The 115343-nt window shown below is 67.8% G+C and carries 95 protein-coding genes and 1 riboswitch (2 of these 96 running past the window's edge); of the genes, 47 read left to right on the forward strand and 48 right to left on the reverse strand.

The annotated features are described in order from the left end of the window. Both U4012_RS01700 and U4012_RS01705 read left to right on the forward strand, forming a co-directional pair. Positions 1–1019 carry the 3' portion of a catalase gene (locus tag U4012_RS01700; protein WP_415750349.1) on the forward strand. The gene continues 484 nt to the left of window position 1, outside the view, so only the last 1019 of its 1503 coding nucleotides appear in the window; the start codon falls outside the window, past its left edge; its stop codon occupies positions 1017–1019. A 92-nt stretch (positions 1020–1111) separates the two neighbouring features. Continuing rightward, positions 1112–1753 carry an ankyrin repeat domain-containing protein gene (locus tag U4012_RS01705; RefSeq protein WP_321795618.1) on the forward strand — a complete coding sequence of 214 codons (642 nt, stop codon included), beginning with the start codon at positions 1112–1114 and terminating at the stop codon, positions 1751–1753. A gap of 153 nt (positions 1754–1906) precedes the next feature. Here the strand turns inward: U4012_RS01705 and U4012_RS01710 are convergent, their stop codons facing one another. From U4012_RS01710 to U4012_RS01720, 3 genes are all read right to left on the reverse strand, one after another. Next, positions 1907–3823 (reverse strand): serine hydrolase domain-containing protein, encoded by a 1917-nt coding sequence (locus U4012_RS01710; RefSeq protein ID WP_321795620.1) that lies wholly within the window; start codon positions 3821–3823, stop codon positions 1907–1909. Between the two features lie 9 nt (positions 3824–3832). Further along, complete coding sequence (locus tag U4012_RS01715) at positions 3833–4714, reverse strand: sterol desaturase family protein (RefSeq protein ID WP_321795622.1); 882 nt, start codon at positions 4712–4714, stop codon at positions 3833–3835. A gap of 469 nt (positions 4715–5183) precedes the next feature. After that, the gene (locus tag U4012_RS01720; RefSeq protein ID WP_321795624.1) at positions 5184–6953 is read right to left on the reverse strand and encodes a hybrid sensor histidine kinase/response regulator; all 1770 of its coding nucleotides are present in this window, start codon (positions 6951–6953) and stop codon (positions 5184–5186) included. 139 nt (positions 6954–7092) lie between these two features. On the opposite strand from U4012_RS01720, the gene U4012_RS01725 reads away from it, so the two are divergent. Further along, positions 7093–7749 (forward strand): response regulator transcription factor, encoded by a 657-nt coding sequence (locus tag U4012_RS01725; RefSeq protein WP_321795626.1) that lies wholly within the window; start codon positions 7093–7095, stop codon positions 7747–7749. A 119-nt stretch (positions 7750–7868) separates the two neighbouring features. Here the strand turns inward: U4012_RS01725 and U4012_RS01730 are convergent, their stop codons facing one another. After that, positions 7869–20264: an LWXIA domain-containing protein gene (locus tag U4012_RS01730; protein ID WP_321795628.1), complete on the reverse strand. Its 12396-nt coding sequence runs from the start codon at positions 20262–20264 to the stop codon at positions 7869–7871. Between the two features lie 568 nt (positions 20265–20832). Here U4012_RS01730 and U4012_RS01735 point away from each other — a divergent pair. Next, positions 20833–22092, forward strand: coding sequence for a porin (locus tag U4012_RS01735; protein WP_321795630.1), 1260 nt, complete (start codon positions 20833–20835; stop codon positions 22090–22092). Positions 22093–22288: 196 nt separating this feature from the next. Here U4012_RS01735 and U4012_RS01740 read toward each other — a convergent pair whose 3' ends face one another. Both U4012_RS01740 and U4012_RS01745 read right to left on the reverse strand, forming a co-directional pair. Next, entirely contained in the window at positions 22289–23332 is a 1044-nt protein-coding gene (locus tag U4012_RS01740; RefSeq protein WP_321795632.1) for an NAD(P)-dependent alcohol dehydrogenase, read from the reverse strand. A 2-nt stretch (positions 23333–23334) separates the two neighbouring features. After that, entirely contained in the window at positions 23335–24534 is a 1200-nt protein-coding gene (locus U4012_RS01745; RefSeq protein ID WP_321795634.1) for a cytochrome P450, read from the reverse strand. Positions 24535–24734: 200 nt separating this feature from the next. On the opposite strand from U4012_RS01745, the gene U4012_RS01750 reads away from it, so the two are divergent. The 3 genes from U4012_RS01750 to U4012_RS01760 all read left to right on the forward strand — a co-directional run bounded on the left by U4012_RS01750 (position 24735) and on the right by U4012_RS01760 (position 27078). Then, positions 24735–25784, forward strand: a complete 1050-nt coding sequence (locus tag U4012_RS01750; RefSeq protein ID WP_321795636.1) for an AraC family transcriptional regulator — start codon at positions 24735–24737, stop codon at positions 25782–25784. A 335-nt stretch (positions 25785–26119) separates the two neighbouring features. Continuing rightward, positions 26120–26611, forward strand: coding sequence for a peptidoglycan-associated lipoprotein Pal (gene pal / locus U4012_RS01755; protein ID WP_044844571.1), 492 nt, complete (start codon positions 26120–26122; stop codon positions 26609–26611). A gap of 296 nt (positions 26612–26907) precedes the next feature. Beyond that, a complete protein-coding gene (locus U4012_RS01760; RefSeq protein ID WP_321795639.1) occupies positions 26908–27078 on the forward strand; it encodes a hypothetical protein in 171 nt (56 codons plus the stop codon). 95 nt (positions 27079–27173) lie between these two features. On the opposite strand, the gene U4012_RS01765 is transcribed toward U4012_RS01760, so the two are convergent. Genes U4012_RS01765 through U4012_RS01775 form a run of 3 tightly spaced genes read right to left on the reverse strand, consistent with a single transcriptional unit; the run spans position 27174 to position 31995 of the window. Beyond that, positions 27174–28433 carry a cytochrome c gene (locus U4012_RS01765; protein ID WP_321795641.1) on the reverse strand — a complete coding sequence of 420 codons (1260 nt, stop codon included), beginning with the start codon at positions 28431–28433 and terminating at the stop codon, positions 27174–27176. Further along, positions 28430–29122 (reverse strand): (2Fe-2S)-binding protein, encoded by a 693-nt coding sequence (locus U4012_RS01770; RefSeq protein ID WP_321795643.1) that lies wholly within the window; start codon positions 29120–29122, stop codon positions 28430–28432. Before U4012_RS01770 ends, U4012_RS01765 begins: the two co-directional genes overlap by 4 nt. Continuing rightward, positions 29119–31995 carry a xanthine dehydrogenase family protein molybdopterin-binding subunit gene (locus U4012_RS01775; protein WP_321795645.1) on the reverse strand — a complete coding sequence of 959 codons (2877 nt, stop codon included), beginning with the start codon at positions 31993–31995 and terminating at the stop codon, positions 29119–29121. The genes U4012_RS01770 and U4012_RS01775 overlap by 4 nt, the downstream gene beginning before the upstream one ends. A 502-nt stretch (positions 31996–32497) precedes the next feature. Here U4012_RS01775 and U4012_RS01780 point away from each other — a divergent pair. The 11 genes from U4012_RS01780 to U4012_RS01830 all read left to right on the forward strand — a co-directional run bounded on the left by U4012_RS01780 (position 32498) and on the right by U4012_RS01830 (position 43841). Next, positions 32498–34057, forward strand: a complete 1560-nt coding sequence (locus U4012_RS01780) for a diguanylate cyclase domain-containing protein (protein ID WP_321795647.1) — start codon at positions 32498–32500, stop codon at positions 34055–34057. 270 nt (positions 34058–34327) lie between these two features. Continuing rightward, positions 34328–34603, forward strand: a complete 276-nt coding sequence (locus U4012_RS01785; RefSeq protein ID WP_321795649.1) for a hypothetical protein — start codon at positions 34328–34330, stop codon at positions 34601–34603. Positions 34604–34846: 243 nt separating this feature from the next. Continuing rightward, positions 34847–35881, forward strand: coding sequence for a succinylglutamate desuccinylase/aspartoacylase domain-containing protein (locus U4012_RS01790; RefSeq protein WP_321795651.1), 1035 nt, complete (start codon positions 34847–34849; stop codon positions 35879–35881). Between the two features lie 108 nt (positions 35882–35989). Beyond that, positions 35990–36286: a type II toxin-antitoxin system MqsR family toxin gene (locus U4012_RS01795; protein ID WP_321795653.1), complete on the forward strand. Its 297-nt coding sequence runs from the start codon at positions 35990–35992 to the stop codon at positions 36284–36286. A gap of 2 nt (positions 36287–36288) precedes the next feature. Then, positions 36289–36690, forward strand: a complete 402-nt coding sequence (locus U4012_RS01800; RefSeq protein WP_044844637.1) for a type II toxin-antitoxin system MqsA family antitoxin — start codon at positions 36289–36291, stop codon at positions 36688–36690. Positions 36691–36998: 308 nt separating this feature from the next. After that, complete coding sequence (locus U4012_RS01805) at positions 36999–37559, forward strand: GNAT family N-acetyltransferase (RefSeq protein ID WP_321795656.1); 561 nt, start codon at positions 36999–37001, stop codon at positions 37557–37559. Positions 37560–37621: 62 nt separating this feature from the next. After that, positions 37622–38563, forward strand: a complete 942-nt coding sequence (locus U4012_RS01810) for an ABC transporter substrate-binding protein (protein WP_321795658.1) — start codon at positions 37622–37624, stop codon at positions 38561–38563. Between the two features lie 39 nt (positions 38564–38602). Further along, complete coding sequence (locus U4012_RS01815) at positions 38603–39661, forward strand: LLM class flavin-dependent oxidoreductase (RefSeq protein WP_124484742.1); 1059 nt, start codon at positions 38603–38605, stop codon at positions 39659–39661. 7 nt (positions 39662–39668) lie between these two features. After that, positions 39669–41027, forward strand: a complete 1359-nt coding sequence (locus U4012_RS01820; protein WP_124519393.1) for an LLM class flavin-dependent oxidoreductase — start codon at positions 39669–39671, stop codon at positions 41025–41027. Positions 41028–41086: 59 nt separating this feature from the next. Beyond that, positions 41087–42874, forward strand: a complete 1788-nt coding sequence (locus tag U4012_RS01825; protein WP_321795662.1) for an amino acid ABC transporter permease/ATP-binding protein — start codon at positions 41087–41089, stop codon at positions 42872–42874. A gap of 34 nt (positions 42875–42908) precedes the next feature. Next, positions 42909–43841, forward strand: a complete 933-nt coding sequence (locus U4012_RS01830; RefSeq protein WP_321795664.1) for an ABC transporter substrate-binding protein — start codon at positions 42909–42911, stop codon at positions 43839–43841. Between the two features lie 135 nt (positions 43842–43976). Here U4012_RS01830 and U4012_RS01835 read toward each other — a convergent pair whose 3' ends face one another. Both U4012_RS01835 and U4012_RS01840 read right to left on the reverse strand, forming a co-directional pair. After that, positions 43977–45077, reverse strand: coding sequence for an LLM class flavin-dependent oxidoreductase (locus U4012_RS01835; protein WP_321795666.1), 1101 nt, complete (start codon positions 45075–45077; stop codon positions 43977–43979). Between the two features lie 52 nt (positions 45078–45129). Then, a complete protein-coding gene (locus tag U4012_RS01840; RefSeq protein WP_044844585.1) occupies positions 45130–46095 on the reverse strand; it encodes an ABC transporter substrate-binding protein in 966 nt (321 codons plus the stop codon). A 301-nt stretch (positions 46096–46396) separates the two neighbouring features. On the opposite strand from U4012_RS01840, the gene U4012_RS01845 reads away from it, so the two are divergent. From U4012_RS01845 to U4012_RS01855, 3 genes are all read left to right on the forward strand, one after another. Further along, the gene (locus U4012_RS01845) at positions 46397–47314 is read left to right on the forward strand and encodes a serine aminopeptidase domain-containing protein (protein WP_044844586.1); all 918 of its coding nucleotides are present in this window, start codon (positions 46397–46399) and stop codon (positions 47312–47314) included. Beyond that, a complete protein-coding gene (locus tag U4012_RS01850) occupies positions 47311–47742 on the forward strand; it encodes a MarR family winged helix-turn-helix transcriptional regulator (RefSeq protein WP_124484736.1) in 432 nt (143 codons plus the stop codon). The genes U4012_RS01845 and U4012_RS01850 overlap by 4 nt, the downstream gene beginning before the upstream one ends. 472 nt (positions 47743–48214) lie before the next feature. Beyond that, positions 48215–49675 (forward strand): sialidase family protein, encoded by a 1461-nt coding sequence (locus U4012_RS01855; RefSeq protein WP_321795672.1) that lies wholly within the window; start codon positions 48215–48217, stop codon positions 49673–49675. Positions 49676–49738: 63 nt separating this feature from the next. On the opposite strand, the gene adhP is transcribed toward U4012_RS01855, so the two are convergent. Beyond that, complete coding sequence (gene adhP, locus U4012_RS01860) at positions 49739–50767, reverse strand: alcohol dehydrogenase AdhP (protein WP_321795674.1); 1029 nt, start codon at positions 50765–50767, stop codon at positions 49739–49741. A 463-nt stretch (positions 50768–51230) separates the two neighbouring features. Between adhP and U4012_RS01865 the strand changes: the two genes are divergently transcribed. Then, positions 51231–53258: a TonB-dependent receptor gene (locus U4012_RS01865; RefSeq protein ID WP_321795676.1), complete on the forward strand. Its 2028-nt coding sequence runs from the start codon at positions 51231–51233 to the stop codon at positions 53256–53258. 471 nt (positions 53259–53729) lie between these two features. Continuing rightward, positions 53730–55136: an alpha,alpha-trehalose-phosphate synthase (UDP-forming) gene (otsA, locus tag U4012_RS01870; protein WP_044844592.1), complete on the forward strand. Its 1407-nt coding sequence runs from the start codon at positions 53730–53732 to the stop codon at positions 55134–55136. A 22-nt stretch (positions 55137–55158) separates the two neighbouring features. Here the strand turns inward: otsA and U4012_RS01875 are convergent, their stop codons facing one another. Then, the gene (locus tag U4012_RS01875) at positions 55159–55626 is read right to left on the reverse strand and encodes an OsmC family protein (RefSeq protein WP_044844593.1); all 468 of its coding nucleotides are present in this window, start codon (positions 55624–55626) and stop codon (positions 55159–55161) included. Between the two features lie 124 nt (positions 55627–55750). After that, on the reverse strand, positions 55751–57718 hold the full coding sequence (ftsH, locus tag U4012_RS01880; protein ID WP_321795680.1) for an ATP-dependent zinc metalloprotease FtsH: 1968 nt from the start codon (positions 57716–57718) through the stop codon (positions 55751–55753). 417 nt (positions 57719–58135) lie between these two features. Here ftsH and U4012_RS01885 point away from each other — a divergent pair, with 417 nt between their 5' ends. Then, the gene (locus U4012_RS01885; protein WP_321795683.1) at positions 58136–59800 is read left to right on the forward strand and encodes an acid phosphatase; all 1665 of its coding nucleotides are present in this window, start codon (positions 58136–58138) and stop codon (positions 59798–59800) included. 122 nt (positions 59801–59922) lie between these two features. Here the strand turns inward: U4012_RS01885 and U4012_RS01890 are convergent, their stop codons facing one another. Both U4012_RS01890 and U4012_RS01895 read right to left on the reverse strand, forming a co-directional pair. Then, positions 59923–61419 carry an FAD-dependent oxidoreductase gene (locus tag U4012_RS01890; protein ID WP_321795686.1) on the reverse strand — a complete coding sequence of 499 codons (1497 nt, stop codon included), beginning with the start codon at positions 61417–61419 and terminating at the stop codon, positions 59923–59925. A 302-nt stretch (positions 61420–61721) separates the two neighbouring features. Beyond that, positions 61722–61931, reverse strand: a complete 210-nt coding sequence (locus U4012_RS01895) for a hypothetical protein (RefSeq protein WP_044844596.1) — start codon at positions 61929–61931, stop codon at positions 61722–61724. A gap of 459 nt (positions 61932–62390) precedes the next feature. Between U4012_RS01895 and U4012_RS01900 the strand changes: the two genes are divergently transcribed. The 5 genes from U4012_RS01900 (at position 62391) to U4012_RS01920 (ending at position 66328) form a co-directional block, all read left to right on the forward strand. Beyond that, positions 62391–62807 (forward strand): nuclear transport factor 2 family protein, encoded by a 417-nt coding sequence (locus U4012_RS01900; protein ID WP_124570846.1) that lies wholly within the window; start codon positions 62391–62393, stop codon positions 62805–62807. Positions 62808–62810: 3 nt separating this feature from the next. Beyond that, the gene (locus U4012_RS01905; RefSeq protein WP_321795691.1) at positions 62811–63668 is read left to right on the forward strand and encodes an SDR family NAD(P)-dependent oxidoreductase; all 858 of its coding nucleotides are present in this window, start codon (positions 62811–62813) and stop codon (positions 63666–63668) included. Positions 63669–63708: 40 nt separating this feature from the next. After that, complete coding sequence (locus U4012_RS01910) at positions 63709–64467, forward strand: SDR family oxidoreductase (RefSeq protein ID WP_014899307.1); 759 nt, start codon at positions 63709–63711, stop codon at positions 64465–64467. Positions 64468–64507: 40 nt separating this feature from the next. Then, positions 64508–65344: an SDR family NAD(P)-dependent oxidoreductase gene (locus U4012_RS01915; RefSeq protein ID WP_415750345.1), complete on the forward strand. Its 837-nt coding sequence runs from the start codon at positions 64508–64510 to the stop codon at positions 65342–65344. A gap of 78 nt (positions 65345–65422) precedes the next feature. Next, positions 65423–66328: an NAD-dependent epimerase/dehydratase family protein gene (locus U4012_RS01920; protein WP_044844601.1), complete on the forward strand. Its 906-nt coding sequence runs from the start codon at positions 65423–65425 to the stop codon at positions 66326–66328. Positions 66329–66467: 139 nt separating this feature from the next. Here the strand turns inward: U4012_RS01920 and U4012_RS01925 are convergent, their stop codons facing one another. The 5 genes from U4012_RS01925 to U4012_RS01945 form a co-directional block, all read right to left on the reverse strand. Beyond that, positions 66468–68333, reverse strand: a complete 1866-nt coding sequence (locus U4012_RS01925; RefSeq protein WP_321795698.1) for a phosphoenolpyruvate carboxykinase (GTP) — start codon at positions 68331–68333, stop codon at positions 66468–66470. A 524-nt stretch (positions 68334–68857) separates the two neighbouring features. Beyond that, positions 68858–69634, reverse strand: coding sequence for a glucose 1-dehydrogenase (locus U4012_RS01930; RefSeq protein ID WP_124484724.1), 777 nt, complete (start codon positions 69632–69634; stop codon positions 68858–68860). A gap of 131 nt (positions 69635–69765) precedes the next feature. Further along, on the reverse strand, positions 69766–70521 hold the full coding sequence (locus U4012_RS01935) for an SDR family oxidoreductase (protein ID WP_321795700.1): 756 nt from the start codon (positions 70519–70521) through the stop codon (positions 69766–69768). Positions 70522–70530: 9 nt separating this feature from the next. Further along, complete coding sequence (locus tag U4012_RS01940; protein WP_321795702.1) at positions 70531–71397, reverse strand: SDR family NAD(P)-dependent oxidoreductase; 867 nt, start codon at positions 71395–71397, stop codon at positions 70531–70533. A gap of 57 nt (positions 71398–71454) precedes the next feature. After that, a complete protein-coding gene (locus U4012_RS01945; protein ID WP_124484721.1) occupies positions 71455–71955 on the reverse strand; it encodes a nuclear transport factor 2 family protein in 501 nt (166 codons plus the stop codon). Positions 71956–72174: 219 nt separating this feature from the next. Here U4012_RS01945 and U4012_RS01950 point away from each other — a divergent pair, with 219 nt between their 5' ends. Beyond that, positions 72175–72696, forward strand: coding sequence for a nuclear transport factor 2 family protein (locus U4012_RS01950; RefSeq protein ID WP_321795705.1), 522 nt, complete (start codon positions 72175–72177; stop codon positions 72694–72696). Between the two features lie 51 nt (positions 72697–72747). Beyond that, a complete protein-coding gene (locus U4012_RS01955; protein ID WP_321795706.1) occupies positions 72748–73464 on the forward strand; it encodes an EthD domain-containing protein in 717 nt (238 codons plus the stop codon). Between the two features lie 64 nt (positions 73465–73528). Here U4012_RS01955 and U4012_RS01960 read toward each other — a convergent pair whose 3' ends face one another. Beyond that, positions 73529–75115, reverse strand: a complete 1587-nt coding sequence (locus U4012_RS01960) for an isocitrate lyase (RefSeq protein ID WP_044844609.1) — start codon at positions 75113–75115, stop codon at positions 73529–73531. Positions 75116–75528: 413 nt separating this feature from the next. On the opposite strand from U4012_RS01960, the gene U4012_RS01965 reads away from it, so the two are divergent. The 4 genes from U4012_RS01965 (at position 75529) to U4012_RS01980 (ending at position 78107) form a co-directional block, all read left to right on the forward strand. Next, entirely contained in the window at positions 75529–76050 is a 522-nt protein-coding gene (locus tag U4012_RS01965) for a YbaK/prolyl-tRNA synthetase associated domain-containing protein (RefSeq protein ID WP_124522874.1), read from the forward strand. Further along, positions 76047–76685 (forward strand): transcriptional regulator, encoded by a 639-nt coding sequence (locus U4012_RS01970; protein WP_321795711.1) that lies wholly within the window; start codon positions 76047–76049, stop codon positions 76683–76685. The genes U4012_RS01965 and U4012_RS01970 overlap by 4 nt, the downstream gene beginning before the upstream one ends. Before the next feature lie 58 nt (positions 76686–76743). Further along, on the forward strand, positions 76744–77718 hold the full coding sequence (locus U4012_RS01975; protein WP_044844612.1) for a threo-3-hydroxy-L-aspartate ammonia-lyase: 975 nt from the start codon (positions 76744–76746) through the stop codon (positions 77716–77718). A gap of 131 nt (positions 77719–77849) precedes the next feature. Continuing rightward, positions 77850–78107: a hypothetical protein gene (locus U4012_RS01980; protein ID WP_321795713.1), complete on the forward strand. Its 258-nt coding sequence runs from the start codon at positions 77850–77852 to the stop codon at positions 78105–78107. 55 nt (positions 78108–78162) lie between these two features. On the opposite strand, the gene U4012_RS01985 is transcribed toward U4012_RS01980, so the two are convergent. The 5 genes from U4012_RS01985 to U4012_RS02005 are packed head-to-tail and all read right to left on the reverse strand — an operon-like array spanning position 78163 to position 81923. Next, positions 78163–78987 carry an SDR family NAD(P)-dependent oxidoreductase gene (locus tag U4012_RS01985; protein ID WP_321795715.1) on the reverse strand — a complete coding sequence of 275 codons (825 nt, stop codon included), beginning with the start codon at positions 78985–78987 and terminating at the stop codon, positions 78163–78165. Between the two features lies 1 nt (position 78988). Further along, the gene (locus U4012_RS01990) at positions 78989–79864 is read right to left on the reverse strand and encodes an SDR family NAD(P)-dependent oxidoreductase (protein ID WP_321795718.1); all 876 of its coding nucleotides are present in this window, start codon (positions 79862–79864) and stop codon (positions 78989–78991) included. Between the two features lie 43 nt (positions 79865–79907). Then, on the reverse strand, positions 79908–80900 hold the full coding sequence (locus U4012_RS01995; protein ID WP_321795720.1) for an NADP-dependent oxidoreductase: 993 nt from the start codon (positions 80898–80900) through the stop codon (positions 79908–79910). Positions 80901–80956: 56 nt separating this feature from the next. Continuing rightward, positions 80957–81589, reverse strand: coding sequence for a Dabb family protein (locus tag U4012_RS02000; protein WP_321795722.1), 633 nt, complete (start codon positions 81587–81589; stop codon positions 80957–80959). Next, positions 81579–81923: a hypothetical protein gene (locus tag U4012_RS02005; RefSeq protein ID WP_321795724.1), complete on the reverse strand. Its 345-nt coding sequence runs from the start codon at positions 81921–81923 to the stop codon at positions 81579–81581. Before U4012_RS02005 ends, U4012_RS02000 begins: the two co-directional genes overlap by 11 nt. Before the next feature lie 169 nt (positions 81924–82092). On the opposite strand from U4012_RS02005, the gene U4012_RS02010 reads away from it, so the two are divergent. Together U4012_RS02010 and U4012_RS02015 are read left to right on the forward strand one after the other, a co-directional pair. Then, a complete protein-coding gene (locus tag U4012_RS02010) occupies positions 82093–83139 on the forward strand; it encodes a helix-turn-helix transcriptional regulator (RefSeq protein ID WP_321795726.1) in 1047 nt (348 codons plus the stop codon). A 110-nt stretch (positions 83140–83249) separates the two neighbouring features. After that, a riboswitch (cobalamin riboswitch) is annotated at positions 83250–83443 on the forward strand. A gap of 327 nt (positions 83444–83770) precedes the next feature. Beyond that, entirely contained in the window at positions 83771–85699 is a 1929-nt protein-coding gene (locus U4012_RS02015; protein WP_321795728.1) for a TonB-dependent receptor domain-containing protein, read from the forward strand. A 118-nt stretch (positions 85700–85817) separates the two neighbouring features. On the opposite strand, the gene U4012_RS02020 is transcribed toward U4012_RS02015, so the two are convergent. Further along, positions 85818–86465 (reverse strand): LysE/ArgO family amino acid transporter, encoded by a 648-nt coding sequence (locus U4012_RS02020; RefSeq protein ID WP_321795730.1) that lies wholly within the window; start codon positions 86463–86465, stop codon positions 85818–85820. A gap of 115 nt (positions 86466–86580) precedes the next feature. Here U4012_RS02020 and U4012_RS02025 point away from each other — a divergent pair, with 115 nt between their 5' ends. Continuing rightward, entirely contained in the window at positions 86581–87042 is a 462-nt protein-coding gene (locus tag U4012_RS02025) for an Lrp/AsnC family transcriptional regulator (RefSeq protein ID WP_044844621.1), read from the forward strand. Between the two features lie 63 nt (positions 87043–87105). Continuing rightward, positions 87106–87516, forward strand: coding sequence for a VOC family protein (locus tag U4012_RS02030; RefSeq protein WP_044844622.1), 411 nt, complete (start codon positions 87106–87108; stop codon positions 87514–87516). 53 nt (positions 87517–87569) lie between these two features. On the opposite strand, the gene U4012_RS02035 is transcribed toward U4012_RS02030, so the two are convergent. Genes U4012_RS02035 through U4012_RS02045 form a run of 3 tightly spaced genes read right to left on the reverse strand, consistent with a single transcriptional unit; the run spans position 87570 to position 89400 of the window. After that, positions 87570–87923, reverse strand: a complete 354-nt coding sequence (locus tag U4012_RS02035) for a copper-binding protein (RefSeq protein WP_321795733.1) — start codon at positions 87921–87923, stop codon at positions 87570–87572. Positions 87924–87967: 44 nt separating this feature from the next. Further along, positions 87968–88759: a DUF2182 domain-containing protein gene (locus tag U4012_RS02040; RefSeq protein WP_321795735.1), complete on the reverse strand. Its 792-nt coding sequence runs from the start codon at positions 88757–88759 to the stop codon at positions 87968–87970. Continuing rightward, positions 88756–89400, reverse strand: coding sequence for a DUF1326 domain-containing protein (locus U4012_RS02045; RefSeq protein ID WP_321795737.1), 645 nt, complete (start codon positions 89398–89400; stop codon positions 88756–88758). The genes U4012_RS02040 and U4012_RS02045 overlap by 4 nt, the downstream gene beginning before the upstream one ends. Before the next feature lie 343 nt (positions 89401–89743). Between U4012_RS02045 and U4012_RS02050 the strand changes: the two genes are divergently transcribed. After that, positions 89744–90907, forward strand: coding sequence for an MFS transporter (locus tag U4012_RS02050; RefSeq protein WP_321795739.1), 1164 nt, complete (start codon positions 89744–89746; stop codon positions 90905–90907). Between the two features lie 36 nt (positions 90908–90943). On the opposite strand, the gene U4012_RS02055 is transcribed toward U4012_RS02050, so the two are convergent. Then, positions 90944–91996, reverse strand: coding sequence for an alpha/beta hydrolase (locus U4012_RS02055; protein ID WP_321796008.1), 1053 nt, complete (start codon positions 91994–91996; stop codon positions 90944–90946). Positions 91997–92252: 256 nt separating this feature from the next. Here U4012_RS02055 and U4012_RS02060 point away from each other — a divergent pair, with 256 nt between their 5' ends. Continuing rightward, positions 92253–92423: a hypothetical protein gene (locus U4012_RS02060; RefSeq protein WP_321795740.1), complete on the forward strand. Its 171-nt coding sequence runs from the start codon at positions 92253–92255 to the stop codon at positions 92421–92423. Positions 92424–92483: 60 nt separating this feature from the next. Here U4012_RS02060 and U4012_RS02065 read toward each other — a convergent pair whose 3' ends face one another. The 6 genes from U4012_RS02065 to U4012_RS02090 all read right to left on the reverse strand — a co-directional run bounded on the left by U4012_RS02065 (position 92484) and on the right by U4012_RS02090 (position 96978). After that, positions 92484–92732: a hypothetical protein gene (locus U4012_RS02065; protein WP_124485054.1), complete on the reverse strand. Its 249-nt coding sequence runs from the start codon at positions 92730–92732 to the stop codon at positions 92484–92486. A gap of 257 nt (positions 92733–92989) precedes the next feature. Then, positions 92990–93520, reverse strand: coding sequence for a transferase hexapeptide repeat family protein (locus tag U4012_RS02070; protein ID WP_321795742.1), 531 nt, complete (start codon positions 93518–93520; stop codon positions 92990–92992). Positions 93521–93523: 3 nt separating this feature from the next. Next, the gene (locus U4012_RS02075; RefSeq protein ID WP_321795744.1) at positions 93524–94486 is read right to left on the reverse strand and encodes an electron transfer flavoprotein subunit alpha/FixB family protein; all 963 of its coding nucleotides are present in this window, start codon (positions 94484–94486) and stop codon (positions 93524–93526) included. 16 nt (positions 94487–94502) lie between these two features. Then, the gene (locus U4012_RS02080; protein WP_321795746.1) at positions 94503–95252 is read right to left on the reverse strand and encodes an electron transfer flavoprotein subunit beta/FixA family protein; all 750 of its coding nucleotides are present in this window, start codon (positions 95250–95252) and stop codon (positions 94503–94505) included. Between the two features lie 38 nt (positions 95253–95290). Next, entirely contained in the window at positions 95291–96079 is a 789-nt protein-coding gene (locus tag U4012_RS02085; RefSeq protein WP_044844631.1) for an SDR family NAD(P)-dependent oxidoreductase, read from the reverse strand. A gap of 62 nt (positions 96080–96141) precedes the next feature. Further along, a complete protein-coding gene (locus tag U4012_RS02090; RefSeq protein WP_321795748.1) occupies positions 96142–96978 on the reverse strand; it encodes an alpha/beta fold hydrolase in 837 nt (278 codons plus the stop codon). A 139-nt stretch (positions 96979–97117) separates the two neighbouring features. On the opposite strand from U4012_RS02090, the gene U4012_RS02095 reads away from it, so the two are divergent. The 6 genes from U4012_RS02095 (at position 97118) to dmpG (ending at position 103871) form a co-directional block, all read left to right on the forward strand. Continuing rightward, positions 97118–97897: an SDR family oxidoreductase gene (locus tag U4012_RS02095; RefSeq protein WP_321795750.1), complete on the forward strand. Its 780-nt coding sequence runs from the start codon at positions 97118–97120 to the stop codon at positions 97895–97897. A gap of 151 nt (positions 97898–98048) precedes the next feature. Further along, a complete protein-coding gene (locus U4012_RS02100; protein WP_321795752.1) occupies positions 98049–99614 on the forward strand; it encodes a DUF1302 domain-containing protein in 1566 nt (521 codons plus the stop codon). 41 nt (positions 99615–99655) lie between these two features. Further along, positions 99656–101038, forward strand: a complete 1383-nt coding sequence (locus U4012_RS02105) for a DUF1329 domain-containing protein (RefSeq protein WP_321795754.1) — start codon at positions 99656–99658, stop codon at positions 101036–101038. A gap of 83 nt (positions 101039–101121) precedes the next feature. Continuing rightward, on the forward strand, positions 101122–101904 hold the full coding sequence (gene dmpE / locus U4012_RS02110; RefSeq protein ID WP_044845650.1) for a 2-oxopent-4-enoate hydratase: 783 nt from the start codon (positions 101122–101124) through the stop codon (positions 101902–101904). Between the two features lie 19 nt (positions 101905–101923). Continuing rightward, the gene (locus U4012_RS02115; protein WP_044845651.1) at positions 101924–102823 is read left to right on the forward strand and encodes an acetaldehyde dehydrogenase (acetylating); all 900 of its coding nucleotides are present in this window, start codon (positions 101924–101926) and stop codon (positions 102821–102823) included. A gap of 16 nt (positions 102824–102839) precedes the next feature. Further along, positions 102840–103871: a 4-hydroxy-2-oxovalerate aldolase gene (gene dmpG, locus U4012_RS02120; protein WP_321795756.1), complete on the forward strand. Its 1032-nt coding sequence runs from the start codon at positions 102840–102842 to the stop codon at positions 103869–103871. A 101-nt stretch (positions 103872–103972) separates the two neighbouring features. On the opposite strand, the gene U4012_RS02125 is transcribed toward dmpG, so the two are convergent. The 10 genes from U4012_RS02125 to U4012_RS02170 all read right to left on the reverse strand — a co-directional run. Beyond that, positions 103973–105442 carry an efflux transporter outer membrane subunit gene (locus tag U4012_RS02125; RefSeq protein WP_321795757.1) on the reverse strand — a complete coding sequence of 490 codons (1470 nt, stop codon included), beginning with the start codon at positions 105440–105442 and terminating at the stop codon, positions 103973–103975. A 6-nt stretch (positions 105443–105448) separates the two neighbouring features. Beyond that, positions 105449–106579, reverse strand: coding sequence for an ABC transporter permease (locus U4012_RS02130; protein WP_321795758.1), 1131 nt, complete (start codon positions 106577–106579; stop codon positions 105449–105451). A gap of 1 nt (position 106580) precedes the next feature. Further along, complete coding sequence (locus U4012_RS02135; protein ID WP_321795759.1) at positions 106581–107507, reverse strand: ABC transporter ATP-binding protein; 927 nt, start codon at positions 107505–107507, stop codon at positions 106581–106583. Further along, positions 107504–108418, reverse strand: coding sequence for an HlyD family secretion protein (locus U4012_RS02140; protein WP_321795761.1), 915 nt, complete (start codon positions 108416–108418; stop codon positions 107504–107506). The genes U4012_RS02135 and U4012_RS02140 overlap by 4 nt, the downstream gene beginning before the upstream one ends. Before the next feature lie 93 nt (positions 108419–108511). Continuing rightward, positions 108512–109726: an alpha/beta hydrolase family protein gene (locus U4012_RS02145; RefSeq protein ID WP_321795763.1), complete on the reverse strand. Its 1215-nt coding sequence runs from the start codon at positions 109724–109726 to the stop codon at positions 108512–108514. Further along, entirely contained in the window at positions 109719–110861 is a 1143-nt protein-coding gene (locus tag U4012_RS02150; protein WP_321795765.1) for a phosphoadenosine phosphosulfate reductase family protein, read from the reverse strand. Before U4012_RS02150 ends, U4012_RS02145 begins: the two co-directional genes overlap by 8 nt. A 62-nt stretch (positions 110862–110923) precedes the next feature. Further along, positions 110924–112177: a hypothetical protein gene (locus U4012_RS02155; RefSeq protein WP_321795767.1), complete on the reverse strand. Its 1254-nt coding sequence runs from the start codon at positions 112175–112177 to the stop codon at positions 110924–110926. 640 nt (positions 112178–112817) lie between these two features. Further along, complete coding sequence (locus U4012_RS02160; protein WP_321795769.1) at positions 112818–113624, reverse strand: SDR family NAD(P)-dependent oxidoreductase; 807 nt, start codon at positions 113622–113624, stop codon at positions 112818–112820. 58 nt (positions 113625–113682) lie between these two features. After that, positions 113683–115227 carry a FadD3 family acyl-CoA ligase gene (locus tag U4012_RS02165; protein WP_415750350.1) on the reverse strand — a complete coding sequence of 515 codons (1545 nt, stop codon included), beginning with the start codon at positions 115225–115227 and terminating at the stop codon, positions 113683–113685. A 35-nt stretch (positions 115228–115262) separates the two neighbouring features. Continuing rightward, on the reverse strand, positions 115263–115343 hold the final stretch of the coding sequence (locus U4012_RS02170) for an alkene reductase (protein ID WP_321795772.1). 1026 nt of this gene lie beyond the right edge of the window; 81 of the gene's 1107 nt are visible here — the last part of the coding sequence; its start codon lies off the right edge, out of view; the stop codon is at positions 115263–115265.

A 115343-nucleotide genomic window follows, 5' to 3' on the forward strand; every position in this document is an offset into this window, starting at 1 on the left:
CCGTCACCGGCGTGCAGGACGCGAACCTCGCGTTCGATTTCTTCGCGCACGCGCCGGAGGCGACCAGCATGCTGACGCGGCTGTACTCGATCGAAGGCATGCCCGATTCGTACCGGCACATGGACGGCTATGGCGTGCACGCATTCAAGTTCGTCAACGCCGACGGCAAGTTCACGTACGTGAAGTTCCACTGGAAGAGCGAGCAAGGGATGCACGGGCTGCGTCCGAAGGACATTCCGGGTTCGATCGGCGCCGACTGGAACCTGATGACGAACGATCTGTATGGCGCACTGAAGGCCGGCGACGCGCCGAAGTGGGACCTCTACATTCAGGTGCTGAAGCCGTCCGAGCTCGACGCGTTCGACTTCAACCCGCTCGACGATACGAAGGTGTGGGCCGGCGTTGCGGAGCGCAAGATCGGCACGCTGACGCTGAGCCGCGTACCGGACAACTACTTCGAGTCGACCGAAGAGTCCGCCTTTGCACCGTCACGGATGGTGCCGGGCATCGAGCCGTCGGAAGACCGGATGCTGCAGGGCCGGATGTTCTCGTACGCCGATACGCAGATGTACCGCCTCGGCGCGAACTTCAACCAGTTGCCGATCAACCGTCCGCGCGTGGCCGTCACGAACAACAACCAGGACGGCGCGATGAACTTCGGCGATCGCAAGGGCGAAGTGAACTACGAGCCGTCGACGCTGAACGAACTCGCGCAGAACCCGCGTTACAAGTCGGTCCAGACGCCGCTTGCCGGCACGACGCAGCAGGCCGCGATCCGCAAGACGCTGAACTTCCGGCAAGCGGGCGAGTATTACCGCATGCTGCCCGCGCAGGAGCGGCAGGACCTCGTGACCGCGCTGTCGGGCGACCTGAACCACGTGACGAACGACGCGAACAAGTACGCGATGCTGTCGTACTTCTACAAGGCCGATGCGGACTACGGTAGCCGCCTTGCACGTGCCACGCACGCCGACCTGTCGCGCGTGAAATCGCTCGCCGACAAGCTCGTCGAGAACTGATCGGGCAATCGCGCGAAGGCTGCTCGTGCGGCCTTCGCGTCCCGACCAATCGTCCGATTGCGCCGCGCGGCCACGCGCGGCGCGCAATGCCGATGAAGAACCGACTCCGAACCGCCCTCTTCCGCACCCTCGCGATCGCGGGTGCCGTTGCGCTCGCGGCCTGCGCGCAGATTGCGCCGCCCGCGACCGTTCCCCACCCCGACGCACACGCCGACCTGCGCCGCTACGACGATGCATGGTTTGCTGCCGCCCGCCTCGGCCGCATCGACATCCTGCAGGCGCTCGTCGACGCGCATTATCCGATCGACGCAACGACGCGCGAAGGCTACACGGCGGTCATCCTCGCCGCCTATCGCGACCAGCCCGCGACGCTCGACTATCTGCTGCGCAACGGCGCGGACCCGTGTCTCGGCGACCGTCACGGCAACACGGCGCTGATGGGCGCGCTGTTCAAGGGCGAGACTGCGATCGCGAAGCGGCTCGCCGATACGCACTGCCCGATCGACCAGACCAATCACGCCGGCGAAACGGCGCTGTCGTTCGCCGCGCTGTTCGGCCGCCTCGACATGCTGCCGGTGCTCGTCGCCCGTGGCGCGAACCCGGATCACGTCGATGCGCTCGGCCGCACCGCACTGCAGAACGCCATCCTGCAAGGCAACGACGCCGCGGTTGCGGCGCTCGAAAAGGTGGGCGCGACGCCGAATGCCGATGTGACGTTGCGAGCGAGGCCGTGACCGCTCGAGCTTGCCGTCGAGGTTGACTGCCTGTCGATCGTCATGCGGCACAAGGTCACGAAGGCACGCGCTCCCAGCCTCGACACCGGAGGCGGCTTGCGGCGCGTCGGTCATGCCGCCGATCGTCGCGCCTCGCGCCCTTCCCGCCGGCCCTCACGCGCGCTGGCACAGCCATCCGGAAGCCGCCATCGTCTCGACATTGCTCACGTTCGTCATGCTGATTTCGAACAGATCGCGGCCAGGCATCACCGGTATCTGCACGGTCATCCCGCAGCGGTCGTCGGCCAGCGGCTTCAACAACTGGTAGTTGAAGTGGGCGCCGCCGCTGGTGCTGTAGGCGAACAGGACATAGCCCGGCAACGCGTCGAGGCTGCCGAGCGACACCCTCAGCTTGCCGCCCGAGAACACCGACTGCGCCGATTCGTTGATCACGTTCCACGACGTGTTCACACGTGCCTGCCAGGCGGCGTCGAGCCGCGGCAGCACGGGCAGTTGCTGCGCATACGGCGTGACGCGGAACACATAGCCCGAGCCGTCGACGACACGCTTGGTCAGATACCGGTTGCTCACCGCGTTGCCCGCGTCGTCCGTGCCCGGCAGGATATCGAACCGGTACGACACGGTATCGCCGTCGCTCCACCACCAGCCGTCGCTGCGATACACGTACGGCGCGCCGCTCGGGCCGGTGTCCATCCACGCCGTGCCGTTCCATTGCGTCAACGCCAGGCTGCCGTCCGCGTTCACGGCGACCTGCATCGGCGCCGATTCGTTGCCGTAGACGCCGCCGACCGCGGAAACGTCCGGCGACGCAGCCGCCGGCGGTGCAGCGACATTCACCTTCGCGGGCGCACCGGCGATGCTGCCGTCTTCCTGCAACGCCTGCAGCAGGATCGCGGGCGCGATGCCGGCCGCGTCATAGCCGGTGCTGCCGGTGATCATCAGCGCCATTTGCGCCGCCGGCAGCACGTAGAAATGGCTTGAAAAGAACTGCGTGCCGCCGCTCTTGTACGCGCCGGCGGCGCCGGCCGCGCGCAGGACCGGATCGTCGACGTCGTCCCAGCCGAGACCATAGGCATACGAGTAACCGAGCCGGGTCGACTTGATCTGCCACCGGTCGGTCTGGTCCGTCAGCATGTCGGCGATTCCGGCCGCCGACGCGATGCGCCGCCCCTGGAACACGCCGTTGCCGATGAACAGTTGCGCGAGGTTCATCATGTCGAGCGGCGTCGTCGACAGGCCGCCGGTGGCGTACGGATTCGCGAATTCCTGCCCGTACTGGATGCCGTTCGCGTACGCCAGCGCGAACTGGCCGCTCGTCGGCACACTGGTCAGGAAGCCGGAATTCGTCATGTTCAGCGGCGCGAGAATGTCGCGCTGAACGAAATCGGCGAAGCTCAGCCCGGTAACGGCCGCGACCACCAGCTCGAAGATCGTGAAGCCGTCGTTGCAGTACACCGCGAACTGGCCCGGCGGATGATTCAGGTGTTCGTTGGCGAGCACCTTTTGCGCGGTCGCCGCATAGCCCGGAATCGGCGCATACGAGAACATGTCGTCGACGTTCTGGCCGGGCAGGCCGGACGAATGCGACAGCAGATGACGCGACGTGATCTGCGTATACTGCGGCGACAGCATGGTGAACGACGGCACGTACCGGACGATCGGCGCGTCGAGGTCGATCAGCCCGCGATCCTGCAGGATCACGCCGGCCAGCGCCGCGATCACTTTGGATACCGAACCGATGTTGTAGCGCGTCGTCGGCGTGGCGGCGACCGCCGGGTTGATCGACGCATTCCCGAACGCCTGCGCCCACACGACCTGATTGCCCTTGAGCAACGCGACCGAGATGCCCGCGAGGTTCCGCGGATGGGCATCGAGCGCGGCCTGGATCGTTTGCCGCCCCGCCGCGATGGTCGCGTCGTAGGTCGACCGCTGAATCGTGTCCGCGCCGCCGCACCCGGGCAGCATCGCGGACAACAACCCCGCGCCCGCGTATTCGAGGAATTGCCGGCGGCCGGCGCTGGATGGCGCCGCATCGTGGCGCCGGTCGTGTGGATCGCGTGTGTGAGCCATATCGCCTTCTCAGGAAACCTGCTGTGCGGCACGCCGCGCATCGCGCGTCGTCAGGGAACTGCCGTCGGGACTCCAGCCGGGCGGCCGGATCAGATACTGGATCGCGGTGTGCAGGCTGTCGGCTTTCGCGAGGTCGCGCGCGATATTGCGCCACTCGTAGAACGCGATCCTGAACGGATTGTCGGTGCCGATGCTCGACGTCAGCCCGTAGTGCGGCGTGAATCGCTCGGGCGTGTACGAGCGGAACAGCCGATCCCAGATCATCGTGGTGCCGGCGTAGTTGGTATCCAGATAGTCGAAATCGCTGCCGTGATGGACGCGATGCTGCGACGGCGTGTTCAGCACCGCCTCGAACCAGCGCGGCATCTTGCCGATCGCTTCGGTGTGGATCCAGAACTGGTAGATCAGGCTCACCGACTGCATGAACAGGATCATCTTCGGATGGAACCCGACCCACGGCATCCACGCCCAGAACAGGAACGATCCGGTGATCGTGCCCGTCCACGTCTGGCGCAGCGATACCGACAGGTTGTATTGTTCCGACGAATGGTGGACCGAATGCGATGCCCAGAACCAGCGCATCTCGTGACTCAGGCGGTGGAACCAGTAGTAGCTGAAATCGTCCGCGAAGAAGCACAGCACCCACGCCCACCAGACGTTCGTCGGGATCGTGAAGAGCCGGTGCGCGTACACCCAGCTCAGCACCGCGAGCACCAGCCCGCCGGTCAGCACGCTGGCGACGAATGCGCCGGCAGCGAGCGCGAGGTTCGCCAGCGTGTCGCGGGTCCGGTACAGCGACCGGCCGAGCACCGCCGCGAGTGCGATTTCCACGGCGATCAGCACCGCGAAGGCCGGGAACGCGGCCACCATGATATTGGGCAGATTGTCCATCACCGTTGCGCTCCAGGCAGGCGGGCGGCGAGGCCGCGCCATGACCGTTCAAGGATTCGACCGCGAGAGGCCGGTCGGCTCATGCGCAAGGCGAGCGCGATTCAGGGTGCAGGCACGGCACCCTGTCGCGTTGCTTTCAGAAAGGACGACGCCTGGAACAGGATCGGCCGCACTGCGACCGATCCTGTTCCGCGGCATCAGGCCGTGCCGGCGCCGTGCCGATTCGATCGGACGTGCGGCCCGAACCGTGGGTTGGTCTCCCCGGCTGTCCTGCCTTCTTCGCTACCCCGCGCGACTGTTTTTTACGATTGCCAGCAGGTGCGAAGGTACTGCACCCGTTTCGTTTGGGAAATACCGCAGATGCAGTAGTGCCGTCGCCGTTGCACCGGCCGCGCCGGCTGCCGTCGCGAACGCGTCGCATTCGCGTGCGGGTGCCGAGCGGGCGCGGTGCGATGACATCGCAGCGCCGTCACGCCGACGCGTCGATCAAGGTCTGCATTTCCTGCGGGTCGAGCGGCTTGTGCATCACGCTGAAGCCGCTCGACGAAGCGGCATGGATGCCCTCGGGCGACGTATCGCCGGTAATGATGATGGCCGGAATCTCGCGTTCGATGACGCGGAACACCCGGTGGACGACGTCGGCGCCGGTCACGTGCCCCGCCAGCCTGAAGTCCGTCACGATCATGTCCAGTTCGGCGCGCCGCGGCGCGGCAAGCTCGATCGCACGCTCCAGCGATGGCGCGGCGATCACGGTATGCCCCCAGGTCTGGAGCAGCGTCTGCATGCCGGCCAGCACGTCGCGATCGTCGTCGACGACGAGGATGGTCTTGCGCGCCTGCCCGCGCCCGGGGTCCGCACGCTCGCCCGACGGGTGCGCGCCGGTGGCGCGCGACGGGGCATGGTCGGCCATGGCCAGCCGCACCGAGAACAGCGAGCCGCGGCCCGCGGTCGAACGCACCTGCACGCTCGCATTGATCAGCGCCGCCGTGCGCTGCACGATGGCAAGCCCGAGGCCCAGCCCCTGCTCGCGGTCGCGCGCCGCGTTGCCGATCTGGTAGAACTCCCGAAAGATGTGCGGCAGTTGATCGCCCGCGATGCCGATGCCGGTATCGAAGACCTGGATCTCGACGTCGGTGCCGCGACGCCGGCACGCCAGCAGGATGCCGCCGCGCTGCGTATAGCGCACGGCATTCGACAGCAGGTTCGACAGGATCGTGTGCAGCAGCACCGCATCGGTTTCCAGCCAGATCGCGGTCGGCCGGATCCTGAGCGTCACCCCCTTGGCCAGCGCGGCCTGACGAAACTGGCTGTCCAGCGCGTCGAGCGCCTGCTGCAGCGCGAAGCGGCGCGGCTCGACATCGATCACGCCCGCGTCGAGCCGGGAAATGTCCAGCAACACGTTCAGCAATTGCGACATGCCTTTCAACGCGGTGCGGAGCCGTTCGGCGATGTCGTCGAGCGCGGTTCCGTCGACGCTCGGCGCGCGCGCCATCGCCCGCAGCGTCGCGATGTAGAGGCCGAGCGCATGCGTCGGCTGACGCAGGTCGTGGCTGGCGGCGGCCAGGAATTGCGATTTGCTTCGATTGGCGAGTTCGGCGCGCTCCTTCTCCTGCGTCAGTTGCCGGATCAGGTCGACGTTCTCGAAGCGCAGCGACACGGCATCGCGCACGGTACGCTGCAGCGTCCGGCTGAAGGCGAGATTGACCGCGAGCAGGAACAGCGACAGGAAGCCCAGCACCGAAAACAGCGCGCTGCCGTACGCGAACGACCGGATCGCGAACGGCAGCACCGTGGGCAACGCATAAGCCACGTAGGTCGGCCACCACGACGAGAGCGACGCCACCGAGCCGCCGGTCATGCCGGCCAGCACGATGCAGATCAGCGCGGTCACGATCGTGTTGTCCGGCGAAAAGAACAGCACGCCCATGGCGCCCCACAGGCAGCCGGACACGCCCGCGAACACCATGTATTTCCGCGCGCGGCGCGTGGCCGTCCCGGCAGGATGTTCGCCCGCGCGGCGATCGCGCCAGACCATGACGGTACGGATCGCGGTCAGCACGCAGATCGCCGCGGCCCACGCGAGCAGCGCATGCCGCGACACCTCGTGCCACAACAGAAAGGTGGTCAGGCTGACGACGGCGATGTTGCCGAACAGGATCGGCGGAGACTGTCGGTACAGCGTATTGACCAGTTCCAGCTGCACGTCGGCACGGTATTCTTGCGCTATCCTGTTTGCCATTTCAAAATCGCGTAGCGGGTCCGGCGTTGAACGGGGCGGGCGTCGATCTCGCCCGCCGCGTGACACGTCGCAACGGGGTTGCATCGTATTGTCGCAAAGGAACGAGCTTCCGGGTGCCCCGGGAGAAGGCGAAAGAAAAATGAAAAAAATCGTGCTTGCCGAAGATCACGCCATCATTCGCGACGGGCTGAAGTTGCTGCTGAAGACGCGAGCGAACTGGACCGTCGTGGGGGAGACCGGCGAAGGCCGGATGGTCGGTCGGCTGGTGTGCGATACGCAGGCCGATTTGCTGTTGCTCGATCTCGATCTACCCGGCTTCCCCGGCATCGAACTGGCGAAGCAAGTCAAGGCGCAATCGCCGCAGACCAGGATCCTGGTCGTCACGGGCAATCAGAACCCGGCCACGGTCCGGGCGGCCGTGGCGATCGGCGTCGACGGCTACATGCTCAAGCACGAAGACGGCGACGAGCTGCTGCGTGCCGTCGCGCTGGTGCTGTCGGGCATCCGCTACGTCAGCGACTCGCTCGCCCATGTCCTCGAGCACACCGCCGCCGCCGTGCCGCCGGTGACGGCCCGGGAGAAGGAAATCCTCGTGCTGATCGCCAACGGGCACTCGAGCAAGGACATCGCCATCAGGCTGAATCTCAGCGTGCTCACGGTACGCAAGCATCGACAGAACCTGATGTCGAAACTGGCGCTGCACAACGTCGCCGAAGTGATCGCGTATGCGCTGCGCGACGGCCTGACCGTACTGCCGCGGTCCGACGATGTCGGCGCGGAGGCAATACTGCGCTGACGCGCGGGCCGGCGACGACGACGCATGCATGCGCGTCGTGGCGCGCCCGCCCGTCGGTCGTCGTCACGCGCGACGCGTCGCTTGCATCCGCCCCGCACACGTTCCGCGCGCCGCCCTCGTCACCCGACCACGACCAGCTGCCCCGGATCGATCTCGCCCGGCTTGCTCGCCAGGTTCGGGTTCAGTTGCAGGATCTCGTTGAGCGCGACGTCGATCCGCTGACCGTCCGACATCCGCTGCTGCTGGTCGGCCGGCACGTGTGCCGCGGCAAGCAACGATCCTTCGTGACTTTGCGCGATCGTCCACAACGAATCGCCGGCCGCAACGGTCACCGTCAGCGGCGTGGGAGCGGGGCTCGGTGAACCCGTCGAAGGCTGCGCCGGTTGCGATGGCGTACCCGACGGCTGCGCGCTCGCCGACGCCGATGCCGTCGCCGATCCCGACGGTGTTGCCGACGCATTCGGCTGCACCGGTGCGCTCGTCGTGCCGGGCGACGGCGCAAACGACGCACTCGGCGTCGGCGCCCCGGCACTCGAACCCGACGGTTTCGGCGACGAACCCGGCGCCTTGTGCTGATCGTCCGACGCGGTTGCCGACGTGTACAGGCTGATCCCCTGCATGATCCCGAAGATCGCCACCGGCGCCAGCGCGATGCCGGTCGGCAAGCGCTCCATCCACGGCGTCGCGTTCGGGAAATGCGAATGCAGCCGCCCGGCGCCGAGCAGCGCGCCGGACATCGCGGTCAGCGTGCCGGTCACCGGATCCACCGTCAGCGCGGTATGCACGCCGGTTGCGATGCCGACCGCCGAGGTCAGGTAGTCGCCGGTCGCGCTCGCGATCCGCGCCAGCTGGCTGCGGTTCTCGGCATTCACGCCGCGCAGGCTGCCCTTGTAAACGATGCCGGTGTAGACGGCGCTGAACGCGCCGCCGATCGCCTGTCCGCCGGCCAGCAGGTCGCCGTGCGTGATCGCCCTGAACGCATTCATCGTGATCGAGCCGCCGTAGCCGCCGAGCGCCAGCACGCGGCCGACGCGGCCGACCGAATGGCGCGGGCTGCCGTGATGCAGCAGCTTCAGCGACGTCCCGCCGACCACGCCCTGCATCTGCGCGAGCATGTCGGCGGCGATCGCCTTCGTGTGCGCGACGGTATCGTCGAACGACAGCATCCCGTCGTCGTTCAGCGCGCGCAGCTGGGCGGCCATCGCCTTGCCCTCGTGCGCGATCTGCTCCAACTGCGCGCCGCGTGCGTCCACGTCGAAGCCGTTCGCCTTCAGTTGTGCCTGCAGCCCGCGCACGAGCCGGTCGACGACGCGATCGAACACGCGCGGATCGCCGTTCTTCAGGCTGGCGACCGCGCCGTGATGCAGCGCCTGGAACACGCGCCCGACCCGCAGGCCCGCATACAGCGAGTTCGTCGCGGTGCGCACCGACTCCCGGCCGACCGCGACGAGCACGCCCGCGCCGGCACCGCCGGTCACGGTGGCCGCCGCGATGTCGCCGGCGATCCGCCTGGACGACGGCGGCGGCGTGTTCTCGCCGATCGGTTCGTCGTGCACCCGCAGCGCATGCAGTTCCGCCTGCGCGCGCTTCGCGTCGGGAATGTCGACCTTCGCGAGCTGCGCCGCTTCCCGGCGGCTCGTGCCGATCGGCTTGGTGCCGTCGTTGATCAGCGCCGGATCGTGCACGACCGCGCGCCAGTGGTCGAGCGGGTCGGCGGCGGCCGGCCGCTTGCCGGTGGTCACGCGGTCGGGCACGCCGGCGCCGTAGTCGGTCAGCCAGCGGCCGCCGAACTTGCGTGCGCCCTCGTCCGTCCCGGTGCGCGGCGGGTTGCCGTCGGCATCCCACAGCGGCATCGCATGCTCGATCGTCGCCTTGCGCGCCTGGTTCAGCCAGACGGTCGTGTTGCCTTCGTAGAGCTTCTGGCGCAGCGCGGCGATGTCCGCGGGCGTCATGCCGTCCGCGGCGCCGAGCCGCTCGACTTCCGCGAACAGCAGCTGATGCTGGTTCGCCAGCGTCTGCCGGTCGACCCGCTCGAACACGCGCGTGAGCGCATCGGCGCCATGCAAGCGGTCGATGATCCCGGGCCGGTTGCGGTTCTCCACGATCAGCTTCGCGAGCGCGCCGGTGAGATCCTGGTTGCCGATGAAGTCCGCGCCGTGGGTGCCATACGACAGCCCCATGTGCACCCATTCGAGCCCCTTGCGCTCGAGCACCGCGCGCAGCAGCTTCTCGTGTCCGCCGCCCGGCACCGATTCCGGCACCGCGTCCCAGCCGTGGAACGTGACCATCACGTTCGGCGCCTTCGTGTCGGGATGCGCGTTCGACCAGCGTTCGAGGGCGGTCATCACACGCACGTAATCGTGATACGTGTCGTTGGTGCCCGACTGGAACCGGTAGTCGGCGCCGGACACGAGCGCGCGCGACGGCGCCGTCTCGAGCCGGATCGCGAAACCGGTGCGCGCGGCCTCGTCGAGCCAGCGATGCAGATGCGCGAGATCGTCGAGCGCGAGCGCCTTCCCGTCGGAGCCCGGCGCCGGATGGATCATCCCGTTCTCGCCGTCGAACACGGCGTGCTTCTGGTCGCCGAGCGCGCGTACCGCGCGCAGGAAATCCGGATCGTGCGCCTTGCCGAGCACCGCCGCGAGCGAATGCGGATCGATCACGAGCGTGACGACCGGCATCACGCCGCCATACCGCTCGACCAGCGCGCCCATCAACGCCGGATCGTCACTCAGCGAGAACGAGCGCGCCATCGGCACCATGCGATCCTGCAACGCTTCGCTCGAGCGCGTGAAGATCTGCCGGATCCGCTTGTCGGCGACGGTCGCCGCGCCCAGGTTGCGCGTCCGGGCGCGCAGCTTGCCCGGCACCGGCAGGAACCGCGATGCGGACGTCGACACGTCGCGCGCGACGTACAGCTTGTTGAGCAGCGTGCGCCACATGCCGACGTCGACCATCACGGCCTGCGGCTCGCCCTTCAGCACGAGGTTCACGTCGCCGGGCCGCTGCGCCTGCTTGTTGTATGCCTCGATCTGCTGGTGCGTCGCGAAATACTGCTCGGGCTTCGCCGCGCCGTGGCGCAGGCTGAACTCGACGGAGGTCGCCGACGACAGCCCCGGCTGGTACGGCTCGATCGACAGCGGCTCGGGCGCGGTGCCCTTGCTCCCCAGACGCCGCAAGTCGGCGAGCACCTCGTTGTAGCCGTGCCGCGTGCGCGCCGCGAGCGCGCGGAACGGCGCCGAGTGCAGGCCGCGCGCTTCCGCCGCCTTCCATTGATCGTGCAGCGCCTTCGCGCGCGCTTCGAGCGCGGCGACGCGCGTCGGCCGCGCGCTGTTCAGGAAATCGCGCGGCGACAGTTGCGTGAGCAGGAAATGCACGTCCGTGCCGAAGCGATCGTTGCCGATCGGCATGGCGTCGAGCGGCACGCCCGGATGGTTCTTGTTGCTGACCTGCGGGATCTTGTCGAACCAGCGCATCTCGCCATCGCGCTCGGCGATCACGCCGAGTGGATCGCCGAGCGCCTCGGCCACCGCGCCGTCCGTCCTGAACACGTAGATCACATGGCGGCCGCCGTCCAGCGCGCCGTTGCGGATCGCGGTCAGCAGGTGCGACACGCTGTTGCCGCTGAAGTCGACCGCGTTGAGCGCGGACTTGTCCGACGGCAACAGATGCGGATCGACCGGCGCCAGCGGCGCGGCGTTCGCGTCGTCGCCCTGCTCCGCGCGCGATAGCGGCCGGCGCACCGGCACGATCGACTGGAACAGGTCGCCGGCCGAGCGGATCGGTTTCTTCTCGACGGCCGGGGCCGCCTTCGCCGGCCGGAACCCGCCGATGCGGTCGACGGTGGCCGGCGCCACGTCGCTGACGACGAAGCGGATCCCGCGGCGCGGCGACCGGCCGACCGGAATGCCGCCGCGGCGGCGGCGCCGGAACACCGTGCGCAGATCCTGCTCGGGAATCTCCGTATCGCCGAGCGACGCCTTTTCGAAATATTTCCACTCGTGGTTCGTGTTGCGCTCCGCATGGCCGAGCACCTTGCCCGTCTCGTCGTCGACCACGTGAATCCAGCGCTGTGCGCCGGAGACCGCACGCACGGCCTGGCGCGGCCGCTTGAAGACCGGCGCGTCCTGCAGCTTCGACACGTCGCCGGCGAGCGTCGTCTCGATCGCATGGCCCGAGCCCGTCACGTCCCACGACGTCTTGCCGTCCGGCGTCTCGATCTTCGACGGGCCGCCGAACGCCACCAGCTCGTCGTGCGCGACCGGCGACACATGGAAGTCGAACTTGCCGCGTGCGCGTCGGCCGCCGCTGTTGGTATTTTCCAGCGCCTTGGTGAGCGCGGGCGGCACGCGCTTGCCGTTCAGCATCCGCACCGGGCCGAGCGCGCCGTTCGCGTCGGTCTCGAGCACCGCGACGAAGGCCGGCGGCGTATAGGCCGCGGCGCCGTCGGGCGGCGTGTGATGCGCGGTGACCAGCACATGCGCGTTGGGGCCGAGCTGCCGGGCGAGTCCGTCCAGCGTGGGCGCATGCCGGCCGTCGACACGCTTGAGCGTGCGGCGGCCGAGGGTGTCGAGCCAGTCGGCGGCGCGCGCCTGATTTGCCGCCTCGACCGCTGCGGCCCCCTGCGGCGCGGCCGGGGCGGCTGAATGACCGGAAACGGTGGCCGGCGTCGCCGCGGCGGCCGGGTTGTTGCTTGCCGGGTCGCCGGCCGGGCTCGCCAGACGGCCGGCCGGCCCCGCGTGGCCGAACCTCGGCCAGGTCGGGTTGCCGTCGACCGCGCCGAGCGCGCGCGTTCCGCCGGCATGCACGGCCGCATAGCCTTCCGGCAAGCCGGAACGATCGACGCCGACGAGCCGGTACGACACGTCGCCCGTCGCCGCATCGCAGGTGCGCACGACGTACATGTCGACGCCGGCCGGCTTGAACAGCGAGCCGCCGTCGGGCGTGGTGACGCGCAGCGCACTCGCCGGATCGTGGCCGAGTGCCGACAGCAGCGCGACGTCGGCCGGTGCGGCGGCCTCGACCGCGGCCAGGTGCGCGGTGGCGCTGGCCGCGACGCGTTCCGCCGGCGTCAGGTCGCCCTGCGCGAACGCGGTGTCGTCCGGCAGCGCATCGGCCGGCACGTACGCGTGATTGCGCGGCCCGGCTTGCGCCGCATCGAGCGCCTGCCCGAGATCGTCGTGCGCGACCGTCGTCACGCCGTCCGGCAACGCGCGCTGCGCTTCGGCGGCCGTGCTGCCCGTCGCGTGCGCTGCCGACGCCGTCGCATCCGGCACCGTGCCGCTGAACCGGAACCAGCCCGCCTCGGGATCGAGCGCGCCGAAATCTGTGCCGCTGCCCAGCACGATGCTGCCGTCGCCCGTCACGAATTCGACGCGCAGGTTCGTCAGGCCGGCCGCGTCGAACGCCTGCATCACGTCGTCGATCACGCGGGTCGGCTCGGGGCCGTCGAGAAAATAGCTCGGCCAGTGCTGGCTCACGGTGCCGCCGGCCTGCGTCACGCGCGCGGCATCGCCGACCACGCCCGGCCGGTCGGCCAGCGCGCTGCGGAACGGATGGTCGAGCGTGACCGATTCGAACGTGCCGTCCGGAATCGGCGTGAAGTCGTAGCCGGGATCGGCGAACGTCGGATCGGGCACGCGCGGCACCGTCGGACGCGCCGGCCGCTCGGCCCGTGGCGGCGGCGCCGTATGCGCGGCGCTCGGTGCCGGCTCCGCGTCCGGTCCGGCGGGCAGTGCCGGGCGGCCCGCCCGCGCGGGGTCGCCGACGAAGCGCTGCATCGGCAGGCGGTCGCTGTCGACCTCGCCGGTCCGGCGCGTCACGCGCACGGTGGCCGAGCCGTCCGGCTTGACGAGCAGGATGTCCTGCGGCGCCCAGACCGACGTCGGCCGCCCGGTGAGTTCGGACAGCCGCTGCGCGAGCGCGGCCGCGAACGTCCCGCTCGCGGCCCGCACCTGGCCCGGCGCGACGCGCAACGGATCGTGCTTGTCCGACCCGCCGAAACAGGAATACAGCGTCACGTCCTGCCCCGCCTCGAGCTGCGGCGCGACACGCTCGGCCACCTCGTCCGGCGTCACCGGCCGGCCGTCCGGGCCGAGCATCGCATCGGCCGACATGCCGTGTCCGAACACGACGTGATGGCCCGGCGGCGACATCAGCCCGCGCGTGCCGACCGGGTGCAGCGGGTCGTCGGCCGGCATCAAAAGCGTGTCGGCCGGACGCAGGAATTCGGGGTGCTGCGTCGCGTCGACGCCGGTCACGTCGTCGAAGCCCGGTTGCAGTACCGACTCGCCGTGAATCGTCGTCGTCATCACGCCGTCGTTGGCGATCGTGCGGTCCGTATAGACGCGGCTGTTGTTCCGGTACGTCTTCTGCGGAATCCCCGACAGGCCGTCGTCGGCTTCGGCCTCGGCGGCCTGCTCGGTGCGCGCAGCCCACTCGTCCGCCGTGAAAATCTGCCCCGGCGCCACGTCGACGACCGGAACCGGCTCGTCGACGGGCGGCTCGCCCGCGTCCCGCTCCGGTGCGAGACGCGGATGCGCCGGGGGCTGCGGCTGGGCCGGCCCATGTGCCGTCGCGCCCGGCCGCGCGGCATCGCCCGGCGTGCCGGTGTTGCCGCGCCGCCCGCTGTCGGCGTCCGGATCGATCTGCGCGTCGATCGGGCGCACCGGTTCGACCGGCGCGCCGTCGTACCCGTGCGCCACTGCGCCTTGCACGGGTTCGCCGCGCCGGGCGAACACCAGCGGCGGTTCGTTCGCGTCGGGCGCCTCCGGGACATGCAGGTAGAGCCGCGTCGACACATCCGGATCGTGTGCCGGCACGACGATGTCGTCGCTGTTCGGGTGCAGTTCCAGCGCGCCGGTGCCGCGTATCGAATTGGACGCGATCGACGCGATCACGGGCACCTGAAGCTCATACGCGAGCTCCTGCGCGAACGGGTAGCCGCCGGAGCCGAGATAGCAGCCGGTCAGCAGCACGCCGTTGCCTTCCGTGTAGGCCGCATCCTCGAGCAGGCTGCGCGCGAATTCCCTGGGCGACATCGTGTTGCCGTCTTTCGTGATGGCGATCGCGCTGTCCCAGCGCACGTCGCGCGGCTTCGTGCCATGCGATTCGGCGATGTCGAAGCCCGACACCTTCAGGAACTGCCGCGCGGTCGCGTGGCCCAGCAGGTTCACGACATTCGAGCCCGGCACCGGCCGCAATTCCAGCGGATTGACGCGAACCGGCTGCGCGCGGCCCGGCGAGAACTTGCCGTTCACGTCGGGTTCGATCTGGAAGCGCGCGAGCCGGCGGCCCGGATCGGGGATCGCGCGCCGCCAGCCGGCCGCGTCGTCGTCGCCGAGCCGGCCGAACACCGGCGCCTGGATCAGGTCCGCGAATTCCTGCAGCAATTCGGGATCGGCGCCGCTGTGCGGCCCCTCCAGCGCGATCGGCGTGCCCGGCGTATAGCCTTTCCACGCCAGTTCCTCGAGCGCGTGGGTCATCTCGAGCGCGCTCGCCGGGCGGCGGCTGCGCGGATTGATGACCGCGCCGCCGCGATTCGTCAGCACGCGCCAGACGTAGACGCCGAGCGGCACGCGCGCGTCGCCCGACGCGCCGCTGGCGCCCCAGCGATTCGACACCGGGCGCGGCGCCACGGTGCTCCAGTCGACCGCGTGCGCGCCCTGGTCGATGACCGCCAGCGCCGGCGAGAAGCGGTAGGTGCGCGGCGCATGCTGCACCGAATGGTCCGGCTTCCCCGCGAGACTGGGGGCGCCGGGCTCCACCACGATGCCGGTCGTATAGCCGGAGTCCGGGCTGCCGTCGCTGCGATAGCGCGGCGAACGCCACGCGACGAAGCCGCTTGCGCCGTACACGTCCACCCCCAGCACGTTCGCGAGCAGTTGCGCGAGCGGGCTCACCCGCGTACCCGCGCCGCATGCATAGAGGATCACCGGCGATTTGCCGTCCCAGCCGCTCTGGCGCACCAGCTCGGCCAGGTCTTCGGCGCTCATCGGCTTGCCGGTCGCGCTCGCGAACGCGTCGGACCACGCATGCGCGTACACCGCGAAGTAGCCAGGCGGCACCGGCATCAATGGCCGCTCGCCCGCCGGCAGCCGGTTCTCGGGCTGGTCCGGATGGTTCGAATAGATCGCGAGGTCGGCTTCGCGGCGCGGATACGCGCCCCATTGCGTTTCGTCCATGCCGGGCGGCGCGTTGATCACGTCGACACGCCGGCCGTCCTCGCTGCGGATCAGCGGCTTGGCGGGATCGAACCCGCGCGGGTACATCACGCGCAGCGTGCGATCGTACGCGTCGTTCATCGACAGCATCAGCGCGTCGCCGGCGTCGTTGAGCCCGACCCGGGCGACCACCGCTTCGGGCGGCACCGTACCGTCCGCGGCGAGCGCACCGTGGTCGACCAGCGCGACCTGGTAGCGGCGCGCCGCCACGCCGCCGCGGGCGACCATCATCGCGTCGTGGAACGACGCGTAACGCGTGACGCCGATCGTACCGTCCTCGCTGGAGGCGGCGGCCGCGAGCTTCACCGGATCGTCTCCGGCCGCCGCGCGCCGCGCGTCCGCGTTCGCCGCCCGGATGTCGTCTCCCAGGTTGCCACGTTCGGTCGACGGGAGTCCGTCTTCGTCCGGCTTGCGCACGTTCCCTTCGCCGTCCTCCAGCGCGTACACGTAGTATTCGACGTCCTCGAGGCGGTTGCCGCTGTCGAGAATCGACCCGACCACGCCGGCCAGCGCGTCCGGATCGGCCGCCACATGCGCGGGAATGGGCCACGACGCGGGGCGTCCCGCCGTGGCCGGCGTGCCGGCCACGGCCGGCGTCGCATCATCGCCCGCGATCGCGGCGGCAACGGCCGGCGTCGCTTCGCCGTCGATCCCTTCGGCATCGGGCGCGAGCCGCAGCAGGATCGCGTCGCCGTCGTCCGGCGTGCCCTGCGTGCGGCGCGCGCGCAGCCACGCGGTGAAGCGCGACCGCAGCCCGCCTTCCGCCGGCGACACCGGCTCGCCGTCGCCGGCGGGCTCGCCGAAACTGGCCGCCTGTTCCTCGGCGTGCTGCCACGGGTTGCCGATCTCGCCGACCGCGAGGCGCTGGTTCGCCAGCCCGTTGGCGAACATCGCGTTCGCCACGTCGATCGCGATCGGCCGCTGCGTCGCCGGCGGGGCCGGCGTCTTCGTGATCGCCCGAATCGGCCGTTCCATCAGCGTATGCGAGCCGAGGCCCATCTGCGCGACGCCGATCCCGAGGTTCAGCAACTGCTGTGCGCGATCGGAGTCGGACATCGCGTCCCAGTTCTTCACGAGCGACACGCCCTGGTCGACCATCTGATAGCCGCCGATCGCGCCGCCCGTGACGTTGAGCACGCCGGCCGTGCGGCCCGTCGTCTGCGCGACCGACTGGAACGCATCGGCTTCCTGCGCGAAACGGCCGAGACCGGCCACGTCGGCCGTCACGCCCTCGCCGCGCGATGCGAGCGTGACCATGTCCGAGACCTGGCCCGTCGTGCGCAGCAGCGACGACGCCTCCGCGAGCGACTTCGCCGCGACGCCGAGCCCGCCGCCCGCGATGCCCGCGCCGCTGCCGATCAGGCTGATCCAGTCGCCGCGCGCCTGCGCATTGCCGAAGCCGATCGACTGCCCGTGCTCGCTCAGATTGTTCAGGTCGCCGATCGCGGCCGGCACGCCGACCGCCATCCCGGCGCCGACCGCGGTCCACGCGGCGCCGAGCATCAGGCCGCCGACCGGCGCACCGATGCCGCTCGCGACCAGCACGACACCGCCGGCCGCGGCGAGAATCCCCGTGCCGATCTCGAGATAGTGTTCGACGTGCTGGTACCACTCAGTCTTGTGCGCGTCGATCGATTCGTATTGCGCGTAACCGCCGGACGCCGCGCCGTTCGTCAGGCTCTTCGGCACGTACAGCTTGCCGTCGTCCGACAGCGCGTTGTTGTGCTGGTAGTCGTCGACGGTGTCGTACTTCCAGCCGCGATCGTCGATCAGCTTGAACTGGTCCGGATGGTTCGCGACCTGCACCTTGAACAATGCGCTCGGCGCGGTACCGGTCCCCTTCGACACGTAGTAGATCGGCACCAGCGACACGACCGCGTGGTCGCCGCCGACCTTGCGGATCTGGTCGACGACGGTCTGGATCATCTGCGTCGCCGCCGAATTCCTCGCGTACAGCGACCGGCTGTTGACCGCCACACCGTTCTGCAACTGCCCGTTGCCGATGATCAACTGCTCGAGCATCGCCATCGACGGCACGTCGTTGCGGTCGGTCGGCGTCGCGGCCGGGTCGTCCGGCTGGATTCCGAGCCCCGCGCCGACGAAGTTCGTCATCTGGTCGGAGCCGGTGGCGAACGTGTAGGACTTGTCGTCGAAGTTCTTCTGGAAGTCGTCGAAATACGCCTTCAGCTGCTTGTCCGGATCGGCCTGGAACAGCTTGTAGCTGGCGTTGGCGGCGTCCTTGTTCTGCTTGTTCTGCGCACTCTTGATGCCCTGGTCGTAACGCAGCTGGAAGTCGTTCGCGAAGCCCGCCTGGAACCGGTCGTCGTTCTGCATCTTCGACAGCAACGCCTTCGACAACGCCGGATCGACACCCGACGACAGCGCCTCGCGCACCGTGTCGAAACCGTAGCCGGTGTTGCTGCCGCGCAGCGTATAGATCAGCGTCTTCGCGTTGCCCTTGTCGTCAAGCAGCCAGTTCGCGACGTCGTCCTCGCGCCGCACGGGCACGCCGCTCGCGCTCGGCTGCTGGTCCGCCAGCCCGACCGCCTTGCTGAGCCCCTTGTAGAACTCGGTGCCTTGCCCGTACGGCTGCGGCGTGCCCGTGTTCGTCTGCATCCACTTGTTGCCGAAATCGTGCTCGACGGTATCGAGCACGACGCCCGCGAACTCGGGCGGCGCATTGTTCAGGATGTCCTGCATCCACTTGCCGGCCTTGTCGGCGTTCATCGTGTCGTCGTAACGCGCACGCATGCTCGCCTGATCCGTTGCATCCGCATCGGGCTTCTGCATCAGCGGATCGATCTGCGAATGGATGAACTTCGCGTCGAAATGCGGCTGGCCGGCCTGGGTCCACAGCGTCCGGCGCTCGTCGAGCGAGAACGACGCGTCCATGTTGGTCTTCAGCACCTGGAGCGCCGCGCCGGGATTGCTGCCCGGGCCCTGCATCAGCTGCGCGACCTGCTGCTTCGTGTACTGCAGCCGCACCTCGGGCGCCGCCGCAAGCAGCGTCTGGATCTTCTGGTAACCGGGATTGTTCTTGTCCGCCTGCGCCTGCGCCATCGCGTACGCGAACACGCCGCCCGCCTGGTCGATCTTCGCGTTCAGCGCCTTCGCGTCCGCGTCGCTCTTGCCGTCGGTGCTCACCGGAATGCCCGTCAGCTTGACGAACGCTTCCGCGAGCGGATTCTGCTGCGCGAGCGCCTTCTCCTGCGGCGACAGCTTCGGATCGTTCGGATCGACGGTCACACCGGTGTCCTGCAACAGCGCGAACGTGACCGGATCGGATTGCGCGAGCTGCTTCATCTGCGGCGACAGCGACGGATCGTCGGGATTGATCGTCGCGATCGTGCGCTTGAGCTGGCTTTCCTCGCCCAGCGCGTCGACGAGGCCGGTATACCACATGCCGTCGTGATTCTGCTTCACCGACGCGACGACCTGCTTCTGCTCGTCGGCCGTCACGTAGGTCAGTGCGGTGTCGTCGCCGCCCGTCACGACCTTGTCGTACTGGCTCTGCGCCTGCGCCAGCGCCTGCGTGACGTCGGCCTCGTCGGCACGGCGCAATCCGCCCGGCTCCTTCTGCCACGCCGCGTAGTCGGCCTTCGCGTCGTTCAGGCGCAGCGTCGCGGCCGACGTGCTGTACTCGTGGCGCAACGCGGTGGTGAGGGCCGTGTACGCGTTGTTGGCATTCGTGTCGGCCGTGCCGGCCGCCTGGCGAAGTTGCACGCCGGTGTCGGGATCGGCGCGCCGGACTCCGCCCGGCTGCGCGTCGTACTGCTTCACGTCGGCGTTCGCGGCCTGGTCCTTCTGCATCGCCAGCGCGAACTGGAACGCCTTCACGTTGGTCGCCCGCTCGGGCGCCGATTCGGCCGACACCGCCTTTTGCGCATCGTCGAGCACCGAGCCGAGCACCGGATCGTTCGGCGTCGCATTGCGCAGATCCGAGGCCACGCCCGCGATCGCCTTGTTCGTGTCGCCGCCGCCGTCGGCCGCGACGCGCATCTGGTTCTCGACGGCCGCCTGCACCGAGCCCCATGCCGCTTCGGCCTTCTTCACCTGGTTGTCGAGATCGGCCTGCGACGCGCCCTGGTCGTGCAGGCGCTTGAGCGTCGCCATTTCGGCCTGCGCGAGCTGCAGCAGGCGCTGCGTCTCGGCCTGGGCGGCCGCGAGGGCCTGCTGTTCCGGCGTCTGCGCCGGCGGGGTGCTGCCGGCCCCGTTCGTCGGTGCCGGATCGTTGTCATCCTGCGGCTGCGGCACGTTCACCGGTCCGCCCCCGCCCACAGCCATCAACACCATGTCCGTTCTCCCGCGGCATGCGTGACGTGCCGGCACAGCGGCAGGCGGGCCACGCGCAATGATCCATTGTGCCGAACGGGCGCAAGTGAAAAAGCCGCGCATTACGTAGTCGCCGGGCCGGTTGCGGCAGCGCGGGAAGACCCGCGCTACGAACGCAATCAACCCGGTGCCGCCATTCGGTCGTTGCCGCTTCGGGCGGAAAATTTTGCTGGTTGCCGCGCATCGGGTCAGAAATACACGCTGCCGCCGACCGGCGACACACGACCTTTCGCGACGCGTCACCACCCCGCCGCCCTCCGCCGCTGCTCCTGACCGCGCCGACGCTCACGCTGAACCGCCCCGGCGCTGCCGAATCGTTCCGCACGCGAGACGGCCGTATTTCGCGCAGATTCGACCGAAACACCCCGCGTCGAAACGCCGCGATTCCACGCGATCCCGCAGAGGACCTTTCCTGTGCAGCGCCTTAATCGCCGGTCGCACGTTCTCCAATAATGCCCACTCGATCCGTCGGCCCGCGCGCCGATACGACCCACCGGCGATCGGGCCGGAGACCAACGAAAAAAGTCATATGCATTCCTATAAAACAACCAAGCCCGCCGGCGTGCGCGTCGCCGTGCCGCTTGCCGCCCGCCGCGGCCGTCGTACCGGTGCGCTCCCGCTGAGCGTGATTGCCGCCTGTGCGGCCGGCTTCCTGATTCCCTGCGTCGCGCGAGCACAGAGCAGCGTGACGCTGTACGGCCTGATCGATACGTCGATCACCTATGCGACCAACCAGCGTACGCAAGGCGCCGGTTCGCCGGGCAGCGGCAGCGTCGCAATGACGAGCGGCGCGTTGAACGCGTCGCGCTGGGGGTTGCGCGGCCGCGAGGATCTCGGCGGCGGGACGGCAGCGGTCTTCACGCTCGAGAACGGCTTCTCGGGCACGACCGGCAAGCTGTCGCAGAAAGGCGTCGACCTGTTCGGCCGTCAGGCGTGGCTCGGCCTGAGCTCGCGGACGGCCGGCACGCTCACGTTCGGCCGCCAGTACGACCTGATTCTCGATTTCGTGACGCCGCTCGGCGCGTCGGGCCCCGGCTGGGGCGGCAACCTCGCGGTGCATCCGTACGACAACGACGACTCGAACCGCAACCTGCGCATCAACCATGCGGTGAAGTACACGAGCCCGACGTATCGCGGGCTGACGCTCGGCGCGATGTTCGGATTCTCGAACACGGCCGGCGCGTTCTCGAACAACGCCGTGTGGAGCGCGGGGCTCGGGTATGCGAACGGGCCGCTGAAGCTCGGCGCCGGTTACCTGAAGATCAGCCGCGACCGCAACGCGCCGAATCCGGACGGCGCACTGAGCACGCTCGACGGCTCCGCGACGATCACGGGCGGCAACCAGCAGATCTGGGCCCTGGCCGGCCGTTATGCGTTCGGCCCGCATTCGGTCGGTGCCGCATGGTCGCACTCGGCCACCGACGGCGTGAGCGGCGTGCTCCAGGGCAGCGGCATCACCCCGCTGAAGGGTGAATCGCTCGTGTTCGACAACTTCACGGTCGACGGCCGCTACTTCGTCACGCCGGCGTTCAGCATGGCCGCCGCGTACACGTACACGATGGGCCGTTTCGACACGCGCACGGGCCAGACGCGCCCGAAATGGAACCAGGTGGTCACGCAGGCGGACTACGCATTCTCGAAACGCACGGACGCGTATCTCGAAGCCGTCTATCAAAGCGTGAGCGGCGGCAACGGCAACCCCGCGTTCAACGCGACCGTCTGGACCATGACGCCGTCGGCCAACAGCAACCAGGTCGTGGTTGCGCTCGGGCTGCGGCACAAGTTCTGAGTGCGCCGGCGACGCGCGATACGCCCGCACCGGAAGGTGCGGGTCACGCATATCACCTGAAACCGGTCATCCACCTTCCCCGTCTACACAACGACGATCCAATAAAGGAAGCCGCGGGAAATCAATACGGCGCTCCGGGCACATGGATCGATTTGCTGAGCGTGTGATCGATAGCGAGGGCTTCCCAACGACCAGCCTACCCGTCATGCCCGATCACCACCTTACCGAGATGCGTCTGGCTCTGCAGATAGCGATATGCGTCGGGCGCGCGCCCGAACGGAAAGCGCTCACCGATGATCGGGCGAAGGCCATGCTGCTCGATGGCTCGGTTCATCGCTTCGAAATTTGTCCGGCTGCCCGCGTGTACCGAGACGACGGTCAGATCACGCACGAACATCGTGTAGAACAATTCGGATACGGTACCGGCCTCCTCGCCTTGGGCAAGCAATCCCATCAACACCAGCCTTCCACCGATGCGCGCAGCCGCACACGAATTGGCGAGCGTTCCTCCACCGCCACTGTCGACCACGACGTCGGCGCCGCGACCGTCCGTCAGTCGCAGGACCTCGTCCGCCCAATCGGGGCATGCCTTGTAGTTGACGATCTCGTCCGCGCCCAATGCGCTCAGCCGCTCGCCTTTTTCAGCACTTGACGTGGTCATGATGACTCGGGCGCCGAGGCGCTTGGCGAACTGCAACGCGAACACCGCAACGCCGCCGCTCCCCTGCAGCACCACTGTGTCTCCTACCGTCACCCGTCCCTTGCCGACGATAGCCATCCATGCCGTCACACCGGCGGTTGGAAGCGTCGCGCCTTCCTCATAGGACAGATGCGACGGCAGGTGTACCAGGCCTTGCTCGTCCAGGACGACAAATTCAGCAAGCATCCCGTCGATGCCGCTGCCGAGGTCCGTCTGCGCGCCTTCGTGCCGGTAATCACCGTCGATCCAGTCCTGACGGAAGATCGCGGCAACGCGCTCGCCGACACAAAAGCGTGTCACGTTCTCCCCGACCTCGACGACCTCGCCGGCGCCATCCGACAACGGCACTCTCCCCGGCGGCAGATCTGCGCCAACCGGAATGCCACGCATGACCAGAAGGTCGCGATAGTTCAACGCATTGGCGCGCACTCGAACCAGAACCTGGTCGACTCCGGGCGTGGGTCGATCATGCTGTCGTATCCGGATGCCGTCGATCGTGCCGTAGTGCTCGATGTGGTACGCACGCGCTACCTGACTCATGCTCATACCTCGATGAAGAGACTGCGGAACCCATGCATGCCGGCAAGCAGGCCACGTACGGCGCGGGTTTTGTCCACCTTGTAGTCGGGGGCGTGGCTCAGCAGCCATTCGAGCATCATTCGGCTTTCCAGCCGAGCCGCGTGCATGCCAAGACATACGTGGATGCCTGATCCAAACGCAACCTGCGGTATGAAAGCGCGTTCGACGTCGAATTCGTCCGGGCGTTCGAAAGTACGGTCGTCGCGATTCGCGGCCTGATAAAGGAACATCACCGCCTGACCAGGCTGAATCGTGTGGCCATGCCACGTCACGGCATTCACCGCCCGGCGTCCAAGCATTGGAGCGGGCGCATCGAAGCGCATGGCTTCCTCCACCGCTTTCCCACACAGTGCGCGATTGCTCGCGACCTTGGCGCGCTGCTCGGGAAACTCGGCCAGCCAGTACAACAGACTGCCGAAATGCTTGGGAAACGTCTCCATCCCGCCGATGAAAAGAGGCAGCGCGTTTTGCGCGATCGTCAGGTCGTCCAGGCGGTGCCCGTCGATGTCCGCCAGAAGCAGCATCCCGATCACGTTGTCGGGCGACGGACCTTGCTTGCGGTGACGGTCCACCAGTCGCAGAAAGTAGTCGATCAACTGGCCTCCGGCGGCGTCGGCGCTGGTCGCCGATGCATCCGAAGTACCCTGCGGTGGAATGTCGTGGAAGAACGGCTCGAACACCTCGACCCACTTCACCAGCATCGGTCCGTCCTCGAGCGGAATGCCGGTCAGGTGCGCCGCGACGTCCGTCGCGACCGGTAACGCAAATGCCTTGACCGCATCGAATTCCCGTTGGCTCAGCAGCGGTGCGCCGTATTTCTCGATGCGCTCGGCGACGAATGCCGGCAGCCGCGCCTGTACCTCGGTCGGACGGAAGGCGGAGGCAACCGCTTTACGAAAGCCGGTATGCTCGGGCGGGTCCATCGACATGAACGTACTGCTGTCCGGGATCAGGCGCTTCTGCAGCAGATTGCCCGTGGCAATGCCGGCCGTCGCCGTGTAGTTCTCCCGATCGAGCGAGGCTTTCTGAATATCGTCGAAGCGTGACAGCACCCACGCATCGTACTTTTCCATGTAATAGGCGGGAGCCTCATCGCGCAATTGGCGATACGCGTCCCAAGGATTTTTCATCAGTTCCCGGTCGTAGGGGTCGTAGTACACCATGTCAGTCTCCTCACGAGGACCAGGGGCGTCGATGGCGATATCGGCACCGAGTCTGGTCGAGATATGAGGTGCCATTTAATGACAGTGCGAACCACCAACCAAGGCTGGAAACAGGCAATCCACCGGACAAAAACGATCAATGCTTGACGCGTTTGCCAGGCCAGCACAAGCTCGATGTGCTGTTCAGACATGAGGCCATCATGCACAAGCGCGAATTCTCGAACACGATTCCGATCGGTTATGCCCAGCCCTTGCTCAATGAGCTCAGGAAAATGGGCGGCGACGTGCTGCCCGAACTGTGGCGAAGCGCTGGAATCAATACGCCACTGGACGCCGTGCTGAAAGGCGTGGTGGCCGCATTGCCGACACCGGAGTTTTCGCGGCTGTATCGACATGGCATCGGCACCCTGGAAACATGGTGCTGCGAGCGCGACGGGCATCGGCCGCTCGGCATCCTCGCGGTCAACATGCTGTGCTACTGCGTGATTCACTGCTCGACTTTAGGGAAGGCCGTGGAACGAGCGGCGCGATTCAACGAAGCCATGGAGGAACGCGGCGGCCGGCTGGCGACGGTCGAGTATGGTGCGACCGCGCAGTTCACGATGGAAACCCGGCGTGGCAGCCGGGACCATGCCGCACTGCTGGTCGATCTTACCGGCCTCTATTTCTACCATCAGCTGTTTTCCTGGCTGATCGGCCGCCCGCTGAATCTGAAGGAAGTGGCCCTGGCGTATCCACCACCGGATCCGTTGCATCAATTGATCGACGTGTTCGGCGCGCCACTGCGCTTCGATCAACCGGTCAACTCGTTCAGCTTCCCTGCTCGTCTGCTGAACCATAAGGTGGTCCGTTCGTATTCCGAGCTGGAAGCCATCATCGACTACTTTCCATTCGATTTCGGTCTGGCAGCGATTCCCGAATTCAAATTATCGGATCAAGTGCGCCTGCTGTTACTCGACGCGCTGCAGCACCGAGGGGACGCACCCAGCTGCGAAACCGTGGCTCAGCTGTTCCACATGAGCACGGCGACACTGCGTCGGCGCCTGCGAGCCGAACACTGCTCGTACGGAGACTTGCGCGCGCTCTGTCAGCTTGAGGCCGCGCAGCATCTGCTCACGTCCACCGATATGCACCTGGCCGACATTGCAGCGCGGATCGGGATGAGCAGTGACCGGGCGTTCCGACGTGCATTCCGGGACTGGATGGGCATTGCGCCATCGGAATATCGGCTGGGCGCCAGCAAGTCCTGAGCGCGCCGGCCACGCGCGACACGCCCGCACCGGAAAGGCGCATCACGCATGCGCGGCGCATGCTGCGCGCGTTCGCGCAAGCAAGAATGCGTCCTGCGTCGTTTCCGCGCGAAAAAGACGAAGAAACTGGTCACGCTGTGACATTTTTCCTAATCTTGTTGCAGCGGCGCCGTGCGTCGGCGTCTGGCCAAGACAATCTTTCATCTGGCACGTCGCCGGCTTACGAAAGCGCATCGCGCACGGAAGCCGGCGCTTTCGTGCCGTCTCGCCGCATGCGTGATGCGTCAGGTCGCCCGCACCACGCTTTCCATGCAGTCAACCGCAGGAGACGCACGATGAGCAAAACGAACCGATTCGCGGTCATTGCGGCGTTCGCGCTGCTGGCGGGTTGCCACCACGCGGCGAAAACGCCCGAGAATGCCGAGATGGCGCCGGCGCCATCGAGCGAAGCGGTCGCCACCGTGGCGGCCGACGATCTCGACAATCCGAACAGCCCGCTCGCGAAGCGCAGCGTCTACTTCGATTTCGACCAGTACTCCGTGAAGCCGGAATACCAGACGCTGCTGCAGGCGCACGCCGACTACCTGCGCAGCCATCCGTCGCGCCGCGTGCTGATCCAGGGCAACACCGACGAACGCGGGACGTCCGAATACAACCTCGCGCTCGGCCAACGCCGGTCGCAAGCCGTGATGAGCGCGCTCGAAACGCTGGGCGTGCAGGCCACGCAGCTCGAAGCGGTCAGCCTCGGCAAGGAAAAGCCGGTCGCGCTCGGCCACGACGAAGATTCGTGGGCGCAGAACCGCCGCGCCGATCTCGTCTATCGTTGACCGGATGCCGCCGCGACGGCGACATTCCGGCCCCCGTCCTCTCGTTACCTGTCATGCGGCGAATCGCCGGGGCGCCCCGGCTGCGTGCACGCGTGAGCGCGTGCGCCGCTGCGCGAGCACGGCGCCGCCCGACGCGCGTGCGCCCCGCGCGCCGATTCGTGTCGCTATATGCCGCGACGCGCCGATACCCAAAAAACATGGAATAAACCGCCTGGCGGAGACGTTTCGTCATCGCGCGGTCGCCGGTTCACGCGAACCGCCCTGCCGCGCGGCCTGCGCGGTCCAAGGAGAGTGAAATGAAATCGGCAAGATTGGCCGCGGCGCTCGTCGCGGCGCTGATGCTGGTGCTGTCGGCGGGATGTACGTCGTCGGGCGGCGCGATGTCGCAAGGATCCGGCATGAGCCGCTACGGCGGCGCGGGCGGCAACGGAGGGGGTAGTGGTGGCGGAGGAGGAGGAGGCTACTGAAACACCGCCCCCCGGAATCGGGCGAGGCATCGCGCGGGAACACGGCCGGGAACCGGCTGCGTTGCGCGCGACGCCCTGCCCTGCCGCTCGACGGCTCAACGCATGGCCTTCACGTCGGCCGGCGTGACGCTCGCGGGCTGTCCGCCCCACGTCGCACGCAGGTAGTTCGCGAGCTGCGCGAGTTCGTCGTCGCTCAGCGTGTGCGCGAAACCCGGCATCGGCTGCAGGTTTTCGTAGCCGGCAAACTTCTGTTCGTCGACGCCGTCGAGCATCGCGACCAGCAGGTTGCGCGCGTCGCCCTGACGCAGCGTCGAATTGCCGTTCATCGGCACCGCCACGTGCGGCTTGCCTTCGCCGTTGAAGCCGTGGCAGCCCGCGCACACCGCGAGATACACCGAGCGGCCGGCCGCGAGCTGCGCGGCGTCGGCCGACACCGGCTTCACCGGCTGCGGTGCCGGCGGCGTATCGCCGAGCAGGTACACGGACAGCGCGCGCAGGTCGTCCTTCGCCAGGTACTGCGTGCTCAGGTGCACGACCGGATACATTTCGCCGAACGCCGAGCCTTGCGGCGCGATGCCGACGCCGAAGAACGTCTGCAGGTCGGTGCCCGTCCAGCCGCGCGCGGCGAGGCCGGCCGGCGTGATGTCCGGTGCGGCCACGCGGCCGAGCGCCGCGCCCGCGAACGGCTTCGCGCCGTCGAGCTGGCCCGTGAACGCACGCGGCGTGTGGCATTCCGCGCAGTGGCCGAGCGCGCCCGCGAGGTAGCGGCCGCGCTGCCAGTCGGCGGACTGGCCGCGCGACGCGTCGGGCAGGCTGTCCTTCAGGAACACCATGTCCCAGAACACCATGCCGAAGCGCAGGTTGTACGGGAACTTGAGTGCGTGCGCGCGGTTCTCCTGCGCGACCGGCTTCACGGTCCTCAGGTACGCGTACATCGCGTCGCTGTCGGCGCGCGTGAGCTGCCGGTACGACGTGTACGGCATCGACGGATACAGCCGCTTGGCCGGAGCCTTGCCGTCGTGCAGCGCGGTGTAGAAGTCGTCCGCGCTCCAGCTGCCGATCCCGTGATCCTTGTCGGGCGTGATGTTCGAACCGTAGAACGTGCCGAACGGCGATTCGAGCGGCGCCCCGCCGGCGAACGGCGCGCCGTCCTTCGCGGTGTGGCACGCCGCGCAGTCGGCGGCCTTGACGAGATAGCGGCCACGCGCGACCGGGTCGGCACCGGGCGCGCCGGAAGCCGCGTTCGAGGCCGGCGCGTCTTGGCCGCCGCAGGCGGCGAGCAGCAGCGCGCAGGCGGCCGCGAGCGCGGGCAGGCCCGCGGCCCGCGCGGCACGATGGGCGAATGTGCGTTTCATGCGGCGTCCTTCACGAGTCCCGGCGTCGTCAGGATCACGTCCTTCACGGCCTGGTAGTAGCGGACGTAACCCGTGCAGCGGCAGAGGTGTGCGTTCAGCGCGTCGGTGATCGCGCGCTCGACGTCGGCCTTCGCGACCGGCTCGCGCGCCAGCCGCTCGATCAGCACCGTCGCCGCGTTGACGAAACCCGGCGTGCAGTAGCCGCACTGGAAGCTGAAGTGCTCGAGGAACTTCTGCTGGATCGGCGACAGTTCCACCACTTCGCCGGCTTCGTTGCGCTTCGCGTGGCCTTCGATCGTGCGGATCGAACGGCCGTGGAAGAAGTGCGCGCCGGTGATGCAGGTGCGCATTTCCTCGCTGGTGCCGTCCGGCTTGTCGACGATCACGACGCATGCGTGGCAGATGCCCTGCCCGCAGCCGAGCCGCGAACCGGTGAGGCCCGCGTACTCGTGCAGGAACTCGATCATCATCAGCCCCTCGGGCACCTGCATCGGGCCGACGGACTTGCCGTTGATCTTCAATGACAGCGGCTTCTGCTGAAAGCGCACGAGCGGACGCTCGACGGCGGCCGGAGCGGCAGCGGATGCGGATGCGGATGCCGGCGCGGCCGAAGCCGCGTTCGGCGCGGACGCGGCGGTCGCGGCCGCGCTGGCGCTCGCGGCCGACGCGGCGGTTTGGGCGGTCGTCATGCGAGCACCTCCTGAATCTTTTGCGGGGTCACCGGCAAGTCGGTGAAACGATGGCCGATCGCGTGCGCGATGCCGTTCACGATCGCGCCGACGACAGGGATCATCACCACTTCGGCGACACCCTTCGGCGGATCGGTCTCGGACAGCGGCGGCAGGATGTCGCCCGTCTGCGACCACACGGCGACGTCGCTCGCGCGCGGCAGCTGATAGCGGTTGAAGTTCCACGTGCCGTTGCCCGGGCCGTCTTCGTAGAGCGGCAGGTACTCGTGCAGCGCATGGCCGATGCCCATCGCGAGGCCGCCCTGCAGCTGGCCCGACACGAGCTGCGGCGAAATCTGGTTGCCGCACTCCATGATCGAGTGATGCGTGAGCAGCTCGACCTTGCCGGTCGCTTCGTGCACGGCCAGCTCGACGAGCGTGCCGACCGCCGTGTAGTACGTGACGGCCGCGTTGTTGCGGCTCGTCGGCGGGATGAACACGCGCTTGCGGTCCAGCACGCGATAGCCGTTCGCGGTCGGCGCCAGCGTGCCGCGCAGCGCGGTCGCGCCGGCCGGCGCGACGGTGCCTGGCAGCGGGCCGTCGGCGCCCGTCTTCGGCGCGCCGACACGCAGCGACAGCCCGTCGATCGGCAGACGCTCGACCGCGCCGCCCACGTCGAACTCAGCGTCGGTCCATTGCCAGCGGTTGAACACGTGCACGACGGCGCCGGTCGGCAGGCCGAGCGCATGCGCCTGCTTCGCGAGCTGCTCGAACGTCAGCGGCTCGAGGCCGTCGGCGCTCAGCTTGCCGTCGACCCAGCGCGCGTCCTCGATGCGGATCGTGTACGGCGCGGCCTGGCCGCCGCCGAGGCCGCGCGTCCAGATCGACATCGCGGCCGGCCACAGTCCGTAGCGGAACACCGCGCGCGCGGCCTCGCGCGTGCTGTGCGTGAAGTAGTACGCGGAGTTGGTCGCGCTCGACGGCGACGCATAGCCCGGCGACCAGCGCGGATTCGCGCTCAGCCGATCCTGGTCGGCCTGCGACATCAGGTACGGATCGCCGCTCGTCTCGACCGGCAGGTCGGGCCATTCGGTCACCGCGACGCGCACCTCGGTCGCCGGGCGGCCGAGCCACTTCGCGACCGCGACGGCCTGCGACGTCGACATTCCGGTGCCGATCTCGGCCGCCGTGTGTTGCAGCGACACCTTGCCGTTCTCGTCGAATTCGACCTTCGCGAACGATGCCTCGGCACCCGTGCCGAAGTCCTTCTGCACGCACGCGAAGCCGACACCGTAGCGCTTGCCCGGGTTCGCGGCCTCGAATTCGGCCTTGCGCGCCGCGCGACGCGTCCACAGCGGATGCTGCCTCGCGCGTTCCAGCACTTCGTCGACGCGCAGCGCGCCGGCGGGAATCGCGCCCTGGGTGTTCTTCATCCCCGAACGCAGCGCGTTGCGCAGGCGGAATTCGATCGGATCGAGGTTCAGTTGCGCGGCGATCTCGTCGACGGCCATCTCGGTCGCGGCCATGCTCTGCAGCGTGCCGTAGCCGCGGGCGGAGCCGGCATCGATCGCGCGCGACGCGATCGCGACCGCCGCGAGGTCGCTCTTCGGGAAGTAGTAGATCGATTGCGCGGCCGTCGCGCCGACCATCGCCACCGACGGCGAGAAATTCGAGCGCCCGCCGCCGTTCGCCTCGAAGTCGCCCTTGAACGACTGCAAGAGGCCCGTGTTGCGGTCGACCGCGATCCGGTAACGCATCCTGAACGCGTGACGCTTCAGCGACGTCTGGAACTGCTCGTAGCGGTCGTTCGCGAACCGCACGGGGCGGCCGTCCGCGTACAGCGCGCAGACGAGCCCGTAGAACGGCACGTTGAAGTGATCCTTCGAACCGTAGCCGACCGTGTAGCACGGATGCACGAACAGCTTCTTCACCGGGAAGCGGCATTTCGCGACCATCGCGGCCGCGTTTTCCGACACTTCGAGCGGCGACTGGGTCGGCACGACGAGGTGCAGCGACTGCGTCGCGGCGTCGTACCAGCAGTTCGCATTGTCGGGTTCGAGCGCGGCGGTATCGACCGACTGCGTGTTGTACTCGCGGTTGAACACGAGCCAGTCGGCCGACGGATGGTCGAGTTCCGCGGCGATCTGGCCGGCGAGAAACATCCCCTGCTCGTCGAGCTTGCCGTGCTCCTTGCCGTCCGGCCAGACCGGCAGGTGCTTGCGCATCATGCTCGGGAAGATCGGCGCATCCTTCAGGCTCGAATAGACATCGTCGTCGTAGGCCGTCTTGCCGCCCACCCGCACGTAGCGGAACGTGCCCCACGGATCGCGCTCGAGCGGGCCCGTGACCGTGCCGTAGCGGATCACGTCGTCGCGGAACTTGAGCGCGTTCTTCGCGAAGCGGAAGCGCGCGAAGTCGTGGTAAATGAGGATCGCGACCGCATGACCGAGATACGCGGGCGTCTTGCCGGCGGGCAACAGCATGTCGTCGCCGTAGAACGTCGGGAACGCGACGCCGTCGCGCGCGAGATCGTCGGCCGTGACCACGCGGTCCGGCTTCAGCTCGTCGCCGAGCAGCGACAGGTCGAAGCCCTCGTAGGTGCGGTCGGCCTGCGTGACGCGCAGGATCAGCGCGTGCGACTGCTGCTGCGGCCAGTGCGGCATGTCGGCCGCGCGCACGTCGCGGGCGAACACTTTCGAGCCCGTGACCTTCGCGATGCCGTCGATGCGGAATTGGGGGATGCCGGTGACGCTATCCCATTTGACGGGAGTGAGGAGTTTTTCTTCGAAGAGCGCCGCGAACGCGCGGCTGCCGATGGGCGCGACGTAGACCGCGACGCCCGCCAGCACGCTGGCTTTCAGAAAACCCCGCCGTGACAGGCCGTGGTTTTTCATTGGGGGGAACCTCCTGATGCGGCTCGGACGGCGATCGGGTGTCGCGGCGTTCGGAGCGGCGCGCATTCTGGCATTGTTTTTGATATATCGCCTATAGTATTTCTCGCATGAATTGCTTATTGGATTTCTTATAACGGGATTCGGACGAGCTGCGGCGCGCGGTCGCGGGCGGCACACGCGTGCGACTGCGCGGTGTCGCGCCGGCCGCATCGGTGGCTGCCGGCCGATCGTGCGCCATCGGCGGCCCGCGTGCGGCGCGGGCTGAAACCGGTCCGCGCGCGGCTGCCCGAGATCGTTCCGTCGGCAACGATCCTGCCTGCGCATCGGCGAATCCGCAAGATGCGCGCGAACGAAGTTGACGACGACGCGCCGACGTCCCCGCACGGCACGCGCGGCCGATGTTTCATGTTAATGTCGTGCGCATCCGGTTCGCCGGTCATCCCGCCCCGTGCCGGGCGGGGCGGCCGGCGATGCACCGCATCGTGTCGAGGTCAAAATAGCCATGGCAGTCAAGGCACGCCTCCTGAACGCCCTTCTCGCCACGCCCCCCTGCGGCGATCACCATGTGACGGCCGCGCTGCGCCCTTCGATGCTCGTCACGCTGTTCGAGGACGTGCGTCCGATGGCGCTGTCCGGCTTCGCCAGCGCGTTCGTCGCGGCGATCGCGCTGATCCGGCTGCAACAACTCTGGTGTTTCGTGTGGCTCGTCGTCGACGTCGGCCTGCTCGCCGCGCGGCTCGCGATCGCACGTGCGTATGCGGTACGTCGTGCCGCCGGCGACGATCGCGCCGAATACTGGGCACGGCGCTATGCGCCCGTGTCGCTCTCCGCGTGCTTCGTGCTCGGCCTCGGCGTGATGGGCTGCGTGGACGCGCCCGACGTCGAGCTCGGCACGCTGGCCGTGATGGTCGCGGGCGGCGTGTTCGGCGGGATCGCGTCGCGCAATTCGGCGCTGCCGCGGCTCGCGATGACGCAGGTCACGCTCGGCGTCGTGCCGATCGGCGTCGGCGCGCTGCTGGTCCAGCGGCCCGGCGCATGGCTGCTGCTGCCGCCGCTCGTGATCTATCTCGCGGCCATGCGTACGGTCGTCGAGCGCCATTACCGCGTGCTGGTCGCGCTGATCGCCGCACGCCAGCGCAACGCCGAGCTCGTCGCGCGCTTCGACGCCGCCCTCACCTATATGCCGCACGGCCTGTGCATGATCGACGGCGAAAGCCGCGTGATCGTCGCGAACCGGCGCACCGCGCAACTGTTCGGCTCGCCGCGCGAGATCATGCTGGACACGCCGCTGCCCGACGTCGTCGCGGCGCTCGGCGCGAACGCGCGCACCGATCCCGACGGCGCCAGTCTCGCCGTGCAATGCGACCTCTGGCTGAACCACGACGAACCGGAGCCGCTCGACATCGCGCTCGCCGACGGCCGCCAGCTCGAACTCACGCGCCACCGCGTGCCGGACGGCAACGCGGTGATCATCGTCGAGGACGTCACCGCGCGCCGCCAGACCGAGCAGCATATCCGGCACCTCGCGCGGCACGACGCGCTGACGGGATTGCCGAACCGCCACGAGTTGCATGCGCAACTCAAACGGATGCTCGCGCACCGGCCGCACCTGCCGCACGTGCCGAGCCCCGCGCTCGCCGTCATGTATCTCGACCTCGACGGCTTCAAGGCGATCAACGACCGCTTCGGCCACCAGGCCGGCGACGAAGTGCTCATGCAGGTCGCCGAGCGGCTCGGCAAGACGCTGCCGCCCGGCGAACTGGCGGCGCGGGTCGGCGGCGACGAGTTCATCGTCGCGCTCGACGCAACCACCATGCAGGCGTGCTCGGTCCTCGCCGCGCGGATCATCCGGCAGATCTCGGCGCCGTACACGCTGTCGATCGGCGAGACCGTCGTCTTCGGGATCAGCATCGGCATCGCGCTCGACGACGGGCACGGCTCACCCGACGAACTGATCCGGCAGGCCGACAGCGCGCTGTACGACGCGAAGTCGGCCGGCAAGGGGATCTACCGCTTCTATTCGGCCGGAAGCAGCCGCGTGACGCCCGCGGCCGCGAGCTGAGCGCGCTCGTTCCCCCAGCGGCCGCCGCGCTGTCCGGCTTGCCCGTTCGCTTCCCGCGATTCATTCCGGAAACGCCTTGCATGGTTCGACGCGTGCGCGCAGATGTTCCGCCGCGGCCGCCCATGTCACGTGACGTGTTCCGTAACATCGGCGCGCGCCACGCGTAGCGTTCGCTGCAGAAGCCCGCACGATCGCGACGGCGCGCGGCATTTGATGGCTGGCACTCTTATTGCTCGTTGACCGGGAAACAGGATGTCAGGGAGGCCACTCATGAATACCGTCGAAGTTCTCAGCCGTGCGGAAACGATCGATCAACTGGACGTGATCGACGGTGCCTCGCTGATCCGGCGGCTCGTTTCCGAGCGCCGCATGCCCGCGGCGCGTGAAGCCGCGTGCGTCGTCAATCCGCCGCTGACGCTGTACGGCGCGTTTCGCCAGGGCGTCACCGACCACGCGGCGCGGCGCGCGAATCCGTATCGCGCCGGCAGCCGTTTCTGGACGCTGTGGGAAGAAGGCCGTATCGAGGCTGAAACATCGGGCCGCTGACGCGCTCGCGCGCCGGCCCCGTCGCCGCAAGGGGCTGACGCACCACGCGGCGTGCGCAGGCGGCCGGCCCGCACGCCGGCATGCGTTTCAGCGCTGCAACATCGCGCGCGGCTGCTCCGGTTGCGCTTGCCGCGCGTTCGCACACGGGCCGCCGGACGGCGCTCGACATCGGCCGCGCCACGCGCCGCGCGGCGGTCGTTTCCCGATAAGATGGCGGATTCCCGTTCTCCGAACGATGTCGCCATGACCGCCTCCTCCTCACACCGAAATCCCATCCACTGCGAAATCGATCTCGATGCGCAAGGCAAGCATGCGGGCTATCTGCGCCTGCCGCATTCCGTGCATCGCTCCGCGTACGGCTGGCTGCCGATCCCGATCGCGTCGATCCGCAACGGCGACGGCCCGGTCGCGCTCGTGATGGCCGGCAACCACGGTGACGAATACGAAGGCCAGATCATCGTGTCGCAGCTGATGCGCGAGATCGACCCGGAGAGCGTCACCGGGCAGCTGATCCTGCTGCCGATGGCCAATTTCCCCGCGGCCGACGCGGGCCTGCGCGTGTCGCCGCTCGACGAAGGCAACCTGAACCGCAGCTTTCCCGGCAACCCGACCGGCACGCCGACGCAGATGATCGCCCACTACATCGAGCATGCGCTGCTGTCGCGCGCGCAGTATCTGGTCGACCTGCATTCGGGCGGCAGCTCGCTGCTGTACCAGGGCGGCAACATGCTCGCGATCGACCCGCTCGACGACGACGAAGCGGCGAAGCTCAACGGGCTGCTCGTCGCGTTCGGCTTGCCGAACGCGCTGCTGCACGCGCCGAACCCGGTGCATTCGGCCTCGGCCGCGCGCCGGCAGGGCGCGATCTCGATCGTGACCGAACTCGGCGGTGCGGGGATGGCCGATCCGTCGCTGATCCGGCTCGGCCGCCACGGGCTGCTGCACTATCTCGGCTACATCGGCCTGCTGCACGGCGCACTTGTGCCCGATGCGCCGCCGACCGTCACGCGCTTCCTGCGCGTCGACGGCGATCGCCACTTCGTCTACGCGTACGAACGCGGGCTGTATGAACCTCTCGTCGAACTCGGCGACCACGTGAAGGCCGGCCAGCCGGCCGCGTGGGTGCATTTCCCCGATACGCCGCTGCGCGAACCGGTGCTGCACCGCTTCAAGGGCGACGGCGAAGTCGTGTGCAAGCGCGTGCCCGCGCAGGTGCAGCGCGGCGATTGCCTGTTTCAGCTGGCGGAGGCGTCGACGCCGCCGCGCGTTGGCCGATAGGCCAGTTACCAATCCGTCTCTTTTCCGTGCAGTCTGCCAAAGGTGGCGGACCGCACCCGTGCGCCATTAACCAACTTGACAAATTAACTCTTTTGGTTATGATCGCGGATGGAAAAGTACACGCCTCATTGCAAGCTGTCGCGGGTCAAGGCACTCGTCGGAACCGGCAACGTCCGGTTGACGACGAGTACGGTGTTCGGGGCTCGCCGACTGGGTTTCACGGAAACGGAGGCGATCGGTGTCGTCATGTCGCTGGATACAGTCGATTTCTACAAGAGCATGACGACTTACGCCGACCACACGATCTGGCAGGACGTCTATCGGCGTTGCACCGTGAATGACGACGTATATCTGAAACTGACCGTGATCGACGATGTGCTGATCGTGTCGTTCAAGGAGCGATGAAAATGAAGTGCCCTGCGTGCGGTGCCGCAAAACTGATCCGTGATACACGAGACATCCCTTACACGTACAAGGGTCGCTCGACCGTCGTTCGCGATATCACCGGCGACTTCTGTCCGGCCTGCGGCGAGTCGGTGCTGGATATCGACGAGGCCACCCGGCTCGGTGAAGCGATCAGCGAGTTCAACAAGCAAGTGAATTCGACCATCGTCGACCCGAGGTTCATTGCGAAGGTGCGCAAGAAGCTGATGCTGGATCAACGCGAAGCGGCCGAGATATTCGGTGGCGGCGTCAATGCGTTCTCCCGCTACGAAACCGGCAAGACGAACCCTCCACTTGCCCTTGTGAAGCTGCTCAGGATTCTGGATCGTCATCCGGATCTGCTCGCCGAAGTGCGAGCCGCATAGTCGAGCGTCATTCGGCATCGCGCATGCGTGAGCACGAGCTGCAACGCATGCGCTGCTCATCCCCCACCCCACTCCCCCTGCAAGCCTTCTGACGCTCCCCGCGAAATCCTTATCGAAATTGCTTCGTTCGCCTTTGCCGGCCGCGCCGCTAACGTGTTCGAAACGGCGGCGGCACGCCGGATGCAGCGCAGGAAGCACCGCGGCCGCCGTCATCACGACAACCGCGTCGCGATAACGGAACAGACCGGCCGGGCGATGTGCCCCGCCCCCGCCAGGAACGTCCGCATCGCGCGCCCTTCGCGATGCCCATGGCCACGAACGACCGCATCATCGACACGACGCCGATCGACGTCCGCGCCCAGCCGTTGATCGACGCGCTGATCGACGAATACGCGACGCGCTACGACGCGTACCGCCCCGACAGCCGTGCGTCCGCACGCGACGAACTCGCGCGCTACCCGGCCGAGCTGTTCGCGCCGCCCGAAGGCGCGTTCGTGCTGCTGCTGCGCGACGGCGAGACGATCGGCGGCGGCGCATTCAAGCGCTACGACGCGCAGACCGCCGAACTCAAACGCATCTGGACCCGCGCGGACCTGCGCCGCCAGGGGCTCGCGCGCCTGATCGTCGACGCGCTCGAACTGCGCGCCGCGCAGCAGGGCTATCGGCGCGTGTACCTGACCACCGGTTTTCGCCAGCCCGAAGCGTGGGCGCTGTACGACCGCACCGGCTATACGCGGCTGTTCGACTCGTCGATCGACCCCGAAGCGTATTTCCACCTGCGCTTCGGCAAGGATCTCGCCGATCCGTCGCGCACGTCGACGCTCGCCGACCTGTGGGCGCCGCTGCCCGAAGCGGTGCTGCCGCGCTGAACGCGTCGCGTCATCCGATTCCGCTCCCTCGCTCCCGACGACAACACAACAAGGACGCATCCATGCAACGAGCCGTACCCTTCACGCCGCGTGCGCTCCGCACGCTGGCCGCCGCGCTGATCGGCGTGACCGCGATCGCCGCGGCCGCCGCGACCTTCGACCTGAGCCCCGAGCAGCGCGGCCGCCCGCGCGGCACGGCCGATGCGGCCGTCGAGCACGCGGTGCCCGCGTCGTTCAAGTTCGCCGAAGCCGGCACGCTGACCATCGGCGTCGCGCCGAGCCTGCCGCCGATCAGCACGTATGCGACCGACGCGCGCACGGTGATCGGCTTTGACGCGGACGTCGGCCAGCTGGTGTCCGACAGCCTCGGCCGCAAGCTGAAGATCGTCCCGCTCGCGTGGGCCGACTGGCCGCTCGCGCTCGAATCGGGGAAGGTCGACGCCGTGATCTCGAACGTCACCGTCACCGAGGAGCGCAAGCAGAAATTCGATTTCTCGACCTACCGCAAGGACCAGGTCGGCTTCTACGTGCGCAACGACAGCAAGATCCAGTCGATCCGCGAGCCGAAGGACGTCGCGGGGCTGCGCATCGTGACCGACGCCGGCACCAACCAGGAAAAGATCCTGCTCGCGTGGGACCGCGAGAACGTCGCGCACGGCCTGAAACCGGTGCAGGTGCAGTACTACGACGACCAGGCGATGCGGATCGTCGCCGTGCAGTCGGGCCGCGCCGATGCCGTGTTCAGCGTGAACTCGGTGCTCGCGTATCAGAGCGCGCAGCAGGGCAAGACACGGCTCGTCGGCGCGATCAGCGGCGGCTGGCCGCGCACGGCCGACATCGCGATCGCGACGCGCCGCGGCAGCGGGCTCGCCGATCCGCTGACGGTCGCGCTGAACGGGTTGATCAAGACCGGCCGCTATCAGCAGATCCTCGACCGCTGGAACCTCGCGTCCGAAGCGATCGACCAGTCGCGCACGAATCCGCCGGGTTTGCCGAAGAGCTGAGCGCCGCCCCTTCACGCCTTCGCAGGAACGCCGAACACCATGGCTTACTCGCTTTCATTGCTGGACAAGAGTCCGATCGCCGACGGCGCGACCGCCGCCGACGCGCTGCGCTTCACGACGACCCTCGCGCAGCGCGCCGAACAGCTCGGTTACGAGCGCTTCTGGGTCGCCGAGCATCACGGCGCGCCCGGCTTCGCGAGCTCCGCGCCGGAGATCGTCGTCGCGCACCTGCTCGCGCACACGTCGCGCATTCGCATCGGTTCGGGCGGCGTGATGCTGCAGCACTACAGCCCGTTCAAGGTCGCCGAAACCTTCAAGCTGCTCGCCGCACTCGGGCCGGGCCGCGTCGATCTCGGCGTCGGCAAGGCGCCCGGCGGGCTGCCGCTGACCACGCGCGCGCTGCAGTGGTTTCACGACAAGGCGAAAAAGCCGGGCTTCGCGGGCCAGCTCGCCGAACTCGATGCGTTCCTCGGCTGGGGTGTCGCCGAAGATCATCCGCTCGCCGGCGCGGTCGCGATGCCGGTGCCGCCGCACGCGCCCGAACGCATCCTGCTCGGCGGCTCGCCCGACAGCGGTGCGCTCGCCGCCCGCCACGGCTGGCGCTTCTGCTACGCGGGGCACTTCAACGGCGACGACGCGAACCTCGAACGCTCGCTGGCCGCCTACCGCGACGCAGGCGGCACGCGAGCGCTCGTCGCGCTGTACGCGGTCGCCGCGCCGACCCGCGAGGAGGCCGAGCGACTGATCGGGCCGCTGAAGATCTTCAAGCTGCAGTTCGCCGGCGGCCAGAGCTTCAACCTGCCGAGCGCGCAGGCCGCGGCCGAATTCGCGCGGCAAAGCGGCGCGTCCGACTACCGGATCGACGAGTTGCGCCCGACCGTGCTGGCCGATACGCCCGAGCGCATCCACCGCGCGCTCGACGCGCTGAGCCGGCGGCTCGACGTCGACGCGTTCGTGATCGACTCGCCGGTGACCGATTACGCGGCACGGCTCGCGTCGGCCGAATGGCTCGGCGGCGCGCAGTCGATCACCCCCGTGCAGGCGGCCCTCGCGGCCGACCGCTCCCTTCGCTCCCTTTCCCCCGACCAGAACGCGTGACGCGCCCATGACGACCCGACGATCGATTCCCTTCGGCCTGATGCTGCAAGGCGCAGGCAGCCACATGAACGCATGGCGGCACCCGAGCAACCCGCCGGACGCGAGCATCAACCTCGACTTCGCGATCGGCATCGCGCGCAAGGCGGAAGCCGCCGGCATCGCGTTCGCGTTCGTCGCGGACGGCCTCTACATCAACGAGAAGTCGATCCCGCACTTCCTGAACCGCTTCGAGCCGCTCACCGTGCTGTCGGCGCTCGCGGTCGCGACGAAGAAGATCGGCCTCGCGGGCACGATCTCGACGTCGTACAGCGAGCCGTTCACGGTCGCGCGCCAGCTCGCGTCGCTCGACACGATCAGCGGCGGGCGCGCGGGCTGGAACGTCGTGACGACGCCGCTCGAAGGCACCGCGAAGAATTTCGGCAAGGCGCATCCCGATCACGAACTGCGCTACGAGATCGCCGACGAATACCTCGAGGTCGTGCAGGGGCTGTGGGATAGCTGGGACGACGACGCGTTCGTGCGCGATCGCGCGACCGGTCGCTTCTTCGATCGCGACAAGCTCCACACGCTCGATCACCACGGCCGCTTCTTCCAGGTCGCCGGCCCGCTGAACATCCAGCGCTCGCCGCAGGGGCAGCCGGTGATCTTCCAGGCCGGCTCGTCCGACACCGGCATCGGGCTCGCGGGCAAGTACGCGGACGCCGTGTTCACGCACTCGCCGTCGCTCGACGAAACGGCCGCGTTCACACGGCGCGTGAAGCAAAGCGCGGTCGAGCACGGGCGGCAGCCCGGCGACGTGAAGATCTTCCCGGGCATCGGGCCGATCGTCGGCCGCACGGCCGCCGAGGCGGAAGACAAATACCAGGCGATCCGCGACCTGCTGACGATCGACGAAGCGCTCGCGTATCTCGGCCGCTATTTCGATCACCACGATTTCACGCAGTACGCGCTCGATGCACCGTTCCCCGAGCTCGGCGACATCGGCCGCAACAGCTTCCGCTCGACCACCGACCGGATCAAGGCCGATGCGAAGCGCAAGCACCTCACGCTGCGCGAGACGGCGCTCGCCGTCGCGACGCCGCGCCCGAACTTCATCGGCACGGCCGAGCACGTCGCCGACGAGCTGATCCGCTGGCACGACGCCGGTGCCGGCGACGGCTTCATCCTCGGCTTCCCGGTACAGGCGCAGGGCGTCGACGACTTCATCGACCTCGTGATTCCGGTACTCGAGGCGCGCGGCCGTTATAGCCGCGACCTGCCGGGCAGCACGCTGCGCGACCACCTCGGCCTGCCGCGCAAGGCGAGCCGCCATGCGGCGCCCGGCGCGGTGCAGCAACAGGACGACGCGGCCGAAGCGCACGCATGACGCCGACGCGCCGCCTCGCGCGGCGCTTCCGGCCAACTCGATCGAGGACCCTCACCGACATGAGCGACACGACCCATCTCGGCGGCGCAGTGCCGCCGCTCTCCCCCTCCCGCGCCCGCGACGCCGGCACGCACCTGCGGATCGTGCCGGCCCGGCACCGGTCGCGCACCGTCGGCACTGTGCTCGCGCTCGTGCTGATCGCACTCGTGCTGTATTCGATCCTCGGCAACCCGCAATGGGGCTGGCCGGTGTTCGCCGAGTGGTTCCTGTCGCCGCCGGTGCTGTCCGGGCTCGCGCGCACGCTGGTACTGACGCTGCTCGGCGCGGTGTTCGGCTTCGCGCTCGGCGGGTTCGTCGCGCTGGCGCGGCTGTCGCGCTCGCGTCTGCTCGCGGCGAGCGCATGGACCTTCGTGTGGCTGTTCCGGTCGATTCCGCTGATCGTGCTGCTGCTGATCCTCAACAACCTCGGCTACCTGTACGAACACGTGCGGCTCGGCGTGCCGTTCACCGACATCGTGTGGTTCGACACGCCGACCACCGACCTGATCAGCCCGTTCCTCGCGGCCGTGCTCGGCCTCTCGCTGAACCACGCGGCGTTTTCCGCGGAAGTGATTCGCGGCGGCATTCTCGCGGTCGACCAGGGGCAGCTCGAAGCGGCCGCCGCGCTCGGCCTGCCGCGCGGCCGCCAGACCACGCGGATCGTGCTGCCGCAGGCGATGCGCGCGATCCTGCCGACCGCGTTCAACGACCTGATCTCGCTCGCGAAAGGCACGTCGATGGTCTACGTGCTCGCGATGCCCGAGCTGTTCTACACGGTGCAGGTGATCTATCGCCGCAATCTCGAAGTGATTCCGCTGCTGATGGTCGCGACCGTCTGGTACCTGATCATCCTGACCGTGCTGTCCGCGATCCAGGTGCAGGTCGAGCGCCACTATGCGCGCGGCGCGCTGCGCAACCCGCCGCCGTCCGCGCTGACGTTCGTGCTGGCGCGCGTCAGTGCGCTGTGGCGGCACGCGGCGGCGCGCAACGCAACGGCAACCGGCGCGGCGGCCCACGATGACGCCGCGGCCGCTCCGGTGCCGCGCACCGGCGGCGAAGTCGCCGTGCACAACGTATCGAAGCAGTTCGGCATGCAGCGCGTGCTCGACAACGTGTCGTTCGTCGCACCGCGCGGCAGCGTGACGGTGATCGTCGGGCCGTCCGGTTCGGGCAAGTCGACGCTGCTGCGCACCATCAACCATCTCGAGCGCGTCGACGACGGCTTCATCGACATCGACGGCGAGCTGATCGGCTATCGGCGCGACGGCGACGTGCTGCACGAGTTGAAGGAGCGCGACGTGCTGAAGCGCCGCACGGCGGTCGGCATGGTGTTCCAGAACTTCAACCTGTTTCCGCACCTGACGGTGCTCGAGAACCTGATCGAGGCGCCGGTCGCCGTCGGCGGCGCCACGCGCGAGGCCGCCGAACGCACCGCGCGCACGCTGCTCGCGCGCGTCGGCCTCGCCGATAAAGCCGATGCGTACCCGCGCCAGCTGTCCGGCGGCCAGCAGCAGCGTGTCGCGATCGCGCGCGCGCTCGCATTGCGCCCGAAGGTGCTGCTGTTCGACGAGCCGACGTCGGCGCTCGATCCCGAACTGGTCAACGAAGTGCTCGACGTGATCAAGGAGCTCGCACGCTCGGGCACCACGCTCGTGATCGTCACGCACGAAATCGGCTTCGCGCGCGAAGTCGCGGACAACGTGCTGTTCATGGAGCGCGGCCGCATCGTCGAGTCGGGGCCGCCCGCCGTCGTGCTCGACGCGCCGGCCCATCCGCGCACACGCGCGTTCCTGTCACGGGTGCTCTGATGCACGCCGCTCACGACCTGCGAGGCAACCGACGATGATCGACCGACGCCAGTTCATCACCGCCACGCTGGCGGCCGCCGCTGGCCTGCGGTGGCACGCGGCCGAGGCCGCCGCCGCGACGGCGGACCTCGATCCGCGCCAGGCCGGCCGGATCCGCGCATCGCGCGACGATGCGGCGATTCGCGCGGCAAGCAACTACCGCTGGGTACGCGACGGGGCCTTCACGGTCGCGATCTCGCCGCACGCGCCACCGGTATCGACCTATGCGACCGACGCACGCACCGTGGTCGGTGCCGATCCCGACTATGCGCAGCTCGTCGCCGACGCGCTCGGCCGCACGCTGGTGCTGGTGCCGATCGCATGGGCCGACTGGCCGCTCGGGCTCACGTCGGGCAAGTACGACGCGGTGATCTCGAACGTCGGCGTGACCGAAAAACGCAAGGAGAAATACGACTTCACGACCTACCGGCTCGGGCTGCACGGCTTCTACGTGCGCACCGCGAGCCCGATCGCGAAGATCGCCGAACCGAAGGACGTCGCCGGCCTGCGCGTCATCACGGGCGCGGGGACGAGCCAGGAGCGCATCCTGCTCGAATGGAGCCGGCGCAACGTCGCGCAAGGGCTGAAGCCGACCGAACTGCTCTATTTCGACGACGATGCGGCAGCACGCGTCGCGCTGCTGTCGGGCCGCGCCGATGCCGAGCTGAATCCGAACGCGTCGCTCGCGTACGAAGCCGCGCGCGACGGCAAGATCCGGCGGGTCGGCGTCGTCAACGCGGGCTGGCCCGCGAACGCGGACGTCGCGATCGCGACGCGCCGCGGCAGCGGGCTCGCGCCGGCGCTGACGCTCGCGACGAACGCGCTGATCGACAACGGCCGCTACGGGCAGGCGCTGGCGCGCTGGGGGTTGCAGAGCGAGGCGGTCGCGCGCGCGGAGACGAATCCGCCGGGATTGCCGTCGTTTTGATTCGATGTGTCGACGTGTCGACGCGTCGTTGCGTCGGCACATCGAGCTGCGCATCGGTCGCGCAGCAAATGAAATCGCCCCGGCATCCCTTAAAGAAGATGCCGGGGCGAACCGACGTGGGCGGGCCGTCGTTTCCTACGCCGTCAGCGCCGCGCGATCGCGATGGTGGTCGAGTTCCGCGATGTGCGCGTGGATCGCAGGAATCAGCTTGCGTCCGTAATCCAGCGCATCGTCGAGCGGATCGAAACCGCGAATCAGGAACGTCGATACGCCGAGCTTGTAATACGCACCGAGCGCACGCGCGACCTGTTCCGGCGTGCCGACGAGCGCGGTCGAATTCCAGCGCGCGCCGGTCAGGTTCGCGACGCCCATCCACAACCGCTCGTCGAGCACGTCGCCCTGCGCGGCCGCGGCCATCAGGCGTTGCGAGCCGGCGTTCTGCGGCGCATGGCCGTCGATCGGCTGGCCGTTCGCGAGCCGCGCCGCGCGCACGCGCGCGCGGATCGCCTCGGCCTTCTCCCACGCGGCGGCTTCGGTATCCGCGACGATCGGCCGGAACGACACGCTGATGCGCGGCGCGCGTCCGAACGGCACTGCCGCGGCCCGCACGCGCGCGATCTGCTCGCGCACGGCCGCGAGCGGCTCGCCCCACGTCATATAGACATCCGCGTGCTGCCCGGCCACGGCCAGCGCGGCCGGCGACGAACCGCCGAAATAGATCGGCACGTGCGGCTGCTGCGCGCCTTTCACGACCGGCGACGCACCATGCAGCCGATAGAACTCGCCGTCGTGATCGACCGGCGTGTCGGCCAGCCAGATGCGTTTCAGCACGTCGAGATATTCGCCGGTGCGGCGGTAGCGCGCGTCGTGCGGCACGAAATCGCCGTCGCGCTGAAGATCTGCATCGTCGCCGCCCGACACGACGTTCAATGCGAGCCGGCCGCCGCTGAACACGTCGAGCGTCGCGATCTGCCGCGCGGCGGCCGATGGCACGATCACGCCCGGCCGGTGCGCGAGCAGGATGCGAATATGTTCGGTCGCGGCGGCCGCGAACGACGCGACGATGAAGCCGTCCGCCGCGTTGCTGAAATGGCCGACCAGGATCTGGTCGAAGCCGGCGGCTTCGTGCGCCTGCGCGAAGCGCCGCACGTAGTCGGGCTGGACGGCGGCCCCGCCCGGTACGTCAACCTCCGCGCCGGGCGTCGCGGTGATCATGCCGATGATGTCGACGGGCATGTCGATGGTCCTTCTTGTCGTCGATCCGAAATGGCTGCGTGCTGCGGCACGCTCACTGCGCGGCGGCCGTCTTCTGCGCGGGCGCCGCGAACGCGCCCGCATACGAGCGGTCGAGCAGCTTCGCCGTGTCGTACGCGACCGGAATCACGCCGGCCTTGTGCAGGAAGTCGGCGGTGTTCTGCGCATCCTTCGCGGCCGTGTCGTCGACCGGGCCCACGCGCTGGTGCGCGTTGTTGAGCCAGCGGTACGCGACGTCCGGCTCCAGCTTCGCGCGCTTCGCCCACAGGTCCGCGTACTCGCGCGGATGACTGTCGACCCACTGGCGTGCCGCCACCACGCGCTTCAGGAAATCGGTGATCTCCGCGCGCCTGGCCGTGGCCGCCTGCTCGTTCGCGGCGACGAAGCTGAGCGCGGGCATCAGGCCCTGCGCGGTCGTCACGGGACGGGCGCCCTGGCGCAGCGCGAGCGTGCTGACGAACGGCTCCCACAGCGACACGGCGTCGACCGAGCCGTTCGCGAGTGCGTTGGTCGCATCGATCGGCATCAGGTACGCGTACTTGACGGAATCCGCGCGCAGGCCATCGTGTTCGAGCGCGCGCAGCACGAGCTGCTGGCTCCACGCGCCGCGCCAGACCGCAATCGTCTTGCCCTGCAGGTCGGCGACGGTGCGCACCGGCGAGTTCTTCGGCACGAGGATCGCGACGCCGTCGAGGCTCTGCCGCGACACCGCGACTACTTTCACCGGCGCGCCGCGCGCGGCCAGCGTGAGCAGCGCGGAATCGCCGAGGAAGCCGACGTCGATCGCGTTGCCGTTCAGGCTTTCGGCGACGGGCGCGGCGGCCTGGAAGTGCTTCCACTCGATCGTATAAGGCAGGTCCTTCAACACGCCGGACGCCTCCATCGATGCCTGGATGTTGAAGTAGTTCTGTTCACCGACGCGCAGCGTGACGGTGTCTTTCGCGATGCCCGGCTGCGCGGCGAGCGCGAGCAGCAGCGCCGTGACGATTCGGCTCAACAACGTGATCTCCCCGGAGGTTGGCGGGCGGCCGCGCGACGGCGTCGCCCCTGGGTCCGCCTGGCGCGACGGCTGGCGGACGGGATGGAACCGATGAAGATACGGCGATCCGCTTCATGAGACAAACGCAATATTCTGCTATGCAAATATGCAAACGTTTTATGAAATGATCGCCGCGCAGCGACGCCGTCCACCGGGCTTCGTGGAACGCCGTTCGAATGATCCCTCGACAGATATTTCGCACGCGAAATACATGGCGAACTATATTTCGTATACGAAATACCCACCCGGAACGAGGACGGCCATGACGTCAGAACCCATCGAGTTTTCCGCCGCCGACGGCTACACGCTGCGCGGCACGCTGTGGTCGCCGGACGCGCCGCCGCGTGCGCTGGTCTTGATCCATCCGGCCACCGCCGTGCCGGAGCGGCTCTACGCAGGCTTCGCGCGCTTCCTGACCGAACGCGGCTTCGCGGCGCTCACCTACAACTATCGCGGCATCGGCGCGTCGCGGCCCGCGCGGCTGAGCGCGCTGCAGGCCCGCATGCGCGACTGGGTCGAGCTCGACGTCGGCGCCGCGATCGCGTGGGCGCGCGCTACGCACGACGGGCTGCCGCTGCTGGCGGTCGGGCATAGCGTCGGCGGCCATGCGATCGGGTTGTCGGCCGGCACCGCGCACCTGCGCGCGGCCGTGCTCGTCGCCGCGCACGCGGGCAGCACGCGGCTGATCGCCCGCGCGGCCGAGCGGCTGAAGGTGCGGCTGATCCTGCGCGTGCTCGGCCCGCTCGCGTCCGCGCTGCTCGGCTACGTGCCCGGCAAGCGGCTCGGCCTCGGCGAGGACCTCCCGGCCGGCGTGTTCCGCGAATGGAGCCGCTGGACCACGCTGCCGCGCTACTTCTTCGACGATCCGACGCTCGGCGCGGCCGAGCGCTTCTCGAAGCAGCAGCTGCCGATCCTCGTGCTCGGCTTCGACGACGATCCGTGGGCGAACCCGCCCGCGATCGACCTGCTGGTAAGCTACCTGACCCGGGCGGCCGTCGAACGCCGCCAGATCGATCCGCACGCCGCGGGCAGCGGGCCGGTCGGACACATGGGCTTCTTCCGCAGCCGGCCAGGCACGGTGCTGTGGCCCGCGGTCGCCGACTGGCTCGCGCAGGCGCTCGACGCGCCGCGCGATGCGGGTCGCCCGTCCCTTTCCATTGCAGCCGGGAACCGAGCTTGAGCGAAGACCGACGACTGTTTTTCCTGTTGACCATCGGCCAGCGGCGCGTGCAGCGCTGGGTCGACCGCAAGGCCGAGACCGATGCGCGCGCGAGCGCCGCGCAGGCCGGCGTGCTGTTCTGCCTCGCGAGGCAGGACGGCGCGCTGATCGGCGAAGTCGGCGCGGCGCTGCAACTGGCACCGTCCGCGATGACGGGGCTCGCCGACAGGATGGCGAAGGCCGGCCTGCTTGCGCGTCACGCCGATTCGGACGACGGGCGCGCAACGCGACTGTTCCTGACCGACGAAGGACACGCGGCGCTCAAGCGCGCGCGCGTGGCGCTGCGCGAGCTGAACGGCAAGCTGTGCGACGGCTTTTCCGACGCCGAACTCGACGTCGTCGCGCGCTGGCTGCACGCATTGCAGGACCGCTTTCCGGCCGAGCGCTGAACCGTGCCGGCGGCGCGCCGCATCGGCACGAACCAGCGTAATCGATAGCGATTTCGATTCGTGCTTTCGATTCGCGCTTTCAATTCGGTTTCCGAACTTTCAGGCGGCAAATTTTGCGTTCCGGCGGCATTGCTTCGGCAACGCTTTCCGGCTACGTACTGTTACAAAAAATTGCCTGCCGCGCCGCATATCGATCGCCTACATTGCAATCCACTTCGACGCATTCGTCGTCTGCACGGCCTGGCCTTCCCGTTGCGTCCGCAACCCTGGACGCACCCGACAAGCAATGAAAACGAAGAGGTGTCTTGACCGACGTGCTGGCGGCATCCAGCACACGCGGATTGCGATGACCGCGGCGGCTTCCTGAACGACACGATCCGACGCATGGCACGGCATTCATTGCCGCGCGTACCGGTGCGCGTCGTGCCGCCGTGCCGCACCATCGCCGCCGCACGTCAACGAGGAGCAATCCATGCGACGCACGATCGTGTCCCACTCGCTTGTCCCCAGCCTCACCCGCCTGTCCGCCGCGATGGCCGTGGCGATGGCCGCCGCCGCGGCCGCGCATGCCGATCCCGTGGCCGTGTCCGGCCCGAGCCCGTTCGCCGCCTGTACCATCGGCGGCCCCGGCACGAACTACGTGAACGCCGAGGTCGAACCGTGGCTGTCGGTCAACCCGGCGAACCCGACCAATATGATCGGCGTGTGGCAGCAGGACCGCTGGTCGAACGGCGGCGCCCACGGGCTCGTCGCGGGCTATACGTTCGACGGCGGCGCCACCTGGGCGCGCACGCCACAGCCGTTCAGCGCCTGCGCGCCGGGCGGGCTCAAGTACGAGCGCGCGTCCGATCCGTGGGTGTCGTTCGGGCCTGACGGCACCGCGTATTCGGTATCGATCTCGTTCAACCAGTCGAACAACAGCAACGCGGTCGCGGCCTCGGTGTCGACCGACGGCGGACAGACATGGAGCAGCCCGGCCTTGCTGATCGCGAACGACGAACCCACGACGCAGTTCTTCAACGACAAGGAATCGGTGACGGCGAACCCGGTGAAGGCCGGCACGGCCTACGCGGTGTGGGACCGCCTCGAACTGCCGAACGGCAACCCGTATGCGAACCTGCACACGCAGGCATACCGCGGGCCGACGTTCTTCTCGAAGACGGTCGACGGCGGCAAGACGTGGAGCCGTGCGAAGGTGATCGTCAACGTGCCGTCGCGCCAGCAGACGATCGGCAACCAGATCGTCGTCGATCCGAAGACCGGCACGCTCTACGACTTCTTCGACCTGATCCAGCCGCCGTTCAACAAGGCGGCCGGCAAGGTCGCGTTCGTCAAGTCGACCGACGACGGCGCGACCTGGACGAAACCGCAGGTGATCGCCGGGCTGCAGACGGTCGGCGTGACCGATCCGAACACCGGCGAACCGGTACGCACCGGCGACATCATTCCGGAACCCGCGATCGATCCGGCGTCGGGGCAGCTGTACGTCGTGTGGCAGGACAGCCGCTTCAACGGCGGCAACTACGACGAGATCGCGCTGTCGACGTCGAAGGACGGCGGCGCGAGCTGGAGCGCGCCGCTGCAAGTGAACACGCCGACCGGGCGTCCCGCGTTCAATCCGGCGGTGCGCGTCGACAATGCCGGCGCGGTGATGGTCAACTACTACGACTTCCGCGACCTGCAGGCCGGCAACACGACAACGCTGCCGACCGGGTTCTGGCGCAAGATCTCGCATGACGGCGGCACCACGTTCGCGGACGAGCGGCGCGTCGGCGGCCCGTTCGACATGAAGCTCGCGCCGAATGCGGAAGGCTTCTTCATCGGCGATTACCAGGGGCTCGACGTGCTGCCGTCGTCGTCTTTCCATCCGTTCTTCGTCCAGACCAACGCAGGCAACCTGACGAACCGCACCGACGTGTTCTTCGCGCCGTGATGCGCGGGTGAGCGAGCGCTGCCGCGACGTCCATTGCGTCGCGGCAGCGCTCCCGAATGCACGTCAATGCATGTCGGTCAGCACGATGCGACCGTCGACTTTCCCTTCGCGCAGCCGCGCGAATATGTCGTTGATGTTGCCGAGCCGGTCGCGATGGATATGCGCGCGCACCAGCCCGTCCGCCGCGAAATCGAGCGATTCCTGCAGGTCGCGCCGCGTGCCGACGATCGAGCCGCGCACCGTGATGCCGTTCAGCACCGTCGAGAAGATCGGCAGCGGGAAATCGCCGGGCGGCAAGCCGTTGAGCGCCACCGTGCCGCCGCGCCGCACCATCCCGAGCGCCTGCGCGAACGCGCTGCGCGACACGGCCGTCACCAGCACGCCATGCGCGCCGCCGATCTCCTTCTGGATCAGCTTCGCCGGATCGTCGGCCGTCGCATCGATCGTCAGCTCGGCGCCCAGTTCGCGCGCGAGTGCGAGTTTGGCGGGAGACACGTCGATCGCCGCGACGTGCAGGCCCATCGCGCGCGCGTACTGCACGGCCACGTGGCCGAGCCCGCCGATGCCCGAAATCGCGAGCCACTGGCCCGGGCGCGTGTCGGTGACGCGGATGCCCTTGTAGACGGTCACGCCCGCGCACAGGATCGGCGCGATCTCGTCGAACGCGACCTGCGCCGGCAGATGGCCGACGTAGTCGGGATCGGCCAGCACGTATTCCGCATAGCTGCCGTTGACCGAATAGCCGGTGTTCTGCTGCCCGTGGCAAAGGGTTTCCCAGCCGGTGTGGCAGTACTCGCAGTGACCGCATGCCGTGTAGAGCCAGGGCACGCCGACGCGGTCGCCCTCGCGCACGTGCGTGACGCCCGCCCCGACCGCCGCGACGACGCCCACGCCTTCGTGGCCGGGAATGAACGGTAGCGTCGGCTTCACGGGCCAGTCGCCGTCGGCTGCGTGCAGGTCGGTATGGCAGACGCCCGAAGCCTTGATGTTGACGAGGATCTGGCCCGGGCCCGGCGTCGGGACCGGCACCTCCTCGATGCGCAACGGTTCGCCGAACGCGTGGACCACCGCCGCCTTCATGGTTTGAGTCATGCGTCGCTCCTGTCTGGTCGATGACCGGGCCAGTATCCGGGCTCGAAACCGGAACGACTTGATACGTATCAACGGAGCGGGAAACGCACGCGACGGTGGCGGATTCGTTGGGAGACATATTGCGCGGGGCCACTGGTGCCGGCGCCGGTTCGACGGTCCGCCTCTGCTTTCGCCGCCGTTTCCGCAGTGTGTCGGAAACCCTGCGGCATGCCGCCGTTTCGCTTGGAATTCGAAATGATATAACATATCATTTCGCGATCTCGTCCACCTGAAACTCGCTCATCCGGGTGGCCGGGCTACGCCGAGTCCAATCCAACCGGGTCACTGCGCGCCGAAAATGCAACAATATATCGTATCCGGCCTTGACCCGCATGGCTCGCTTTCCGATCCGATACCAACCGATTCACCGACCATGCGCGACCTCCCTCGTCTACCGCTTCGCCCGCTCTCGCCCGTTTCGCTGATGCTGTTCGCCGCTGTCGCGCAAGCGCAGGCCGAGACGCCTGCCTCGCCGACGCCATCGCAGACCACACCGCTCGCGCCGATCTTCGTGACCGCGAACCCGCTCGGCGACACCGAGCTGATCGCGCCGACCGCGCAACTGTCCGGCGATGCGCTGACGCGCCGCCAGGCCGATTCGCTCGGCGAGACGCTCAACGGCCTGCCCGGCGTGTCGACCACCACCTACGGGCCGATGGTCGGCCGCCCGATCATTCGCGGGATGGACGGCGACCGGATCCGGCTGCTGCAGAACGGCGTCGCCGCCTACGACGCGTCGTCGCTGTCGTACGACCACGCGGTGCCGCAGGATCCGCTGTCGATCGAGCGCGTCGAGATCGTGCGCGGTCCGGCCGCGCTGCTGTACGGCGGCAACGCGGTCGGCGGCGTCGTCAACACGATCGACAACCGGATTCCGCGCGAAGCGATCGAAGGCGTGACGGGCGCGCTCGACGCGCGCTACGGCGGCGCGAACTCGGTGCGCGCGGGCGCGGCGCAGGTCGAAGGCGGCAACGGCCGCTTCGCGTTCCATGTCGACGCGTTCGACCGTGAAACGAGCAAGCTGCGTATTCCCGGCTACGCACGCAGCAGCCAGCAACGCGCGATCGACGATCCCGACACGCCGCAACCGTACGGCAACGTGCCGAACAGCGACGGCCGCGTGCATGGCGGCGCGCTCGGCGCGTCGTACACGTGGGCCGACGGTTTCGCGGGCCTGTCGTACAGCGGCTACGAGTCGAACTACGGCTCCGTCGCCGAGGACGACGTGCGCCTGCGGATGCGCCAGGAACGGCTCGCGTTCGCGTCCGAGATACGCAACCTGAGCGGCCCGTTCACGAAGCTGAAGTTCGACTTCGCGTACACCGACTATCGCCACAAGGAAGTCGACAACGGCGAAACCGCCACCACCTTCCGCAACCGCGGCTACGAGGCGCGCATCGAGGCGCGGCATCGCAGGATCGGCCCGTTCGAAGGCGCGATCGGCGTGCAGTTCGGCCAGAACACGTTCTCGGCACTCGGCGACGAAACGCTCGTGCCGTCGACGCGCACGAACAGCGTCGCGCTGTTCGGTCTCGAGGAATGGCAGGTCGTCCCGGCGCTGAAGCTGAGCGTCGGCGGGCGCTTCGAGCACGTGAAGGTCGATCCCGATCCGGCCGGCGTCGAGAAATTCGCGCTCGCGCAGCCGCGCGACTTCAATGCCGGCAGCGTCTCGGCCGGCGCGCTGTTCTCGCTCACGCCCGTGTGGTCGGTCGCGGCGAACGTCGCCTACACGGAGCGCGCGCCGACCTTCTACGAGCTGTACTCGAACGGCCCGCACGATGCGACCGGCCAGTTCCTGATCGGCAACCCGAACGCATCGAAGGAAAAGGCCGTGTCGACCGACCTGTCGCTGCGCTATGCTAGCGGCCCGAACCGCGGCAGCGTCGGCGTGTTCTACAACCGCTTCTCGAACTACCTGACCGAGTACAACACGGGCCGCGTCGTGAACGGCGACGGCGAACCGGTCGCGCCCGGCGCCGGTGATACGCTCAACGAAGCAATCTATCGCGGCGTGCGCGCCGAGTTCTATGGCGTCGAACTCGACGGCAAATGGCGCGCGTTCTCGCAGCGCGGCCATACGGTCGACCTGGAACTGACCGCCGACTACACGCATGCGCGCAACGTCGACACCGGCCAGCCGCTGCCGCGGATCGCGCCGCTGCGCGCGACGCTCGCGGCCGACTACGGCTACGGCCCGTTCGGCGCACGCGCGCAGGTCACGCACGCGTGGTCGCAGCATCGTGTGCCCGACAACGACTTTCCGACGGACGGCTACACGTCGCTCGGCGTGATGCTGACGTACAAGTTCCGTGTCGGCGCGATGCACTGGCTCGCGTACCTGCGCGGCGACAACCTGACGAACCAGGATATCCGCTATGCGACCTCGGTAGTGCGCGGCTTCGCGCCGGAAGGCGGCCGCAGCGTGATGGCCGGCCTGCGCACGACGTTCTGATCGCGGGCCGGTGCGTTCGCGCCACGCGTCCCGCGCGTCGCCAACGCCTGCCATGATCGATCGGCGCAGCCAGCCTGCGTCGATCGAAACCGTCGCGATCGACCGCGCCGGCGTGACCGAACACGATCGAATCGGCCTCGCCTTCGCTCTCCCTTCTCCGGCCCTCCACCTTCCGCTGCGCACACGGCCGCTGCGGGGCCGTGCAATTTCCGGTCCTGCCGGTCAAACGCGCGGAACGCCGCGCATCGCACTGCATCGCACGGACAGGCAGGATCATTGATCCCGGTCATGCACTTTTAAATCAGCCGAATGACGAGTATCCTAAAAAAAGCACTCCACGTTCGAACGGCGAATCGCGCGCCCTGATTCCCGTCCGTTCGTATCGCGGCCCCATCGCGCCACGCGTCGATGGCGGCGTCCGCCTCACGCCCTGGCCGCACGAACCTTCCCCAACCATTCGCAGGAGAGCTGGTGAGCCGACTCGTCGTCGTATCCAATCGTATTGCAGATCCCCGTAAGGCCGCGGCAGGCGGGCTTGCCGTGGCCGTGAAAGACAGCCTGCAGGAATCGGGCGGCGTCTGGTTCGGGTGGAGCGGCAGGCTGCGCGGCGACGGCGACCATCCCGCGCACGGCGAAGACGTGCAGATCCAGAACGTCGGCGGCATCCAGCTCGCGACGATCGATCTCGATCCACAGGATTACGACGCGTACTACCTCGGCTACTCGAACAACGTGCTGTGGCCGGTGTTCCACTACCGCCTCGATCTCGCACAGTTCGACCGCCGCTTCGCGGACGGATACCGGCGCGTGAACCAGCTGTTCGCGCGCAAGCTGAGCACGCTGCTGCGCCCAGACGATATCGTCTGGGTCCACGACTACCAGCTGATTCCGCTCGCCGCCGAGCTGCGCGCGACGGGCTGCACGAACCCGATCGGTTTCTTCCTGCACATTCCGATGCCGCCGCCGCCGATCATGGCCGCGATCCCGGAGCACGAGTGGCTGATGCGCTCGCTGTTCGCCTACGATCTCGTCGGCTTCCAGACCGAATCGGACCTGCTTCACTTCGAGCACTACGTCGAGGCGGAAGCCGGCGCCGCGCGGCTGCCGGACGGCCGCCTGCGCGCGTTCGGCCGCACGTTGTCGGCCGGTGCGTTCCCGATCGGCATCAACGTCGACGAGTTCACGGCGCTCGCGGAGAATCGCGACGGCATCGACATGTTCGAGCGGATGCGCGACGAGTATTCGCGCCGCCAGCTGCTCGTCGGCGTCGACCGGCTCGACTATACGAAGGGGCTGCCGCAGCGCGTGCACGCGTTCCGTCAGCTGCTCGAACAGTATCCGGAGAACCGCGACCGCGCGACGCTGATCCAGATCGCCGCGCCGAGCCGCGAGGATCTCGGCGCGTACGACGACCTGCGGCGCGAGATGGACAGCCTGTGCGGCGCGATCAACGGCGATTACGGCGAACTCGAGTGGATGCCGATGCGCTACATCCACCGCACGGTCGCGCGCAAGCGCTTGCCGGGCCTCTACCGCGCGAGCCGCGTCGCGCTCGTCACGCCGCTGCGCGACGGGATGAACCTGGTCGCGAAGGAGTTTCTCGCCGCGCAGGACGAGGCCGACCCGGGCGTGCTCGTGCTGTCGCGTTTCGCGGGCGCGGCCGAGCAGCTGAAGCCTGCGCTGCTCGTCAATCCGTACGACACGCAGGGCACCGCGCAGGCGATCCAGCGCGCGCTCACGATGCCGCTCGACGAACGCCGCCAGCGTCACGACGCGCTGATGGCGATCGTGCGCAAGACCGACGTGCACTGGTGGCGCACGCGCTTTCTCGAGGCGCTCGCCGAGGCCGCGGAAGTCGCCGCCGCGACCGTGTCCTGACGCGCCGGGTCCTGCCGCTCGCTTACACGCCGGTCGTCTCGCGGTCGAGCACCGCACCGTTCACGTCCTGCACCGCCACCGCGATCGGAATGCCTTCGCGCATGCTCTCGGTCACCACGCAATACGCATCGAACCGGTCGAGCATGCGCGTCGCCGCCGCGAGATCGGCCCATGCCTTGCCGACCGACAACGTCACGGCCATCGCGCCGACGCGCACCCTGCCCGCGTCGTTCTGCACCATGTCGACGTCGATATGCGCGGTGACGGGCTGCGGATCGACGCGCTGTTTCTCGAGCGCGAACAGCAGGCTCGCCGCAAGGCAGCTCGCGACCGCCGCGGCCAGCAGCCGGACCGGGTTCGGGCCGCGGCCGGCACCGAGCGGCGGCGGCTCGTCGGTGAGCACCGGCGAAAGCTCGGTGCCGGCAAACGTGACTTCGAAACTGAAACGCGCATGCTGCGCGACATCCACCGATACGTGTGCCTCGCTCATGGCGACTCCGTGACTCGAAAAAGGGAAAGAGAACGCCGGCGCAACGGCGTGCCGGCAAGTGCGAATTGCAGCGAAGGCGCGGCGCGATCATGGCCGCCCGCCGTCTGCGTGAGCGGTCCGCGCTTCAGCGTTCGGGTTCGCGCGGCGGCCCGTATGCGACGAAATCGCGCTCGATCGCCGACGCTTGCTCCGGCGCGTTGGCGCTCGTGCATGGCCCGCGATCGGCCAGGGACGATTCTGAGACCGGCGCCTCGCGCCCGTCGATCAGCGCCTGCAACGCGTCGCGTTCGAGCACCTCGCGCTCGAGCAGCCGTCGCGCGATCCGCTCGAGCGCATCGCGGCGTTCGCCGAGCGTTGCCGCGACGCGCGCATGCGCGTCGGTCAACAGCGTATGCACCTCGTCGTCGATCATCCGTGCGGTGTGCTCGCTGCAGCGGCCCTCGCCCGCATGCCATGCGCCCGGGATGCCGGTGCGCGTTTCGCCGTCGTCGACGCTGACGAGCCCGATCTTCTCGCTCATCCCGTATTGCATGACCATGTGGCGCGCCATCGCGGTCGCGCGTTCGAGGTCGTTCTGCGCGCCCGTCGACACGTCGCCGAACACGAGTTCTTCCGCAACGCGCCCGCCGAGCAGTGCATCGATCCGATCGAGCAGCTCGCTGCGGCGCAGGACGTAGCGATCCTCCGTCGGCACCTGCTGCGTGTAGCCGAGCGCGGCCACGCCGCGCGGAATGATCGACACCTTCTTCACCGGATCGCAATGCGCGCGGCTTTCCGCGACGAGCGCATGGCCGGCCTCGTGATAGGCGATCGTCAGCTTCTCCTGCGCGTTCATCACGCGGCTCTTGCGCTCGAGGCCCGTCAGCGCGCGGTCGATCGCCTCGTCGAAGTCGTCCATCCCGATCGCCGGCTTGCCGAGTTCCGCCGCATGCAGCGCGGCCTCGTTGACGACGTTCGCGAGATCGGCGCCGACGAAGCCCGGCGTGCGCGACGCGAGTTCGCCGAGATCGACCTCGGCCGCGAGCTTCACGCGCTTCACGTGCACGCCGAGAATCTGGCGGCGGCCGTTCACGTCGGGCCGGTCGATCGCGATGTGACGGTCGAAGCGGCCCGGGCGCAGCAGCGCGGGATCGAGAATCTCCGGCCGGTTGGTTGCGGCCATGATGATCACGCCGGAGCCGGCCTGGAAGCCGTCCATTTCGACGAGCAGCTGGTTGAGCGTCTGCTCGCGCTCGTCGTTGCCCGACATCGGACCGACGCCGCGCACCTTGCCGAGCGCGTCGAGCTCGTCGACGAACACGATGCACGGCGCCTTCTGCTGCGCCTGCTCGAACAGGTCGCGCACGCGCGCCGCGCCGACGCCGACGAACATCTCGACGAACGCCGAGCCGCTGATCGAGAAGAACGGCACGGCCGCCTCGCCGGCCACCGCGCGCGCGAGCAGCGTCTTGCCGGTGCCGGGCGCGCCGACGACGAGCACACCCTTCGGGATCTTGCCGCCGAGCCGCTGGTAGCGATCGGGGTTGCGCAGGAACGCGACGAGCTGCTGCAGTTCGGCCTTCGCCTCGTCGATGCCCGCGATGTCGTCGAACGTGATGCCGGTTTCCTGCTGCACGTACACGCGTGCGCGGCTCTTGCCCATCCCGGTGAAATCCTGCAGCCCGCCACGCTTGCGCAGCATCAGGTTCCAGATGAACACGAACGCGACGAGCGGCACCAGCCACGACGCGAGCGACGCGATCCAGCCGGTGTCGGACGCGCCGTGAAACCGGATGCCGGCGGCGGTCAGCGTGTCGATCAGCTGCGGGTCGGTCACGCGGTTGGTGCTGAAGCGCGGCGGCGTGCCGTCCGACTTCACGGCCGCGACTTCGGACGCCGGCAGCAGCGTGCCGGCCTGCGGCATCGTCAGCGTGCCCGTGATCGTCGCCGGTCCGATCTCGAGATCGTCGACGAGCCGCGCGGCGACGAGCCGGTGGAAGTCGCTGTACGCGATCATCGTCGACGCCGGACGCAGCATCAGCAACTGCGCGGCGAACAGCACGAAGAAGCCCGCCGCGATCAGCAATCCTGCGTAATCGAATTTCCTGTCCATGGCATCGGGCCGGCCGCGCGCGTCGACGCGCGCGCTTACGCGTGCACGCGCGCCCGGTCGGCGCGCGGCATCGCCGGCCACGCGCAAACGGAATGGATCCGCGCCATCGTCGCCTCGTTTCGTCGCATGAATGACACCGCGACGGCGCCGCCGGGCGCCGTTCGCGCGGGCAACGCGCCGCAACGCGCCGCCCGTGATTCAAGTCTAGTTCGCGCGCGGACGTCGCGCATTGTCCGACAAACGCCTTTCATCGACGCCGCCGGCCGCGTTATAGTCGCGTTCGTGACATTTTAGTGACAGCCGGCGTCGCCCGCGCCCGGGCGCGACGCCGGCCGTTGCGTCCCGCCGCGCGTCGCGGCAGGCTGTGCGACGCTGCCGCGCATCGAACGACAACCGCCCATCCGAGGAGCACACGACGTGAACGACACCCCCGATCGCCCCGACGACCTTCCCGCCGATCCCGACCGCCGCCGCATGCTCGGCGGCCTCGCCGCGCTCGGCGCGGGCGTCGCGCTCGGCGGCTGCGAGACCACGCCGGGCAGCGCGCCGCGCTCGGCCGCCGACCTGCGGCTCGACGACGCGCTGCGCCGGCAGGTGCGCCACATCGTCGTGATCTATGCGGAGAACCGCAGCTTCGCGAACCTGTACGGCGATTTCCCGGGCGTGCAATATCCGCTGAGCGAGGTGAAACCCGAGCACGCGCGGCAGCTCGATCGCGACGGCAAGACGCCGCTGCCGGTGCTGCCGAAGATCTGGGGCGGGCTCGTGCCGCAGGCGCAGGAAGTCGGCGGCCAGCGCTACGCGATCGCCGAGCGCGACATCGACAAGCTGCCGAACGCGCCGTTCCGGATTGCAGACGCGCAGGGCAAGCCGCTGCCGAACGGCGTGATCACGCGCGACCTGTGGCACCGCTTCTACCAGAACCAGATGCAGATCGCCGCGGGCCGCAACGACCAGTTCGCCGCGTGGGCCGATTCCGGCGGCCTCGTGATGGGCCATTACCGCAATTCCGCCGACACGCTGCGGCTGTGGAACCTCGCACGGCAATACACGCTGTGCGACAACTTCTTCATGGCGGCCTTCGGCGGTTCGTGGCTGAACCACATGTTCCTGATTTCCGCGCAGCCGCCGATGTATCCGGATGCGCACAAGCATCCGCATGCGGCGAAGCTGCTGTCGAAGGTCGACGGCGACGATCCGGCCGGCACGCGCCTGACGCTCGCCGCCGATTCGCCCGCGTCCGCGCTCGACGGCCCGCCGAAGTTCGCGGTCGACGGCCCGCTGACGCCCGATGGCTACGGCGTCAACACGATGGCGCCGCCGTATCAGCCGAGCTACGTGCCGCCGGCCGATCCGGGCAACGCCGCGTATGCGGATCCGGCCGACCGTCGCGTGATCCCGCCGCAAGGCCATGCGACGATCGGCGACCGCCTGTCGGAGAAGAACGTCGACTGGGCGTGGTACAGCGGCGCGTGGCAGTACGCGCTCGAGCACCGCGACACCGGCATGGTGCCGGATTTCCAGTACCACCATCAGCCGTTCAACTACTTCGTGAACTACGCGCCGGGCACCGACGCGCGCCGCAAGCACCTGCGCGATGCGGGCCTCGGCGACGAGCCGTCGACCAATCATTTCATCGCCGACATCGACGCGGGCCGCCTGCCCGCCGTCGCGTTCTACAAGCCGCAGGGCAACCTGAACATGCACGCGGGTTATGCGGACGTCGAATCCGGCGACCGCCACATCGCGCACGTGATCGAACGCATCCGGCGCGGCCCGCAGTGGGCGAACACGGTGATCGTGATGACGCACGACGAGAACGGCGGCTGGTGGGATCACGTCGCGCCGCCGGTCGGCGATCGCTGGGGCCCCGGCTCGCGGATTCCGGCGCTCGTGATCTCGCCGTTCGCGAAGAAGGGTTACGTCGACCACACGATGTACGACACGAACTCGATCCTGCGCTTCATCAGCCGCGTGCACGGGCTCGCGCCGCTCGACGGTGTCGCCGCGCGCGACAAGGCGTTCGCGTCGCGCGGCGCGACGCCGCCGGGCGACCTGACGAACGCGCTCGATCTCGGCTGACGAACGACTGACGCCTCGCTGAAACGACGACGCCCCGGTGCAACGCGGTTGCCCGGGGCGTCGTGTTTTGCCGTGTGCGTTCTGCGTTCCGCGATCCGCGATCCTGCTCCGCGCAGGCGACGCTACGCGACGCTGTGCAACGCGTCGCTCGCCGCACTTGCGGCATGACGACCTGCCTGCCGGCCGAAGAACGTCGCATCGGCCAGCGACAGCCCCGAGCTGTACCCGGCGCCCCAGCGCGGCAGCCCGCAGGTCGTGCGGCCGGCCGCATAGAGGCCCGCCACCGGCGTGCGCGCCGCGTCGAGCACCTGCCCGGTCGGCAGCGTATCGAGGCCGCCCAGCGTGAAATGCGGGTAGAACGCGTAATCGATCCGGCAGTCGAGCGCGACGAACGGCGGCTCGATCAGCGGCTTCAGCCACTTCTTCGCCTTGTGGAACAGCGGATCGACGCCTTCGGCCGCGTGACGGTTGTAGACGTCGACGGTCGCCGTCAGCGTGCCGGCCGGCATCTGCAGGTCGCGCTCGACTTCCTCCCAGGTCTCGCCGGCCGCCGCGATGCCGATCCGCGCGATGTCCGGCGGCTCCTGGTAGGTCGCCTGGTCGACCAGCAGGTAGATCCGGTCGTCGGCCTGGTGGAACGCGTGGTGGCCCGTGCGGCCGTGATAGCCGTCCTCGTTGATGAACCGCTGCCCGCGCGCGTTCACGAAGATCCCGCGGATCAGCGATTCGGGCGCGTAGAACGGCAGGCTGACGAAACCCTGATCCATGTGGATCGCGGCGCCGCCGGCGCTCTGGCCGAGCACGATGCCCGAGCCGTCGTCGCCGGGGCTGCCGATCGGTTCGGCCGAGCGCAGGAACTGCGGCGCATGCCTGCGCACCATGTCGCGGTTCATCGCGAAGCCGCCCGCGCACAGGATCACCGCGCGACGCGCCCGCACGAACGCCGTCTCGCCGTACGCGCGCAGCACGACGCCGCGCACCGCGCCGGCATCGTCGACGATCATCGCCTGTGCGCGCGTGTCGTAGCGCGTCGACACGCCGAGCGCCTGGACGCGCTCGGCCAGCACGCGCATCAGCATCTGCCCGCCGCCCCAGCCCGGCCATTGCGGCGTGTGGCCGCGCGGACACGGCTTCGCGCTCTCGCTGAACGGCCAGGCCTCCTCGCTGCCCGACCAGATCAGGCAGTCGTCGGTTTCCGGCTCGACGATCCGCTCGGCGATGAACGTGTTCTTGTACATGACGCCCTGCGCGACCAGCCAGTCGTAATGCGCGAGGCTCTCGTTCGCATAGAGGCGCACCTTCGCCTCGTCGGCGTCGCGGCCGCCCGCGAGCATCAGGTAGCGGTACAGGTCCTCGGTGTCGTCGCTGAAGCCGGCCTGCCGCTGCGCGGGCGTGCCGCCGCTGCCGCCGAGGTACATTTCGCCGCCGGACAGCGCGCTCGTGCCGCCGTAGCTCGACGCGCGCTCGACGATCAGCGTGTCGGCGCCGGCGCTCGCGGCTTCGATCGCCGCGCACGCGCCGGCCGCGCCGAAGCCGACGATCACGACGTCGTGTTCGGCGTCCCAGCGATGGACGTCGCGGACGTTCAGGGGGCGAGTGAGGGAGTATTCGGATGACATGGAGGCAAGGGTCTGCGTGAAGGGATTCGGTGAAAGGCGGTGGTCGGGGCGCTGCGCGGCCGGCCCGGCAGGCCGGCGCGACGTCGATGCGAGCGATCGCAGGCACGCGAACGCCGCGTCGTCGACGGGGAAATCGAGCGGCAGCCGCGAGCCAAGCCGGGGGCATGCACACGCCGGACGAACTGCCGCGAGCGCGCCGCGCCGCGACACTGCGCTGCGCGAACGCCGTCCACCCGGTCGCCGTCGCATCGTGACGGCGTCAACGTGACATCGAGTCGGCGCGGCACGCGGCCGCGCCGTCGTCACATGCCGCGCAGTGCGGCGAAACCGAAGCGCGAAGGATCGATCGGCACGCAACCGGTCGGCAGGCCGTTCGCATCGAGCGAGCGGCATTGCAGGATGCCGGCCGCATACGGCGGCGCCGGGACCTGATCGGCGCCATATCGCGCGATCACCATCGCCGCGAACGCACCCATCGCCAATACGCACAGCTTGCGAGTCGTCAGTCTCATGATCGTGTCCCCTCCGGTTGGCCGCTATCGCGGTTCGTGTCCGGCGCACTGGCCTCGGGCAAACAGGCAACCGCACCGGATGACTGCACGGTAGCCAGCGCCGGCCCGCCGGCCATCGTCCATTTCGACTAGGGGCAAACGCGAAGCGGCCCTGACGCGACGTGCGGCGCCGCAGCATCGCCGAGCGGTGGCAGCGGCGTCGCGATCGGAAAACCGCGTGCCTCAGCCCGTCGTGACGGAGCGCGCGATCTTCGGGCACGCGCCGCGCGTTCACCGCTGCATCGCACCATCGGACGATGCGCGGCCGTCGCGCCGGTGTTTTCCCTGATCGTGCCCCTGCTCCGTATGGATGATGAGGATCACGCCGCCGGATGCGAACCTGCGGGTCGACGTCGCAATGCCGTCGCGTCCGCGCTCGCGGCGCGACCGAGTCTTTCCGTTCATTCACGGGAGTACCGCATGACCGATTCGAATCCCCGCCACGCGCTGTACGAACTCGCGTGCCGTTACGCGCAGGCCGTCGACCGGCGCGACTGGCCGCGCCTCGCCACCCTCTTCACCGCCGACGCCCAGCTCGACGGCCCCGGTTTCCGTTTCGACGACCGCGATGCGATCGTCGCCGGCATGCGCGTGATCGAGCGCTACGAAACCACCCAGCATCACGTGCACAACCAGCTCGCCACGCTCGACGGCGGTGAGGCCGACGTCGAGACGTACTGCCTCGCGTGCCACGTGTACGTGCGCGACGGCGTGAAGCGCAAGCTCGACTGGGGGCTGCGCTATCGCGACCGCTGCGTGTTCGACGGCGGCACGTGGCGCTTCGCCGCGCGCACGCTGCACGTCGACTGGTCGCAAGACCTGCCGCTGGAGGGCTGAACGATGCGCGCATCCCTTCCCCTCGCCGGCCGCACCGCGCTCGTCACGGGCGGCGCCGGCGGCATCGGCGCGGCCTGTGCGCACGCGCTTGCCGCCGATGGCGCGGCCGTCGTGCTGATGGGCCGCCGCCGCGATGCACTCGAACGCACGCAGCGGCACCTGACCGACACGCTGCCCGGCAGCCGCGTCGCGATCCACGCCGGCGACGCCTGCGACGACGGCGACCTGCAGGCGGCGCTGGATACCGCGTGGGCGCTCGACGGCCGGCTCGACATCGTCGTGCCGACCGTCGGCGGCGCCGGGTTCCGGCCGCTGCTGATGCACGACGCCGACAGCTTCCGGGCGGAAATCGAGCTGAACCTGAACAGCGCGTTCGCCGCGATCCGCCACGCCGCGCCGCGGCTCGCCGACAGCGGCGGCGGCACGATCGTCTGCATCTCGTCGACGGCCGCGCAGATCAATTTCCGCTGGCTGACCGCGTACTGCACCGCGAAGGCCGCGCTCGAAGCGCTGGTGCGCGGGGCCGCCGAGGAACTGGCCGGCGCGAGGATCCGCGTGAACGCGGTGCGGCCGGGCCTCACGCGCTCGGAGGCCACCGCACCAATGTTCGACAACCGGGCGCTCGTCGACAGCTTCCTCGACCAGATTCCGCTCGGCTCGCTCGGCGAGCCGGAAGCGATCGCGCACGCGGTGCGCTATCTCGCGGGTCCCGAGTCGGGCTGGGTCACCGGCCAGAGCTTCGCGGTCGACGGCGGCCACGAGCTGCGCGCCAACCCGCGCGTCGACGCCACCATCGCGCAGATCTACGGCGCGGCCGCGCTCGACGCGGTCAAGGCCGGCCGTGCGCCGGGCGCGGCATGAGCGCCCGCCTTCTTTCAACGTCACAGGAAATCGACCGGACATGAATCGAGTCGCAAACAAGGTCGCGCTGATCACCGGCGCGGCGAGCGGGGTCGGCCGCGCGGATGCGCTGCTGCTCGCCGCCGAAGGCGCGCGCGTGGTGCTCACCGACATCGACGAGGATGCGGGCCGCGCACTCGCGCGCGAGATCGGCGACACCGCGCTGTTCGTCCATCAGGACATCGCCGATGAAGACGGCTGGCGGCACGCGATCGCGTCGACGCTCGAGCGCTTCGGCCGCCTCGACGTGCTCGTCAACAACGCGGCGATCTGCCCGGTCGGCTCGATCGAGGACACGAGCCTCGACACCTGGCGACGCGTGCTGCGCGTCAACGCGGACGGCTATTTCCTCGGCTGCAAGTACGCGATCGGCGCGATGAAGCACAACGACACGCCGGGCTCGATCGTGATGATGTCGTCGGTCGCCGCGCTCGGCGGCCTGCCGATGATGTGCGCGTACACCGGCTCGAAAGGCGCGGTGACGGCGCTCGCGCGCAGCGTCGCCGTCCACTGCAAGCGCAGCGGCTACCGGATCCGCTGCAACTCGATCCATCCGGACGGCATCTGGACACCGATGACGCAGGCGCTGATGCCCGGCCTCGATCCGGCCGAGCTCGGCATCGGCAACGATCCGATGGCACGCATGTGCGATCCGCAGGACGTCGCGAATCTCGTGCTGTTCCTCGCATCCGACGAATCGCGCTTCGTGAACGGCGCGGAGCTGCGGATCGACAACGCGCAACTGGTTGCGTCGCTGTGATGCGGCGCGTGGCTTTTCCGTTCGAAGGAGTAGCGTTCCGATGATTTCCTTTTCCGGCAAGACCGTGCTGGTCACCGGCGGCGGCGCGGGCATCGGCCGCGCGTGCGCGCAAGCGTTCGGCGCGGCGGGCGCGCGGGTCGTGGTGGCCGAGGTCGATCCCGCCCGCGCGCAGGACGTGCGTCAGGCACTCGAAGCCGCGGGCGTCGACGCGCTGGTCGGCACCGTGGACGTCACGCGCCGCGACGAGGTCAACGCGTTCGCGCGGACGATCGACGCCCGCTTCGGCGGGCTCGACGTGCTCGTCAACAACGTCGGCGATTTCCTGCAGATCGCGAAACCGTTCGACGACCATACCGACGACGACATCGCGCGGCTGTTCGACGTGAACCTGCGCCAGGTGTTCGTCGTCACGCGCGCGATGCTGCCGTTGCTGCGCAAGCGCGGCGCGGGCAGCAGCATCGTCGGCGTGTCGTCGATCGAGGGCTTTCGCGCGATTCCGAACTGCACCGTCTATGCATCGTTCAAGGCCGCGCTGACCGGCTTCACGAAAAGCCTCGCGCTCGAACTCGGGCCGGCCGGCATCCGCGTGAACCAGATCGCGCCGGAGACCACCGAGACGCCGCAGGTGCCGGTCAGCGCGATGGTCGCGGCCGAACATCGCGAGCACATCCCGCGCTGGATTCCGCTCGGGCGCTTCGGTGCGGCCGGCGACATCGCGGGCGCCGCGCTGTTCCTCGCGAGCCCGCTCGCCGCATGGGTCACCGGCACGACGCTGCATGTCGACGGCGGCGCACTGGCGGCGGCCGGCTGGTATCGCGATCCGAACGGATTCTGGACCAACATGCCGGTCGTCACCGGCAACGGCTTCAATTTCTGAGCGACGTTCCGCACGGATTCGTCCGTTCAATCGTCGGTTCAATTCAAGCGGCGCAGCGGCGCCGCCACCGGAGACACCATGAAAATCCTGATCATCGGCGGTACCGGCCTCATCGGCGGCCACGCCGCATTGCATCTGCGCGCGCAAGGCAACGACGTGACGCTCGCCGCGCGCAAGCCGCCCGCGCCGGGCAGCGCGCTCGCGCAATTCGACGTGCTGCTGCGCGACTATGTGGCCGGCAACTTCACGCGCGACGATCTCGCGCCATTCGACGCGGTCGTGTTCGCGGCCGGCAACGACATTCGCCACCTGCCGCCCGGCACCGATGAAGCCGCGCACTGGGAACGCGCGAACGTCGACGCGGTGCCGCGCTTCTTCGCGCTCGCGCGCGACGCGGGCGTGAAGCGCGCGGTGCTGGTCGGCAGCTTCTATCCGCAGGTCGCGCCGGCGCTCGTCGACACGGTGCCGTACGTGCGCTCGCGCCATCTCGCCGACGAACGCGTGCGCGCGCTCGCGTCGCCGTCGTTCGCGGTGTGCAGCGTGAATGCGCCGTTCGTGGTCGGCTCGGTGCCGGGACTGCGCAACGAGATGTTCGCCGCGTACACGGGTTATGCGCAGGGCAAACTCGCGGGGCTGCCGGTGTACGGGCCAGCCGGCGGCAGCAACTTCATCTCGACGCAATCGCTGTCGGAAGCGATCTGGGGCGCGCTGCAACGCGGCGAATCCGGCAAGGCCTATCTCGTCGGCGACGAGAACCTGAGCTTCGCCGACTACTTCGCGGCGTTCTTTCGCGCGGCCGGCAATCCGCAGCCGGTGCCGTCGCTCGACCAGGAGCATCCGCTGCTGCCGGACATCGCGATCTATACGGGGCGCGGCAACGTCGTGGCGTACGAGCCGGACCCGGCCGATATCGCGCTCCTGCGCTACCGGCGCGGCGACGTGCAGCGCGCGGTGAACGAAGTGGTCGCGCAGTGCGGCGCGTAAGCGCACGGCCGGCGTTGCACGCGCAACGCTGAAACGAAGCAGAAACGAAAACGTCCCGCCACCGGCGATGCATGCCGGCGGCAGGACGTTCGTGCCACAACGTCGTTACGTCGTTACTGCGTGACTTCGACTCGCATCGTCAGCCGCCGATACGCTGTTCGATGTTCTTCATCGTCTCGGTCAGCTCCGCCGGCAGACGCAGCTTCAGCGTGTCGAACAGCGCCGCATGCAGCTTCAGTTCCTCGCGCCATTCGCCTGCATTCATCGACGTGACCGCCTCGAACTGCTCGCGCGTGAAGTCGAGCCCGTCCCAGTGCAGGTCGTCATACGCCGGCGACACGCCGAACGCATGTTCGCCGCCGCCGCCGTTACCTTCGAGGCGATCGAGCATCCACTTCAGCACGCGCATGTTCTCGCCGAAGCCCGGCCACACGAACTTGCCGTTCGCGTCCTTTCGGAACCAGTTCACGCAGTAGATCTTCGGCAGCGTCGCGCCCGCGCCTTCGAGCTGCTTGCCGAGTTTCAGCCAGTGCGCGAAATAATCGCTCATGTTGTAGCCGCAGAACGGCAGCATCGCGAACGGGTCGCGGCGCACCACACCCTGCTGGCCGGCCGCGGCGGCGGTCGTCTCGGAGCCCATCGTCGCGGCCATGTACACGCCTTCGACCCAGTCGCGCGCCTCGGTCACGAGCGGCACGGTCGTCGAGCGACGGCCGCCGAAGATGAACGCGTCGATCGGCACGCCGGCCGGGTTCTCCCAGTCCGCGTCGATCGACGGGCATTGCGATGCCGGCGCCGTGAAGCGCGAGTTCGGATGCGCGGCCTTGCGGCCCGTTTCCTTGCCGATCTCCGGCGTCCACGGGTTGCCCTGCCAGTCCGTCAGCTTCGCGGGCGGCGTGTCGGTCAGGCCTTCCCACCACACGTCGCCGTCTTCCGTCAGCGCGACGTTCGTGAAGATCACGTTCTCCTTCAGCGTCGAGATCGCATTCCGGTTGGTCTTCACGCCGGTGCCCGGCGCGACGCCGAAGAAGCCGGCTTCCGGGTTGATCGCATACAGGCGCCCGTCGCGGCCCGGCTTCAGCCACGCGATGTCGTCGCCGATCGTCGTGACCTTCCAGCCGTCGAAGCCCTGCGGCGGGATCAGCATCGCGAAGTTGGTCTTGCCGCACGCGGACGGGAACGCGGCCGCGACGTGATACTTCTTGCCGGCCGGCGACGTCACGCCGAGGATCAGCATGTGTTCGGCGAGCCAGCCCTGGTCGCGGCCCATCGTCGACGCGATGCGCAGCGCGAAGCACTTCTTGCCGAGCAGCGCGTTGCCGCCGTAGCCGGAGCCGAAGCTCCAGATTTCACGCGTGTCGGGGAAATGCACGATGTACTTGACCGGGTTGCACGGCCACGGCACGTCATTCTGGCCCGCTTCGAGCGGATGGCCGACGCTGTGCACGCACGGCACGAATTCGCCGTCCTCACCGAGCACGTCATACACCTCGCGGCCCATGCGCGTCATGATTCGCATGTTCACGGCCACGTACGGGCTGTCGGACAGCTCGACGCCGACGTGCGCGATCGGTGAACCGAGCGGGCCCATCGAGAACGGCACGACGTACAGCGTGCGGCCGCGCATCGAGCCGCGGAACAGGCCGTTCAGCGTCTCGCGCATTTCTTCCGGCGCGATCCAGTTGTTGGTCGGGCCGACGTCGTCAGGCGATTCGGTGCAGATGAAGGTGCGGTCCTCGACGCGCGCGACGTCGGACGGATCGGACTGTGCGAGATACGAGTTCGGGCGCTTCGCCGGGTTCAGGCGCGTGAGCGTGCCCTGGTCGACCATCGCCTGGCACAGCGCGTCGTTCTCTTCCTGCGAGCCGTCGCACCAGACGACACGCTCGGGCTCCGTCAGCGCCGCGATCCGCGATACCCAGTCGATCAGCTTGCGATGTTTGACGTATGCCGGGGGAGCGATCAGCGGGCCGTGCATCGCTTCGGCCAAAGAGTTTTGCGACATGGGAATGTCTCCAGATTATTGGGCGGGGATGGGGGATGCGGGGCGAGCCCGCGAGATGGGGAATGCGGTCGGAGCGCAGGTTGAAGCGACGCGCAAGGCGGGACGCGCGAGCGGAGCGCGTGTCGATGCCGCGATGCGGGCGAGAGAATGTGATGTCTCGTATGAGTGTGCGAACGCGAGTTTCGCCATGCAAGCAACCTGCCGTACAACTCCATATCGGCCAGCATACCATCGCCGTTATTGGGTTGGCGTTGCGTTGCAACAAGAAACAACTGTGTCGACGAGCCGGCACGCCGCTTGCCGGCAAGTCCTTTTTTCTGCGTCGCCGCGCGCGCTTTGGGGACGAAACGGCTGGAACGTCCGTCCGGCAAGGGTTTCGCAAAAGCGCAAAATCGGCGCGACGCGTTCGCATGCGACGCACCCGAACCGTCGCCGTCCGAATTCGCGTTTTCGCTACTCAGGCAAACCCTGAATTAGGTTGCGTACACAAACATCCGTCGCGCACGCGTTGTGTACGCTACCGCTCAAAACGGCGCGCCGGGCAATCCGGGGTAATACGCGCCCGCCGCCATCCCGCCGTCGACCGACAGCTCGGCGCCGTTGCAGTACGACGCTTCGTCGCTCGCGAGAAACAGCGTCGCGCGCGCGATTTCCTCAGGCAAGCCGACCCGCTGCAGCGGCACGTGCGTGTAGTGCTTGTTGACTTCGTCGAGCGGCGCGCCGGTCGGGTTCGACATCGCGGTGTTCACGCCACCGGGATGGATCGAATTCACGCGCACGCCCTGGTGGCCGAGTTCGAGCGCCGCCACCTTCGTCAGCCCGCGCACGCCCCATTTGCTCGAGACGTACGCGGCCAGCGCATTCACGCCGCGCAGCCCATCCACCGACGAAATGTTGACGATCGACCCGCGCTTTTGCGCGATCATGCGCGGCGCGATCGTATGGATGCCGACGAACGTGCCGACCAGGTTGATCGACACCGCACGCTCGAAATCGCGTTTCGACAACTCGGTGATCGCGCCGAACATCAGGACCGCCGCGTTGTTGACGAGCACGTCGATACGGCCGAACTGCTCGACGGTCGCGTCGGCCACGCGTTGCCAGTTTGCTTCGTCGGCCACGTCGAGCCGCATGAAGCGCGCGGCGTCGCCGAGCTCGCGCGCGAGCGCCTCGCCTTCCGCGTCGAGCACGTCGGCGATCACGACGCGCGCGCCCTCTTCGACGAACAGCCTGCATGTCGCCGCGCCCATTCCGCGCGCGCCGCCCGTGACGATCGCTACCTTTCCTTCCAGTCGACTCATGTCGTTCTCTCTTCGATGCGTTTCGATTTCAGTTCCGGTTCCGGTTCCGTTTGCTGGCCGCCACGCCCGGCTGCACGCCGGTGCGCGGCCGATCACGAGCTGACGACGACGCGGCGATCCCGCGCCAGCCGTCAGCCCCAGTACGCCTGCCCGCCGTCGAGCGGCAGCGTCGCGCCCGTCAGGTAGGCCGCATCGCGGCTCGCGAGAAACACGATCGCGCGCCCGATGTCCTGCTCGCAGTCGCCGACGCGGCCGAGCGGGATCGTGCGGAAGAACGCGGCGGCCTCGTCCGGGTTCGCGTCGACCCAGCCCTTCAGCCCCGGCGACAGCGCATGCGGCGCGACCGCGTTCACGCGAATGCCGTCGGCGCCCCATTCGCATGCCGCCGCACGCGTGAGCGCACGAATCGCTTCCTTGGTTGCCGCATAGGCGCCGTAACCCGACGTGTCCCAGCGCACCGCGGCCGACGATGCGAAATTGACGATCACGCCATCGCCCTTCAGATGCGGATGACACGCGCGCATCATCCGCAGCGTGGCGATCGGCCCCGATTCGAGGCCCGCGAGAAAATCCGCGTCGGTCACGTCGAGCAGGCGGCCGAGCGGCACGACCTGCGCGTTGTTGATCAGGATCTGCACGCCGCGAAAACGCTCGACCACAGCATCGACGCACTGCGCGATCTGCGCGGCGTCCATCACGTCACACACGAACGGCTCCGCGACCCCGCCGCGTGCGCGAATCGCATCGCACGTCGCGACCAGCTTGTCGCGTGTGCGGCCGACCACAGCGACCTGTGCGCCTTCGGCCGCGAGCGCGTGCGCGACACCTTGCCCGACGCCCTGCCCCGCGCCCGTCACGAGCGCGACCTTGCCCTTGAGGATGCCCATGCGCGCTCCTTAAGCGACGATTGCCGGATGCGCCTGCACGGGGCCACCGAGCAGTTCGCGATACGACGGCGGCTGCTTGCCGTCGAGATCAGAAATGCCGTACTGCAGCGCGGCTTCCGCGCCGACCAGCACCTGCCCGGACAACGCCATGCGCTGCGGATCGGCGTGGATCGCGTGAATCACGCGGCCGGTGAACTCCGGGCTTTCGGCGACGAGCGAGAATTCCTTGTAGAGGTCCGGATGCTCGTCCCACACTCGCGTCGTGCGCTCGGTGCGCAGCGGCCCCATCCAGACCGACACGGCCGCGACGTCGAACGGCTTCAGGTCGACGGCCATGTCCTTCGCGAACTTGTCGACACCGGACTTCTGCGCGCCGTACGCGGCGCCGTGCATGTAGCAGCTCGCGCCGAACGACGACGTGAACGCGATCAGCCCGCTGCGGCGCTTCGCCATCAGCGGCGCGGCATGCCAGCTCGCGACATAGGCCGAACGCAGCCCGACGTCGAGGATGTTCACGAGGTCGAGCGACTTCTCCCAGAACGGGCCCGGCAGGATCAGCTGGTCGTGCAGGTACGTCGCGTTGTTGACGAGGATGTCGAGCCGCCCGCTTTCCCGTTCGACACGCTCGAACAGCGCCTTCACCTGCGCGTCGTCCGCGTGGTCGCACGCGACCGCGATCCCGCGGCCGCCGAGCGCGTCGATCTCGCGCGCGGTCTCGTGGATCGTGCCGGGCAGCGGCGCATCGCCTTCGTTCTGCGAGCGGCCCGTCACGTAGACGGTCATGCCGGCCGCACCGAGCGCGCGCGCGATGCCCTTGCCCGCGCCGCGCGACGCGCCCGTCACGACCGCGACCGGCGCCTCGTGGTTCTGTGTCATGTTCGATGTCTCCTGGGGGAATGTTCTCGACCGGCGCGGGGAGCGCGCGTCGTTTCGTTATGCGGCAGGCGGCTGCGCGCCGGCGAACAGCACGCCCGGCGCATCGCCGTCGTAGCGGGCCGACAGCGTCGACGTGACGACGCAGCGCGTGGCCGCGATCTTCCATTCGCCGTCGACCTTCCGGTATTCGTCGTCGTAGGTCGCGCCCAGCTGCGTGAGCGTGCGCGCATCGGTGTCGAGCATCTGGTAATGCAGCCCCCACGTGCCGCGCGCATGCGTGTCGTCGAGCACGGTGATGTGCGGATTCACGCCGTGGTGCATCTCGACGATGTGCGGGTGGCAACCGAGCCGCTCGAATACGTCGACGAGGGCGTCGCGATGCTCGAACGTGCCGATCCTGCCATAGTCGATGTGCACGGTGCCGGGCGCGAAGCAGTCGCGCATCCCTTGCGGATCCTTCCGGTCGCAGCACGTGAAGTAGCGGGCCTTCAGCTGGCGGATTGCGTCGGCGTCCTCGAGCCTGCGCACGCGCACTTCCATTCGTTCGATCGGGGTCATGCCGTCTCCTTGGTCTCGTGTGCGCGGATCGAAGCCGCGTCGACGCCACGTTACAGCCGCACGAATGGCCGGCCATCACCTGTTTGGATGAAACCGAGGGTTCGTATCGACGGCGGTGAATGCAGCGGTCGCGGCCGTCGCGGCGTTCGTCCGAACAGACGATGTGACGCAGGCGGCTTCGTTCCTACCATCGGACGACACCACCACGGAGACACGGCGATGGACGAGACGACCCGCACGCTCTACGAGTACGAGCAGATCCGCCAGCTGAAGTACCGGTATTTCCGCGCGATCGACACGCACGACTGGGCGTTGCTCGAACAATGCGTGACCGAGGATTGCGAGGTGCGGCTGCAAGGCGGCCGCTATGCGTACGACGGCCGCGACGCATTCGTGTCGAGCCTGCGTGCGCTGATCGGCAAGCCGACCTTCCTGACGATGCATCACGGCCATCACCCCGAGCTCACGCTGGTGTCCGCCGATCACGCGTGCGGCGTGTGGTTTCTCGAGGATCACGCGATCAATCTCGAGGAAAACTACCTGATGCACGGCGCCGCGTTCTACGACGACCAGTACGTGAAGCGCGACGGCGCGTGGCGCATTCACGCGACACGCCACGAGCGCCTGTTCGAAACCGTCACGTCGCCGATTCCGCCGTCGTTCACGCTGACTGCGAACCGCTTCGCGCCGCACGCGCACGACGCAACGCGCCCGGCCGATTCGACCGCCAGCGCTTCCTGAAACCCGGCGGCAGCGCCGCCGATCCCGTCATTCCCCCCTGGAGCCGGAGCAATGGAGAAAGTCATTTACGTGTTGTGGCGCGACGCGCAGGTCGCGCCCGAGCCGTGGAGCCGCAGCGTGCGCGCGCAGCTCGCCGACAAGCTGCTGTCGCTCGGCGCGCACGGCGTGCAGGTGAACGTCGCCGACGCCGACGTCGCGCCGGCCGCCGGCCTCAAGCAGACCAACACGCACCCGGGCATCGACGGCATCGTCGCGGTATGGATCGACAGTGCGAACCCGATGTTCCGCCAGCCGTTCGACGACGCGGTGCGCGCGGTCGTCCCGCACATGGCCGCGTATCTCGTCACCGAATCGCAGCCGATTCCGAACACGCGCTTTCCCGCGCGGCCCGGCGAGCGCACCAGCGGCTTCTCGCAGCTCGCGTTCCTGAAGCGCCCGCCGCGCCTCACGCACGAAGCGTGGCTCGATGTGTGGCACGGCCATCACACGCGCGTCGCGATCGATACTCAGGACAACTTCCTGTATGTGCAGAACGTGGTCGTGCGCGCGCTCACGCATGCGGCGCCCGGCTACGACGCGATCGTCGAGGAGTGCTTCCCGGCCGCGGCGATGACCGATCCGTACGCGTTCTTCGATGCGGTCGGCGACGAGGAGAAATTCCAGCGCAACGTCGCGGAGATGATGGACAGCTGCGGACGCTTCATCGACTTCGACAAGATCGACGTGGTGCCGACGAGCCAGTACGTCGTGAAGGCGGTGCGCGGATAAAACGCGGATAAAAAAAACGCCAACCCGTCATGAACGGGTTGGCGTCGTGCCGCGGGTATGACGATTACGAGAACTGGTTCATCGTGTTGTCCTTGCCCGCCGCCTTCAGCGCTGCTTCGCCGCTGAAGTATTCCTTGTGGTCGTCGCCGATATCCGAGCCGGACATGTTCTGGTGCTTGACGCACGCGATGCCCTGGCGGATTTCCTTGCGCTGCACGCCGGCCACGTAACCGAGCATGCCCTGGTCGCCGAAGTATTCCTTCGCGAGGTTGTCGGTCGACAGCGCGGCCGTGTGGTACGTCGGCAGCGTGATCAGGTGATGGAAGATGCCGGCTTCACGCGATGCATCGGCCTGGAACGTGCGGATCTTCTCGTCGGCGAGCTTGGCCAGTTCGGTCTCGTCGTACTCGACGCTCATCAGCTGCGCGCGGTCGTAGGCCGACACGTCCTTGCCCGCGGCCTTCAGCGCGTCATATGCCTGCTGACGGAAGTTCAGCGTCCAGTTGAACGACGGGCTGTTGTTGTACACCAGCTTCGCGTTCGGGATGACCTTGCGGATTTCGCTGACCATGCCGCCGATCTGCGCGATGTGCGGCTTTTCGGTTTCGATCCACAGCAGGTCGGCGCCGTTCTGCAGCGACGTGATGCAGTCGAGCACGCAGCGTGCTTCGCCCGTGCCGGCGCGGAACTGGAACAGGTTGCTCGGCAGGCGCTTCGGACGCAGCAGCTTGCCGTCGCGCTTGATGACGACGTCACCGTTGCCCAGCTGGTCGGCCGACAGTTCCTCGCAGTCGAGGAACGCGTTGTACTGGTCGCCCAGGTCGCCCGGCGCGTTGGTCACGGCGATCTGCTTGGTCAGGCCGGCGCCGAGCGAGTCGGTACGGGCGACGATGATGCCGTCGTCCACGCCCAGTTCCAGGAACGCGTAGCGGATCGCGCGGATCTTCGCGAGGAAGTCCTCGTGCGGCACCGTGACCTTGCCGTCCTGGTGGCCGCACTGCTTCTCGTCGGACACCTGGTTCTCGATCTGGATGCAGCACGCGCCCGCTTCGATGAACTGCTTGGCCAGCAGGTAGGTCGCTTCCGCGTTGCCGAAACCGGCGTCGATGTCGGCGATGATCGGCACGACGTGCGTCACGTGGTTGTCGATCTTTTCCTGGATCGCGGCCTTGGCAGCGGCGTCCTTCGCGGCATCGAGCTCGCGGAACAGGCCGCCGAGTTCACGCGCATCGGCCTGGCGCAGGAACGTGTACAGCTCGCGGATCAGCGCGCTGACCGAGGTCTTTTCGTGCATCGACTGGTCCGGCAGCGGGCCGAACTCCGAGCGCAGCGCGGCGACCATCCAGCCCGACAGGTACAGGTAACGGCGTTCGGTGCTGTTGAAGTGCTTCTTGATGGAAATCATCTTCTGCTGACCGATGAAGCCGTGCCAGCAACCCAGCGACTGCGTGTACTTGGCCGGGTCGGCGTCGTACGCGGCCATGTCGGCGCGCATGATCTTCGCGGTGTACTTCGCGATGTCGAGCCCCGTCTTGAACTTGTTCTGGGCACGCATGCGGGCCGCATACTCGGGGCTGATGGCATTCCACGCGCTGCCGTGGTTTTCCTTCAAGCCAGCCACTGCCTTGATGTCGTCTTGATATTGGGACATGTCAATCTCCTGGGAACGAAGCGCATTTGAGTAAAGGGTTCAGCGTGCCCGCTCCGTGTGACGAAGCGAACTGCATGGACTCAATGGTAACGCCGCGCGACGCACTGTCGAGCAACTCTTATATAAGACATAAGATATAAATTCTGCTTGTTTTTCAATGAGATAAGCAACGCGTTTTGCGATGCAAAACAGGTTTTCAAGCGGCGGGAAGATGACGCGGCCGGAATTCGGCGCACATTCCGCGATATGAAACGGCCTTTCGGCAGTTGGTGGGAGGACAGGCTCGGCGATTCATGTTTCGCGCTTTTGCCACCGACATGACAAAACGTCTATACTTGGACAATCCATCGACGGCGAACCGACAGGCGCCGTTCCCGCGTACCGCGATGCGCGCCCTCCTAACCCGGAACCCCATGAGCGACTACCCCGTCTTCGACGCGCTGTGCGAACTGCTGAACACCTCGGGCGCGCGGTTCCGCGTGCTCGATCACCCGGCCGAAGGCAAATCCGACGCGATCGCCGCGCTTCGCGGCACGCGTCCCGAACAGGGCGCGAAGGCGATGCTCTGCACGTTCAAGGACGGCGGCGACGCCACCGCGCTCGCGGTGATCCCCGGCCACCTGAAGATCGACTTCCGCAAGGTCGCCGATGCGGTCGGCCGCCGCAAGGCGACGCTCGCGCCGCCCGAACTCGCCGCCGCGGTCACGCGCTGCGTGATGGGCGCCGTGCCGCCGTTCGTGTTCGACGCGAACGTGGCGCTCGTCGTCGACCCTGCCCTGATCGAACTCAACGACGAAATCGCGTTCAACGCGGGCCGCCTCGACCGCTCGGTCGTACTCGACGCGTCCGACTACGTGCGGATCGCCCGCCCGCTGCTGGCCGACATCACGCGGCCGGAAACGACCGGCGCGCCCGTGCTCGAGGCCAGCGCATGAACACGCCCCGCCCCAGGCCGCAGTCGGAACAGGCGTCGCTGATCGAGCAGGTGCTGCGCATCGCCGAAGGGCTCGGCGCGATGTTCGCGCCGTTCACCGAAGTCGTCGTGCACGACCTGCGCACGCCGGAGCATGCGATCCTCGCGATCCACAACAACCTGTCGGGCCGCGCGATCGGCGATCCGGCGACCGAACTCGGGCTCGCCCGCATCGCGGACGACGACTTCCCGGAGGTGCTCGCGAACTACGCGAACCGCTTCGCCGACGGCCGCACCGCGAAAAGCACGTCGATCGGCATCAAGGACTCGGGCGGCCGCTATGTGGCCGCGCTGTGCCTGAACGCGGACGTCACGCTGTTCCGCGGCTTCCAGGGGATGCTGAACCAGTTCTGCAGCACCGAAGGCGCACCGGTCGCCGAAACGCTCGACCCGGCCGGCGCGGACGCGATCCGGCAGCGCATCGACGCGTTCGCGACGCGCCTCGCGACCACGCCGCGCGAGCTGAAGACCGACCAGCGCCGCGAGCTGATGCAGGCGCTGAAGGCGGACGGCTTCCTCGAGGTGCGCCGCGCGATGGAAATCGTCGCGCAGCACCTCGGCGTGTCACGCGCCACTGTATACAACGATGCGAAATGATGCGTGCCCGCGGCGCGCTCCGCTTACCTGTTGATCTGACTCTTCCGACGAGCGACTCATGAACACTCCGACCCTCCCCACCTACGACGACGTCGCGGCCGCCGCGGCACGGCTCGATGGCCACGCGCATCGCACGCCCGTGATGACATCGCGCACGATCGACGAAGCGCTCGGCGCGCAGGTGTTCTTCAAATGCGAGAACCTGCAGCGCATGGGCGCGTTCAAGTTCCGCGGCGCGTTCAACGCGTTGTCGCGCTTCGACGCGACGCAGCGGCGCCACGGCGTCGTCGCGTTCTCGTCCGGCAACCATGCGCAGGCGATCGCGCTGTCGGCGCGCATCCTCGGCATCCCCGCGACGATCGTGATGCCGCAGGACGCGCCGGCCGCGAAGATGGCCGCGACGCGCGGCTACGGCGGCAACGTCGTGACCTACGACCGCTATACCGAGGACCGCGAGCAGATCGGCCGCGAACTCGCGGAAAAGCACGGGCTCACGCTGGTGCCGCCCTACGACCACGCGGACGTGATCGCCGGCCAGGGCACGGCGGCGAAGGAACTGTTCGACGAAGTCGGGCCGCTCGACGCGGTCTTCACGCCGCTCGGCGGCGGCGGCCTGCTGTCGGGCACGGCGCTCGCGACGCGCGCGCTGTCGCCGCACGCGAAGTTGTACGGCGTCGAGCCGGAAGCCGGCAACGACGGCCAGCAATCGTTCCGGTCCGGGTCGATCGTCCACATCGACACGCCGCGCACGATCGCCGACGGCGCGCAGACGCAGCACCTCGGCAACCTGACGTTCCCGATCCTGCGGCGCGACGTCGACGACATCCTGACCGCGACCGACGCGGAGCTGGTCGACTGCATGCGCTTCTTCGCGACCCGTATGAAGATTGTCGTCGAGCCGACCGGCTGCCTGTCGTTCGCGGCCGCGCGCCGGATGAAGGACGAACTGCAAGGCAAGCGCGTCGGCATCGTGATCAGCGGCGGCAACGTCGATCTCGAAAATTTCTGCGCGCTGGTATCCGCCTCCGCGTAATGCGTCGCAGCGCGCGGATGACCGCATGAACATCCTGTCATCCGCGCGCCGCCGCTCCTTCACGCCGCGTTAAGTTTCGCGCCCTAGACTGAATGCGTTGTCCCGCAGTCAGTCGTGAAGAAGGAGTCACCATGAACACGCACGCGATCGTCGCCGCCGCCCTCGCGGCAGCATCCCTTTCGGCGTTCGCTCAACCGGGCGTGACGTCATCCGGTTTTCCCGCCACGCTGCTGCACGCACCGCACGCCTCGGTCGCGCAGGCAGCCCACCGTTCGCCCGCCACGCTGCCGCATGCCGGCTTCGTGCTCGCGAAGATCGATCAGAACAATACGCCGCCCGATCGCGGCGGCGACCCGAGCGGCCGCACGCACGGCGGCATGCATATGTAACGCGGGTCACGCTGCGTGAGCCGGCCGCGTCGGTCGGCCGGCCCGCGTCACGTCATCACAACGACGGCAGCGACGGATCGCGCGCGGCGAGAATGTCCGCGGTGCGCCGCTGCAGCGCGCCGTCGAGCGTCTCCGGCTGCGGAATCAGCCAGTAGCGCCCGTCGCGAATGCCGTCGAACGCGCGCGCCGCGAACACGTCGGGCGTGAGCCCGTGCGCGTTCAGCATCGCGCGCATCGTATCGACGAAGCCCTGTACTTCGGGCCGGTCGTGCGCGGCGCCGAACGGGTCGTTGAAGATGCCCGTCTGCACCGGGCCCGGCGCGAGCAGCGACACGCCGACCGGCGCGCCGAGCATCTTCAGTTCGCCGTACAGCGATTCGGTCAGCGCGACCACCGCGAATTTCGTCGCCGAGTAAGGCGACATCAGCGGGCTCGGCAGGAACCCGCCGACCGACGCGGTATTGACGACGCGCGCCGGCACGTTGCGCTCGAGCATGCGCGGCACGAAGCTGCGGATCCCGTTCATCACGCCGTGCACGTTGATCGCGACGCTGCGCTCGAACCGTTCCGGCGTGATTTCCCAGCTGAAGCCGGTCGCCATCACGCCCGCGTTGTTGAACAGCAGGTCGACGCCGCCGAAGCGCCGCCATGCGGCGTCGGCCAGCGCGTCGACGGCTTCCGGGCAGCTCACGTCGGTCGGCACGCACAGCACGTCGGTGTCGAGCGTCGCGGCGAATGCGTCGAGCTTCGCCGGGTCGAGGTCGGCCAGCACCACGCGCATCCCGAGCGCGGCCGCGTGGCGCGCGAGCCCGCTGCCGATGCCGCTGGCCGCGCCGGTGATCACGGCGGTGCCGCCGTCGAAGCGAATCGGGTTCGTCATGTCACAGTCCTGCCGGGTCGATATGGGGATGCGCGTACGCCGGAATCTCGGGCGGCGGCAATGGCGTGCGGCCGTCGAGCGAGCGCACCGCGAGCCCATGCGACAGCGGGAAATGCAGGCTGTGCGTGACGAGGCCCGTGCGCTCGCGCGCCGGCAGGCTGCACAGCGCGAGTGCGGTTTCCGCCAGATACGCGACGTCCTCGGTCGGATAGCCTTCGGGGATATAGCGGGCCGCGCCCGGCGTGCGGATCGCGGTGCTCGGCGCGACCAGGTTCACCGCGATGCCGTCGGCTTCGAGTTCGGCCGCGAGCCCCTGCGTGAAACGCGACAGCGCGGCCTTGACCGCCGCATAGACGGTCGCGCCGCCCGCGCGCGCGAAGTCGTCGAACGGCCGCAGCGGCGCGAGCGCGGTGACCGAGCCGACGTTCAGGATCCAGCCGGCGCCGCGCGCGCGCATCAGCGGAATCGCGGCCTGGCTCAGTGCGAACGGGATGCGCAGATAGTGTTCGATCGTCGCGTCGAACATCGTCATCGGCATCGCGTCGACGCGTGCGTACTCGGCCACGCCCGCATTGTTCACGAGGATGTCGAGGCCGCCGGCCGCCTCGGCCGCGCGCGCGACGAGCGCATCGCGCTCGGCCGGCTTCGACAGGTCGGCCGCGAGTGCCATCGCGCGGCCGCCGGCCTGTTCGATCAGCGCGACCGTTTCGGCGAGCGTGCCGGCGGTCGTCGCCGAGTGCGTGAGGCTGCGCGCCGTCACGACGACGGTCGCGCCTTCGGCTGCGAGGCGCTGCGCGATCGCGCGGCCGATGCCGCGGCTCGCGCCCGTCACGAGCGCGCATTTGCCCGCGAGGGTCGCGGTTCGGTGGTCGGTCATGATGTCTCCGGTGTAGATGATGGTGTGTCGGGGTCGTTATGCGTCAGCCCGCGATATCCGCAACGTGCAGCACGAACTTGGTTTTCGCGTCGCCCGTTTGAACGAGGTCGAGCGCGCGCGCCGCCTGTTCGAGCGGAAAACTGTCGAAGCGCGGCACGCGCAGCGTGCGCGTGCCGAGCCGCTCGGCGATCGATGAAAGCGTGGCGCCGCTCGGCATCCGGCTGTAGGTCATCGCGGTGCGCAGGCCGCGCCGCGCGGCCTCCGCGCCCGTCGCGGCCAGCCGCTGCGCATCGCCGGGCGCGAGCGTCATGATGGTCACGAGCGTGCCGCCCGGCGCCAGCAGGTCGAGCGCGGCGGGCAGCGTATCGCCGCCGACCGCATCGAGCACGAGATCGACGCCGCCGGGCGCCCACGCCCGCACGGCCGTCGCGATGTCCTGCGCGCGATAGTCGATGCTCGCCGCCGCGCCGAGCGCTTCGACGCTCGCGCGGTTGCGTGCCGAGCACGTCGCCGCGACGCGTGCGCCGGCCTGGGCGGCAAGCTGGATCGCGAAGGTGCCGACCGCGCCCGCGCCGCCGTGCACCAGCACGGTCTGCCCGGCCCGCAGCCCGCCGTCGTCGAACAGGCCGGCCCATGCGGCCAGCGCGGGCGTCGGCGTGGCGGCCGCTTCCGCGAAGCCGACCGCGTCGGGCAGGCGCACGACCGAGTCGTGCCGCACCGCGACGTATTCCGCATACGCGCCCCAGCGCCCCGCGCCGACGTCGGTCTGCGCGAACACGCGCATCCCGGGCGCGACACCTTCGACGCCGTCGCCGACCGCCGCCACCACACCGGCCGCGTCGAACCCGATCACGAATGGAAACGTCATTTGCATGAACGCGCCGAGATAGCCTTCGCGGCATTTCCAGTCGGCGGGATTGACGCCCGCGTACGCGACGCGGATCAGCACGTCGCCGGGGCCCGGCTTCGGGGCGGGAACGTCGGCCAGTCGCAGCGCGTCGGAATGGCCGACGCGGTCGATCAGCAAGGCTCGCATGGTGGTGTCTCCGGTGTTGTCGTTTGCATTGCGGCCGGTCGCGTGCGCGTCGCGCGTCACGCCGCCGTGTCGGCCAGCAGGCTCGACGCGAGCGGACAGAACGCGTGCGAGATCGCCTCGACCGTCCAGTCGGGGCTTTCGGCATCGAAGCGACGGTCGACCCAGCCCCAGTGATACGGATGCAGCAGGTATTCGCCGAGCAGATCGCCGACGTGCGCGAATTCCTGTTGCCAGACGTGGGTCCACATGCCCGGCGTCACGATCCGGCTCAGTCGCCAGTTGCGGATGCCGGGCATGAATGCCGGCATGCGCAGCAGTTCGCGCTCGAGATCGCGCACCTGCGCTTCGGCGGCCGTGGGCCGCACGCGCAGCATCAGCGTGCGCCATATGCCGTCGTGCAGCGCCGGTTCGCGCAGGCCGCCGCCGATCGCATGACACACCGCGCCGTCGATCCGCACGATGCCCGGCAGGCCGGCCAGCGCGGCGAAATCCGTCGCGTGGCCGGTCGCCCGTTCGTCGCGCAGCACGTCGAGCGTGTAGTCGCCCGCGCCCCAGCAGCCGTCGAGATTGCGCGCGAGCGCCACGCGGGTCGCGCCCGGCAACGCCTGCGCGGCTTCGCGCAACGCGTGCTCGAATGCGCCGGCATCGCTGGTCGCCGAAACGAAAATCTGAGCCGTGTCATGCCGCATGGTCGACCTCCGTCAGGGCCGGCAGCGGCGCATCGGCATCCGTCATCACATGGCGGCGGCGGGTGTCGCACAGTGCGTCGACGGCCGTCCAGAACGCGACCACGTCGCCGTCGGTCAACGCGCGCATCCGGTAGTACGACGGCGCATCGGCGACCTGCCACGTCAGCCACAGCGTGCTCGGCTGCCCCGGCACCGCGACGGGCGGCGACACCCAGCGGCCGGCCGCCGTCAGTCCGCGTGCCGCGTGGCCCGGCAAATAGCGGTCGCGCAGCAGCGCCAGCACGTCGGGAATGCGCTCGGGCGCGAGGGTGATTTCGTCTACGATCTGAATCATTCGCGGGTCATCTCGGGTGGTTCGTGGCGGGATGCGATGCCGGCCGCCTACGCCGTTCCGGCGAGGCCGGAAGCGGCCGGCGTGAGTAGCATTCTTGCGTGGCGGCGGCCGGCGAACCCCTACCGGCACGCTCACCGGCCCCTGTCGCAACGCTCAGATCGGGAGAGAGATGAAACAGCGCGCATTGCCGGCACGCGGCCGCGTGCTGCCGGGCCTCGGTGCCCGTCTGCTCGACGAACTGGCGCGCAGCGGCGTGCCGTCGGCGCAACGGCCTGCGCCGACGGCCGTTGCTGCTGCGTCGACGACGACACCCGGCGGTTTCGTCGCGCTGTACCGCGACGCGATCGAGCGGCTCGAGGCGCAGGTCGCGCGCGGCGACGGCCATCCGCCGATGCGCAAGCAGGAAGTCGACCTGATGTGCCGGTGCCTCCTCAGTTGCGCGACGCTCGCCGACGCGATCCGCTGCGCCGCCGAGTTCTGCGAGATGCTGACGCCGCGCGCCGGCGCGCTGTCGCTCGCGGTGCGCGACGGACGCGCGACGTTCCGGATGGATTCGCTGCGCCGCACGCGCAGCCCCGCCGCGTGCCTCGTCGACCTGACGGGGCTGTTCTGCTATCTGCAACTGTTCGGCTGGCTGATCGGGCAGCCGCTGCGGCCGGACGAAGTTTGGCTCGGCCATCCGCGCCGCGAAGACGCGATGCCGCTGCTCGGGCTGTTCAACGCGCCGGTCGACGTCGGCCGCAAGACCTACGGCTTCGCGTTCGACGCGGTGCGGCTCGATGCGCGCGTGATCCGCCAGCCGGGCGAGCTGGCCGCGTTTCTCGTCGATTTTCCGTTTCGGCTGATCGATGCCGCGCCGGCCGTCGTGTCATGGGCTCAGCAGGTGCGCGGCTTTCTCGATGCGGCGCTCGCGCGCGAACAGGCGCTGCCCGCGCTCGCGGCGCTGGCGACATGGCTCGGCGTCAGCGAAGCGACGTTGCGGCGGCGGCTGGCGGCCGAAGGCAGCGGCTATCACGCGTTGCGCGAACAGTGCCTCGCCGACGTCGCGCGGCGCTGCCTGCGCGAGTCGGACTGGTCGGTCGCGCGGATCGCCGCGCATCTCGGGTTCGGTGGCGAAGAAGCGTTTCGGCGGGCGTTCGTGCGATGGACGGGCATCGCGCCGAGCCGGTTCCGGCGCGATTGCAGCGCCGCCGGCGGTGCGTTTCGTCAGACATGAAACGCGGTGCGAAGGCTCGGATTGAAATGATTTCGAAAGCATCCGGCGAGCACTGACGTTTTTTCGCATCCCTGCGCACTTCGATAATTGACGCACCGGCGCGCTCGCCATTACGCTTGCGCGCTGATGGTTCCCGGGAACGGGATCAAAAGGGAACGCAGGAGAGGCCGCGCCTCGAATCTGCGGCTGCCCCCGCAACTGTGAGCGGCGAATCCGCACCACCCCATGCCACTGGGAAACCGGGAAGGCCGGTGCGAATCGCGACCCGCGAGCCAGGAGACCTGCCATCGACCCGAGGTCCAAGCAGCCGCACCGGGCGGGGTGTCCCGATGCGCCAGCACCGCCTTTGGCGGTCGCCCCGTTGCATGGACGGCCCGACCTCAGGACCCTTCAGATGTCCGATCTTTCCGCCTCCGCTTCCACGCCGGAAGCATCGTGCCGTTGCGCGGCCAGTCTGCGCCGCGTGTCCGCACGCGTGTGCCGTGCCGTGTCGTGCGGCACGCGTCACGACGACACGCGTGAATGCCGCCCACGCTGCCCGGTCCCGCGATAGACCAACGATAACCAGGCGGTACCCGCCGCCCCCCGCTTACGCTCGCCGTACCTGCAACACGATCACGCTCGCTGCCTCATGAATCTTCGCCACCTTCTCGCCACGTCCGCCGCCACGGCGCTGCTCTCCCCGATCGCCCACGCCGCCGGCGACATGCCGCCCGCGCAGCCGCCCCAACCCGCCGAAGGCGCCGACCTGCCGACGATCAGCGTGACCGACACGCGGCATCTGCCCGAGTCGTTCGACCAGCGCTATGCGACGACGCAGGTGCTCACGCGCGCCGATCTCGACCGGCTGTCGCCGAGCGACCCGAGCATCACCCAGGCGCTCGCGACGCTGCCGGGCGTGACCGTCTCGCAGAACGGCGGCCCGGGTTCGTCGGCGTCGGTCAGCATCCGCGGCTCGTCGGCCAGCCAGGTCGCGGTGTTCATCGACGGCATCCGGATCGGCTCGCCGACCACCGGCATCGCGCCGTGGGCCGACCTGCCGACCGAAGCGTTCGAGCGCGTCGAGGTGATCTCGGGGCCGGCCGCCGCGTCGTTCGGCGCGAACGCGATGGGTGGCGTCGTGCAGCTGTTCACGCGCCGCGCCGCCGGCCAGCCGAACCAGACCACCGTGTCGTTCGGCGGCGGCTCGAACAAGACCTTCGACACGCAGTTGCGCACGTCGGGCACCGTGCCGTCGACGGGGCCGCTCGCCGCGCTGGGTGGCCTCACCTACACGCTCGGCCTGCACGACTACAACACGGCGGGCATCGACGCAACGCGGCCCGTGTTGCCCTACCACGAAGACGGCCGCAATCCGTATCACGCGCAGGACCTCGATGCGCGCCTCGGCTATGCGCGCGACAACTGGTCGATCTCGACGTTCGCGCTGTACCACCGCTCCGACCTGTCCTATGACAACGCCGGCTTTGCGAACCGCGAGCTCGATCATCAGCTGACGACCGGCCTCGCGTTCCATCTCGACGTCACGCCCGACACGCAGTTCGACCAGTCGTTCGGTTATGCGAACGATCGCCAGTTCCTGTACGCGAGCGACCCGGCCATCCCGACCGACCAGATCAACTCGCAGCGCATCAGTTCGTCGACGTCGCTGACCCATCAGGCGCACGGCTTCCACCTGTTCGGCCTGCCGCTGTCGGGCGAGACGAAGGTGGCGTACGACTTCACGCGCGAACAGGTGTTCCTGCCGGTCGACGTGCCGGACGGCGTGCCGACGCGCAACGATTCCGCGTTCTCGCTGCATCAGTCGGCGACGCTCGGCAGCGTGACGATGTTCGTCGCGGGCCGCCACGAGATCATTGCCGGGAAGGCCGTGAACACCGGCAACGCCGCGCTGTCGTGGGCCATTACGCCGGTCTATACGGCGCGCGTGTCGTACGGCAATGCGTTCCGCCTGCCGTCGTTCAACGACCTGTACTACCCGGGCTACGGCAATCCGGACCTGAGCCCGGAACGCAGCGATTCGGTCGAGGCCGCGCTCGACGCGAACACCGCGTACGGCACGTTCAGCGCCGCGATCTACGACACGCGCGTCAGCAACCTGATCGCGTACAACCCCGCGACGTTCTCGCCGATCAACATCGGCCGTGCGCATATCCGCGGCATCGACCTGTCGTACAAGGGCACGATCGGCCGCTATACACCTGTCAGCGTCGCGATCGGGATCCTGAATCCGCAGGACGAGACCAACGACAGCTGGCTCAACCGCCGGCCGCGCCAGACCGTCAGCGTGAACGTCGACCACACGTGGGACGAATTCCATCTGCACGCACTGAGCACGGGCGCGTCGCTGAGCTACGGCGGCACGACGTTCGACGATCCGGCCAACACGACGTACCTGCCGTCGTACCTGAGCGTGAACCTGCGCGCGTCGTACAGGATCAACGCGCACCTGACGGTGTCCGCCACGCTGTCGAACCTGTTCGACCGTCAGTACATGACCGCGTACGGCTACAACACGCTCGGCCGCACGGCGTTCGGCAAGGTCAGCTATACGTTCTGAGCGAGGTGGCCGGTGCATCGGCGCCCAGGTTCGCGGGTGTCGATGCCGACGGGTGTACGGGTGCCGGATGTCGTCGGCCGCGTGCGAGCGATCGCGTTCCCTCGCACCGCGCTACGCGTCAGGCCCCTGCGACGCCCCGCACGCCCGCGATCAACTGGATCGCGCCGAACGCGGCGATCACGACGGCCGACATGCGCGATAGCCCGTGCATGAACGTCAGCGACATCTTCGTGCGCAGCGCGGCGGTCGCGCTGCTCAGGCACAGCCACCACGTCGCGGAACCCAGGAACACGCCGGCGACCATCAGCGCCACGGTCGCCCCCATCGCGCCTTCATGCGTGCCCGCCAGCGGGCCGAGCGCCGCGAAGATCCCGACGAACGACAGGATCGTCATCGGGTTCGACAGCGTGAGGCCGAAAGTCGTCAGGAAATCGCGCAGCACGGTCGTGCGCGGCAGGTCTCGAACCGCCGCCGATGCGGTCGACGCCGCCGGCGCCTGCCGCGCGATCGACCACGCCAGCCACACGAGGAACGCGCCGCCGCCGATTTTCAGCGCGACGGTCAGCATCGGGAACGCGGTGACGATGCCGGCGACGCCCAGCGCGCCGAGCAGCCCGTAGATCGCATCGGCGCACGCGGCGCCGATGCCCGTCGCGAACCCCGCGTGAAAGCCGCGGCTCAGGCTGCGCTGGATGCACAGCATGCCGATCGGGCCGACCGGCACCGCGATCGACAATCCCATTACGACGGACTTGATGAACAGCATGGCCGGTTCCTCGCGACATGCAATGCGTTGAACCGTCATCGTAGGGAAACTCCGGTCGCCGCTGAAGGCGGTTTTTAAGGAAAAATAGCCGCTTCACCTTAAAAACCCCGCCGCGATGGACGAACTCGACTGGAAAATACTCGCGCTGCTGCAGGCCAACGGCCGCATCAGCTACACGGAGCTGGCACGCCAGGTTCACCTGTCGGTGCCGGCGGTCACGGAACGCGTGAAGCGCCTCGAATCGGCCGGCGTGATCGACGGCTACACGGCGCGGGTCAATCCGGCCGCGGCCGGCTACCCGGTGAGCGCGCTGATCGGCATCACGGTGCCGCAGCCGGCGAAGGCGAAATTCCTGAAGCTGCTGGAGACCATTCCCGAAGTGGTCGAGTGCCATCACGTGACCGGCGCGGATTCCTACGTGATGCGGTTCGTCGCCGTCAGCATGGCGCATCTCGAACAGCTGATCGAGCGCATCAACCTGTATGGCGAAACGCGCACGTCGATCGTGATGTCGACGCCGCTGCCGGCGCGCGGGCTCGCGCGTCCGGCCGCGGCGGTCAAAGGCGTTCGGGGGTGACAGGATGCCCCGCGCTGCGCGATGCTGTGCCATGCGCCGCTTGCGCGAACCGGACAACCTGCCATGCCAGTCATCGGATTCGATCATTACAACCTCCGCGCGGATCGGGCCACGCTCGATACGCTGCGCGACTTCTACATGAACGTCGTGGGCCTCGAACCCGGATATCGACCGCCGTTCCAGAGCAGCGGCTACTGGCTCTACGCGGGGGCGCAGGCGATCCTCCACCTGTCGGAAGCGCGACCCGGCGAGGTGCGGCCGGCGCATGTCGTCAATACGTTCGACCATGTGGCGTTTTCGTGCGCGAATGCCGCGGACATGGAGCGGCGTCTTGGCGACGCGCAGGTCCGGTACACGCGCCGGCACGTGCCGGTCACGAGCCAGCTGCAGATCTTTTTCACCGATCCGGCCGGGAATGGCGTCGAGTTGAATTTTGCGGAAGCCGGCCGCGATTCCGGTGATGGACCGGGTTAGCGCTGGCGACCGGTCCGTGACAGTTGCCCGGCAAGCGGTTGCTTGCGCGACCGTTACCGTCGTTGCACGAGCTTCACGATCGTCAGCGCACCGTTCACGCGCTCGACCCGGACCTTGACCTTGTCGCCCACGTGCAGCGACGCGATCATCGCCGGGTCGCCGGCCTTGAATGCCATCGTCATCGGCGCCATCCCGACGTTCTGGAGCGCGCCGTGCTTCAGCGTCACCATGCCGTGCTCGGCATCGATCCGTTTCACTTCGGCGTCGGTCAGCGCGGCATCCGGCGCCGACGTCTTCGAGTCGCCCATGTCCATGTTCATGTCGGACATGCTGCCGGCTGAATACGCCGGTGTCGCGACGACGTTCATCGCGCAGAGGACGGCGACGGCAATATTTCGAATCTTCATCAACCGACTCCCGGCTGCAGCGGGTAACGCATGGAACGCACCCCCTACACCAGCAACGTCGCGACCGCCCACCCGATCAGCACGACACCCAGCGCCCGGCCGACCCGCTCGCCGCCCGGCAGCACCTTTTCGACCAGCACGAACAGCGACAACGCGACGATCCACACGACGTTCATCACGCCGCCGACGAACAGCAGCGCCATCAGCAGCCAGCAGCAGCCCACGCAATACGCGCCGTGGCGCGCGCCGAGCAGGAAGCTGCCCGTGATCCCCGGGCGCCAGTATGTCGCGAGAAACCGCACCGGCGACCGGCATTGCCGCAGGCAGGCCTGTTTCAGCGGCGAGAACTGATAGACGCCGGCCAGCGCGAGGACGATCGCGGACAGCACGGCGCTCTTCGACCACAGCATCATCCCGGAGATCAGGCCGGCAGGCTGCAGCAGCAACTGCAGCACGGCAGCGCCGACCGAGAACGCGAGCCATACGGCCAAATAGCCGGCCAACAGGCTCGTCGACGTGAATGCCGACCCGGCATCGCCCCGATCGTGATGCCGCAGCACGCGCCGGTACAGCAGCACGACCGGCGCCGCGCCGGGCGTCATCATCGCGATCATCATCACCCACCACATCAGGATCACGGTCGCCAGCGACGGATCCATGGCGCCCATGCCGTCGGCCAGCCGATGCGGGAACAGCGCGACCGCCGTCATGTCCAGCGCCGACATGCCGGTGCCGGCCCCCGTCCACAGGTAGGCCCAGCACGCGCCGACGAGCGCGGTCATGCCGAGCAGCGTGACGACGCGCTCGCGTCCGAGAAGCTCGCCGACGGGGATCATGCCGCGACGCGATGCCGGATCAGCCCGTGGTTGTTCAGGTGCAGCCGTGCGAACTGCGCGTAGCTCCGCTCGAGATCCAGCTGGATGTGGCCGTGCGACCGGCCGGTGCCGGATCCGATCTCGGCCAGCTCGTATTCGAAGCCGTGCGGCAGGTCGATCCGCACGCGATGTTCGGCGCCCGTCACCGGATTGCGGATCGGCTCGCCGACGATGTCGAGCACGCCGTCGATGCTGATCCGGCCGCGCCGCGCATCGACATCGACGTCGAAATCGATCTTCGCGAAGATCGGCTCGTAGGCCTGCTCAAGCGTCGATGCGAACACGGAAAACATCGTCGCGAACGGATCGGTATCCTGACCGGTCATGATCTTCATCACGGCTTCGCACTGCGCGGGGCTCGCACGCTCGTCGACGATCGGCTGGCACCGGCCGTGGCCTTCGTGAATCGGTCCGGGCCACTGGAACACGACCGCGATCCGGACACCGTCGAGCACCACGTCGCCGTAGTGGCCGCTGTCGATCGAAATCGCACCCATCGCTTCGCAGTTGCCGTGCGTCGGCAACGAATTGAACTGGCAGGGGCAACCGTATGAGCAATTGCAGTTCATCAGTTCGGTTCCCTGGATCTCCCACGGCGTCATGGCTTCACCTCGCGCAGTCGCTGGCACGTAATGTCTCGAATCTAGTGCAGCGGACAGGGGAAATCAAAGTGCGCGCGAGTGCCTCGTGCGTCGAAAAAACCAGGCGCCGCGCGGCGCGCAACGGTGCCGGCCCGACGCATTCAACCTCGTCGTGCAGCCCCGCCGATGCAGGCCTTTCGATGCGCAACGGCGCGCTCGGACGAGCGTGTTCGAGCCATGTCGGACAAAAGCCGACGGCACGCACGCAGCATCACGAATGCGGGCATCCCGCATCGGTCCTGGTTCATACTGTCTCGCAATCGACGATTCACCCCGACCGTCGCCGTCGCCCCGGATAGCTGTCATGCGCGTTCAAAGTGCGTTGCTGTTTCTCGTCGGCACCCTGCTCACCGCGGGCGGCTACGGTGCGACCTTCCTGCTGTCGATGCGCTTTCGCGCGATCGGCGGCAGCGATCTCGATACCGGCGCGGCACTGGCCGCGGCGACGGTCGGCACGTTCGCCGGCTTGTCGTTCGTCGGCTGGTTCTCGCAGCAGATCGGCACCACACGGATCGCCGCGCTGTCGTCACTGTGCATCGGCGCCGGCATCGTCGGCTTCGCGCTCGTCGGGCGCGCGGCCTATGCGGACCTGCCGTCCGGCTTCCTGGTCGGCTTCGGCTGGGGCGCGTTTCACCTGGCCGCGCCGATGTCGCTGGCCGAGCGTACCAGCGGTGCGGAGCGCGGCACCTGGTTCTTTCGATCGGCGACGTTCCAGATGACCGGAATCGGTGCATCCCCGGCGTTTGCCGCCTATGCGATGCGCATGCTCCACTGGTCGATCGACGACACGCTTTACGCGGTCGGCGCGCTGTGCGCGCTCGCGTCGCTGATGCTGGAAGCATTCGGCCGCCTGAGCCCGCGTCCGTCCGCCCCCATCGCCGGCGGCCGGTGGGTGCGCGAGCTGCGCACGATCTCGCGCACGCGGGCGGCCGCGCCGATCGCGATGATCGCGCTCGGCACCTGCGTCTTCTCCGGCCTGATGACGTTCCAGATGTCGCTCATGCAGGGCACGCAGGCGCGGCCCGGCACATTCTTCAGCGTTTATACGATGACGGTGGTGAGCGCGCGCTGGCTGCTCGGGAGATGGGTCAGGATGGCGCGCCCCGAAACGGCGACCAAGGGCCTGCTCATGTTGATGCTGCTCGGGGCGCTCGCGATGTTCGGCGCTGCCGCGCACGCATCGCTGCAGTCCGTCGCGGCCGTCCTGCTGGGCGCCGGCTACGGCCTCATGTATCCGGTGATCCAGGCACAGGCGGTCAACGATTGCCCGGACGCGCAACGGCATGGCGTGCTGACCTGGTTCGTCGCGTCGTATTTCATCGGCGCGTTCGGGTTTCCGTCGCTCGGCGGCTGGGTGATGGTGCATGCCGGCAAGGGCGCGTTGCTGATGCTCATCGCCAGCTGCGGGCTGGCGGCGCTGTCGCTCGCGATCCTGCGCGACCGGCCGGAGCCGGTGCGCACGCAATGACGCAGTGGCGGGACGAACCGCCGCGCAGCCTGCCGGTCAGAACCGCCCGACGTCGACCACCGCCTGGGCGAATGCCTGCGGCGCCTCCTGCGGCAGATTGTGGCCGATACCGCCGGTGATCGTGCGATGCTCGTACTTGCCGGTGAACTTCGCCCGATAGACGGCCGGCGGCACGTGAAACGCCCCGTTCGCGTCGCCTTCCATCGTGATGCTCGGAACCGTGATCGGCGGCGCGGATGCAAGCCGCTGCTCGTATTCGTCGTACTTCGCCTCGCCCACCGCAAGCCCCTGCCGCCACCGGTAATTGTGGATCGTAATGGCGACGTGATCCGGGTTTCGGAAAGCCGGCGCGCTTCGCGCGAAGGTCGCGTCGTCGAAGTTCCATTTCGGCGACGCCTGCTTCCAGATGAACTTGACGAAATCTTCGGTGTACTTCTCGTAGCCGTCGCGGCCGCGGTCGGTCGCGAAATAGAACTGATACCACCACTGGAACTCGCCGGCGGGCGGCAGCGGCATTTTTCCCGCGCTCTGACTGCCGATCAGATAGCCGCTCACCGATACCAGCCCCTTGCAACGCTCCGGCCACAACACGGCAATGATATCGGCGGTTCGCGCGCCCCAGTCGAATGCACCGAACAGGGCCGTCCGGATGTCCAGCGCATCCATCAGCGCGATGATGTCGAGTGCAACGGCCGTCGGCTGCGCGTTACGCATCGTCTGGTCCGACAGAAAGGTGGTCGAGCCGTAGCCCCGCAGGTACGGGACGATCACCCGATACCCCTGCGCGCCGAGCGCCGGGGCGACGTCGACGAAGCTGTGGATGTCGTATGGCCAGCCGTGCAGCAGCATGACCGGCGGGCCATCGGCCGGGCCCGCTTCCGCATAGCCGACATTGAGCAACCCGGCCTTGATCTGCTTGATCGTCGTGAACGACGAATGGCTTCCAGGCTTGATCGGTGGCATCGGCGGTGTTGCCGACGGCGCATTTTGTGCGTAAGCGGATTGCAGCATCTCGAACTGCGCTGCAACAAGCGCACCGGCTGCCATGCGCGCAAAGCCACGCCGGCGCGGGTCGATTTCTTCTGGCATTTTTATCTCCCGTTTCAGTGGGACTGACCGACAAACCGCCAAACCGACAAACAGGCGCTACCGGAAAATGTTAGTCGATAGGAAACGGCTTGCAAGGCGGATTGAAAGACGGCAATAGGACGCATTGCCTGAATCCGTCTGTATGTGCCTGTGTCGCGCGTGCGGCCATCGGCTTGTCCGCTGAGTCTCCGCACTCGCAGCGTCGAATGGTGTCACGCCTGCGCAAATCGTCATCGCGTGAACGCGGAGCCGCAACATGGTGCCCATTCCGGGTACCCGGCGTATCGCATATCTTGAGGAACACGTTGTCGCATCGGACATCGATCTCTCGCCCGGCGAACTGGCAGCGCTGGACGAGGCCGCACCGGTCGGTGCGGCGACAGGCGAACGCCATTCGGCGCGAATGATGGCAGCCGTCGGGCATTGACGGCGAAAACGCGCCGCCGCACGCGGCGCATCCGCAGCCCTCGGCGGCGTCGTCCCGACGTCAACCCGGTTTCTTCGACGACCGCGCGACCGCGAACCACGCCATCATCGCGCCCGCGACCCACGCGCATGTCAGCAGCAGGTCGAAGTCCATCATGCCTTCGAAATTCTCACTGTTCTCGAAGCTGCAATGCCGGCTGCCGCGAAATTCGATGCAACCGCTGGCGACCCACTGAATGTGCATGAATACGTGATAGACGGCGAAGGCCGAAGCGATAATGGCGACGCGCAGGCGTAGGGTCGTTTTCATTCGGCGCCGGAGGCGGTGGGATGGTGTGACGCCGATCTTAAGACAACGGCGCCGCATCAGGCAATCGATCCGGCGCGTACGTCGCGACCAGCATGCACGACGTCGAATCGCCATCCGCACAAACCCCGATAAACCCCGTGACATCGCGCTTTCGGCGCGGCGCGCACGGATTTGCGGTATTCACGCTGATGCACGACGGTCTTGCCGCCGGCAGGCATCCTCCGCCCGAACGACGACGCGTCGACAACGCGCATCGCTTACGCGTCGTCGATCTGCCGGAGCCCCCTCAAGCAATTCACCGCCAGCTGCTGATAGATCCGCGTGCCGTTCGCCTTCGCGTCGATCTCCGCGTCGCTCAGCCGCCGCACCACACGGCCCGGCACGCCCGCGAGCAGCACGCCGCGCGGCACGTCGTAACCGGCCTTCACGAACGCGCAGGCCGCGACGATCGTGGTCGCGCCGATCGTCGCGCCGTCCATCACGACCGCGTTCATCCCGATCATCGTGTCCGGCTCGAGCGTCGCGCCGTGCACGATCGCGCCATGGCCGATGTGGCTGTTCACGCCGAGCCGGCACGTCTCGCGGATGCCGACGTGCAGTACGCAGCCGTCCTGCACGTTGCTGCCGTCGCCGACGACGATCGCGCCGAAGTCGCCGCGCAGGCTCGCATGCGGGCCGATGTAGCAGCCCGCGCCGATCGTCACGTCGCCGATCACGACCGCGCTCGGATGAACGTATGCGGACGGATCGACGCGCGGGCGCATGCCGTCGAATTCGAACAGCGGCATCGCTCAAAGCACCGTGGCCGCTTCGGGCACGAGCGTGAACAGGTCGCCGACGAGGCCGTAATCGGCCACACCGAAGATCGGCGCTTCCGGATCCTTGTTGATCGCGACGATCACCTTCGAATCCTTCATGCCGGCCAGATGCTGGATCGCGCCGGAAATACCGACGGCGATGTACAGCTGCGGCGCGACGATCTTGCCGGTCTGGCCGACCTGGTAGTCGTTCGGCACGTAGCCGGCGTCCACCGCCGCGCGCGACGCGCCGAGTGCGGCGCTCAGCTTGTCGGCCAGCGGTTCGAGAACCTTCATGTAGTTCTCGCCGCTGCCCAGGCCGCGGCCGCCCGACACGACGATGTTCGCGCTGGTGAGTTCGGGGCGATCGAGTTTCGTCACCTCCCGGCCGATGAACTGCGACACACCCGCGTCTGCTGCCGCTTCGATCTTCTCGATCGCTGCGCTGCCGCCTTCGGCCGCCACCGGATCGAAGCCCGTCGTCCGCACCGTGATCACCTTGATCGGGTCGCCCGACTGCACCGTCGCGATCGCGTTGCCTGCATAGATCGGACGCTCGAACGTGTCGGCCGATACAACCGCCGTGATGTCGGAGATCTGCGCGACGTCCAGCTTCGCGGCGATGCGCGGCGCGATGTTCTTGCCGTACGCGGTGGCCGGCGCGAGGATGTGCGAGTAGTTCGACGCGACGGTCAGCACCGTCGCTTCGACGTTCTCGGCGAGACCGTCCGCGAGTTGCGGCGCATCGGCGAGCAGCACTTTCGAAACGCCTGCGATCTTCGCCGCTGCATCGGCCGCTGCTTGCGCGTGGTGGCCCGCGACCAGCACGTGAATGTCGCCACCGCCGAACGCGCCGACTTCGGCGGCCGCCGCCACCGTGTTCAACGTCGCGGCCTTGATCGGCGAAGCGCCGGCTGTCGATGCCGCGTCATGCTCGGCGATTACCAGAATCGTCATGTCCGTCCGCTCCCTGTTACAGCACCTTGGCTTCGGTCTTCAGCTTGTCGACCAGCGTCTGCACGTCCGGCACCTTCACGCCGGCCGCACGCTTCGGCGGCTCGGCCACCTTCAGCGTCTTCAAACGCGGCGTGACATCCACTCCGAGGTCTTCCGGCTTCACCGTTTCAAGCGGCTTCTTCTTCGCCTTCATGATGTTCGGCAGCGTCACGTAGCGCGGTTCGTTCAGGCGCAGGTCCGTGGTAACAACTGCAGGCAGTTGAAGCGACAGCGTTTCGGCGCCGCCATCGACTTCACGTGCCACGGTTGCCTTACCACCGGCGATCGTCACCTTCGACGCGAACGTCGCTTGCGGCAGGCCTGCCAGCGCAGCCAGCATCTGGCCGGTCTGGTTCGAATCGTCGTCGATCGCCTGCTTGCCGAGGATCACGAGCTGCGGCTGTTCCTTGTCGACCAGCGCCTTCAGGATCTTCGCGACACCGAGCGGCTCGACCGCGTCGCCAGCTTCGACGAGGATCGCGCGATCCGCGCCGATCGCGAGCGCCGTGCGCAGCGTTTCCTGCGCCTGCGCGACACCGACCGACACGGCCACCACCTCCGTCACGACGCCGGCCTCCTTCAGCCGCACGGCCTCTTCCACCGCGATTTCATCGAACGGGTTCATCGACATCTTCACGTTCGCGATGTCGACGCCGGTGCGGTCGGACTTCACGCCGACCTTCACGTTCGCGTCGACCACGCGCTTCACTGCCACGAGCGCTTTCAACTGCCTGCCTCCTCTCTTGTTTCGACCGCCGCGGCGCGTCAGCGCGCGGTGTATCCGCCGTCGATCACCAGCTCCGCGCCCGTCACGTAGCGCCCGGCCGGCGACACGAGATACAGGATGCCGGCCGCGATGTCACGCGGGCTGCCGATCTTCGCCATCGGCACGTGGGTCTGCAGATAGCCGAACACGTTGTCGGGATCCTGGCCCATCTGGCGGAACGCGTCCTCGAGCATCGGCGTGCGGATGTAGCCCGGATGCACCGAGTTCGCACGAATGTTCTTCGCCGCATACAGCATCGCATCGACCTTCGCCATCATCCGCACCGCGGCCTTCGACGCGTGATACGCGGGCACGTCCGGGCCGCCGACGATCCCGTACATCGACGACAGGTTCACGATCGAGCCGCCGCCGGCCGCTTCCAAGCGCGGAATCGCCGCGCGCGTGCACAGGAACACGCCGTTGACGTTCACGTCCTGCACGCGCTGCCACTGTGCGAGCGTGAGTTCGTGGGTCGGCACGTTGTGCCCTTCGATGCCCGCGTTGTTCACGAGCACGTCGAGGCGCCCGAAGCGCGCGACGATCTCGCCGAACACGCGCTCGACGTCGGCCTCCTGCGTGACGTCGAGCGACCAGAACGCGGCCTGGCCGCCCTGCGCGCGAATCTCCTCGACGAGCGCTTCGGCGGGCTGCGACAGCACGTCGAGGATCGCGACGCTCGCGCCGGCCGCGGCCAGCGTGCGCGCCGTTTCCGCGCCGATGCCGCGCGCGCCGCCGGTGATCGCGGCCACCTTGCCGCGCAGGTCGAACAGGTCTTCGATGAGTTTCATTGTGTCTCCTTGTATTTAGGCGAACCGGCCACGAACGGGCCGGCCATCAAAACCATCGCGCATCATCGCGCCGTCGGCGCAGCCAGGAAATCGAGGCATTCCCGGTTGAAATAGGCCGCATGCTCGACCATGACCCAGTGGCCGCAGCGGTTCAGCAGCACGAAGCGCGCGTCGCGGCAACGCTCGAGGAACGTCAGCGCGCCGCCGACCGGATTGAAGCGGTCGTCCGTGCCCCAGAAACCGAGCACCGGGCAGCGCAGGTCGGCGAGCGCGCCCGTCAGGTTCGGCACGCTCATCGTCGACAGCACTTCGGTCGGCTGCTCGACGCACACCTTCATCCGCTCGGCGACGAGCGCGTCGGTGACGATCGCCGGATCGTGCACCAGCAGCGTCAGCAACTCGCGCATCGTGTCGTCATTCATCTGGCGATTGGTGAAGAGCTGCACCATCCGCTGGATCCCTTCCATCCGGAAATAGGTGTCGCGATCCTCGACGCCGCCCGGCGCCATCATGATCAGCCCGTCGACTTCGTCCGGGTAATCGAGCGCGTATTTCAGCGCGATCGCGCCGCCGAGCGAGTTGCCGAGCAGCACGGCCGGCCCGACGCCGAGCGCGGACAGCTGCGCGTGCAGCGCGCCGACGAAGAAATCGAGCGTGTAGGCGACGTCGGACGGCTTCGACGACTGCCCGTAGCCCGGCAGGTCGACGACGATCGCGCGGTGGCCGGCCGCCGCGAACGCCGGGTAGTTGTGCTTGAAGTTGCTGAAACCACTCGCGCCCGGGCCGCTACCGTGGATGAACACCACCGGGCGGCCTGCGCCCGCCTCGAAATGATGCAGGCGCAGGCCGCCCGGTACGTCGGTGAAGATGCCGGCCGGCGGCGTCGTGGGGGTCGTCATCGCGGGTTGTCTCCTTCGTCGGTCGATGGATGCCTGCCACGATGATTGCGCCGCCGGCGCCGGCCGGCATCATCCTTTCAGACTACGAAGCCGCGCGCGCTTGTTCCTATCATCGGGCCACCGAAAACGGAGGCAGACGATGAACGGATTCGACTACAGCGGCAAGACGGTGCTCGTGACGGGCGGCACCAAGGGCATCGGGCGGCGCATCGCCGAGCGGTTTCTCGCGGCGGGCGCGCGCGTGTTCGTGTGCGGGCGCAGCGCGCCCGACACGCCGCCGTCCGCCGGCGGACGCACGGCCACCTTCATCGCGGCCGACCTGCGCGACATCGAGCAGGTCGACGCGATGCTCGCGACGGCCCGCGCCGCAACCGGCGGCCTCGACGTGCTCGTCAACAACGCGGGCGGCTCGCCGTTCGTGCTCGCGGCCGACGCATCGCCGCGCTTCACCGAATCGATCGTGCGGCTGAACCTGATCGCGCCGCTGCAACTCGCGCAGCGCGTGAACGCGATCATGCAGCCGCAACCGCACGGCGGCGTGATGCTGTTCATCGCGAGCGTCAGCGCGTCGCGGCCGTCGCCCGGCACCGCGGCCTACGGCGCCGCGAAGGCGGGGCTCGTCAACGCGGTCACGTCGCTCGCGGTCGAGTGGGCGCCGCGCGTGCGCGTGTGCGCGATCAGCCCGAGCCTCGTGCAAACCGAATCCGCGACCGAAGGCCACTACGGTGACGATGCGGCGCTCGATGCGATCCGCGCGACGATTCCGGCCGCACGGCTCGCGACGCCCGACGACGTCGCGTCGGCGTGCCTGTTCCTCGCGTCGCCCGACGCGTCGTACACGTCGGGCGCGAACCTGCGGCTCGACGGCGGGGGCGAACGGCCCGCGTTCCTGGCCGCGACGCAGATGCAAGCGCGCTGACGCATGCGCCGCCAGATGCGTGCGCCGATCGTTTCCAGTCCTAGGGAAGTCATCTAGTTCATTTTGACGATTCCCTGCTATCGCGATCTCCCTACTCTGCCTCTCACGACAACCACAGTCGACCGTCGTCGATACCCCCAGAGGAGACACCATGCATCAACGGATTTCGCGCCGTACCGACAAGCGGGCCACCGCCGCGCTGTCGACGCTGGCCGCCGCGCTGCTGACTTGCGTCGTTCCCGACGCGCACGCCGGCAGCACGATCGAGCTTGGCGCCGACACGACGCTGGACTACACGTTCACGCTGAGTTACGGCCTTGGCATGCGCACGCGTGCGCCGAGCGGCAATCTGCTGACGCCGGCGAACATCAACGGCGACGACGGCGATCGCAACTTCGCGAAGAACAAGCTGATCGAGAACCAGGTCAGCCTGCTCGGCGAAGTGAACCTGAAGCACGACGACTGGGGCGTGTTCGTCCGCGCGAGCACGTTCTACGATCAGGCGTACCGCCACCCGAACTACAACGACGCGCCCGGCACGGTCAACCACACGGGCCAGTACAACAACTTCACCGGCGACGCCCGCTACTGGTCGGGCGGCCACACGACGCTGCTCGCCGCCTACGCCTACAACACCTTCAAGATCGGCCCGACGAGCCTGAACGTGAAGGTCGGCGACCAGGTGGTCGCGTGGGGCGAAAGCCTGTTCTTCCCGAATATCGCGGGCGCGCAAGGCCCGGCCGATGCCACCAAGTCCTATGTCGCGGGCGCTCAGGTGAAGGACATCCTGCTGCCGGTGCCGCAGATCTCGACGCAATGGCAGATCACGCCGAACTTCAGCCTGCTCGGCTACTACCAGTTCTCGTTCCAGCAGAACCGCCTGACCGCGCCCGGCACGTACTGGAGCTATTCGGACGTGGTCGGCCCGGGCGCGCAGTTCATCATCGGCCCCGGCGGGATGGTCATTCCGCGCGGGGCCGACGACAAGCCGAGCGCCCGCAACCAGTGGGGTATCGGCGCACGCGTGCGCGTGCTGGGCGACACCGAGCTCGGCGTGTACCACCTGCATTACAACGACATGAACCCGAGCGTCGTCACGACGTACTTCCCGACGCTCCAGTACCAGCAGAAATATTTCAGCAACATCAAGCTGACCGGCGCGAGCTTCTCGACGCAGGTCGGCCCGGTGAACGTCGCGGGCGAAGTGTCGTACCGCCAGGGCGCGGCCGTGCTCGTCAACACGCCGACCGGCCCGCAGTCGACCCGCGCGAACGTGCTGCAGACCAACCTGTCGGGCATCTACTCGATCGGGCCGAGCTTCCTCGCAAACTCGCAGTCGCTGGTCGGCGAACTGACGTACGTGCATGCCGGCGGCATCTCCGCGCTCGACGGCTCGACCACGCTCGCCAACTCGCGCAACGCGCTCGCGATGGAGATCGCGTGGACGCTCAGCTACAAGAACGTGTTCAACGGCTGGGATCTCGACGTGCCGCTGACCTACTCGCACGATCTGACCGGCACGTCGCCGCTCGCCGGCGCGCTCGGCTCGCTGACGGGCCAGGGCGATCACCGCGTGACGGCCGGCGTGACGTTCACGCGCCTGAGCAACCTGCAGCTGGCGCTCGTCTACGCCAAGTTCCTCGGCTCGCCCAACCCGGTCACGCGTCCGCTGGCGGATCGCGACTACGTGCTCGCCACGGCGACCTACCACTTCTGAGCGGCCCGGCCGCTCGTCACTCAGCAAGAAGAGGATTTGTCATGAAACGAACTCGTCTCCCCCTCCTGCGCGCATCGGCGATGGCCGCGTGCGCGCTCGTCGCGACGGCCTCGTTCGCGAAGGTCACGCCGGACGACCTGAAGGCGCTCGACGGCCCGCTCACGCCGATGGGCGCGGTGCGCGCCGCGAGCAAGGACAACAGCGTGCCGGAGTGGTCGGGCAAGTGGCTCGGCACGCCGCCCGACGTGCAGTACAAACGCGGCAGCCGCTACCCCGATCCGTTCGCGAACGAGAAGCCGGTCGCGACGATCACCGCCGAGAACATGGCGCAGTACGCGGAGCACCTGACCGACGGCCAGAAGGCGATGTTCAAGCGCTATCCGGCCACGTTCAAGATCAACGTCTACCCGAGCCACCGCGACTTCCGCTACGCGGATTCCGTCTACAAGGACATCCGCACGTATGCGCCCGATTCGACGATGACGTCCGACGCGAACGGGCTGACCAACGCGCCGCCGCAGGTGCCGTACCCGATCCCGAAGACGGCCGCCGAGCTGCTGTGGAACCAGCGCTTCTCGTCGGCGATCGGCACCGAGCAGGCAACCTACGACCAGGCGGTCGTGTACTCCGACGGCAACATCGCGTGGGGCAAGGTGCGCTACGACATCTACTCGCCGCGCAACGTCGGCAAGTACGACGTGAAGAGCGACCTGAACAACCGCACGTTCTATCGCAACGCGACGGAGCTGCCGCTGTCCGACCGCGGCTCGCTGATCGTCGGCTTCACGAACTGGGACAAGGCCGGCGCGGACAACTCGTCGCGCACATGGATGTACAACCCGGGCACGCGGCGCGTGCGCCAGGCGCCCGAATACGGCTATGACCAGCCGCAGGGCCCGGGCGGCTTCCGCACCGTCGACGACGACCGCCTGTACAACGGCCCCGGCGACCGCTACGACTGGAAGATCGTCGGCAAGCGCGAAGTCTACGTGCCGTACGACAACTACAAGGCGATGGACAGCTCGGTCAAGTATGCGGACCTGCTGACCAAGGGACATGAAAACCCTTCGTACATCCGCTACGAGCTGCATCGCGTGTGGGTGCTGCAAGCGACGCTGAAGAGCGGCTATCGTCACCAGTACGCGAAGCGCGTGCTGTACATCGACGAGGATTCGTGGATGACGCTGCTCGCCGACAACTACGACGCACGCGGCCAGCTGTGGCGCACCAACGTCGCGACGACGCTGTACGCATATGACGCGAAGACGTTCTACCCGGGTGTCGTGTTCTTCCACGACCTGATCTCCGGCGCCTACATGGCCGACCGCCTGACCAACGAAGGGCCGATGCCGAAGCTCGACAGCAGCCCGCAGTTCAGCGAAGCGTACTTCTCGCCGGACGCGATCCGCAGTTCGGGTAACTAAGCAAATCGCCGCCCGCGCCGGAGCCTCGCTCCGGCGCCCGACGCCGCCCGGGACGGCGGCCTTTTCCATTCGAGGGCCCTACCATGTCCAACCGCTTGCATGCAACGCTCGGCGACGAGCTGTATGCCGCGTGGCACTCCCGCGCGCCTGTCGCGCCGCTGTCGGGGCGGCCGCGCCGGCTGTCCCTCGACGATGCGTACCGGATTCAGCAACGCTTCATCGAACGCCGCGTCGAATGCGGCGAATCGGTGGTCGGCAAGAAGATCGGCGTGACGAGCCAGGCCGTGCAGGACATGCTGAACGTGCGCCAGCCCGATTTCGGCATCCTGCTGTCCGGCATGCACTACGCGGCCGGCGAGGCGATCGCCACCGAGTCGCTGATCGCGCCGCGCGCCGAAGGCGAGATCGCGTTCATCCTCGCGCGCGACCTGCGCGGCCCCGGCATCGACCGCACCGACGTGATCGCCGCGACGGCCGCGGTTGCGCCCTGCTTCGAGATCGTCGATTCGCGCATTCGCGACTGGGCGATACGCATCGAGGATACCGTCGCCGACAACGCGTCGTGCGGCGTGTACGTGCTCGGCGATGCGCGCGTCGATCCGCGCACGCTCGATCTCGCCGCGTGCGAGATGACGATCGAGAAGAACGGCGAGACCGTCGCGCAAGGCCGCGGCGATGCGGCGCTCGGCCATCCCGCCGACGCGGTCGCGTGGCTCGCGAACACGCTCGCCGAATACGACGTGCCGCTGCTCGCCGGCGAGATCGTGCTGTCCGGCTCGCTCGCGAAACTGATTCCGGTCACGGCCGGCGACGCGCTGTCGATGCACATCTCGGGCATCGGCGGTTGCGACGTCCGCTTTATCTAAAGGAAGAGGAAGAATCCTGATGAAGAAAATCAAATGCGCACTGATCGGGCCCGGCAACATCGGCACCGACCTGCTTTACAAGCTGCGCCGCTCGCCGGTGCTCGAACCGGTGTGGATGGTCGGCGTCGACCCTGCGTCCGACGGCCTCGCGCGGGCCCGCGAATTCGGGCTGAAGACCACCGACAAAGGTGTCGACGGGCTGCTGCCGCACGTCGCCGACGACGAGATCCGCATTGCGTTCGACGCGACGTCGGCCTACGTGCACCGCGACAACTCCGACAAGCTCACCGCGCTTGGCGTGAAGATGATCGACCTGACGCCAGCCGCGATCGGGCCGTACTGCGTGCCGCCGGTCAACCTCGACGCGCATCTCGGCAGCGCGCAGATGAACGTGAACATGGTGACCTGCGGCGGCCAGGCGACGATCCCGATGGTGTACGCGGTGTCGCGCGTGCAGCCGGTCGCATACGGCGAGATCGTCGCGACCGTATCGTCGCGCTCGGTCGGCCCCGGCACGCGCAAGAACATCGACGAATTCACGCGCACGACGTCCGGCGCGATCGAACAGGTCGGCGGCGCCCGCAAGGGCAAGGCGATCATCGTGATCAACCCGGCCGAGCCGCCGCTGATCATGCGGGACACGATCCACTGCCTGACCGACGGCCCGCCCGACGTCGACGCGATCACCGCGTCGGTGCATGCGATGGTCAAGGAAGTGCAGCGCTACGTGCCCGGCTACACGCTGAAGAACGGCCCGGTGTTCGACGGCAACCGCGTGTCGGTGTTCATGGAAGTCGAGGGGCTCGGCGATTACCTGCCGAAATACGCGGGCAATCTCGACATCATGACCGCCGCCGCGGCCGCCACGGCCGAGCGTTTCGCCGAACAGATGCTGGCCGCGACGGCCGCCACCGCTTGAGTCGAGGAGTCACACGATGTCACTTGCAGGCAAGAAGATCACCGTCCACGACATGTCGTTGCGCGACGGGATGCACCCGAAGCGTCACCAGATCACGCTCGACCAGATGCGCAACATCGCGCGCGGGCTCGATGCGGCCGGCGTGCCGCTGATCGAAGTCACGCACGGCGACGGGCTCGGCGGCGCTTCGGTCAACTACGGTTTTCCCGCGCATACCGACGAGGCGTACCTGAGCGCCGTGATTCCGGAGCTGAAGCAGGCGAAGGTGTCGGCGCTGCTGCTGCCCGGCATCGGCACCGTCGAGCACCTGCGCATGGCGCACGAGCTCGGCGTCGGCACGATCCGCGTCGCGACGCACTGCACCGAAGCCGACGTGTCGGAACAGCATATCGGCCTCGCACGCACGCTCGGTATCGATACCGTCGGATTCCTGATGATGGCGCACATGTCGTCGCCCGAGCAGCTCGTCGTGCAGGCGAAGCTGATGGAGTCGTACGGCGCGAACTGCATCTACATCACCGATTCGGCCGGCCACATGCTGCCCGACGACGTGACCGCGCGGATTGGCCAGGTGCGCGCCGCGCTGAAGCCGGAGACGGAACTCGGCTTCCACGGCCACCACAACCTCGCGATGGGCGTCGCGAACTCGGTCGCGGCGGTCGCCGCCGGCGCGAACCGGATCGACGCGGCTGCCGCCGGCCTCGGCGCGGGCGCCGGCAATACGCCGATGGAAGTGTTCGTCGCGGTGTGTGACCGGATGGGAATCGAGACCGGCGTCGACGTGTTCGCGATTTCCGACGTCGCCGAGGATCTCGTCGTGCCGATCATGGACGCGCCGATCCGCCTTGACCGCGATGCGCTGACGCTCGGTTACGCGGGCGTCTACTCGTCGTTCCTGCTGTTCGCGAAGCGCGCGGAAGCGAAGTACGGGATTCCGGCGCGGGACATCCTCGTCGAACTCGGCCGGCAGCGGCTCGTCGGCGGGCAGGAGGACATGATCGAGGATGCGGCGCTGACGATGGCGCGGGCACGGGCGGTGGCGGCATAACGGGGATCTGCGCTGCCTTCCATGTCATGGACGCATCGCAGGTCAGTCTCCGGCCGGAGCCGCGGCGATCGCGGCTCCGTCTTCCGCATAGATGCCTGCCGTCAACGCGCAGGATACGCGTCGCCACCGACGGCGGCAAAAAACGAAACCGTACTGGCCATCCTGGCCGCGCGCAGGCGAATCACCTCCAGCCGCGTCAAATCGTACGCATACTCGGCACGTAGCACGCGAAGCCGATCCGAGCTACCGTTCTCGAACTGACGCCGCGTCATCTCGAGAATGGTCTGCTGGCGCCGCGCGACGGCGCTACGGGCCTGCAGCGCCGTCGTATCGCGATCGATTTCGGTCATCGCATCGGCCACGCTCTGCAATCCGCTGAGCACCACCTGCCGGTAGTCTTCAAACGTCGCATCGTATGCGGCATACGCCGCGTCCCGCGACGCACGCAATTCTCCACCGTGAAAAATCGGTGCGCTTAGCTGGGCACCGATATTCCAGATCGTCGTGCCGCCCGCGAACAACTGGCCGAGCACCAGCGGCGACGACCCGATGCTCGCGCCCAGTTCGATCCGCGGGTAAAGATTGGCCGTGGCAACACCGGCCAGTTCACCGGCAATGTGCAGGCTCGCCTCCGCTGCGAGGATGTCGGGACGTTGACGCACGAACTCCGACGGAACCGTCGACGGCAGGTCCCGTGGCAACTGCAAATCGTCCAGACGAAACCGCGGCAGCGATTCGGGCGATGGAACACCCGCATAGACCGCGAGTTGAAACCGGACCTGCTGCAGTTGCGCGCGCAAGGTCGCCAGTTCCGCCTCGATTCGATCGACGTCCGAATCGCCGTCGATCGTTTCCCGATAAGCCACGCTGCCGATTGCATAGCGATCGTGCTGCGTCTGCCGGACGGCCTGCCGGTTCTGCAACACGCCTTCGTTCAATTCGATTTCGTCGCGCAGCCGCCCTTCCCGGACCGCCGCGGCCGCGATATTGCCGGCCAGCGTCAGGCGTGCCGCGTCTGCCTGATGCTTTCTCAGCGCCGCTTCGTATTGTTTCGCGGCGATCCGATGGCGCTGCGTACCGAAGAAATCGAAGTCGTATCGAACGCTCACGTTTGTGTTGTACAGCATGAATGGCGACGGGTTCGGAATCATCGGCAGGCCGGCCGCAGCGGTATTCAACTGCTCCTTTTTTGCCGACGCGCCGAAATCGACCTGCGGATAGCGACTTGCTCCGCGCTGGCCCTCGAGATACTTCGTGGCTTCGACCAGCCGCGACTCCGCACTCCGCACGGACGGACTATCCTGCATCGCCTGCTCGACGAGGGTATCCAGCGCCGGCGAGCCAAAGCGCCGCCACCAGCGCGGATCGCGTGCGGCCGGCGCGGAAGCGCCGTCGCGTTCGGCCGATCCGGCGCTCATTCCCATGAAGGTGGAAGGCAATGCCAGATCGCTCGCGGAACGAGAGACGAACGCGGGATGACGGCACCCTTGCCCCAGGACGATGGCGACCGCGATCGGCAGGAGCGCAATTGCGCGGCAAGCGCGGCGGCCGGGATGTGTTCGTTGTGCCATCGTCGTTCAATCGAGCGTGGTTCTGTACGCGAGCAGGCCGACGGTCATTGCAACCAGCGTGAAAGCGACCATCGTCGCGGCATCGGGCCAAACTTCATTCCATCCGCTGCCCTTCAGGAGGACGCCGCGAATAGCCCTGTTGAAATAGGTCAGCGGCAATCCGTTGCCCATCATCCGTGCCCAGCCCGGCATGCCGGCAAACGGGAACATGAATCCGGAGAGCAGGACGCTTGGCAGAAAATAGAAGAAAGTCATCTGCATCGCCTGCAACTGATTTCGCGCGACCGACGAGATGGCGATGCCGACCATCAGGTTCGCGAGGATCAACAACGACGCGAGGCAGTAGACCGTCACCGGATTGCCTTCGAACGGCACGCTGAATACGAACCGGGCCGCCAGCAGGATGATCGTGCACTGCAGGATGCCGATCACGATGTACGGAACGATCTTTCCGCAGATCACCTCGATGGACGTTGCCGGTGAAGCGAGGATGTTCTCGATCGTTCCGCGCTCACGTTCACGCGTGATGGCGAGACTCGTCATCATGACCATCGTCATCGACAGGATGACGCCCATCAGGCCCGGAATGATGTTGTACTGCGTAATGCCGGCCGGATTGTAGATCTTGTGCACACGGGCAGAGAATGCTTGCGGCGGCGCGGCTGGCGCCAGCGCTCCCGTCAGATCCTTGTTCAGCACCGTACGCGTCATCGTGTTGAACGCGGCGATCGCATTTCCCGTTGCCGCGGGATCCGTGGCATCCGCCTCGACCAGAATTTCCGGCTGCTCGTCGCGCACCAGCCGCCGCGAGAAGTCGTGCGGCACGCTGACCACGAACTGCACGGTTCCCTTTTGCAATGCGTCACGTGCCGCGCGCTCGGAAAACAGGCCACCCTGGATATCGAAATAGCCTGTATTGCGCATGCCGGCGACGAGCGATCGCGAGAATTCGCTTGCGTCGTCGGCAAGCACGATCGTCGGAAGATGCCTTGGATCGCTGTTGATCGCGAAACCGAACAGCGCCAGCTGCACGATCGGCAACACGGCGATCATCCCGAGCGTCACGCGATCGCGGCGGATCTGCAGGAATTCCTTCGTCACCATGCTCCACCAGCGGGAAACCGAAAATCCGGTCATGTCAGCCTGGCTCCCCGGATCCGTCCTTCATCAAGTGCAGGAAAACGTGTTCCAGATTCGTTGCGACTCTCTGGATCTCGACGCCATCGCCGCCGACCATTTCGAGCGTCGCGCCAAGCACGGCCTCGTCACGCCCCGAAACGTGCAGCGCACGCCCGAACGCAATCACCTGCTCGACGCCCGGCCGCCCCTTCAGCCGGTCGTTCAATCGCACGAGATCTCCCCCGGACAGCGACCAGGTATGGAGCGCATGCCGCCGTACGAGCTCGCCGGCCTCGCCGTGCGCCAGCAGCGTCCCGTACGAGATGTAGGCGAGCTTGTGGCAACGCTCGGCCTCGTCCATATAGTGCGTGCTGACGAGCACCGAAATGCCGCGGGCCGCCAGGCGGTGCAGTTCCTCCCAGAATTCCCTGCGCACGCCCGGGTCGACGCCGGCTGTCGGCTCGTCGAGCAGCAACAGCTCAGGCGACTGCAACAGCGCAGCCGCAAGCGCCACGCGCTGCTTCCAGCCGCCCGACAATGAACCGGCCAGTTGGTTCGCTCGCGATTCCAGTCCCATTTCGGCGAGGATCCGTGCGACACGTTCCTTTCGCGCGTCGATCGCATACAGTCGCGCGACGAAGTCGAGGTTCTCCCGCACCGTCAGGTCCTCCCAGTACGAAAAGCGCTGCGTCATGTAGCCGACCCGCCGCTTGATCTCCTGGCGCTGCGTCAGGATGTCGAATCCGAGGCAGGTCCCGCTGCCGGAGTCCGGCGTCAGTAGTCCGCACATCATGCGCAACGAGGTCGTCTTGCCGCTCCCGTTCGGACCGAGAAAGCCGAATATCTCGCCACGGCCGACCTGCAGGCTCAGGTTTTTGACGACGTGCCGCGCGCCGAAATGCTTGTTCAGCCGATGCACCTCGATCAATGGCGTTGCGTGGTTCATCGCGTCACCTCGACCGGCAAGCCCGGATGCAGTCCGCGCGCATCGGCGGTGTCAGGTCGCGCCTCGACGAGAAACACCAGTTTCGAACGCGCGTCGTTGCTGTAGATGACGGGCGGCGTATATTCCGCGTCCGATGCGATATGTGTGATCGTTGCCGAATAGCCGCGTGCGCACCCGTCGCATGCGAGCTTCACGACATGACCGACGCGCAGATGAGGCAGCGCGACCTCGGGCACGAAGAAGCGCACCTTCGTATTGCGATCGACGAGAATCTTGACCACCGGTTTGCCCGCGACGACCCACTCGCCAGGCGTGAAGAACGTATCGACGACGACACCCTTTCCAGGTGCCTGCACGGACAATTGCCGGTACTGCGTCCGCAGCCGTTCGTATTCGGCCTGAAGCGCGTCGGTGCTCTGTCGTTGCGAACGCAGCTGACCGTCTCGTGCCGGCAATCGCGCCGTCTTCAGCTGACTGGCAAGTTCGCGTACTCGTGCTTGGCCCACCCGCGCCGCCGCGCGCTCGCTTTCGAGCTGATCGAGTGAAATCGCGCGTATTTCGTAGTCGGCTTCGGCACGGGCGAGCCTTTGCGTCGAAAAAACCGCGCTCGCCCGCGCCTGTTCGAGCTGTGCCTTCACCGCATCGATTTCCGATGAACGCTTGCCTTGTTCCAGGTCGCCGAGCGCGTTCCGCGACGATTGCCACTGGTGATACTGGCGTTTGATCGCCTGTTCCAGGTCGGGCGCATCGATCTCGAAGACGCCCGCGCCCGCGTCGACACGGTCGCCGCGCGCGGCACGCAATGTCTTCAGGTTCCCCGAGTACGGCGCCGACAAATAGGAAAACTGCCCTTCGATATAGCCGTGATACGTTTCCGGCGACTGGGTGCAACCTGTGGTCAGGAGGCACACGCAAACGAAACCGTACCCGACCCGCCGAGGCGTAAGCGTGATGCGTTCCATAGTGAAGAAACCGAATGTTGCACGGTGGTATGCGACGACCGATTACGCGGTCGGCAAGCGACGGTCCGGCTGGCATCGCGCGGCGGTTCGCTGCGTGTAGGCGTCGAGAAACTCGGCGGCAGCCGCACGCCGGATTTCCGTCACGTATTGCGTGCAGCAATGGTCCCCGTCGTCGAATAGCGTCAGCTTGATGCCGTCGGTCAGCCCGAGCCCGTTCAAGGTATCGCGCAGCCATGTCTTGTCCGCGACCGACACAAGCGGGTCGCGTCCGCCATGAACGATATGGACGCGGGCGCGGATCTTGCCAAGCATCTTGACGTCGCGGATGGCGAAATGGTCCGCCGCCGCCCGGGCATCCTCAAGCGACGTGATGCCGAGAATCTGGCAAAACTTGCTTTTCAGGAAGAATGGCAGCTTGTTGTAGTCACGCGCGTCGACGGGGCCGCCCAGATCGAGAATCGCGCTGACACGCGCGTCGGCCGCGGCGATCTTGTAGGCCCACATGCCGCCCCAACTGATGCCGGCGATGGCATAGCCTTCGGTGTCGATCTGCGGATGGCTGCTCAACGCGTCGACGGCCGCGACGATCGCCTCGTCGAAGTTCTCGGGCCACGTCGTGCCGTCGATCAGGAACGATTCGCCTTGCCCGGGACCATCGATGCACAGTACGGCAAAACCCGCTTCCATAAACAGCAGTTCGCTCGCGAGATGCTCCTCCTTGACGTCGTCCATGCCGTGTACGATGACGACCAATGGACTCTTCCGCGACGACAACGGCATCTGCGGCAAATGCAGGTTCGCCCACATCGGATTGTGTTGCCAGTCGATACGCAGGCGGGCGAATCGCGCGCCGAATGCCCGACGTTCTGCCTCGACGTAGAAGTCACGACAGTGCCGATAGGCGATCGTCTTTGCATCCGAAAGCGGCAGGCAACCCCACTGAACCAGATGAGCGAGGAACGACAGACGCCGGTAGTGTGCGATGGCCTCCTCGTCGGACATCCGCGGCAGCATTGCCTCGACCTGCCGAATCTCGCCTTGCAGGAATGCCATGCCCTTCGTCGGCCAGTCCGAGAGACCGTGCATCGCGGCAAGAAAGCGATCCAGCGTGTTCTGGTCGAACAGCGCCGCCCGCCAGCGATTCCAGAACGGCCGAGTGATGTTCTTCACACCCACGACGCGCGACAGCGCGAAGACGGCGCGGCTCAGGATGTGATCGGTAAAGGAGTAGGTTTCGGTTTCGCTCAGGTTACGCATCGTGATTGCCCTTTCGAATCGCCACGCCGAGTTCGGCGGCCTCCTGCTCACTCAAGCCGAGCATCGTTGCACCGAGACGCACGATGGCCGGATCGGGCGAGCCGGACGCCGCCTGGTCCGGGGCGTGCCCGAGCCGACGCTCGTTCGCGTCGATCACCTGATACAGATCGAAACCGAATCGCGAACGCATGACCGCCCGACCCAGTTCGTTGATCATGCAGTTCGAACTGCACGCGCCCGTGTTCTTCGGGAGAATCCAGTCATATCGCTCGATATGAGCAATCTGGGCCTCCCGCTCCGGCTTGCGCACGAGTTCGTAGTACGGGACGAGCACGGTCGGAAACCTGATGTCGTCGGGATCGGCGTCCAGCGAGCCCGCGTGGTCCGGAATCGCTTTCCGAAACGGCTGCACGAACTTGGCGACGAGATCGTTCACTTTCGGCAATGCGCGCGCCGACAACACGCCGGCACCCTCGAGATTCAACCGGTTCTGCCCTTTTTGCGTGCCGATGAAACAAAGCGGAATGCGATGGCGATTCGCGAATGCGCTCGCGCTGACCGCGATCAGCGAAAAGCACGGCCAGCACGCGGAGCCGTACGTCATGGCGCCTTTCTGCAGATCGACATCCGAGTTCCCGTCGATCGAGAATCCCGATCGGAACAGCGCATCCGTGAGCGCCTTGTCGGGACGTTCGATCACCAGTGGAATACCAAGCTTCGCGGTAACGCGCCGCGCGCTCTCGAGGGTTTGCGGCGACTGGTAGCCGGGATCCAGCATCCACGCACAAACGTTCACCCCTTTCTCGGCGAGTTGAACCAGCATGTAGGTACTATCCTTGCCGCCGCTGTAGAGCACCATCGCGGAATAGGTCGAACGTGGCTCACGCGCCGGAATCGAATCGAGCATGGCCGCTGCCGTCCCGAGGCTGGCGTCGCCAACGAACGGCAGGCGTTTCGCGACCGAGAGCGCCTTGTGACGCCACGTGCGCTCGCCGTCGGCGGCGGAAATGATCGAATCGAGCAACCATTCGTGATCCGCATCCGGTTCGTACTCCGCGCGCCGGTCGGATTGCATGCCCGAACAGTGTGTGCACAGCCCGGATGCCACGATCTCGTCGGCGTCGGTGCCGTTCATCAGCGCGTCGTAACGCAACGGCATCCCGCAGCGGGTGCATCCGCGATGGATCGGGATCGTCTTCACGAACGACCTCCCCGCGCGCCGGAGGGTCCGGCCGCATTGCCTAGAAAGCGGCGGAAAGCGGCGACATCGAGCACATGCTTACCGCACTGGAGCGGCGGAATCCCGAACTTCATGTCATCGAACGCGCGCTCGTAGGCAAGCAACTGCGCCGTATCGGCCTCGCCGATATTGCTTGCAAGCCGCGGCAGGCTCGCGCGTAACAACCCTTCGGCGAGGCACGACCATGAAACGGCGCTGCCGTGTCCGACGTCGTCGGCGAAATCGAACGGGAAGAACGACCGGTATGCGATCTCGCCTACATCGACAAGCCCTGCGTCGCACGGGAGGATGTCGCCACGCGCCCGCACACGCGCCCACGCCGCGTCGCGATCCCAGCAATAGGGCTGGCTGTCATCGAGCAGGATCGTACCGGCGCGCACGAGGTCGATATCGAGGATGGAAGGCGTGCTGACCGCGCTGACAATGACGTTGGCATCGAGATAGCACCTGCTGTCGTCCGGCAACGCGTAACGCGTCGGAAGCACCTCGACCGATACCCGCATCGGAGAACCTGCCGCCGCTTCCTCCGCGAGAGCGCGAACCCTGTCCCGCTGCTGCAGCGTGTCGACGAGGATCAATTCCGCGGGCCGAGTGGCCCGGGGCGAATGCGCCAGCAGCCTGGCCACCCCCGCACCCACGCTGCCGGCGCCGAGAATGGCGAGGACGGCGTCGCCTCCGTTCAATCCCGACTCGGACAGCGCCTTGTCGAACTGGCGGACGATCGAGACCGACGTCACCGCATGGCCGGTCGTCAATTCAAGACCGAGTTCCTTCGAGCGCGCTTCGATGCGGCGTCCGTAATTCGTCAGTGCCCCGGTTAGTCCACCCAGACAGACATGCCGCGCGCCCATAGCGGCCGCCTTGGTCAACCCCTCCTTCTCCATGCGGCTGCGGCTGGATGCGCGCTTTCTCGGGTCGATCATGTCTTCCGCGAGAATCGGCAGAAACAGGATGCCGATGTTGATGTCCTGCGCCTCGATGATCTCGCCGTAGACGGGCTGCAGACAGTCCAGCAAATCTGCGAGCGCGTTGCCGTCGAGCATGTCTGCCCAAGGGAACATCCGCGCAACGTCGGCGCGGTCGCGCGGATGTGTCAGCAGCACGACGTCGACATCGCGCGCCGGACCACGTCCCAGCCATTTTCTCTGCGCGGAAGGACCGAAGTAGATATTCGATGCTGTTGCCGCCGGAGACTCTTTTCTTTCATCCATTGGTGTACTTCCATCGTTTCAATGTGAATGGACACGATCGAACCATTGAAAATCAATCCGACGATTCGATCGAATCCTGAAAATCACAAACTCAATTTAGATTTATTAAAAAAATCCACGAAGGCGGAATTATTCGCCATCGTCATTTGAGACATTCCACGCCAGAGAATCGGGATCAAGGAGAACAGCAACCATCCGGATCGACGAAAAATTCTATTTTTCCGAACTCAACGCGTCAACATAAAAAGAAATGCCAATTATTTTTATTTTGAGATTAATTGGATAATTACCAATTTGAAACAAATTTGATGCTAGTACCAGTACTAAATCAATACCCCCGGCCAAATAGAATCCTCTGCAGGCCTCAATAGTACGGCGGCGGCCGGATTCGACCATGGAAATTCCGCATTGCAGACAGTAGCCTCACTGTGCCGAGAACGACAAAACGAGCGCATTTCGTCGATCGGGTCGCCGGCGCACGCGCGGCGCTGTCGTCTCCGATGTTGCGACGGTGATCGTTCAGCCCCCCGGGACCGCTGACCGCCCGCCCTCGACAACCAATCCGGCCTTCGCAATGAAAAACGCGGAGCTTCATGCTCCGCGTTCTTCATTTCCGCTGCGATTCGCTACGACGACGCACTCAGAACCGCTGCGACGGAATGTTGCCGCCGTCCACGACCAGCTCGGCCCCGGTCACGTAGCTAGCCTCGTCGGACATCAGGAACCGCGCCACGCGGCCGATCTCCGCCGGATCGCCGAGCCGGCCCAACATGATCCGGCGCTCGAACGTGCCGGCCGGCAACGCGTCGACGGCCGGCTGGAGCATCGGCGTCAGGATCTGGCCCGGCGAGATCGCGTTCACGCGGATACCGTCGTTGCCGAGGCCGTCCGCGAGCGAGCGGACCAGCGCGAGCACCCCGCCCTTCGATGCCGTGTACGCCGGAATCAGGCCGTTACCGAGCGTCGCGTTGATCGACGCGATCGCGACGACCGCCGAGCCGCGCTGCGCGCGCAGGTCCGGCAGCATTGCCTGCACGAGCAGCGCGAGCGCGCGCAGGTTCACGTCGAGCACGGCGTCCCAGCGCGCTTCGGTCAGCGCGTCGATGCCGGTCTGGTCGACCACGCCCGCCGCGTGCACGAGACCGCCGAGCGCCGGCAACGCGGCGCGCGTCGCGGCCAGCGCGTCGTTCATCCGGCCGCCGTCGCGCAGGTCGACGCCGATGCCGAACGCCGGCACGCCGTAGCGCTCGCCGAGCCTGCCCGCGACGTCGCGCGCCTTGTCGGCCTGGATGTCCCAGATCGCGACCGGCCGACCGACCGCCGCGAGCGCTTCCGCGCATGCATGGCCGATGCCCGATGCGCCACCCGTCACGATCACGCCGGTCGACGGTGCGTCGAATGCGATGCGCGATACGTCGCCGTGCATGGATGAGTTTTGAGTCGTCATGCGTTGTCTCCTGTTTCGAGTGTTTTATGTCGACGATTCAGTCGTCGATGGTCGCACGTCACGCCGAATCCCGTGCGGACAATTCGCGCAACGCTTGCTTCAAGACCTTGCCCGATGCGTTGAGCGGCAGCGCATCGACAAATGCGATACCCCGCGGCACCTTGTAGTTCGCCATTCGCGTGCGGCACCACGCGCCGAGCGTCGCTGCGTCGAGGGCCGCGCCTGCGCGTTGCACGACGAACGCATGGCCTGCTTCGCCCAGCCGCGCGTCCGGCACGCCGATCACCGCAACCTGCGCGACGTCCGGGTGCGCGGCGATCATGTTCTCGATTTCCGCTGGATAGCAGTTGAATCCGCCGACGATGAACATGTCCTTCAACCGATCCGTGATGCGCAGGTAGCCGCGTTCGTCGAGCACGCCGACGTCGCCCGTATGCAGCCAGCCGTTCGCATCGATCGCGTCGCGGGTCGCCGCGTCGTCGTCGAGATAGCCCTGCATCACGTTGAAGCCGCGAATCAGGATCTCGCCGGGCATCCCGACCGGCACGTCGGCTCCCGCGGCGTCGACGCAGCGCAGTTCGATGCCGGGCAGCGGATGGCCGCAGGTCGTCGCGGCGACCTGCTCGTCGTCGCCCGCGCGGCAGACGGTCGCGAGTCCGCAGCATTCGGTCAGCCCGTAGGCGGTCAGCACCGACGCGAAGCCGAGACGCTCGCGCATCCGCGTGATCAGGTCAGGCGCGACGTTCGCCGCGCCGGTCACGGCCACGCGCAACGACGTGCGGTCGTAGCGGTCGAGCCCGGGATGAGCGAGCAGGCTCAGGTAGAGCGTCGGCGATCCGGGCAGAAAGGTCACACGTTCATCCGCGATGCGGCGCAGCACCGTTTCGGCATCGAAGGTCGCCTGCGGCAGGATCGTCGCGCCGCGAATCAGCGCGGCGAGCCAGCCGGCCTTGTAGCCGAACGCGTGAAAGAACGGGTTGACGACCAGGTAGCGATCGCCGGCCTGCAGGCCGACCAGCGTCGACCACTGGTCGAATGCGGCCAGGTTCTGCCCGTGCGCGGTCACGACGCCCTTCGGCCGGCCGGTCGTGCCGGACGTGAACAGCACATCCGACGGCGTGTGCGGCCCGATCGCGGCGATCCGCGCATCGAGCGCCGCCTCGGGGACCGAATCGGCCAGCGCGACGAACGCATCCCAGCCGGCGGCGCCCGCGTGCGGATCGCGCAGCACGATCGTGTGCCGCAGCGACGGCAGCGCGTGCGCGGCGAGCATGTCCGGATAGCGGACGCCGAGAAATTCGCCGACCGAGAACAGCACGCGCGCGCGGCTGCGGTTCAGGATGTCCGCGGCTTCGTCGCCCTTGAGCCGCGTGTTCAGCGGCACCAGCGCGGCACCGGCGCAATGGACGCCGAGCGCGGCGACGATCCATTCGTGCAGGTTCGGCGCCCAGATCGCGACGCGCTCGCCCGGCTGCACGGCGAGCGCGATCAGCGCGCGTGCGGCGCGGCGAGCCGCGTCGTACAGCGACGCGTAGTCGACCGCGCGGCCGTCGTCGACGATCGCAGCATGGGTCGCGTAACGCTGCGCGGATTCGGCCAGCATCGCGGGGATCGTCGACGGCACGGGAAGCGTTGAGGTCACGGGGTACTCCGTTCGATGGATGGCACGCCCGCGGCGCTCGCGGCGAGCGGCGGATAGTCGGTGAAGCCGCACGCGCC

Source organism: Burkholderia sp. BCC1988 (assembly GCF_905339895.1).
Lineage (GTDB): Bacteria > Pseudomonadota > Gammaproteobacteria > Burkholderiales > Burkholderiaceae > Burkholderia.

What these genes read in the sequence shown, in the direction of transcription:
- U4012_RS01705 (WP_321795618.1), top strand. Translation starts at nt 1,112, where the DNA reads ATGAAGAACCGACTCCGAACCGCCCTCTTCCGCACCCTCGCGATCGCG.
- U4012_RS01710 (WP_321795620.1), bottom strand. Translation starts at nt 3,823, where the DNA reads ATGGCTCACACACGCGATCCACACGACCGGCGCCACGATGCGGCGCCA.
- U4012_RS01715 (WP_321795622.1), bottom strand. Translation starts at nt 4,714, where the DNA reads ATGGACAATCTGCCCAATATCATGGTGGCCGCGTTCCCGGCCTTCGCG.
- U4012_RS01720 (WP_321795624.1), bottom strand. Translation starts at nt 6,953, where the DNA reads ATGGCAAACAGGATAGCGCAAGAATACCGTGCCGACGTGCAGCTGGAA.
- U4012_RS01725 (WP_321795626.1), top strand. Translation starts at nt 7,093, where the DNA reads ATGAAAAAAATCGTGCTTGCCGAAGATCACGCCATCATTCGCGACGGG.
- U4012_RS01730 (WP_321795628.1), bottom strand. Translation starts at nt 20,264, where the DNA reads ATGGTGTTGATGGCTGTGGGCGGGGGCGGACCGGTGAACGTGCCGCAG.
- U4012_RS01735 (WP_321795630.1), top strand. Translation starts at nt 20,833, where the DNA reads ATGCATTCCTATAAAACAACCAAGCCCGCCGGCGTGCGCGTCGCCGTG.
- U4012_RS01740 (WP_321795632.1), bottom strand. Translation starts at nt 23,332, where the DNA reads ATGAGTCAGGTAGCGCGTGCGTACCACATCGAGCACTACGGCACGATC.
- U4012_RS01745 (WP_321795634.1), bottom strand. Translation starts at nt 24,534, where the DNA reads ATGGTGTACTACGACCCCTACGACCGGGAACTGATGAAAAATCCTTGG.
- U4012_RS01750 (WP_321795636.1), top strand. Translation starts at nt 24,735, where the DNA reads ATGCACAAGCGCGAATTCTCGAACACGATTCCGATCGGTTATGCCCAG.
- pal (WP_044844571.1), top strand. Translation starts at nt 26,120, where the DNA reads ATGAGCAAAACGAACCGATTCGCGGTCATTGCGGCGTTCGCGCTGCTG.
- U4012_RS01760 (WP_321795639.1), top strand. Translation starts at nt 26,908, where the DNA reads ATGAAATCGGCAAGATTGGCCGCGGCGCTCGTCGCGGCGCTGATGCTG.
- U4012_RS01765 (WP_321795641.1), bottom strand. Translation starts at nt 28,433, where the DNA reads ATGAAACGCACATTCGCCCATCGTGCCGCGCGGGCCGCGGGCCTGCCC.
- U4012_RS01770 (WP_321795643.1), bottom strand. Translation starts at nt 29,122, where the DNA reads ATGACGACCGCCCAAACCGCCGCGTCGGCCGCGAGCGCCAGCGCGGCC.
- U4012_RS01775 (WP_321795645.1), bottom strand. Translation starts at nt 31,995, where the DNA reads ATGAAAAACCACGGCCTGTCACGGCGGGGTTTTCTGAAAGCCAGCGTG.
- U4012_RS01780 (WP_321795647.1), top strand. Translation starts at nt 32,498, where the DNA reads ATGGCAGTCAAGGCACGCCTCCTGAACGCCCTTCTCGCCACGCCCCCC.
- U4012_RS01785 (WP_321795649.1), top strand. Translation starts at nt 34,328, where the DNA reads ATGAATACCGTCGAAGTTCTCAGCCGTGCGGAAACGATCGATCAACTG.
- U4012_RS01790 (WP_321795651.1), top strand. Translation starts at nt 34,847, where the DNA reads ATGACCGCCTCCTCCTCACACCGAAATCCCATCCACTGCGAAATCGAT.
- U4012_RS01795 (WP_321795653.1), top strand. Translation starts at nt 35,990, where the DNA reads ATGGAAAAGTACACGCCTCATTGCAAGCTGTCGCGGGTCAAGGCACTC.
- U4012_RS01800 (WP_044844637.1), top strand. Translation starts at nt 36,289, where the DNA reads ATGAAGTGCCCTGCGTGCGGTGCCGCAAAACTGATCCGTGATACACGA.
- U4012_RS01805 (WP_321795656.1), top strand. Translation starts at nt 36,999, where the DNA reads ATGGCCACGAACGACCGCATCATCGACACGACGCCGATCGACGTCCGC.
- U4012_RS01810 (WP_321795658.1), top strand. Translation starts at nt 37,622, where the DNA reads ATGCAACGAGCCGTACCCTTCACGCCGCGTGCGCTCCGCACGCTGGCC.
- U4012_RS01815 (WP_124484742.1), top strand. Translation starts at nt 38,603, where the DNA reads ATGGCTTACTCGCTTTCATTGCTGGACAAGAGTCCGATCGCCGACGGC.
- U4012_RS01820 (WP_124519393.1), top strand. Translation starts at nt 39,669, where the DNA reads ATGACGACCCGACGATCGATTCCCTTCGGCCTGATGCTGCAAGGCGCA.
- U4012_RS01825 (WP_321795662.1), top strand. Translation starts at nt 41,087, where the DNA reads ATGAGCGACACGACCCATCTCGGCGGCGCAGTGCCGCCGCTCTCCCCC.
- U4012_RS01830 (WP_321795664.1), top strand. Translation starts at nt 42,909, where the DNA reads ATGATCGACCGACGCCAGTTCATCACCGCCACGCTGGCGGCCGCCGCT.
- U4012_RS01835 (WP_321795666.1), bottom strand. Translation starts at nt 45,077, where the DNA reads ATGCCCGTCGACATCATCGGCATGATCACCGCGACGCCCGGCGCGGAG.
- U4012_RS01845 (WP_044844586.1), top strand. Translation starts at nt 46,397, where the DNA reads ATGACGTCAGAACCCATCGAGTTTTCCGCCGCCGACGGCTACACGCTG.
- U4012_RS01855 (WP_321795672.1), top strand. Translation starts at nt 48,215, where the DNA reads ATGCGACGCACGATCGTGTCCCACTCGCTTGTCCCCAGCCTCACCCGC.
- adhP (WP_321795674.1), bottom strand. Translation starts at nt 50,767, where the DNA reads ATGACTCAAACCATGAAGGCGGCGGTGGTCCACGCGTTCGGCGAACCG.
- U4012_RS01865 (WP_321795676.1), top strand. Translation starts at nt 51,231, where the DNA reads ATGCTGTTCGCCGCTGTCGCGCAAGCGCAGGCCGAGACGCCTGCCTCG.
- U4012_RS01875 (WP_044844593.1), bottom strand. Translation starts at nt 55,626, where the DNA reads ATGAGCGAGGCACACGTATCGGTGGATGTCGCGCAGCATGCGCGTTTC.
- ftsH (WP_321795680.1), bottom strand. Translation starts at nt 57,718, where the DNA reads ATGGACAGGAAATTCGATTACGCAGGATTGCTGATCGCGGCGGGCTTC.
- U4012_RS01890 (WP_321795686.1), bottom strand. Translation starts at nt 61,419, where the DNA reads ATGTCATCCGAATACTCCCTCACTCGCCCCCTGAACGTCCGCGACGTC.
- U4012_RS01895 (WP_044844596.1), bottom strand. Translation starts at nt 61,931, where the DNA reads ATGAGACTGACGACTCGCAAGCTGTGCGTATTGGCGATGGGTGCGTTC.
- U4012_RS01900 (WP_124570846.1), top strand. Translation starts at nt 62,391, where the DNA reads ATGACCGATTCGAATCCCCGCCACGCGCTGTACGAACTCGCGTGCCGT.
- U4012_RS01905 (WP_321795691.1), top strand. Translation starts at nt 62,811, where the DNA reads ATGCGCGCATCCCTTCCCCTCGCCGGCCGCACCGCGCTCGTCACGGGC.
- U4012_RS01910 (WP_014899307.1), top strand. Translation starts at nt 63,709, where the DNA reads ATGAATCGAGTCGCAAACAAGGTCGCGCTGATCACCGGCGCGGCGAGC.
- U4012_RS01915 (WP_415750345.1), top strand. Translation starts at nt 64,508, where the DNA reads ATGATTTCCTTTTCCGGCAAGACCGTGCTGGTCACCGGCGGCGGCGCG.
- U4012_RS01920 (WP_044844601.1), top strand. Translation starts at nt 65,423, where the DNA reads ATGAAAATCCTGATCATCGGCGGTACCGGCCTCATCGGCGGCCACGCC.
- U4012_RS01925 (WP_321795698.1), bottom strand. Translation starts at nt 68,333, where the DNA reads ATGTCGCAAAACTCTTTGGCCGAAGCGATGCACGGCCCGCTGATCGCT.
- U4012_RS01930 (WP_124484724.1), bottom strand. Translation starts at nt 69,634, where the DNA reads ATGAGTCGACTGGAAGGAAAGGTAGCGATCGTCACGGGCGGCGCGCGC.
- U4012_RS01935 (WP_321795700.1), bottom strand. Translation starts at nt 70,521, where the DNA reads ATGGGCATCCTCAAGGGCAAGGTCGCGCTCGTGACGGGCGCGGGGCAG.
- U4012_RS01940 (WP_321795702.1), bottom strand. Translation starts at nt 71,397, where the DNA reads ATGACACAGAACCACGAGGCGCCGGTCGCGGTCGTGACGGGCGCGTCG.
- U4012_RS01945 (WP_124484721.1), bottom strand. Translation starts at nt 71,955, where the DNA reads ATGACCCCGATCGAACGAATGGAAGTGCGCGTGCGCAGGCTCGAGGAC.
- U4012_RS01950 (WP_321795705.1), top strand. Translation starts at nt 72,175, where the DNA reads ATGGACGAGACGACCCGCACGCTCTACGAGTACGAGCAGATCCGCCAG.
- U4012_RS01955 (WP_321795706.1), top strand. Translation starts at nt 72,748, where the DNA reads ATGGAGAAAGTCATTTACGTGTTGTGGCGCGACGCGCAGGTCGCGCCC.
- U4012_RS01960 (WP_044844609.1), bottom strand. Translation starts at nt 75,115, where the DNA reads ATGTCCCAATATCAAGACGACATCAAGGCAGTGGCTGGCTTGAAGGAA.
- U4012_RS01965 (WP_124522874.1), top strand. Translation starts at nt 75,529, where the DNA reads ATGAGCGACTACCCCGTCTTCGACGCGCTGTGCGAACTGCTGAACACC.
- U4012_RS01970 (WP_321795711.1), top strand. Translation starts at nt 76,047, where the DNA reads ATGAACACGCCCCGCCCCAGGCCGCAGTCGGAACAGGCGTCGCTGATC.
- U4012_RS01975 (WP_044844612.1), top strand. Translation starts at nt 76,744, where the DNA reads ATGAACACTCCGACCCTCCCCACCTACGACGACGTCGCGGCCGCCGCG.
- U4012_RS01980 (WP_321795713.1), top strand. Translation starts at nt 77,850, where the DNA reads ATGAACACGCACGCGATCGTCGCCGCCGCCCTCGCGGCAGCATCCCTT.
- U4012_RS01985 (WP_321795715.1), bottom strand. Translation starts at nt 78,987, where the DNA reads ATGACGAACCCGATTCGCTTCGACGGCGGCACCGCCGTGATCACCGGC.
- U4012_RS01990 (WP_321795718.1), bottom strand. Translation starts at nt 79,864, where the DNA reads ATGACCGACCACCGAACCGCGACCCTCGCGGGCAAATGCGCGCTCGTG.
- U4012_RS01995 (WP_321795720.1), bottom strand. Translation starts at nt 80,900, where the DNA reads ATGCGAGCCTTGCTGATCGACCGCGTCGGCCATTCCGACGCGCTGCGA.
- U4012_RS02000 (WP_321795722.1), bottom strand. Translation starts at nt 81,589, where the DNA reads ATGCGGCATGACACGGCTCAGATTTTCGTTTCGGCGACCAGCGATGCC.
- U4012_RS02005 (WP_321795724.1), bottom strand. Translation starts at nt 81,923, where the DNA reads ATGATTCAGATCGTAGACGAAATCACCCTCGCGCCCGAGCGCATTCCC.
- U4012_RS02010 (WP_321795726.1), top strand. Translation starts at nt 82,093, where the DNA reads ATGAAACAGCGCGCATTGCCGGCACGCGGCCGCGTGCTGCCGGGCCTC.
- U4012_RS02015 (WP_321795728.1), top strand. Translation starts at nt 83,771, where the DNA reads ATGAATCTTCGCCACCTTCTCGCCACGTCCGCCGCCACGGCGCTGCTC.
- U4012_RS02020 (WP_321795730.1), bottom strand. Translation starts at nt 86,465, where the DNA reads ATGCTGTTCATCAAGTCCGTCGTAATGGGATTGTCGATCGCGGTGCCG.
- U4012_RS02025 (WP_044844621.1), top strand. Translation starts at nt 86,581, where the DNA reads ATGGACGAACTCGACTGGAAAATACTCGCGCTGCTGCAGGCCAACGGC.
- U4012_RS02030 (WP_044844622.1), top strand. Translation starts at nt 87,106, where the DNA reads ATGCCAGTCATCGGATTCGATCATTACAACCTCCGCGCGGATCGGGCC.
- U4012_RS02035 (WP_321795733.1), bottom strand. Translation starts at nt 87,923, where the DNA reads ATGAAGATTCGAAATATTGCCGTCGCCGTCCTCTGCGCGATGAACGTC.
- U4012_RS02040 (WP_321795735.1), bottom strand. Translation starts at nt 88,759, where the DNA reads ATGATCCCCGTCGGCGAGCTTCTCGGACGCGAGCGCGTCGTCACGCTG.
- U4012_RS02045 (WP_321795737.1), bottom strand. Translation starts at nt 89,400, where the DNA reads ATGACGCCGTGGGAGATCCAGGGAACCGAACTGATGAACTGCAATTGC.
- U4012_RS02050 (WP_321795739.1), top strand. Translation starts at nt 89,744, where the DNA reads ATGCGCGTTCAAAGTGCGTTGCTGTTTCTCGTCGGCACCCTGCTCACC.
- U4012_RS02055 (WP_321796008.1), bottom strand. Translation starts at nt 91,996, where the DNA reads ATGCCAGAAGAAATCGACCCGCGCCGGCGTGGCTTTGCGCGCATGGCA.
- U4012_RS02060 (WP_321795740.1), top strand. Translation starts at nt 92,253, where the DNA reads ATGGTGCCCATTCCGGGTACCCGGCGTATCGCATATCTTGAGGAACAC.
- U4012_RS02065 (WP_124485054.1), bottom strand. Translation starts at nt 92,732, where the DNA reads ATGAAAACGACCCTACGCCTGCGCGTCGCCATTATCGCTTCGGCCTTC.
- U4012_RS02070 (WP_321795742.1), bottom strand. Translation starts at nt 93,520, where the DNA reads ATGCCGCTGTTCGAATTCGACGGCATGCGCCCGCGCGTCGATCCGTCC.
- U4012_RS02075 (WP_321795744.1), bottom strand. Translation starts at nt 94,486, where the DNA reads ATGACGATTCTGGTAATCGCCGAGCATGACGCGGCATCGACAGCCGGC.
- U4012_RS02085 (WP_044844631.1), bottom strand. Translation starts at nt 96,079, where the DNA reads ATGAAACTCATCGAAGACCTGTTCGACCTGCGCGGCAAGGTGGCCGCG.
- U4012_RS02090 (WP_321795748.1), bottom strand. Translation starts at nt 96,978, where the DNA reads ATGACGACCCCCACGACGCCGCCGGCCGGCATCTTCACCGACGTACCG.
- U4012_RS02095 (WP_321795750.1), top strand. Translation starts at nt 97,118, where the DNA reads ATGAACGGATTCGACTACAGCGGCAAGACGGTGCTCGTGACGGGCGGC.
- U4012_RS02100 (WP_321795752.1), top strand. Translation starts at nt 98,049, where the DNA reads ATGCATCAACGGATTTCGCGCCGTACCGACAAGCGGGCCACCGCCGCG.
- U4012_RS02105 (WP_321795754.1), top strand. Translation starts at nt 99,656, where the DNA reads ATGAAACGAACTCGTCTCCCCCTCCTGCGCGCATCGGCGATGGCCGCG.
- dmpE (WP_044845650.1), top strand. Translation starts at nt 101,122, where the DNA reads ATGTCCAACCGCTTGCATGCAACGCTCGGCGACGAGCTGTATGCCGCG.
- U4012_RS02115 (WP_044845651.1), top strand. Translation starts at nt 101,924, where the DNA reads ATGAAGAAAATCAAATGCGCACTGATCGGGCCCGGCAACATCGGCACC.
- dmpG (WP_321795756.1), top strand. Translation starts at nt 102,840, where the DNA reads ATGTCACTTGCAGGCAAGAAGATCACCGTCCACGACATGTCGTTGCGC.
- U4012_RS02125 (WP_321795757.1), bottom strand. Translation starts at nt 105,442, where the DNA reads ATGGCACAACGAACACATCCCGGCCGCCGCGCTTGCCGCGCAATTGCG.
- U4012_RS02130 (WP_321795758.1), bottom strand. Translation starts at nt 106,579, where the DNA reads ATGACCGGATTTTCGGTTTCCCGCTGGTGGAGCATGGTGACGAAGGAA.
- U4012_RS02135 (WP_321795759.1), bottom strand. Translation starts at nt 107,507, where the DNA reads ATGAACCACGCAACGCCATTGATCGAGGTGCATCGGCTGAACAAGCAT.
- U4012_RS02145 (WP_321795763.1), bottom strand. Translation starts at nt 109,726, where the DNA reads ATGCGTAACCTGAGCGAAACCGAAACCTACTCCTTTACCGATCACATC.
- U4012_RS02150 (WP_321795765.1), bottom strand. Translation starts at nt 110,861, where the DNA reads ATGAACGGCACCGACGCCGACGAGATCGTGGCATCCGGGCTGTGCACA.
- U4012_RS02155 (WP_321795767.1), bottom strand. Translation starts at nt 112,177, where the DNA reads ATGGATGAAAGAAAAGAGTCTCCGGCGGCAACAGCATCGAATATCTAC.
- U4012_RS02160 (WP_321795769.1), bottom strand. Translation starts at nt 113,624, where the DNA reads ATGACGACTCAAAACTCATCCATGCACGGCGACGTATCGCGCATCGCA.
- U4012_RS02165 (WP_415750350.1), bottom strand. Translation starts at nt 115,227, where the DNA reads ATGCTGGCCGAATCCGCGCAGCGTTACGCGACCCATGCTGCGATCGTC.